General features: G+C 71.1%; 106 protein-coding genes, 4 tRNA genes and 1 riboswitch (2 of these 111 only partly in view). Of the genes, 63 read left to right on the forward strand and 47 right to left on the reverse strand.

The features are described 5' to 3' along the window. The 8 genes from gyrB to IF22_RS0113715 form a co-directional block, all read left to right on the forward strand. Positions 1-613 carry the end of a DNA topoisomerase (ATP-hydrolyzing) subunit B gene (gene gyrB, locus IF22_RS0113675; protein ID WP_030331885.1) on the forward strand. It extends 1334 nt beyond the left edge of the window, so only the last 613 of its 1947 coding nucleotides appear in the window; the start codon falls outside the window, past its left edge; it ends in the stop codon at positions 611-613. Positions 614-743: 130 nt separating this feature from the next. After that, the gene (gene gyrA / locus IF22_RS0113680; RefSeq protein ID WP_156057541.1) at positions 744-4526 is read left to right on the forward strand and encodes an intein-containing DNA gyrase subunit A; all 3783 of its coding nucleotides are present in this window, start codon (positions 744-746) and stop codon (positions 4524-4526) included. A 4-nt stretch (positions 4527-4530) separates the two neighbouring features. After that, positions 4531-5448 (forward strand): DUF3566 domain-containing protein, encoded by a 918-nt coding sequence (locus IF22_RS0113685; RefSeq protein ID WP_030331889.1) that lies wholly within the window; start codon positions 4531-4533, stop codon positions 5446-5448. A gap of 154 nt (positions 5449-5602) precedes the next feature. Continuing rightward, positions 5603-5676: transfer RNA gene (locus IF22_RS0113690), tRNA-Ile, on the forward strand. A 42-nt stretch (positions 5677-5718) separates the two neighbouring features. After that, positions 5719-5847, forward strand: a complete 129-nt coding sequence (locus tag IF22_RS35640; RefSeq protein WP_209444550.1) for a DLW-39 family protein — start codon at positions 5719-5721, stop codon at positions 5845-5847. Positions 5848-5888: 41 nt separating this feature from the next. Then, positions 5889-5964 (forward strand) — tRNA-Ala (locus tag IF22_RS0113700). A gap of 422 nt (positions 5965-6386) precedes the next feature. Continuing rightward, positions 6387-6671 (forward strand): hypothetical protein, encoded by a 285-nt coding sequence (locus IF22_RS0113710; RefSeq protein WP_156057544.1) that lies wholly within the window; start codon positions 6387-6389, stop codon positions 6669-6671. Between the two features lie 134 nt (positions 6672-6805). After that, positions 6806-7132 carry a zinc finger domain-containing protein gene (locus tag IF22_RS0113715; protein WP_156057547.1) on the forward strand — a complete coding sequence of 109 codons (327 nt, stop codon included), beginning with the start codon at positions 6806-6808 and terminating at the stop codon, positions 7130-7132. A gap of 78 nt (positions 7133-7210) precedes the next feature. Here IF22_RS0113715 and IF22_RS0113720 read toward each other — a convergent pair whose 3' ends face one another. Beyond that, positions 7211-8011 carry an MBL fold metallo-hydrolase gene (locus tag IF22_RS0113720; RefSeq protein ID WP_030331894.1) on the reverse strand — a complete coding sequence of 267 codons (801 nt, stop codon included), beginning with the start codon at positions 8009-8011 and terminating at the stop codon, positions 7211-7213. Between the two features lie 61 nt (positions 8012-8072). After that, entirely contained in the window at positions 8073-12530 is a 4458-nt protein-coding gene (locus IF22_RS0113725) for a cation-translocating P-type ATPase (RefSeq protein ID WP_030331896.1), read from the reverse strand. Between the two features lie 218 nt (positions 12531-12748). Between IF22_RS0113725 and IF22_RS0113730 the strand changes: the two genes are divergently transcribed. The 5 genes from IF22_RS0113730 (at position 12749) to IF22_RS0113750 (ending at position 16084) form a co-directional block, all read left to right on the forward strand. Further along, on the forward strand, positions 12749-13009 hold the full coding sequence (locus tag IF22_RS0113730) for a hypothetical protein (RefSeq protein ID WP_051708452.1): 261 nt from the start codon (positions 12749-12751) through the stop codon (positions 13007-13009). A 59-nt stretch (positions 13010-13068) separates the two neighbouring features. Continuing rightward, entirely contained in the window at positions 13069-14457 is a 1389-nt protein-coding gene (locus IF22_RS0113735; protein WP_030331900.1) for an MFS transporter, read from the forward strand. A gap of 51 nt (positions 14458-14508) precedes the next feature. Further along, entirely contained in the window at positions 14509-15180 is a 672-nt protein-coding gene (locus IF22_RS0113740) for a GAP family protein (RefSeq protein WP_030331902.1), read from the forward strand. 65 nt (positions 15181-15245) lie between these two features. Then, the gene (locus tag IF22_RS0113745; RefSeq protein WP_030331904.1) at positions 15246-15440 is read left to right on the forward strand and encodes a hypothetical protein; all 195 of its coding nucleotides are present in this window, start codon (positions 15246-15248) and stop codon (positions 15438-15440) included. A gap of 95 nt (positions 15441-15535) precedes the next feature. Further along, on the forward strand, positions 15536-16084 hold the full coding sequence (locus IF22_RS0113750) for a YbaK/EbsC family protein (protein ID WP_030331905.1): 549 nt from the start codon (positions 15536-15538) through the stop codon (positions 16082-16084). 73 nt (positions 16085-16157) lie between these two features. On the opposite strand, the gene IF22_RS0113755 is transcribed toward IF22_RS0113750, so the two are convergent. From IF22_RS0113755 to IF22_RS0113770, 4 genes are read right to left on the reverse strand one after another with little or no spacing between them, the layout of a single operon-like run. Continuing rightward, a complete protein-coding gene (locus IF22_RS0113755; protein ID WP_030331907.1) occupies positions 16158-16799 on the reverse strand; it encodes a DsbA family oxidoreductase in 642 nt (213 codons plus the stop codon). A 20-nt stretch (positions 16800-16819) separates the two neighbouring features. Continuing rightward, positions 16820-17248: a SufE family protein gene (locus IF22_RS0113760; RefSeq protein ID WP_030331909.1), complete on the reverse strand. Its 429-nt coding sequence runs from the start codon at positions 17246-17248 to the stop codon at positions 16820-16822. A gap of 35 nt (positions 17249-17283) precedes the next feature. Then, positions 17284-17709, reverse strand: coding sequence for a CBS domain-containing protein (locus tag IF22_RS0113765; protein WP_030331911.1), 426 nt, complete (start codon positions 17707-17709; stop codon positions 17284-17286). Positions 17710-17765: 56 nt separating this feature from the next. Continuing rightward, complete coding sequence (locus IF22_RS0113770; protein ID WP_030331912.1) at positions 17766-19535, reverse strand: proline--tRNA ligase; 1770 nt, start codon at positions 19533-19535, stop codon at positions 17766-17768. Positions 19536-19553: 18 nt separating this feature from the next. Here IF22_RS0113770 and IF22_RS35000 point away from each other — a divergent pair, with 18 nt between their 5' ends. The 5 genes from IF22_RS35000 (at position 19554) to IF22_RS0113790 (ending at position 23503) form a co-directional block, all read left to right on the forward strand. Next, positions 19554-19712, forward strand: coding sequence for a hypothetical protein (locus tag IF22_RS35000; protein WP_156057550.1), 159 nt, complete (start codon positions 19554-19556; stop codon positions 19710-19712). Between the two features lie 44 nt (positions 19713-19756). Continuing rightward, positions 19757-20524, forward strand: coding sequence for an SGNH/GDSL hydrolase family protein (locus tag IF22_RS0113775; protein ID WP_030331914.1), 768 nt, complete (start codon positions 19757-19759; stop codon positions 20522-20524). A gap of 2 nt (positions 20525-20526) precedes the next feature. After that, positions 20527-20973 (forward strand): imidazolonepropionase-like domain-containing protein, encoded by a 447-nt coding sequence (locus IF22_RS0113780; RefSeq protein ID WP_030331916.1) that lies wholly within the window; start codon positions 20527-20529, stop codon positions 20971-20973. A gap of 129 nt (positions 20974-21102) precedes the next feature. Next, the gene (locus tag IF22_RS33775) at positions 21103-22461 is read left to right on the forward strand and encodes a hypothetical protein (protein ID WP_156057553.1); all 1359 of its coding nucleotides are present in this window, start codon (positions 21103-21105) and stop codon (positions 22459-22461) included. A gap of 139 nt (positions 22462-22600) precedes the next feature. Then, on the forward strand, positions 22601-23503 hold the full coding sequence (locus IF22_RS0113790; protein ID WP_030331920.1) for a sulfurtransferase: 903 nt from the start codon (positions 22601-22603) through the stop codon (positions 23501-23503). Between the two features lie 50 nt (positions 23504-23553). Here the strand turns inward: IF22_RS0113790 and IF22_RS0113795 are convergent, their stop codons facing one another. From IF22_RS0113795 to IF22_RS0113805, 3 genes are all read right to left on the reverse strand, one after another. Next, the gene (locus IF22_RS0113795; protein WP_030331922.1) at positions 23554-24747 is read right to left on the reverse strand and encodes a hypothetical protein; all 1194 of its coding nucleotides are present in this window, start codon (positions 24745-24747) and stop codon (positions 23554-23556) included. Then, positions 24744-25292: a SigE family RNA polymerase sigma factor gene (locus tag IF22_RS0113800; protein ID WP_036411447.1), complete on the reverse strand. Its 549-nt coding sequence runs from the start codon at positions 25290-25292 to the stop codon at positions 24744-24746. Before IF22_RS0113800 ends, IF22_RS0113795 begins: the two co-directional genes overlap by 4 nt. A 70-nt stretch (positions 25293-25362) precedes the next feature. Beyond that, complete coding sequence (locus tag IF22_RS0113805) at positions 25363-25944, reverse strand: TetR/AcrR family transcriptional regulator (RefSeq protein ID WP_030331926.1); 582 nt, start codon at positions 25942-25944, stop codon at positions 25363-25365. Between the two features lie 107 nt (positions 25945-26051). On the opposite strand from IF22_RS0113805, the gene IF22_RS0113810 reads away from it, so the two are divergent. After that, on the forward strand, positions 26052-27209 hold the full coding sequence (locus IF22_RS0113810; protein ID WP_030331928.1) for an FAD-dependent oxidoreductase: 1158 nt from the start codon (positions 26052-26054) through the stop codon (positions 27207-27209). Here IF22_RS0113810 and IF22_RS0113815 read toward each other — a convergent pair. Beyond that, positions 27206-28429: an MFS transporter gene (locus tag IF22_RS0113815; RefSeq protein WP_030331929.1), complete on the reverse strand. Its 1224-nt coding sequence runs from the start codon at positions 28427-28429 to the stop codon at positions 27206-27208. The genes IF22_RS0113810 and IF22_RS0113815 overlap by 4 nt on opposite strands. A 107-nt stretch (positions 28430-28536) precedes the next feature. On the opposite strand from IF22_RS0113815, the gene IF22_RS0113820 reads away from it, so the two are divergent. The 3 genes from IF22_RS0113820 to IF22_RS0113830 all read left to right on the forward strand — a co-directional run bounded on the left by IF22_RS0113820 (position 28537) and on the right by IF22_RS0113830 (position 31641). Then, positions 28537-29136, forward strand: coding sequence for a TetR/AcrR family transcriptional regulator (locus tag IF22_RS0113820; RefSeq protein ID WP_030331931.1), 600 nt, complete (start codon positions 28537-28539; stop codon positions 29134-29136). A gap of 71 nt (positions 29137-29207) precedes the next feature. Next, the gene (locus IF22_RS0113825) at positions 29208-30575 is read left to right on the forward strand and encodes an acetyl-CoA carboxylase biotin carboxylase subunit (protein ID WP_030331933.1); all 1368 of its coding nucleotides are present in this window, start codon (positions 29208-29210) and stop codon (positions 30573-30575) included. Between the two features lie 145 nt (positions 30576-30720). Then, entirely contained in the window at positions 30721-31641 is a 921-nt protein-coding gene (locus tag IF22_RS0113830; RefSeq protein ID WP_030331935.1) for a hydroxymethylglutaryl-CoA lyase, read from the forward strand. A gap of 54 nt (positions 31642-31695) precedes the next feature. Here IF22_RS0113830 and IF22_RS0113835 read toward each other — a convergent pair whose 3' ends face one another. After that, entirely contained in the window at positions 31696-32256 is a 561-nt protein-coding gene (locus IF22_RS0113835) for a snapalysin family zinc-dependent metalloprotease (RefSeq protein WP_030331937.1), read from the reverse strand. Between the two features lie 168 nt (positions 32257-32424). Here IF22_RS0113835 and IF22_RS0113840 point away from each other — a divergent pair, with 168 nt between their 5' ends. The 3 genes from IF22_RS0113840 (at position 32425) to IF22_RS0113850 (ending at position 37969) form a co-directional block, all read left to right on the forward strand. Continuing rightward, positions 32425-33957, forward strand: a complete 1533-nt coding sequence (locus IF22_RS0113840; protein ID WP_030331940.1) for an acyl-CoA carboxylase subunit beta — start codon at positions 32425-32427, stop codon at positions 33955-33957. Between the two features lie 78 nt (positions 33958-34035). Then, positions 34036-35184 (forward strand): acyl-CoA dehydrogenase family protein, encoded by a 1149-nt coding sequence (locus IF22_RS0113845; RefSeq protein WP_030331942.1) that lies wholly within the window; start codon positions 34036-34038, stop codon positions 35182-35184. Between the two features lie 133 nt (positions 35185-35317). Continuing rightward, entirely contained in the window at positions 35318-37969 is a 2652-nt protein-coding gene (locus IF22_RS0113850) for an ATP-binding protein (protein ID WP_030331943.1), read from the forward strand. 236 nt (positions 37970-38205) lie between these two features. On the opposite strand, the gene IF22_RS0113855 is transcribed toward IF22_RS0113850, so the two are convergent. Then, entirely contained in the window at positions 38206-38724 is a 519-nt protein-coding gene (locus IF22_RS0113855; RefSeq protein WP_030331945.1) for a MarR family winged helix-turn-helix transcriptional regulator, read from the reverse strand. A 99-nt stretch (positions 38725-38823) separates the two neighbouring features. Here IF22_RS0113855 and IF22_RS0113860 point away from each other — a divergent pair, with 99 nt between their 5' ends. After that, the gene (locus IF22_RS0113860) at positions 38824-39405 is read left to right on the forward strand and encodes a YceI family protein (RefSeq protein WP_030331947.1); all 582 of its coding nucleotides are present in this window, start codon (positions 38824-38826) and stop codon (positions 39403-39405) included. Positions 39406-39717: 312 nt separating this feature from the next. Then, entirely contained in the window at positions 39718-41196 is a 1479-nt protein-coding gene (locus tag IF22_RS0113865) for a glutamate-cysteine ligase family protein (RefSeq protein ID WP_030331949.1), read from the forward strand. A gap of 93 nt (positions 41197-41289) precedes the next feature. Here IF22_RS0113865 and IF22_RS0113870 read toward each other — a convergent pair whose 3' ends face one another. Beyond that, positions 41290-42786, reverse strand: a complete 1497-nt coding sequence (locus tag IF22_RS0113870; RefSeq protein WP_030331950.1) for a hypothetical protein — start codon at positions 42784-42786, stop codon at positions 41290-41292. Between the two features lie 122 nt (positions 42787-42908). On the opposite strand from IF22_RS0113870, the gene IF22_RS0113875 reads away from it, so the two are divergent. Next, entirely contained in the window at positions 42909-43595 is a 687-nt protein-coding gene (locus IF22_RS0113875; RefSeq protein ID WP_051708457.1) for a PASTA domain-containing protein, read from the forward strand. A 161-nt stretch (positions 43596-43756) separates the two neighbouring features. After that, the gene (locus tag IF22_RS0113880) at positions 43757-44443 is read left to right on the forward strand and encodes a PASTA domain-containing protein (RefSeq protein WP_030331954.1); all 687 of its coding nucleotides are present in this window, start codon (positions 43757-43759) and stop codon (positions 44441-44443) included. Positions 44444-44450: 7 nt separating this feature from the next. Here the strand turns inward: IF22_RS0113880 and IF22_RS0113885 are convergent, their stop codons facing one another. After that, positions 44451-44912, reverse strand: a complete 462-nt coding sequence (locus tag IF22_RS0113885; protein ID WP_030331956.1) for a hypothetical protein — start codon at positions 44910-44912, stop codon at positions 44451-44453. Positions 44913-45011: 99 nt separating this feature from the next. Next, positions 45012-45296: a hypothetical protein gene (locus IF22_RS0113890; protein WP_030331959.1), complete on the reverse strand. Its 285-nt coding sequence runs from the start codon at positions 45294-45296 to the stop codon at positions 45012-45014. A gap of 627 nt (positions 45297-45923) precedes the next feature. On the opposite strand from IF22_RS0113890, the gene IF22_RS0113895 reads away from it, so the two are divergent. The 3 genes from IF22_RS0113895 (at position 45924) to IF22_RS0113905 (ending at position 47614) form a co-directional block, all read left to right on the forward strand. Continuing rightward, complete coding sequence (locus IF22_RS0113895) at positions 45924-46805, forward strand: helix-turn-helix domain-containing protein (RefSeq protein WP_030331961.1); 882 nt, start codon at positions 45924-45926, stop codon at positions 46803-46805. Next, a complete protein-coding gene (locus IF22_RS0113900) occupies positions 46775-46996 on the forward strand; it encodes a DUF397 domain-containing protein (RefSeq protein WP_030331962.1) in 222 nt (73 codons plus the stop codon). Before IF22_RS0113895 ends, IF22_RS0113900 begins: the two co-directional genes overlap by 31 nt. A 219-nt stretch (positions 46997-47215) precedes the next feature. Continuing rightward, positions 47216-47614 carry a hypothetical protein gene (locus IF22_RS0113905; protein ID WP_030331964.1) on the forward strand — a complete coding sequence of 133 codons (399 nt, stop codon included), beginning with the start codon at positions 47216-47218 and terminating at the stop codon, positions 47612-47614. Here IF22_RS0113905 and IF22_RS0113910 read toward each other — a convergent pair. After that, on the reverse strand, positions 47582-48181 hold the full coding sequence (locus IF22_RS0113910; RefSeq protein WP_030331966.1) for a hypothetical protein: 600 nt from the start codon (positions 48179-48181) through the stop codon (positions 47582-47584). The two genes, IF22_RS0113905 and IF22_RS0113910, sit on opposite strands and share 33 nt — an antisense overlap. Positions 48182-48398: 217 nt before the next feature. Between IF22_RS0113910 and IF22_RS0113915 the strand changes: the two genes are divergently transcribed. Further along, positions 48399-49955 (forward strand): S8 family peptidase, encoded by a 1557-nt coding sequence (locus tag IF22_RS0113915; RefSeq protein WP_030331969.1) that lies wholly within the window; start codon positions 48399-48401, stop codon positions 49953-49955. A gap of 84 nt (positions 49956-50039) precedes the next feature. Here IF22_RS0113915 and IF22_RS0113920 read toward each other — a convergent pair whose 3' ends face one another. The 3 genes from IF22_RS0113920 to IF22_RS0113930 form a co-directional block, all read right to left on the reverse strand. Next, complete coding sequence (locus IF22_RS0113920; RefSeq protein WP_030331970.1) at positions 50040-50846, reverse strand: WecB/TagA/CpsF family glycosyltransferase; 807 nt, start codon at positions 50844-50846, stop codon at positions 50040-50042. Next, a complete protein-coding gene (locus IF22_RS0113925; RefSeq protein ID WP_030331972.1) occupies positions 50843-51958 on the reverse strand; it encodes an NAD-dependent epimerase/dehydratase family protein in 1116 nt (371 codons plus the stop codon). The genes IF22_RS0113920 and IF22_RS0113925 overlap by 4 nt, the downstream gene beginning before the upstream one ends. A 64-nt stretch (positions 51959-52022) precedes the next feature. After that, a tRNA-Leu gene (locus IF22_RS0113930) sits at positions 52023-52108 on the reverse strand. Between the two features lie 207 nt (positions 52109-52315). Here IF22_RS0113930 and IF22_RS0113935 point away from each other — a divergent pair. The 8 genes from IF22_RS0113935 to IF22_RS0113970 are packed head-to-tail and all read left to right on the forward strand — an operon-like array spanning position 52316 to position 62034. After that, entirely contained in the window at positions 52316-53104 is a 789-nt protein-coding gene (locus IF22_RS0113935; protein WP_007454122.1) for an FHA domain-containing protein, read from the forward strand. Between the two features lie 6 nt (positions 53105-53110). Next, on the forward strand, positions 53111-53596 hold the full coding sequence (locus IF22_RS0113940) for an FHA domain-containing protein FhaB/FipA (RefSeq protein ID WP_030331975.1): 486 nt from the start codon (positions 53111-53113) through the stop codon (positions 53594-53596). Continuing rightward, positions 53593-55068 carry a PP2C family protein-serine/threonine phosphatase gene (locus IF22_RS0113945; protein WP_030331976.1) on the forward strand — a complete coding sequence of 492 codons (1476 nt, stop codon included), beginning with the start codon at positions 53593-53595 and terminating at the stop codon, positions 55066-55068. The genes IF22_RS0113940 and IF22_RS0113945 overlap by 4 nt, the downstream gene beginning before the upstream one ends. Before the next feature lie 30 nt (positions 55069-55098). Continuing rightward, complete coding sequence (locus tag IF22_RS0113950; RefSeq protein WP_030331978.1) at positions 55099-56592, forward strand: FtsW/RodA/SpoVE family cell cycle protein; 1494 nt, start codon at positions 55099-55101, stop codon at positions 56590-56592. Continuing rightward, the gene (locus IF22_RS0113955) at positions 56589-58094 is read left to right on the forward strand and encodes a peptidoglycan D,D-transpeptidase FtsI family protein (protein WP_030331980.1); all 1506 of its coding nucleotides are present in this window, start codon (positions 56589-56591) and stop codon (positions 58092-58094) included. The genes IF22_RS0113950 and IF22_RS0113955 overlap by 4 nt, the downstream gene beginning before the upstream one ends. A gap of 1 nt (position 58095) precedes the next feature. Continuing rightward, complete coding sequence (locus IF22_RS0113960; RefSeq protein WP_030331982.1) at positions 58096-59505, forward strand: serine/threonine-protein kinase; 1410 nt, start codon at positions 58096-58098, stop codon at positions 59503-59505. Next, positions 59502-61319: a Stk1 family PASTA domain-containing Ser/Thr kinase gene (pknB, locus tag IF22_RS0113965; protein ID WP_030331985.1), complete on the forward strand. Its 1818-nt coding sequence runs from the start codon at positions 59502-59504 to the stop codon at positions 61317-61319. The genes IF22_RS0113960 and pknB overlap by 4 nt, the downstream gene beginning before the upstream one ends. 19 nt (positions 61320-61338) lie before the next feature. After that, entirely contained in the window at positions 61339-62034 is a 696-nt protein-coding gene (locus IF22_RS0113970; RefSeq protein ID WP_030331987.1) for a SanA/YdcF family protein, read from the forward strand. Positions 62035-62092: 58 nt separating this feature from the next. Here IF22_RS0113970 and IF22_RS0113975 read toward each other — a convergent pair whose 3' ends face one another. The 4 genes from IF22_RS0113975 to IF22_RS0113990 are packed head-to-tail and all read right to left on the reverse strand — an operon-like array spanning position 62093 to position 65412. Next, complete coding sequence (locus IF22_RS0113975) at positions 62093-62743, reverse strand: aminodeoxychorismate/anthranilate synthase component II (RefSeq protein ID WP_030331989.1); 651 nt, start codon at positions 62741-62743, stop codon at positions 62093-62095. Between the two features lie 2 nt (positions 62744-62745). Further along, positions 62746-63027, reverse strand: a complete 282-nt coding sequence (locus tag IF22_RS0113980) for a hypothetical protein (RefSeq protein ID WP_030331991.1) — start codon at positions 63025-63027, stop codon at positions 62746-62748. 4 nt (positions 63028-63031) lie between these two features. Then, entirely contained in the window at positions 63032-64615 is a 1584-nt protein-coding gene (locus IF22_RS0113985) for a class E sortase (RefSeq protein WP_030331993.1), read from the reverse strand. Continuing rightward, positions 64612-65412 carry a DUF881 domain-containing protein gene (locus IF22_RS0113990; protein ID WP_030331995.1) on the reverse strand — a complete coding sequence of 267 codons (801 nt, stop codon included), beginning with the start codon at positions 65410-65412 and terminating at the stop codon, positions 64612-64614. Before IF22_RS0113990 ends, IF22_RS0113985 begins: the two co-directional genes overlap by 4 nt. A 221-nt stretch (positions 65413-65633) precedes the next feature. Here IF22_RS0113990 and IF22_RS0113995 point away from each other — a divergent pair, with 221 nt between their 5' ends. From IF22_RS0113995 to IF22_RS0114015, 5 genes are all read left to right on the forward strand, one after another. Then, on the forward strand, positions 65634-65897 hold the full coding sequence (locus tag IF22_RS0113995; RefSeq protein ID WP_030331997.1) for a cell division protein CrgA: 264 nt from the start codon (positions 65634-65636) through the stop codon (positions 65895-65897). 204 nt (positions 65898-66101) lie between these two features. Beyond that, complete coding sequence (locus IF22_RS0114000; protein WP_030331998.1) at positions 66102-68300, forward strand: (Fe-S)-binding protein; 2199 nt, start codon at positions 66102-66104, stop codon at positions 68298-68300. 116 nt (positions 68301-68416) lie between these two features. Further along, the gene (locus IF22_RS0114005; protein WP_036411511.1) at positions 68417-69730 is read left to right on the forward strand and encodes a hemolysin family protein; all 1314 of its coding nucleotides are present in this window, start codon (positions 68417-68419) and stop codon (positions 69728-69730) included. After that, on the forward strand, positions 69723-70724 hold the full coding sequence (locus IF22_RS0114010) for a hemolysin family protein (protein WP_030332002.1): 1002 nt from the start codon (positions 69723-69725) through the stop codon (positions 70722-70724). Before IF22_RS0114005 ends, IF22_RS0114010 begins: the two co-directional genes overlap by 8 nt. 167 nt (positions 70725-70891) lie before the next feature. Continuing rightward, a complete protein-coding gene (locus IF22_RS0114015) occupies positions 70892-71905 on the forward strand; it encodes a C40 family peptidase (RefSeq protein WP_245233623.1) in 1014 nt (337 codons plus the stop codon). 55 nt (positions 71906-71960) lie between these two features. Here the strand turns inward: IF22_RS0114015 and IF22_RS0114020 are convergent, their stop codons facing one another. Further along, on the reverse strand, positions 71961-73943 hold the full coding sequence (locus IF22_RS0114020) for an N-acetylmuramoyl-L-alanine amidase (RefSeq protein WP_030332005.1): 1983 nt from the start codon (positions 73941-73943) through the stop codon (positions 71961-71963). A gap of 235 nt (positions 73944-74178) precedes the next feature. Further along, positions 74179-74314: riboswitch (cyclic di-AMP (ydaO/yuaA leader) on the forward strand. A gap of 13 nt (positions 74315-74327) precedes the next feature. Here IF22_RS0114020 and IF22_RS0114025 point away from each other — a divergent pair. Further along, complete coding sequence (locus tag IF22_RS0114025) at positions 74328-75368, forward strand: C40 family peptidase (RefSeq protein WP_030332007.1); 1041 nt, start codon at positions 74328-74330, stop codon at positions 75366-75368. A 57-nt stretch (positions 75369-75425) separates the two neighbouring features. On the opposite strand, the gene dcd is transcribed toward IF22_RS0114025, so the two are convergent. Then, positions 75426-76004: a dCTP deaminase gene (gene dcd, locus IF22_RS0114030; RefSeq protein ID WP_030332009.1), complete on the reverse strand. Its 579-nt coding sequence runs from the start codon at positions 76002-76004 to the stop codon at positions 75426-75428. A gap of 99 nt (positions 76005-76103) precedes the next feature. Here dcd and IF22_RS0114035 point away from each other — a divergent pair, with 99 nt between their 5' ends. Further along, positions 76104-76661, forward strand: a complete 558-nt coding sequence (locus IF22_RS0114035; RefSeq protein WP_030332010.1) for a pyridoxamine 5'-phosphate oxidase family protein — start codon at positions 76104-76106, stop codon at positions 76659-76661. Positions 76662-76921: 260 nt separating this feature from the next. Continuing rightward, positions 76922-76995, forward strand: a tRNA-Gly gene (locus tag IF22_RS0114040). A gap of 199 nt (positions 76996-77194) precedes the next feature. Here IF22_RS0114040 and IF22_RS0114045 read toward each other — a convergent pair. After that, positions 77195-78481, reverse strand: a complete 1287-nt coding sequence (locus IF22_RS0114045; protein ID WP_030332012.1) for a DUF11 domain-containing protein — start codon at positions 78479-78481, stop codon at positions 77195-77197. Positions 78482-78792: 311 nt separating this feature from the next. Between IF22_RS0114045 and IF22_RS0114055 the strand changes: the two genes are divergently transcribed. Beyond that, complete coding sequence (locus IF22_RS0114055) at positions 78793-79326, forward strand: SigE family RNA polymerase sigma factor (protein ID WP_051708459.1); 534 nt, start codon at positions 78793-78795, stop codon at positions 79324-79326. Next, positions 79316-80398, forward strand: coding sequence for a hypothetical protein (locus tag IF22_RS35005; RefSeq protein WP_156057556.1), 1083 nt, complete (start codon positions 79316-79318; stop codon positions 80396-80398). Before IF22_RS0114055 ends, IF22_RS35005 begins: the two co-directional genes overlap by 11 nt. A gap of 45 nt (positions 80399-80443) precedes the next feature. Here the strand turns inward: IF22_RS35005 and IF22_RS0114065 are convergent, their stop codons facing one another. Then, positions 80444-81010 carry a 2'-5' RNA ligase family protein gene (locus IF22_RS0114065; protein ID WP_051708461.1) on the reverse strand — a complete coding sequence of 189 codons (567 nt, stop codon included), beginning with the start codon at positions 81008-81010 and terminating at the stop codon, positions 80444-80446. Between the two features lie 13 nt (positions 81011-81023). Continuing rightward, positions 81024-82073 carry an LD-carboxypeptidase gene (locus tag IF22_RS0114070; RefSeq protein ID WP_081883823.1) on the reverse strand — a complete coding sequence of 350 codons (1050 nt, stop codon included), beginning with the start codon at positions 82071-82073 and terminating at the stop codon, positions 81024-81026. 108 nt (positions 82074-82181) lie between these two features. On the opposite strand from IF22_RS0114070, the gene IF22_RS0114075 reads away from it, so the two are divergent. Continuing rightward, the gene (locus IF22_RS0114075; RefSeq protein ID WP_030332023.1) at positions 82182-85319 is read left to right on the forward strand and encodes an ATP-binding protein; all 3138 of its coding nucleotides are present in this window, start codon (positions 82182-82184) and stop codon (positions 85317-85319) included. Here the strand turns inward: IF22_RS0114075 and IF22_RS0114080 are convergent. From IF22_RS0114080 to IF22_RS0114095, 4 genes are all read right to left on the reverse strand, one after another. Beyond that, positions 85303-86052: an ABC transporter permease gene (locus IF22_RS0114080; protein WP_030332025.1), complete on the reverse strand. Its 750-nt coding sequence runs from the start codon at positions 86050-86052 to the stop codon at positions 85303-85305. The two genes, IF22_RS0114075 and IF22_RS0114080, sit on opposite strands and share 17 nt — an antisense overlap. Then, positions 86049-86993 carry a daunorubicin resistance protein DrrA family ABC transporter ATP-binding protein gene (locus IF22_RS0114085; protein WP_030332028.1) on the reverse strand — a complete coding sequence of 315 codons (945 nt, stop codon included), beginning with the start codon at positions 86991-86993 and terminating at the stop codon, positions 86049-86051. The genes IF22_RS0114080 and IF22_RS0114085 overlap by 4 nt, the downstream gene beginning before the upstream one ends. A 70-nt stretch (positions 86994-87063) precedes the next feature. Next, a complete protein-coding gene (locus IF22_RS0114090; RefSeq protein WP_030332030.1) occupies positions 87064-88446 on the reverse strand; it encodes a WD40 repeat domain-containing protein in 1383 nt (460 codons plus the stop codon). Next, positions 88443-88946: a SigE family RNA polymerase sigma factor gene (locus tag IF22_RS0114095; protein WP_030332032.1), complete on the reverse strand. Its 504-nt coding sequence runs from the start codon at positions 88944-88946 to the stop codon at positions 88443-88445. Before IF22_RS0114095 ends, IF22_RS0114090 begins: the two co-directional genes overlap by 4 nt. 176 nt (positions 88947-89122) lie before the next feature. Between IF22_RS0114095 and IF22_RS0114100 the strand changes: the two genes are divergently transcribed. Next, positions 89123-89464: a VOC family protein gene (locus IF22_RS0114100; RefSeq protein ID WP_245233624.1), complete on the forward strand. Its 342-nt coding sequence runs from the start codon at positions 89123-89125 to the stop codon at positions 89462-89464. Positions 89465-89489: 25 nt separating this feature from the next. Here the strand turns inward: IF22_RS0114100 and IF22_RS0114105 are convergent, their stop codons facing one another. From IF22_RS0114105 to IF22_RS0114120, 4 genes are all read right to left on the reverse strand, one after another. Continuing rightward, positions 89490-90134, reverse strand: a complete 645-nt coding sequence (locus IF22_RS0114105; RefSeq protein ID WP_030332036.1) for a dihydrofolate reductase family protein — start codon at positions 90132-90134, stop codon at positions 89490-89492. A 30-nt stretch (positions 90135-90164) separates the two neighbouring features. Then, positions 90165-90869, reverse strand: coding sequence for a dihydrofolate reductase family protein (locus IF22_RS0114110; RefSeq protein ID WP_030332037.1), 705 nt, complete (start codon positions 90867-90869; stop codon positions 90165-90167). Between the two features lie 75 nt (positions 90870-90944). Next, positions 90945-91364 (reverse strand): hypothetical protein, encoded by a 420-nt coding sequence (locus IF22_RS0114115; RefSeq protein WP_156057559.1) that lies wholly within the window; start codon positions 91362-91364, stop codon positions 90945-90947. A gap of 34 nt (positions 91365-91398) precedes the next feature. Continuing rightward, a complete protein-coding gene (locus tag IF22_RS0114120) occupies positions 91399-91593 on the reverse strand; it encodes a hypothetical protein (RefSeq protein WP_030332039.1) in 195 nt (64 codons plus the stop codon). A gap of 446 nt (positions 91594-92039) precedes the next feature. Between IF22_RS0114120 and IF22_RS36445 the strand changes: the two genes are divergently transcribed. Together IF22_RS36445 and IF22_RS0114125 are read left to right on the forward strand one after the other, a co-directional pair. Next, positions 92040-92246 carry a peptidoglycan-binding domain-containing protein gene (locus IF22_RS36445; protein WP_369009997.1) on the forward strand — a complete coding sequence of 69 codons (207 nt, stop codon included), beginning with the start codon at positions 92040-92042 and terminating at the stop codon, positions 92244-92246. A gap of 131 nt (positions 92247-92377) precedes the next feature. Further along, complete coding sequence (locus IF22_RS0114125) at positions 92378-93259, forward strand: LLM class flavin-dependent oxidoreductase (RefSeq protein WP_030332040.1); 882 nt, start codon at positions 92378-92380, stop codon at positions 93257-93259. A gap of 53 nt (positions 93260-93312) precedes the next feature. On the opposite strand, the gene IF22_RS0114130 is transcribed toward IF22_RS0114125, so the two are convergent. The 3 genes from IF22_RS0114130 to IF22_RS0114140 are packed head-to-tail and all read right to left on the reverse strand — an operon-like array spanning position 93313 to position 95433. Beyond that, positions 93313-93744: an ASCH domain-containing protein gene (locus IF22_RS0114130; RefSeq protein ID WP_036411454.1), complete on the reverse strand. Its 432-nt coding sequence runs from the start codon at positions 93742-93744 to the stop codon at positions 93313-93315. Between the two features lie 57 nt (positions 93745-93801). After that, on the reverse strand, positions 93802-94848 hold the full coding sequence (locus IF22_RS0114135; protein WP_030332042.1) for a questin oxidase family protein: 1047 nt from the start codon (positions 94846-94848) through the stop codon (positions 93802-93804). Between the two features lie 33 nt (positions 94849-94881). Then, on the reverse strand, positions 94882-95433 hold the full coding sequence (locus IF22_RS0114140) for a phosphoribosyltransferase family protein (RefSeq protein WP_030332043.1): 552 nt from the start codon (positions 95431-95433) through the stop codon (positions 94882-94884). A 187-nt stretch (positions 95434-95620) separates the two neighbouring features. On the opposite strand from IF22_RS0114140, the gene IF22_RS0114145 reads away from it, so the two are divergent. From IF22_RS0114145 to IF22_RS0114160, 4 genes are all read left to right on the forward strand, one after another. Beyond that, a complete protein-coding gene (locus IF22_RS0114145) occupies positions 95621-96259 on the forward strand; it encodes a septal ring lytic transglycosylase RlpA family protein (protein ID WP_030332045.1) in 639 nt (212 codons plus the stop codon). Between the two features lie 104 nt (positions 96260-96363). Further along, positions 96364-97488 (forward strand): PP2C family protein-serine/threonine phosphatase, encoded by a 1125-nt coding sequence (locus IF22_RS0114150; RefSeq protein WP_030332047.1) that lies wholly within the window; start codon positions 96364-96366, stop codon positions 97486-97488. Between the two features lie 128 nt (positions 97489-97616). Next, positions 97617-99473, forward strand: coding sequence for an acyl-CoA dehydrogenase (locus IF22_RS0114155; protein WP_030332050.1), 1857 nt, complete (start codon positions 97617-97619; stop codon positions 99471-99473). Between the two features lie 212 nt (positions 99474-99685). Next, positions 99686-99955, forward strand: coding sequence for a DUF6458 family protein (locus IF22_RS0114160; RefSeq protein WP_030332052.1), 270 nt, complete (start codon positions 99686-99688; stop codon positions 99953-99955). Positions 99956-100012: 57 nt separating this feature from the next. Here IF22_RS0114160 and IF22_RS0114165 read toward each other — a convergent pair whose 3' ends face one another. Further along, positions 100013-100552 carry a SixA phosphatase family protein gene (locus IF22_RS0114165; protein WP_030332054.1) on the reverse strand — a complete coding sequence of 180 codons (540 nt, stop codon included), beginning with the start codon at positions 100550-100552 and terminating at the stop codon, positions 100013-100015. A gap of 112 nt (positions 100553-100664) precedes the next feature. Here IF22_RS0114165 and IF22_RS0114170 point away from each other — a divergent pair, with 112 nt between their 5' ends. Further along, the gene (locus IF22_RS0114170; RefSeq protein ID WP_030332055.1) at positions 100665-100952 is read left to right on the forward strand and encodes a DUF6458 family protein; all 288 of its coding nucleotides are present in this window, start codon (positions 100665-100667) and stop codon (positions 100950-100952) included. A 151-nt stretch (positions 100953-101103) separates the two neighbouring features. On the opposite strand, the gene trhA is transcribed toward IF22_RS0114170, so the two are convergent. After that, positions 101104-101781 (reverse strand): PAQR family membrane homeostasis protein TrhA, encoded by a 678-nt coding sequence (gene trhA, locus IF22_RS0114175; RefSeq protein ID WP_030332057.1) that lies wholly within the window; start codon positions 101779-101781, stop codon positions 101104-101106. Positions 101782-101888: 107 nt separating this feature from the next. Here trhA and IF22_RS0114180 point away from each other — a divergent pair, with 107 nt between their 5' ends. From IF22_RS0114180 to IF22_RS0114190, 3 genes are read left to right on the forward strand one after another with little or no spacing between them, the layout of a single operon-like run. After that, complete coding sequence (locus IF22_RS0114180; protein WP_030332059.1) at positions 101889-102596, forward strand: 5-oxoprolinase subunit B family protein; 708 nt, start codon at positions 101889-101891, stop codon at positions 102594-102596. Beyond that, complete coding sequence (locus IF22_RS0114185; protein WP_425339847.1) at positions 102494-103456, forward strand: 5-oxoprolinase subunit C family protein; 963 nt, start codon at positions 102494-102496, stop codon at positions 103454-103456. Before IF22_RS0114180 ends, IF22_RS0114185 begins: the two co-directional genes overlap by 103 nt. Then, on the forward strand, positions 103440-104189 hold the full coding sequence (locus tag IF22_RS0114190) for a LamB/YcsF family protein (protein WP_030332063.1): 750 nt from the start codon (positions 103440-103442) through the stop codon (positions 104187-104189). The genes IF22_RS0114185 and IF22_RS0114190 overlap by 17 nt, the downstream gene beginning before the upstream one ends. A 34-nt stretch (positions 104190-104223) precedes the next feature. Here the strand turns inward: IF22_RS0114190 and IF22_RS0114195 are convergent, their stop codons facing one another. The 6 genes from IF22_RS0114195 to pdhA form a co-directional block, all read right to left on the reverse strand. Continuing rightward, complete coding sequence (locus IF22_RS0114195) at positions 104224-106056, reverse strand: NHL domain-containing thioredoxin family protein (protein ID WP_030332064.1); 1833 nt, start codon at positions 106054-106056, stop codon at positions 104224-104226. Between the two features lie 127 nt (positions 106057-106183). Then, positions 106184-108886 carry an LppU/SCO3897 family protein gene (locus tag IF22_RS0114200; protein ID WP_030332066.1) on the reverse strand — a complete coding sequence of 901 codons (2703 nt, stop codon included), beginning with the start codon at positions 108884-108886 and terminating at the stop codon, positions 106184-106186. Between the two features lie 344 nt (positions 108887-109230). Further along, on the reverse strand, positions 109231-109368 hold the full coding sequence (locus IF22_RS35405) for a hypothetical protein (RefSeq protein WP_165435866.1): 138 nt from the start codon (positions 109366-109368) through the stop codon (positions 109231-109233). A gap of 218 nt (positions 109369-109586) precedes the next feature. Further along, positions 109587-111032 (reverse strand): dihydrolipoamide acetyltransferase family protein, encoded by a 1446-nt coding sequence (locus IF22_RS0114210; RefSeq protein WP_030332068.1) that lies wholly within the window; start codon positions 111030-111032, stop codon positions 109587-109589. 5 nt (positions 111033-111037) lie between these two features. Further along, positions 111038-112027: an alpha-ketoacid dehydrogenase subunit beta gene (locus IF22_RS0114215; RefSeq protein ID WP_030332070.1), complete on the reverse strand. Its 990-nt coding sequence runs from the start codon at positions 112025-112027 to the stop codon at positions 111038-111040. Then, a protein-coding gene (gene pdhA / locus IF22_RS0114220) for a pyruvate dehydrogenase (acetyl-transferring) E1 component subunit alpha (RefSeq protein WP_030332072.1) crosses the window boundary here: on the reverse strand, positions 112027-112436 show its final stretch. 766 nt of this gene lie beyond the right edge of the window; 410 of the gene's 1176 nt are visible here — the last part of the coding sequence; its start codon lies beyond the right edge, outside the window; its stop codon occupies positions 112027-112029. Before pdhA ends, IF22_RS0114215 begins: the two co-directional genes overlap by 1 nt.

Raw genomic sequence — 112436 nt, forward strand, 5'->3', positions numbered from 1 at the left:
ACGGACCCAGGCGATCCTGCCGATCCGCGGCAAGATCCTCAACGTGGAGAAGGCCCGGATCGACCGGGTGCTGAAGAACAACGAGGTCCAGGCGCTGATCACCGCGCTGGGCACCGGCATCCACGACGACTTCGACATGGAGAAGCTGCGGTACCACAAGGTGGTGCTGATGGCCGACGCGGACGTCGACGGCCAGCACATCCAGACGCTGCTGCTCACCCTGCTGTTCCGCTTCATGCGTCCGCTGGTCGAGATGGGGCACGTCTACCTGGCCGCCCCGCCGCTCTACAAGATCAAGTGGAACAAGAAGGGCGACGACGCCCAGTACGCCTACTCCGACCGCGAGCGGGACGGCCTGATCCTGCTGCGCCAGCAGAAGAAGCCGAACGCCAAGCCGGACGACATCCAGCGCTTCAAGGGCCTCGGCGAGATGAACTATCCCGAGCTGTGGGAAACCACCATGAACCCGGCGACGCGTACCCTGCGTCAGGTCACTCTCGACGACGCGGCGACCGCCGACGAGTTGTTCAGTGTGCTGATGGGTGAGGACGTCGAGGCGCGCCGGTCGTTCATTCAGCGCAACGCCAAGGACGTGCGGTTCCTGGATATCTGACGGACTGCGCCGGATCGGCCGGGCCCTGCCCGGCCGATCCGGCGGTCCACAGAGTTATCCACAGCTTGGCCGGTATCCACAGCGGTTATCCACAGCACGAAAACGACTCTGAGTCTGATAAGGGTATACAGTGACCGATTCTCCCGAGTCCACACCGAACGAGCCCGAGGTTCCCGCCGAGGCCATCGCCGCGGTGGTCGCGCACGACCGGATCGAACCGGTCGGGCTCGAGGTGGAGATGCAGCGCTCCTACCTCGACTACGCGATGAGCGTCATCGTCGGTCGCGCGCTGCCGGACGTCCGGGACGGCCTCAAGCCGGTCCACCGCAAGATCCTCTACGCGATGTTCGACTCCGGCTACCGTCCGGACCGCGGCTACGTGAAGTGCTCCCGCGTCGTCGGTGACGTGATGGGTCAGTTCCACCCGCACGGCGACTCCGCGATCTACGACGCGCTGGTCCGGATGGCGCAGCCCTGGTCGCTGCGCTACCCGCTGGTCGACGGCAACGGCAACTTCGGCTCACCCGGTAACGATCCCGCCGCCGCGATGCGCTACTGCCTCACCGGGGATGTCCGGATTCGCACCGCTGACGGTAGCGTGCGGATCGCGGACGTGGTGGCCGATGCGGCGCCGTCCAGCGAGACCGACATCGACCTCAAGGTCCGCGACCGCAACGGCGACCTGGTTCGCGCCAGCAAGTTCTTCCATTCCGGCGAGCACCCGACGCTGCGGCTCCGCACCCGCGAGGGGTACGAGCTGACCGGCACCCACAACCACCCGGTGCTCTGCCTGGTGGACGTGGCCGGCGTGCCGACCCTGCTGTGGAAGCTGCTCGCCGAGATCTCCCCCGGCGACCGCGTTGTCCTCCAGCGCAGCGTGCCGGACGAGATCGGCTACCCGATGCTGGAGCACGTCGAGGCCGCCGTCCTCGCCGGCGCCTTCGTCAGTGAGGGCTGGGTCTCCCCGAGCCGCGCCGGGTTCAACAACGTGGACCGGGAGTTCTTCGTCCGTGTTCTCGCGGCCTACGACCTGGCCGTCGGCGGCCCCCGCTACGTGAGTGAGCGGGTCATCGCCTCCGGCAGCACCCTGCACGAACTCGATGTGCAGGACCTCACCGCGCTGCGCGAGAGCCTTCTGGGCGACATGATGGGCGCGCGCAGCGCCGCGAAGTTCGTTCCCGAGTTCGTCTGGCAGGGGCCGGCAGCGGTCAAGCGGGCGTTCCTCCAGGCGCTGTTCGAGGGCGACGGCTCGTCGTCGCTGCTGCCGCGCAACACCATGCAGATCTCGTACTCGACTCGCAGCCAGCGATTGGCGGCCGAGGTCCAGCAGTTGCTGCTGGAGTTCGGCGTGGTCAGCCGGCAGACCCGCTACGACAGTGGCGAGATCAAGGTCGTGGTGACCAACCGGCGCGACGCGCGGATCTTCGCCGCGCACGTCGGCTTCCTCGGCCGTAAGCAGGCCAAGCTGGAGGCCGAGCTGGCCCAGGTGCCGGCGAGCAGCACGGCGCTCTCCAGCGACCACGTGCCGCTGGTCGGCGACTTCATCCGTGAGCACGGCGCGACGCGCTGGACGGAGCAGGACTGGCTGCGCCGGCACAACGTGGACCGCGTCGAACGGTGGGAGCGGGACCGGGACGAGATCGCGGCCCGGATCACCAACTCCGAGGTGCTCGACGTGGTCGAGCCGTTGGTCGACGGCCGGTTCTACTACGCCGAGGTGGCGCAGATCACTGACGCCGGTGTGCAGCCGGTCTACAGCGTCCGAGTCGACACCGACGACCACTCGTTCGTCTCGGACGGGTTCGTCAGCCACAACACCGAGTGCAAGCTCGACCCGCTCGCGATGGAGATGCTGCGGGACATCGACGAGGACACCGTCGACCTGCAGGACAACTACGACGGCCGGGCCAAGGAGCCCACCATCCTGCCGTCGCGGATCCCCAACCTCCTGGTGAACGGCTCCGAGGGCATCGCGGTCGGCATGGCCACCAAGATTCCGCCGCACAACCTGCGGGAGATCGGCGCGGCGGTGCAGTGGTGCCTGGAGCACCCGGACGAGGACGAGGAGACCACCCTCGAAGCCCTGCTCGGCATCGTCAAGGGCCCGGACTTCCCGACCTACGGCCTGATCGTCGGCACCACAGCGATCCAGGACGCGTACCGCACCGGTCGCGGCTCGATCCGGATGCGCGCCGTGGTGGAGGTCGAGGAGGACAAGCGGGGTCGCCCCTGCCTGGTCGTCAGCGAGCTGCCCTACCAGGTCAACCCGGACAACCTCGCCGAGCGGATCGCCGAGCTGATCAAGGAGGGCAAGCTCGCCGGGATCGCCGACATCCGCGACGAGTCCTCCGGTCGTACCGGCATGCGGATCGTGCTGGTGCTCAAGCGCGACGCCGTCGCGAAGGTCGTGCTGAACAACCTCTACAAGCACACCCAGCTCCAGGAGACCTTCGGCGCGAACATGCTGGCCCTGGTCGACGGGGTGCCGCGCACGCTCAACCTGGCGCAGTTCATCCGCTACTACGTCGAGCACCAGATCGACGTGATCCGCCGGCGGACCGCGTTCCGGCTGCGTAAGGCCGAGGAGCGGGCGCACATCCTGCGCGGTCTGGGCAAGGCGCTGGACGCGCTGGACGAGGTGATCGCCCTGATCCGGCGTTCGCCGACCGTGGACGACGCGCGGCAGGGCCTGATCCGGCTGCTGGAGATCGACGAGATCCAGGCAACCGCGATCCTGGACATGCAGCTGCGCCGGCTCGCCGCGTTGGAGCGGCAGCGAATCGTGGACGACCTGGCCAAGCTCGAGCTGGAGATCGCCGACCTCAAGGACATCCTCGCCAAGCCGGAGCGGCAGCGAAAGATCGTCTCGGAGGAGCTGGGCGAGATCGTCGCCAAGTGGGGCGACGACCGCCGGACGCAGATCATCCCGTTCGACGGCGAGGTCTCGATGGAGGACCTCATCGCCCGCGAGGACGTGGTCGTCACGATCACCCGCACCGGGTACGCCAAGCGGACCAAGGTCGATCTGTACCGCTCGCAGCGACGCGGCGGTAAGGGCGTCAGCGGCGCCACGCTGCGGCAGGACGACATCGTCAGCCACTTCTTCGTCTGCTCGACCCACGACTGGATCTTGTTCTTCACGAACAAGGGCCGGGTCTACCGGGCCAAGGCGTACGAGTTGCCGGAGGCCAGTAGGGTAGCCAAGGGCCAACACGTGGCCAATCTGCTCGCCTTCCTGCCCGACGAGCAGATCGCGCAGATCATTGAGATCCCGAACTACCAGGTAGCCCCCTATCTGGTACTGGCCACGAAGAACGGCCTGGTGAAGAAGACGCGGCTCGAGGAGTTCGACTCCAACCGTTCCGGCGGCATCATCGCGATCAACCTTCGCGATGAGGACGAGCTGGTCGGTGCTGCGCTGGTTGCCCCGGAGAACGACCTGCTGCTGGTCTCGAAGAAGGCACAGGCGATCCGGTTCAACGCCTCCGACGAGGCGCTGCGGCCGATGGGCCGGGCCACCTCGGGCGTGATCGGCATGCGCTTCACGGACGACGACGTCCTGCTGGCCATGGAGGTCGTGCGGGAAGGTTTGGACGTTCTGGTGGCCACGAACGGGGGATATGCCAAGCGCACCCCGATCGAGGAATACCCGGTGCAGGGCCGGGGAGGTAAGGGCGTGTTGACTGCGAAGATCACCGAACGGCGCGGTGGTCTGGTTGGCGCGGTGGTGATCGATCCGGACGACGAGCTGTTCGCGATCACCAGCAATGGTGGTGTCATTCGGACTCCGGTGAAGCCTGTACGCCGTACGCGTGACCGGAACACAATGGGGGTCAAGCTGATGGACCTCCCGGACGGCGTGACTATCGTGGCGATTGCTCGCAATGCCGACGAGCCTGACGAACAGGACTAGTTGAATGACGGAGACACAGGCGAAGTCGGGGAACACGGGGACCTCGGCCAACCCGGTCGACGAGGAGGCCGCCAAGGGCGGCACACCAGCGACCGGCCGCGCGGCCGTAGGCCGGGCGACGGTCCCCGCCGATGCGCCTGCCCCGAAGTTCACCAGGGCTCCAGGTATGACGCCCCCGCCGGAGCAGCCGGGCGAGGACGACGGGGCGGGTGACAAGACCGAGGCGACGCCCAGCGCCGAGGCGCCGACGTCGGCCGCCGCCAACCCTCCGGGTCCGGCGGCGACACCCTCGACCCGTCCGACGACCACCCAGCCGATCGGTGTCCGGCCCGGCCAGGCGACGTCGGCCGGGTCCACCGGCACCCAGCCGCGGATCACCCCCGGCATGACCCAGCCGCAGCCGGAGGCGGCGCGTGGCACTGCCACTGCCGGCCGTCCGGCCAGCGGCGGTGGCCTGCCGCCGGGGATCGGCAACCCGTCCGCCGTGGGGGCCGCCCGCGTCGGTGACGCGGTGCGCGCGGCGCGTACGTCGGTCAGCTCGGCCGCCTCCCGCGGGCCGCGCCGGGCCCGGCTGAACCTGAAGCGGATCGACCCGTGGTCCGTGATGAAGTTCGCATTCGCGGTGTCGGTGGTGCTCTTCATCGTCGTGGTGGTCGCCACCTCGGTGCTCTACCTGGCGCTGGACGCGATGGGTGTGTTCCAGAGCGTCAACGAGAGCCTGAGCGACCTGGTCAACGCCGGTGGTGGGCAGAGCACCAGCGGCTTCCAGATCACCGCCAAGGGCGTGATTCTCAGCTCGGCGCTGATCGGCCTGGTCAACGTGGTGCTGTTCACCGCGCTGGCCACGCTCGGCGCGTTCGTCTACAACGTCTGCGCCGACCTGGTCGGTGGGATCGAGCTGACCCTCGCCGAGCGGGACTGAGCCAACCGGGACGCCGGAGCATCGCGGAATGCGGTCGCTCCGGCGTCCCGTACTCAGGTAGGTTTTTGCAGGCGACGACGGGCCCCGGCTCGCAGGCTCGGACCCCGATTTGGGGCCGGCAGAGCGGATGGGTTAATCTTGCTCGTCGCAACGCGGGGCTATAGCTCAGTCGGTTAGAGCGCAGAGCTGATAACTCTGAGGTCGATGGTTCGATTCCATCTAGCCCCACCGCAAGTCGTCCGACGGTAGTCGAGCGCGAGGGGTCGCCCCATGTTCAAGAAGCTGCTGATTCTGGCTGGCGTCGTCGGTGTGGCCGCCGTCGTGTTCAACAAGATCAAGGCGTCGAACGATGAGCGTGCCCTGTGGCACGAGGCGACCACCGCGCCCGACCTGCGCTGACGTCCGGCCCGGCGACGAGTGATCGTCGCGGTGGCCACCACGGGGCCCTAGCTCAACTGGCAGAGCACTGCCTTTGCAAGGCAGGGGTTAGGGGTTCGAGTCCCCTGGGCTCCACCAGCACCTTCCCCGGTTGATCTCGGTCGGAGTGCAGCCAAGCCGGTTACGCCATCCCCTCCTGGCCGAGAATTCGGTCAATGGCCGAGGCAGCCTGACGAGCCCGCGCCGGCAGAACGTGGCCGTAGGTGTCGGCCTTCATCCGGATCGTGGAGTGCCCAAACACCTCCATCACCTCCGCAGCTCCTCGGCCTGGTCGAGCAGGAACGTGGCGAACGCGTGCCGCACGTCGTGCAGGTGCGATGTGGCGACCTACGGCTTCGAAGACCTCCAGTTCTACAGTGAGGTCGCCCAGCCGATCGAGCACTGGTCACTGCGCGAAGAGGTCGCCGACCGAGCCCTCCGGGACCAGGCCAACCCACATTCTGACCCGACACGCATCCGCGACACAGATCGCTGCTGGGCCGAAGCTGTAAGGGGCATTCATGGAATCACCTGCCACCCCGACGTGGGTCATGACAGTGGAGTATGCCGGCGTGTCGCCCGCTTGGTGTGAGGACGACGGCGCCACGAATGACTCACGTGTGAACCCGATCGCCATATCGAGAATAGGCGATCATGCGACCACCCTGAGCGCGGTCGTCGCGGCCGTCACCGAACAAGAGGCCCGCGAGATCGGACTGGTCGGCCTCGGACGTTGGGCGCATCGGATCGGCCTCAGCACGCACAATCCGACCGTGGTGGCGCTGTTTGGCAGGGGCATCGGATAGTCGGAACACCCCGGCGCTACCCGGTTCGTCTGGTTGAGGTCAAGGCAAGTCGGTCGATCCAATCCGGAATGGATGGACCCGGGCGACGCGCCACGCCGTGGGTTTAGCCCCCTGTTCGCAGGGGATCCGCGCTCATGCGGATAGACATCGACGAGCCGAATGCTGTCGAACAGTTCTGGGAAGGGATGCGGGAGGTCGCCGCCGCCGCTACCCGGCACCAGGACGACGACCTGTACCAGGCGATCGTCAAGATCGGCAGATCCGCTCTGGCCCAGGGGGTCGAACTGGTGCCGTCCAGTGGCTTCTTCCTGCAGTGCCCCGTCTGCAGCGCCAGGTCAGGCCAGCGCTGCATCAACGTGCCGGCCCACCCGTTGAGCGAGGACGCACTCCATCCGGCGCGCGTCGAGCTGGCCGAGAAGGCGATCAGCGGTGAAATCCCACTGCCTGCGCCGATCCGGTGACCACTCTTCCGACGACGCGGAGCTGTCTCCGTGACGTGACTCGTTGGGTGATTCGCACGGGCGGGATCGGCGGCGCGGTCAGGCGGGCTGGGTGAGTGAGATGGTTTCGCCGCGCGCGATGGTGCGCACCTGCCCTGCCCAGCCACGACGGCGGGCCTCCTCGACGAAATGCGCCAGCGGGGAGCGGAAGACCGGATAGTCGTCGTAATGGATTGGCACGGTCAGCCGCGGACGGACCAGCTCCACCAGGTCCGCACCCTGGCGGGCGTCCATGGTGAGCAGGATCCCGGCGACCTTCGTGCCGCCGAGGTGGATCAGCATCGCGTCGATGTCCGGGTAGCGTTCGGGGATCGCGGTGAGCAGCGGCCGGTTGAGGGTGTCGCCGGTGACGTAGAGCCGGAATTCCCGCCGCCCGGAGCGCTCCACGTCGATCATCGTGCCCATCACGTCGGGCATCAGCAGGTCGAGCACGCCCGGGCCGTGTTGTCCGGGCATTGAGGTGAGGCGCACTGTCGTACCGTCGCGGTGCAGTTCCCGGGACGACCACGTCGGCAGGCCCTGTGCGGCCTGGAATCCCCAGCGGCGCAGCTTGCGTTCCGCGGCGGGGGTGGTGACGATAGGCAGCTCCCGGTCCAGTTCCCGACGGGCCACCCGGTCGAAGTGGTCGCCGTGCAGATGGGAGAGGACCACCGCGTCCAGTTCGGGAAGCTGGGCGATCCGCAGTGCCGGGTCCGTGCGTCGGCGCGACCACAACCCCTTGCCCAGGTACGCCCGCTGGCCCCGGTGCAGAAAGTTCGGGTCGGTCAGCAGGGTGAATCCGCCGATCCGTAGCACCGTCGTGGCGGTACCGATGAGCGTCACCTGCGGTTGCTCTGCCACGGTGTCCACCTCCTCCGGCTCCGGTACCCCGGTGAGCCGGCGGCATGCGGCGTGCCGACGCTCAGTGCGTCGAGTCGCTGTTGTCAGTCGAGGCGGTGTCGGGTCGGGCCTGGGGCACGTGCTCCATCAGCTTCGTGAGTGCGCCGTTGGCGAAGGTGGCACCGAGCGCCGACCCGGCTCCGATGGTCCAGCCGACCGGCCCGAGCGGGGTGCAGCCGAAGAACTGGCTCACCCCCGGCGTCTGCACCACCACGACCAGCACGCCCAGTGATGCCACGGTGGAGGCCAGCACGGCCGGGCTGGTGCCGCCGGCCAGGATGGTCTGCCCGAGTTGGGTGCCGACCAGGGAGACCAGGGCGACGGTGCCCGCCCGTTGGCGGCGTCCGGTGTAGCGGGCCAACGTCCAACCCGCTGTCGCGCCCAGCGTGGTGGCCGTCGCCCGCAGCCCGATCTCCCTGGTGAGGCTCTCGCCGAGCGCCCTGTCCGGGCCCTCCCGCAGCAGCGCGTCGGCGCGGTCCGACGCGGGTGGCCGGACCGCGATGGCCAGCGCCGGCGCCAGGTCGGTGAGCAGGTTGACCAGCAGCAGTTGTCGCCCGGTGAGCGCGGAACGGCCGGTCGCCGCGGCGCTGAGCACACTGAAGGCGATCTCGCCGAGGTTGCCGCCGACCAGGATGCTCAGCGCGTGCCGCACCGACGACCACATCGCCCGCCCTTCGATCAGGGTCGCGATGATGGTTTCCAACCGGTCGTCGGTGACCACCAGGTCGGCCGCGGCGCGGGCGGCCGGGGTGCCCCGTTGGCCGAGGGCGATGCCGACGTCGGCCAGCCGGATCGCCGGGGCGTCGTTGGCGCCGTCACCGGTCATCGCCACTGTCCGCCCGCACTTCTGCAACGCTTGGATGATCCGCACCTTGTGGGCAGGGGTGCAGCGGGCCACCACGTCGGTGTTGGTCAACCGTTCCGCGAGCGCGTCGTCGTCCAGTTGGTCGAGTTCACCGGCGGTGACCACCCGCTGTTCGTCGTGATCGCTGATGGTGGCGGCGATCGCCTCGGCGGTGGCCGGATGATCGCCGGTGATCATGATGGTGTGCACGCCAGCCTGCCGGATCCGGCGTACCGCCGGGGCGGCGCTCTCCCGCACACCGTCGGCGAGGGCCAGGAAACCCACGAAGGTGAGCCCTCGAACGTCGGAGTCGGTGACCGTCGAGTCGTTCACCGGGCACTCGGCGACGGCCAGGATCCGGTTTCCGGCACCGGCCCGGTCGGCGAGCATCCGTTCCAACTCGGCGCGGCCGGCGTCGTCCATCGGCTCCTGACGGCCGTCGGTGCGTCGGGACGAGCAGCGGGGCAGCACCGTCTCCGGAGCACCCTTGACGCTCAACAGCAGGTGACCGTCGGTCCGTCCGATGCTCGCGTGGTAGCCGCGGGACGGCTCGAACGGCAGGCCCCCGGCAGCGTGCCAGCCGGCGGCACCGGTCTGCTCCACCACGCCAGCCTCCCCGGCGCCCCGCCGGACCGCCCGGTCGGTCTGCAACGCCAACTCCTCCGGATTCTTCGCGGCGGGGGTGGCCCGCAGCGCCGCGGCCAACGTCATCCGGAGCCGGTCGTCCAACCGGTCCACCGGCGCGTACCGGTCACCGACGCCGTCGCCGACTCCGGCGAGCAGCAACTGGCCCTCGGTGAGGGTGCCGGTCTTGTCGAAGCAGAGCACGTCCACCCGGCCCAACGCCTCGATGGTGCGCGGGTTGCGGACCAACGCGCCGTGCTCGGCCAGCCGCCGGGCCGCGGCCAGCTGCGCCGCGCTGACCAGGAACGGCAACCCCTCCGGCACCGACGCCACGGCGAGGTTCGCGGCGGTCGCCGCCGTTTCGGCCAGGGGTACGCCCCGAAGCAGGCCCGCGCCGGCCACCGCTATCGCGGAACCGGCCGCCAGCGGGATGGCGGTGCTGGTCAACGAGCCGAGCCGAGCCTCCACCCCACTGGTCGGGGGTGCCTGCCGCACCAACGCGAGGCTGCGCCCGGCCTCGGTGTCGTTGCCGGTCGCCACCACCACTGCGGTGCCGTGCCCGGCGGCGACCGTGGTGCCCTCGTAGAGCATCGAGTGCCGGTCGGCGACGGCGGCGGCGACCACCGGCCGGTTGGACTTGGCGACCGGCAGCGACTCACCGGTCAGCGACGACTCGTCGGCCTCCAGGCCCACCGACTCGAGCACCCGGCAGTCGGCGGGCACCGAGTCTCCCGGTTCGAGGGCGATGACGTCCCCGAGGACCAGGTCCTCGGCGGCGAGCACCTGATCGGCGCCGTCCCGGCGGACCCGTGCGGTCACCGCCGACCGCGACAGCAGCTCCGCCAGTGACCTCTCGGTGTTGCGTTCGTGCACCGCCCCGATCAGGGCGGACCCACCGACCACGCTGCTCACCAGCGCGGCGTCGACAAGTGAACCGAACGACGCGGAGAGCACCGCCCCGGCGGCCAGCACCGGGGTGAGTGGGTTGGACAGCTCGTCCAGGAAGGCGCGCAGCAGCCCACCACTTCCGGGTTCGGCACCGCCGTCGGCGCCCGAGCTGTGGCGTCGGCGCTGCGCTTCCGCGCTGGTCAGGCCGTCCGGCGTGGAGCGCAGGTGGTCGAGCACCGTACCGACGGGCATCAGGTGCCAGGCGGTCGTCACCGGTGCCGGGGTGTCCGACTGGTCGTGCAACCGGCGGGCCTGCCAGACCCCGTTCGCGAAGGCCAACCCGGCCGCGCCGTTCACCGCGACGAGCGACCGGCCGGGCAGTTCGGTCGGCGGGGCCGTGAACGCGCCCAGCGCCCCGAGACCGGTGCCGGCCATGGCCAGCCGAATGTTCTGCTGGGCGGTACGCCGAGCCACCCCGGTCGCCTCGATCACCAGGGCCACCACCCGCAGGTCGGCACCGACCAGCAGGTGTGCGCCCCACGGGGGCAGCTCCTCCGGCGCGGCGAACCCGAGACCGCAGTCGGACGCGCCGAGCGCCTTGCGGTCGGCGGAGACGAGCATCACCATCGCGCCGTCGCGCTGTAGTCTGCGGACCGACTCGACCAACTGGTCCCCGCCGGGCAGCATCGCGTCGGCGAAGCCGTACCGCTGCTCGTCGCCACCGGCAACGATCAGCCGCAGGCCGGCCCGCCGCGCGGCGGCCGGCAGCCCGTCGACACCGGGTGCGGGTTCCGGCTCGACCCGCAGGAGCGCGGCGAGCCGGTCGCCGTGGGCGAGGCCGAGCAGTTGGCCGCCGGCCGAGCGCAGCCGGACCGCGTCCGCGATGGCGTCCAGGTGGTTCGCGGGCATCTGGTCCAACGGTCCGAGCCGCCAGCCGTCCGCCGCACGGGAAGCGGCCGGATCGTCCGGGTCGAACAACGCGAAGGCCCGCTCGGCCACCTCGTCGACGTCCGCGTCGGACGCCGGCGCCAGGTCGGCGAGTACGCCCCGGTCCGAGCCGAGCACCGCGGCGTCGAGCACGAGCGTGTCGATCCGGTCCAACTCCCGCAGCACACTGCGGTCCATCGCGATCACCCCGCGCCGCGCCAGCATCCGGCCGAGCTGGGCGGCGTACCCCTCACGTCCACTGCCGGGCGCCTTCGGCAGCGCCGACAGGCCCAGCGCGGCGGCCCGCTTGCGCCCGGCGAAGGGCACCGCCGCCGCGCCGGCCGCCGCGCCGGCGGCGAGCATCCGGTTGATGTACCGCTCGACCGGGCCGTGCGGCTTGGGTCGGGGACGGTCGGCTATCGGCCACCGGGCGACGGCACGCTCGGGGTCCCCGGTCAGTCGGGGTTCCGCGTTTTCCCAGGCGGAGAACTGGGCCCGGTCCTCACCCCACTCCACGAGCCGTTGGGCGCCGTCGAGGACGATGCCGGTCCAGCGGCCGGTGAGACCCTGCACCACGGCCTCGGCCAGCGGGAAGAGGACCTCCGCGCGCGGGTCGGAGCGCAGTGTCCTGCCGAGGAACGCGTGCAGCTTCGGTTGCAGGTCGACCGCCGCCAGCACGCCGGCCACCTCACCGGGCAGCGGCGCGAACGGCAGGATCCGGGTGGCCGCCCAGAGGGTCAGACCCAGCGCGTCCGAGGCGAGCGCGCCGAGGGTGCGCGGGTTGTGGGGGCCCTCCTCGGGCGGGTGCGGGGGTGGGATCTCCGGATCGGGCTCGTGATCGCAGGTCCGTTCGACCCGGCTGATGGTGGCGATGAGGTCGTCGAGATCCGGTTCGGGGGCCTGCACGGCCACCACCACCCGCCCGGATGGAGCGTTCACCCTGGCCCAGGCCACCCCGGGCATCCGCTCCAGCGCACCCTCGACCTGCCGGGCGAGCTGGTCGCCGCCCTCCTGGCAAACGCCGTGTACCTCGATGTGGTGCCGACCGGGGCGTGACCAGACCCGACGCCGGCTGAGCCCGACCGACCGGGCCAGCCGGGTCGCGGCCGACCCGACGGTCCGGGACGCCTCGCCGATCAGGTGCGGCACGCCGAAGGACGGCAGGATGCGGCCGGCAGCGCGACCCGCCGCCGTCATCGAGGCGTACGGCTGGACGGACGCCAGCCCGGCTCCCTGTTGCCGCTGGTCCTGACCTTGGCCATGTCGTCCTCCCACCGCGCTCACGTCCGGCGGCCTGGCTTCCCGACCTGCCATCCGTTATGCCCCCTGAGCGGCGGAATTTTCCGTCGTCGCTGGCGCATGGACGGGTTGGGCCGTGGAATCCGACGAGCATCACCGGACATGGGGAGGCCGGCATGAGCACACTGACGCGACGTCTCAACGGTTCGCGGGAGAACATGCGGATGTACAGCCGTCGGGTCCAACTGCCGATGCTGGGTGACGTGGCGGTCCCGCCACCGGACAAGGTCGTCTACTACGCCGGGCTCGGCGTGCTCGCCGCGCTGCAGGTCATCGAGTGGCCGATCGCTGTGGTGATCACCGCCGGCCACGTGTTGGCAGACCAGCATTTTTCCGGTCTGGCGCGCGGTCTCGGGGAGGTTCTGCAGGACGCGTGACGAGAGCCGGGTCACCGGACGGTTGACATGAATCAGGGTTGAGGTCGCATGCTCGGCCGATGTCGAGCACAGCCGTCACCGCCGCACCCGCCGCACCAGGGCTCTTCGCACCCCGGTTCCGCGCGATGACGGTGGGCAGCGTCGCGTTGATCTCACTGCTCGCGTTCGAGGCGTTGGCGGTCGGTACGGCGATGCCGACGGTCGCCCGCAGCCTGGACGGGCTGGCGCTCTACGGGATCGCCTTCGGTGGCCCGTTCGCCACCGGTGTGCTGGCCATGGTGGTCTCCGGAATCTGGTGTGACGCCCGGGGTCCTCGCGGGCCGATGTGGCACGGCGTCGCCTGGTTCGTGGTGGGGTTGCTGATCGCCGGGACCGCCCCGGTGATGAGCGCGCTCGTCGTCGGGCGGGTCGTGCAGGGTTTCGGCTCCGGGCTGCTCTCGGTGGCGCTCTACGTGATCGTCGGGCACGCGTACCCGCAGGAGCTGCACCGGCGGATCTTCGCGGCGTTCGCTGCGGCGTGGGTCGTACCGTCGCTGGTGGGGCCGGCTGTCGCCGGCCTGATCGTGCAGTACCTGGGCTGGCGGTGGGTCTTCCTGGCGGTGCCGGCGGTGGCGGTGCCGGCGGTGCTGCTGATCCATCCGGGCCTGCGGTCGTTGGGCCGGAGTGTGGCCGCGAGCCCACCGGCGGGCGCGCTCGGGCGGATCGGTTGGGCGTGTGGGGCCGCGGTGAGTGCCGCACTGCTGCACATCGGGGGACAGCAGCGCGGTGCCACCGCCCTGGTGCTGGTCGCGCTCGCCGTGGTTGGCCTGCTGGTCTGCGCCCCGCGACTGCTGCCGGCCGGGTTCCTCCGGGCGGCCCGAGGGTTGCCCACCGTCGTGGGGCTGCGGGGCCTGGCGTCGGCGGCCTTCGTCGGCGCCGAGGTGGTCATCCCGCTGATGCTGTCGCGGGAGCGGGGCCTCTCGCCGACAGCGGCCGGACTGGTCCTCACCGTCGGCGCGTTGGCGTGGTCGGTGGGCTCCTGGTTGCAGGGCCGCATTCCGGTGCCGGCATCGCGGGCCACCCTGCCGCGCGTCGGGCTGGGCTGCATCACGATCGGCACCGCCACTGTGGCGCTGGCCGTCCGGCCCGAGCTCCCGGTGGCTGTAGCCGTTGTCGGTTGGGCGGTGGCCGGTCTGGGCATGGGGTTGCTCTATCCGTCGTTGTCGGTGCTCACGCTGGAGTTCTCCGCGCCGGGTGAGCAGGGTCGCAACAGCTCGTCACTGCAACTGAGCGACTCCCTCTTCGCGGCCACCGTGCTCGCTCTGACCGGGGCTGTGCTGGCGGCCGGGAGTGCGCCCGGCCCGGCCAGCTACACGACGACGCTCGTGGTGGCCGCTGGGCTGGCCCTGCTCGGGGCGGTGCTCGCCGGCCGGGTGGTGGTGGGCGGGGGTGTGCGACAAGGCGGGTGATCCGCGGATTCGGCCGCGTCCCGGCTGCCGGTGCCGGAAGGATGGCGGGCGATGAACCTCCTGACCGTCCTGCCGCTCGCCGTGGTCATGGTCGCCGGGACGCAGCTGGTGGTGGCGGTCTTCCTCGCCTCGTCGGATCGGCCCCGGGCCGCGTCGCTGGGCTTCCTCACCGGCGCGGGGCTGGTGGTGGCCGCCGGGGTGACTGTGGCGTGGTTGGTGACCCGGCTGGTGGGTGGAGTGGCGGCCGACGCCAGCGCCGTCGCCGGGAAGATCGATCGCGGTCCCGCCATCGACCTGGTGGTGCTGGCCCTGCTGGTGATCCTGGCCGTGCTGATCTGGCTACGCCGCAACCGGTCCGGACCGCCGCGCTGGCTGGGCGGCATCGAGCGCGCCGACGCGCCGCAGGCGCTGCGGCTGGGTGCGCTGCTCTTCGTGGCGACCCCCACGGACGACCTCACCATGGCCACCGTCGGGGCGAGCGTGGCCCGTCACGATCTGCCGTGGTGGCACCTGGTGCCGTTCGTGCTGTTCACAGTGCTCCTGCTCGGGTTGCCGCTGCTGGCGTTGCTGCTGCTCGGGAGCAGGGCGGCGCGGGTGTTGACCCGGATGCGGGAATGGGCCGAGGGGCACGCCTGGATCGTCAGCGAGATCGTGATCGCGTTCTTCGCGCTGCTGACCGGGTTGGACCTGATCCGGTCCGGCTCAACCGCCGCCCTCCGCTGACACGTACGAGGGAACCGGGCGGAGATGAGCGCAACAACGGTTCACGTTCGTCTTACCGTGACGGCATGTTCGCTGTCGTCACCACGGTGATCCTCTACGTCTTCGGTTTCGTCTTCCTCTACGGCGTGATCCGGCTGGGTGTCCGGCACGCGTTCGAGGATCTGGAGTTGCAACGGGCCAAGGCCCAGCGCGAAGAGGAGTTGGCGGCCGCCCGCGACCGCTCCTTCATGCGCGACAACGCTTTCCTCGCCGGCAGTTGAGCGCCGGATCGGTCCGGCCCGGCCCGGTGGCGTCGTCGGGCGGACGGGGAGCCGCCGGACGGTTCAACGTCGCGGATGCGAGGATCGCACCCGTGATGGGAACGCTGAAGACGGAACCGGCCCGCGCCCGCCTCGATCTGCTCGCCCCGCCGGTCGCGGAGGCCATCGCCCAGTGGCCGGCCAGCGCCCCGGTGGACGTCAACGACGTGCTGGTCGCGCCGATCGACGCCGACCTCGCCGACACCGCGGCGTTCTGCGCGGCGTACGAGGTGGGGCTGGACGTGTCGGCCAACTGTGTCGTGGTGGCGGGCAAGCGTGAGGGTGTGGTCCGTTACGCGGCCTGCATCGTCCTGGCCACCACCCGGGCCGACGTGAACGGCGTGGCCCGCCGGGCGTTGGACGTCCGCAAGGCGAGCTTCGCCCCGATGGCCGACGCTGTCGAGTTGACCGGCATGGAGTACGGCGGCATCACCCCGATCGGGCTGCCGGCCCAGTGGCCGATCCTGGTGGACGCGCGGGTCATCGCCACACCGCACGTGATCGTCGGGTCCGGCGTACGGCACAGCAAGATCGCGCTGCCGGGGCCGGCGTTGGGCGCGCTGCCCGGAGCGCAGGTGGTGGAAGGGCTGGCCAGGCCGGCCTGACCACGCATCGGCATCGATGTCGTTGCACGTGAAACATCGTGATCATCGATGCCGGATGCTGGCCGCTGGTGACTCAGTGTGAGTGGGCTGCGGATTCGCGCTGCTCCACCTCGGCCAGCGCGGCGAGCAACGTCTGCACCTCCTGCGCGCCGGAGACCGCGTACTTCCCGGCCAGCACGAAGGTCGGCACGCTGGTGATGCCCAGGGCCTGAGCGTGGGCCAGGGCGGCGGTGACGTCGGCGACGCGTTCGTCGGAGTCGAGGAACCGGCGGGCGTCGGCCGCGTCCAGGCCGACCTCGCCGGCCAGGGTGGCCAGCGCCTCCCGCGACCCGACGTCGACGCCGTGGTTGAAGTGCGCCTGGTACAGCGCCTCGACCATCTCGGCGGCCCTGCCCTGGTCGCTCGCCCAGGAGACCAGCCGGTGCGCCTCGAAGGTGTTGGCGATCACCGCGCGGTCGTAGTCGAGCCGCAGCCCGTCGGCCGCCGCGACCTGGGTCACGTGGTCGACCATCTGCCGGGCGCGCCCCGGACCGCCGAACTTGCCGGCCAACGCCTGCACCAGCGGCAGGGGCTGCGGCACCGGCGACGGGTCGAGCTGGAACGGCCGGTAGTGGACCGTCACCTCGCCCGGGTAGCTGGCGAGGGCCTCATCCAGGCGGCGCTTGCCGATGTAGCACCACGGGCAGATGACGTCCGCGTAGATCTCGATCTCCATGACCGGTGCCAACCTCGCGGTCAGCCGCGTTGTTCCCGGATCTGACGCTTGAGACGACCCAGGATCGCCGTGCCGCCCCGGACCCGCAGCGGGCTGATCGCCTGCGCCAGCCCCATCCGCTGGTAGAGGTCGTCCGGTACGGCCAGCACCTGCTCGGCGCTCGCGCCGGCGAGCCCTTCGGCGAGGATCCCGGCGAACGCCCGGGTGGTGGGCGCCTCCGGCGGGCAGTCGAAGAGCGTCTCGACGGTGCCTTCCGGTGTCACCCGGGCGCGCAGGAAGAACGCCGTCTGGCACTCGGGCACCTGCTCCATGCCCTCGCGCTCCGCGGCACCCTCCGGCAGCGCCGGGATGACGTCCGCGTACTCCAGGAGCATCTCCAGCACCAGGTCGCGCGGCGCGGCCGCGAACTCGTCGACGATCTCGGCCAGTCGGGCCGGCATGTCAGCCATGCGTCGAGGCTACCGCCGTGGTGCCGGAGCCCCGGTCACACAGTGGGCGACTGCTCACTGATCTCGCTGAGCGCGCTGGTGGGGTCGAGCTGCATGGCCAGGTCGCCGAGCGAGACGATCCCCACCAGCTTGCGGTCACTGTCACAGACCAGCACCCGTCGGATGCCCCGATCCCGCATGAGCGCCGCCGCCTCACCCGCCGTGCAGTGCTGCTCGATCATGACGACCTCGCGGGTCACTATCGCACCGATGGTGGTGGCCGCCGGGGAGCTGTTCTCCGCCACGGCCCGCACCACGATGTCCCGGTCGGTGAGCATGCCGGCGAGGCTGGCGCCATCGGTGACCACCACATCACCGATGTCGGCCTCCTTCATCACCCTGGCCGCCTCGTCCAGAGTGGTCTCGGCCGGCAGGTACACCACCTGCTTGGTCATCACGTCGCTGACCCGGTAACCGGTCATGAGAGCCTCCGAAGACGTTTCCACCGATCCGACTGCACTACCCAGTGACGCCGTGGCTACACCAGGCTCGCACGTTCCTGGCGTACCTCGTTGACGAGTCGATCCAGCAGACCGTCCAGCGGCAGCTCGGTGCGCTCGCCGCCGGCCCGCTCGCGCAGCTCGACGTACCCCTCGGTGAGTCGGCGGCCGACCACGACGGCCCGGGGGATGCCGATCAGCTCGGCGTCGGTGAACTTGACCCCGGCCGAGACGTGCGTGCGGTCGTCGACCAGCACCCGCAGGCCGGCCGCGGCGAGCCGCCCGCCGAGCTCCAGCGCCGCGTCGAGCTGCGGGCCCTTGCCCGCAACCACCAGGTGTACGTCACACGGCGCGATCGCCGCCGGCCAGACCAGCCCCCGGTCGTCGTGGTGCTGTTCGGCGACGGCCGCCACCGCCCGGGAGACCCCGATGCCGTAGCAGCCCATGGTCGGCCGGACCGGCTTGCCGGCCGGCCCGAGCACGTCGACAGCGAAGGCGTCGGTGAACCGGCGGCCGAGCTGGAAGATGTGCCCGATCTCGATGCCCCGCCGGATGGTCAGCTCGCCCGTCCCGCAGTCGGGGCAGGGGTCGCCGGGGCGCACGTCGGCCGCCTCGATGGTGCCGTCGGGGGTGAAGTCCCGTCCGCAGACCACGTCGGTCGCGTGCCGGCCCGGCTCGTTCGCCCCGGTCAGCCACGCCGACCCGGCCACCACCCGGGGATCGACCAGGTAACGGATGCCCAGCTTGTCGAGCAGCTGCGGCCCGATGTAGCCGCGTACCAGCTCCGGATGCTCGGCCCACTCCTCGAAGACGGTCACCTGCGCCGGGTGCAGTGCGGCACCGACCCGCTTCAGGTCGACCTCCCGGTCACCGGGCAGCCCGACCACCAGGGGCACGGCCCGTTCCGCGCCCGGCTGCCGGACGGACAGCACGACGTTCTTCAGGGTGTCGGCGGCGGTCCAGCCGTCCCGACCGCCCAACCGGCGCGCGTTGGCCAACTCCACGAGGCTGGCGATCGTCGGGGTCTCCGGGGTGTCGTGCACCTCGGCGGCCGGCTGCGCGGCCGGATCGCCGGCGGCGGGCACCCGGGTGAGGACCGCCTCGGTGTTGGCCGCGTAGTCGCAGGAGGTGCAGCCCACGAAGGTGTCCTCGCCGACCGGCGTCGCGGCCAGGAACTCCTCCGACGCCGAGCCACCCATCGCGCCGGACATCGCCTGCACCACCGTGTAGTCCAGACCCAACCGGTCGAAGATCCGCCGGTACGCGGAGCGGTGCCGGGCGTACGCCTCGCGCAGCCCGGCCTCGTCCAGGTCGAAGGAGTACGCGTCCTTCATCAGGAACTCCCGGCCGCGCAGCAGCCCGGCCCGGGGCCGCGCCTCGTCGCGGAACTTCGTCTGCACCTGGAACAGCGTCACCGGGAAGTCCCGGTAGGAGGTGAACAGGTCCTTGACCAGCAGCGCCGCCATCTCCTCGTGGGTGGGCGCCAACAGGTGCTCGGCGCCGCGCCGGTCGGCGAGGGTGAAGATGTCGTCGCCGTACTCGGCCCACCGGCCACTCGTGCGGTACGGCTCGGCCGGCAGCAGTGCCGGGAAGTGCACCTCCTGGTCGCCGATCGCGAACAGCTCGGCGCGTACCACCTCGGTGATCCGGTCCAGCACCAGCTTGCCCAGCGGCAGCCAGGTGTAGCCGCCCGGTGCGGCCCGACGGATGTAACCGGCACGCAGCAGCAGCCGGTGACTCGGCACCTCCGCGTCGGCCGGGTCCTCGCGCAGGGTCCGCAGCAGCACTGTCGACATGCGTAGCAGCATCCGGGCAGCCTACGGTCGATGCGTCAGGCTGAGCCATCCCGTTTCGACATCGCGGATATCGGCGGCGCAACACCCGATATCGGCGATCCGGCGTCGAATCAGGCTGCCGGGCGGCAACTGGGCAATGACCTCCGACACGTCGCGGATTCGGGGCGGCACCGGGCGATCCCGCGGTGACAGACTGGTCGCCGCAGGCAACAAGTGGCGTGAGGGAGGCGCGGGTGCGCTGGCGCAGTTTTGTCGCGGTCGGGGACAGCTTCACCGAGGGCATGGACGACGCGTACCCGGACGGCACCTACCGGGGCTGGGCGGACCTGGTGGCGACCCGACTCGCCGCCGAGGCGGGCCCCGACTTCCGGTACGCCAACCTGGCCATCCGGGGCCGGCTCTTCCCCAGTGTGGTCGCCGAGCAGGTGCCCTCCGCGGTGGCGATGAAGCCGGATCTGATCAGCTTCGCGGCCGGTGGCAACGACGTGCTGCGGCGCACCTTCGACCCGGACACGCTGGTCGCCCGCTTCGACGAGGTGGTCCGGCAACTGCGCTCGGGCGGCGCTGACGTGCTCCTCTTCCGGTTCGCGGACGTGATGGCCCGGCTGCCCGGCCAACGCCTCGTCGCACCCCGGGTGCAGCTGCTCAACCAGGCGGTCGGCGAGACCGCCGAGCGGCACGGCGCCATCATGGTCGACCTGTATGCCGACGACACCTTCCTCAACCCGATGCTCTGGAGCACCGACCGGTTGCACCTCTCCCCGGCCGGCCACCGGCGGGTCGCCGGCCAGGTGTTGAACGCCCTGGGCGTTGGTTGCGACGAGGAGTGGCTGATGGTCCCGCCGCACCCGGCACCCTCGCCGTGGCTGGCCGCCCGCGCCGCCGATCTGCGGTGGGCCGGTCAGCACCTCGCCCCGTGGGTGAAGCGGCGGTTGACCGGTCGGTCGTCCGGCGACACGGTGACGGCGAAGCGCCCGCAACTCGGCCCGCTCGTCGACTGAGCGTGCTCACCCTGCACACTGCGGCCCTGCTGTGCCGCGACCGGGACGGCGAACCGGTGCCGGAGCACGCTGTGCTGGTCAGCGGCGACCGGGTCGCGGCCGTCGGCCCGCTGGCCGAGTTGAGTGCGGCGTACGCCGGGGCCCGGGTTCGCCGTTGGCCCGGGACGCTGGGGCCGGGTCTGCTGCACGACGGTCCGCTGCCGCCCGCACCGACCCCGCGCGAACGGGTGCACGCGCTGTTGCGTACCGGGGTGACGGCGGTCCTGGCGGAACACCTGGCCGACCCGGCGCTGCGGGCCGCCGCCGAGCGGAGCGACCTGCTGGTGCTGCCCACCGCCGTGGTGCCGACGCTGCGTCCGGACGGTCGGGCCGACCTCGCGGTGCACGGCGACGACGGCACCTGTCTGGTGACAGTGGTAGCCGGCCGGATCGTCCACCGCCGCGCCTGAACAGGCGCTGACACCTCCACTGTGGAGTGCACCGATCGAATCGGGGTCGCCCGATGTCCGCCCGCCCCGATAACATCCGCTGCCCCCGCTGATCGGAAGGCGGGGACATCGGGGAAAGGTGGCTGGGGGATGACCCTCATACCTGGCACGACGACATCCGCACGACCGCTCCGGGCGCTGCTGGCGACGGGGCTTTCCGTGGCGGTCGCCGCCGGGACGCTCACGCTGACGGCCGTGCCGGCCGCAGCGAACGACGTACCGAACGCGCCTGCCATCGACGACAACCAGCCGCCGGGTGTGCCGACCGAGCTGCAGACCTCCGGCGAACCGTGCACCACGGCGGAGCCGTACCAGTGGTGGCAGAACGACGACCTGACGCTCTCCGCCGTCCTGCACGACCCGGACATCGACGCGAACGGCGGCACCGACCGGTTGACCACCACCTTCGCGCTCTGGCCGGTCGACGAGCCGGCGGCCCGGATCGAACGGTTCGGGTACAACGGGCGGGACGGCGATCGGGAGAGCGGCCTCTTCGAACGGGAGGTGCTGACCCACGACCGGGTGTACGCGTGGCAGGTCCGGGCGGCGGACAGCCAGGCGACCGGCGAGTGGAGCGGCCTCTGCTACCTCCGGACCGACTTCCAGGGCCCGGAGGCCGCGCCGGTCGTCACCTCCAGTGACTTCCCGGTCGACGGTTGGCACCCGGCGTTGCCGGGACAGTTCACCTTCGACGCGGCGGCCACACCGGACGCTGTTGGTTTCCGGTACGAGCTGCTCGGCGGCGACGGTGTCCAGGTGGTGTCGGCGGACGGGCCGGGCGGCTCGGCCACTGTCACGCTCCGCCCGGAGGCGGGGCCCAACACCCTCGTGGTGTGGAGCCTCGACGCGGCCGGGAACCGCTCGCCCGAGGCGCGGTACGAATTCCGGGCCAGCGATGTCGCGCCGATCATCACCGGCAGACTCACCGAGATCGGTGTGCCGACCACGTTCACGGTGCAGCCGCAGATGGCCGGGGTGGTCCGATACCGGTTCCAGTTGGACGGCGACCCGGAGCAGACGGTGGAGGCGGCGGCCGACGGCACCGCCACGCTGACCGTCACCGCGACCCGGGGTGGCTACCGGACGCTCTCGGTGACCAGCGTGACCGCCGACGGCGTGACCGCGACCGCGTCGAGCAATTTCCGGCTGAGCACCGCGCCGAAGATCACCGCGACGGTCTATCAGCAGGGCGTCACCAGTGGGGGGCCGGGCGTGCCCGGGGTCTTCACCTTCACCCCGCGCCAGCCCGACGTGGTCAGCTACCGCTATCGCTTCGGCACTGTGACCAGCACCGTGGCCGCGGCGGCCGACGGCACCGCGTCGGTGACCTGGGCGCCGACGAAGGCCGGCCTGACCTCGCTCACCGTCTGGAGCATCGACGGGGACGGCACCCAGTCGGACTCGGCGTCGTTCACCTTCTTCGTCGGCAACCAGCCGCCGAGCAGCTAGCCGGAGCAACCCGGCGGGTGGCCTCGCCGGGGCGATCGTGATCCGGCGAATGCCGACCGGCCCACCATCCCGTGCGGGGGTGGTGGGCCGGCCGGCGTTACAGCGGTCGCGGGCGGCGATCCGGCGTACCTTTGGGATCATGTCTGTGCCGAACGATCCCGATCCCCGCCTCCAGTCGTACGCGGACCCGCAGCGGTTGGTCACCACCGAGTGGCTGGCCGCGCATCTGGGCGACGAGGGCCTCGTCGTCGTCGAGTCCGACGAGGACGTGCTGCTCTACGAATCCGGTCACATTCCCGGTGCCGTCAAGGTTGACTGGCACCTGGAGTTGAACGACCAGGTGACCCGGGACTACCTGGACCCGAAGAGCTTCGCCGAGATGTGCGCGGCGAAGGGCATCGGCCGGGGCGACACCGTCGTCTTCTACGGCGACAACTTCAACTGGTGGGCCGCGTACGCCCTCTGGGTCTTCTCGCTCTTCGGTCACGCCGATGTGCGACTGCTCGACGGCGGTCGGCAGAAGTGGATCGCCGAGGGACGCGAGGTGACCCGCGACAAGCCGGCCCGCCCGCGCGCCGACTACCCGGTGCCGCTGCGCGACGACGCCCCGCTGCGGGCCTTCCGTGAGCAGGTCATGGCGCACATCGCCGCCGGTCGGCCACTTGTCGACGTCCGCTCGCCGGGTGAGTACACCGGCGAGATGCTGCACATGCCGGACTACCCGCAGGAGGGTGCGTTGCGCGGTGGGCACATCCCGGGTGCGGTCAGCAAGCCGTGGAAGTCCGCCGCCAACGAGGACGGCACGTTCAAGTCCGCCGACGAGTTGAAGGCGATCTACGCCGACCAGCTCGGGCTGAGCCCCGACGACGACGTGATCGCGTACTGCCGGATCGGGGAGCGGTCCAGCCACACCTGGTTCGTGCTGCGGCACCTGTTGGGTTACCCGCAGGTGCGCAACTACGACGGCTCGTGGACCGAGTGGGGCAACCTGGTCCGGGCACCTGTGGTGAAGGGCGACCAGCCGGGCGGCCTGGCCGCCTGACCGGCGCGACCGTCCCCGCGTGACAGTGAACGTCGCGCGGGGACGGTGTTTCAGCCGGCCAGTGCGATCGGACCGCGCAGGTCGCGAACGATGCCGGTGATCTCGCCGGTCTCCGGGTACCAGCGGGCCAGGGCGGCCGGTTCCAGTCGGAGCAGCACCGCGCCCCTGCCGTCCCAGCCCAGGACCTCACAGCAGCCCTTGGCGCGATCCCGGCCGAGGTCGAGCAGGTGGACTACGGCGCCGGTCCGTGCGTCCAACACCGCCGCCCCCTCGGCACCGTTGATCTCGCTGCTGGTGATCCAGGCCGCCCGGGCCAGCCGTTCACCGTGCAACCAGCCTCGGCCGTAGAACTCGTTGACCTGGTAGGGCGAGGGCAGCTGCGAGGCGTTGACCGGCTGCTCGGAGCGGAGTTCGCCCTCCCGGGCGGTCCGGCTGCGCAGCATCAGGCTGGTCCCCTCGCCGTAGGTCTCGATCAACGGGGCCTCCCGGCCGGCGTCCGGGTCGGGTGCGATCAACTCCCAGGTCGACACGTCGATGATGCTGGCCGCCCCGGTGACCCGGTCCACCGCGTACGTCCGGTCGTCGCCGCCGACCAGCACCCGGTCGTGCGCCCACACCACCAGCTCCAGGTAGCCGTCGAGCGGTATCCGGCGGACGGCGGCCGTGCTGAGGTCGATCAGGACCAGCTCTTTGGTCTGCGCGAACGCGGCCTGCCGGCCGTCCGGCGACAGCACTCCCGGCTTCAGCGCGCCCGCCTCGTTGCCGCTCGCGTCGCGGGTCGGTGCCAACGTCACCACGTCGAGGCTGCGCACCACGCCGTCGTTGCCGAGCACCCGGACCGGGCCGTCCGCGCGATTTTCCTCGTCCACCGGCTGGAACAGCGCCACTGCCCGCTGGACCGGTCGCTCGGAGAGCGGCACCGTCGCCGGAGCGCCGAGCCGGGCCAACGGATCGGGCGGGAAGGTCAGCTCGGCGGGCGGCTTCTGCACCGGACCCGCGTGGGAGGGGTCGACGGTCGGGGTCACCGTCGGACCCACCGGTGGGACCGGCGCGGGATCGGCGGGCGGTCGCAGCGCCGCCACCGTGCCGCCACCGACCAGCACCACGGCCAGGGCGACCACCGCGACGGCCCGCCGGGTGCGCCGGGTACGCCGAGCCCGCTCCCATCCGGCGGCGGCCGGCTGGCTGGGCAGCACGTCCTCGACGCTGACGGTCAGCAGTCGGCGCAGCTCCTGCTCGTTCACGGGTTCACCTCCAGACCGCTGGCCAGATCGGCCGGGCCTCGACCCGGTCGGGCGTCGCGGGCGAGGTCCGGGGCGACCTCGCGGAGTCGGCGCAGCGCCGCGTGGCACTGGCTCTTCACGGTGCCGACTGTCACGCCGAGCGCCTCAGCGGTGGCGACCTCGGTCAGATCCTCGTAGTAGCGCAACACCAGCACGGCTCGCTGCCGTGGGGGCAGCAGGCCCAGCGCGTCGTGCATCGTCAGCCGTAACGCGCCGTCCCGGTCGTGGGCCACCTGGTCCGGCGGCGCGGCGCTGAGCCACTCCCGCCGTCGGCGCCGCCACCACGACACCGAGTCGCGGTAGAGGATGGCCCGCACGTACGCGGAGGGGTCGCCGTCGCGGACCGAGGACCAGCGCAGCGCCAGCTTGAGCAGCGCGTCCTGGAGGAGGTCTTCGGCCTGGTGCCGGTTGCCGCAGATCAGGTAGGCCGCGCGGAGCAGCCGGTGCTGGTGGTTCTCCACGAAGGCGAGGTAGCCGTCGCGTCCGTCGTCCCTCGTCGGCGCCATCCGTCCCCCTCCCGGCCGTCGCGCGGTACGCGTCAACAGGCAGACGCACGGGAGGGGGAAAAAGGTTGGGTCAGCTCGGCGGCGTTCCGGTCAGATAACGCTGCAGGGTCGGCGCGACCCAGGAGACCAGCTCGTCCGGCGTGGTGTCCACCATGGGCGGCAGCCGGACGATGTATCTGGTGAAGGCGAGGCCGAGGACCTGACTGGCCACCAGGCCGGCCCGTCGGGCGGTCAGCGTCGGGTCGGTGCCGAAGGTGGCCACTGCGGCGGTGAGCTGGTTGGCGAAGATGCCGCGCATGCGTTCGGCCGCACCGGGATTGGTGCTGGCGGCCCGCAGTAGCGCCACCAGGGTCTCGTCGCCCTCCCACCGGGCCAGGAAGTGTCGGACCAGCACCTCACCGAGTCGGGCGGGCGGCACCGAGGTCAGGTCGGGCAGGCGGAGGTCGAACTCGGCCGCCGCCGCGAAGAGCCCTTCCTTGCTGCCGTAGTAGCGCATGACCATCGACGGGTCGATCTGGGCGTCGGCGGCGATGGCCCGGATCGTGGCGCGTTCGTAGCCGTCCGCCGCGAACCGTTCCCGGGCCGCTCGCAGGATCGCCGCCCGGGTGGCGTCGGAGCGGCGGGGCTGGGTCGGCGGGGCGGACGAGGTCATGCCAACGACCGTATGCCAACACTTGTTGACACGCAATCGTGAGGCGCTCTAGCGTGGCCAACAAGTGTTTGCCAACACATGTTGGCAGTCGTCTTCTGGAGGTGGCCATGCTGCCCACGAACACTGACGTCCTGGTGGTGGGTGCCGGCCCCACCGGTCTCGCCACCGCGTTGACGCTGGCCCGGCGCGGGGTCGAGGTGACAGTGCTGGACCGCCTCGCCGCGCCGCCAACGACCTCCCGCGCCGCCGTCGTGCACGCGTACACCCTGGAGGTGCTGGACCGGATCGGCGCCGCCGCGCCGCTGATCGCCCAGGCGGTGCGGACGCCGCGTTTCACGGTGCGCGACCGGGACCGGGTGCTGCTGTCGGTGCCGTTCCACGAGCTGCCGTCCCGCTTCCCCTACGCGCTGCTGATCTCCCAGGCGGTCACCGAGACCGTGCTCACCGAAAAGTTGGCCGAGCTCGGTGTCCAGGTACGACGGCCGTGCCAGCTCACCGGGCTGAGGCGCGTCGGTGACGGCATGCTCGCGCAGGTCGACGGGCAGGCGGTGCGCGCCCGGTTCGTGGTCGGCGCGGACGGCCTGCACAGCACGGTCCGGGAGTTGGCCGGCATCGGCTTCACCGGCAGCAGCGACGAGGAGTCCTTCGTCCTCGCCGACGTACGGGTGCACAGCGTGCTGCCCCGCGACGAGGCGGCGCTCTTCCTCGCCCGCCCCGGGCCGTTGGTCTGGGCCCCACTCCCCGGCGGGGTGGTCCGGATGGTCGCCGCCGTGCGGAACGCACCGGCCGAACCGGATGCGGCCTACCTTCAGGCGCTGCTCGACGAGCGCGGCCCGGTACGACGACCCGACCGGGTGACCGACGTGGTCTGGGGCTCCCGGTTCCGGGTGCACCACCGGATCGCCGACACCTTCCGAGCCGGACCGGTGCTGCTGGCCGGTGACGCCGGGCACGTGCACAGCCCCGCCGGCGGGCAGGGCATGAACCTCGGCATCTGCGACGCGGTCGCGCTCGGCACCGCGGTGGCGGACGTGCTCGACGGTGGCCCGGAGACGCTGCTCGACGACTACGACGCCCGCCAGCGACCGATGGCCGAGGACGTGATGAGCTTCGCCGCCGGGCTGACCAGGTTGGCCGGCGTCTCCCCGGCCGGCCGGCCCGCCCGGGACGTGCTGCTCCGGCTGCTCGGTGCCGTTCCACCGGCCCGTCGACGGATCGCGCTGCGCCTGTCCGGGCTGTCCCACCGCGAGCGAACGCCGAGCTAGGCCACGCCACTGCGGCTCAGCACGCCGGGTGCGGCCGACCGCAGCGTCCGCCACGCGGTCAGGGTGACCAGCGCGAACGTCCCCGCTGCCGCGCCCGCCACCGGCACCGTGCCGTACGCCGCGGCGGCCAGCCCGGCGAGCGCCGCCCCGAGCGGTGCGGTGAGCAGACCGACCATCCGCTGCGCCGCACCTACCCGGCCCAGCAGCTCGCCCGGCACCTGCCGCTGCCCGTACGACGCCCACAGGCTGTTCCACACCACTGTGCCGGCGGCGAAGACGGCCAGCGCGATCCCACCCGGCACCGGATGCCGAGCCAGCGCGAAGCCGGTCAGCGCCATGGTCTGCCCGGCCAGCACCACCCGCAGCGCCGGCACCGTGCCGAGCCGGGCGGCGAGCCGCCCCGACCCGAGCGCACCCGCCAGGCCCCCGAAGATGGCTGCGGCGGCGAACAGCCCGTACCCGGCCGGCGGCACCCGCAGCACATCCAGCGCGTAGAGCACCAGCACCGCCATGATCCCGCTGATCGCCAGGTTGCTCGCCGCGGTGAGCAGTGTGAGCCGCCACAGCGTCCGGTGCGCCCGCAGCCAGCGCAGCCCCTCGACGATCTCGCTCCACACCGAGCCGCGCCGCCTCCGCACCCTGCTCCGTGGCGCCGGGGCGAGGGCCAGCACGAGCACCGCGGCCACCGCGAAGGTGACGGCGTCGAGGGCGAACGGAAGGGCCGGGGCGACGGCGAACAGGACACCGGCGGCGGGAGCCCCGAGGAAACCGCCGGCCACCGCTGACCCCGCCTGGAGCCGGCCGTTCGCCCGGGGCAACGCGTCCGGCGGCACCACCGCGGGAAGCAGCGCGAACGAGGCGGAGTCGAAGAGGGTGCCCAACGCGGCGAGCAGGAACGCCGCCACCAGCAACACCGGGACGCTGACCCGGTTGAGCGCGACCACCACGGCCAGCGCCGCCACCACGCCAGCGCGTACCCCGTCGACCACCGCCATCGTCCGACGGCGGTCCCAGCGGTCCGCGTACACCCCGCCGAGCAGACCGAAGAGCAGCGGCGGCACCTGCCCGGCCACGGTGACCGCCGCGATGATCCGGGGATCGCGGGTCACTGTCGCGGCCAACAGGGCCAGCGCCGGGGTACGCAGCGCGTCTCCGAATCGCGACGACACGGCAGCGGACCAGAGCAGCCGGAAGTCCCGGCCGAGAGCAGTGGCGGTCATGCCGGTGACCGTGCCGGTTCGACCGGGTCGAGGGTCAAGCCACCACAGTGCGGAACGACCGTCAGCCGCCGCTCCACCGCAGGCAGTTCCCGGTCTAGGCTTGCCCGGTGACGGTGGAGCAGCAGGCACGGGGTGCGGCGGGTGCGGGCCGGCGCAGGTCCCGCAAGGACGAGATCCTGGAGATCGCGGTAGGTCTTTTCGCAGCGCGCGGATATCACGGCGTGTCGATGGACGACATCGGTGCGGCCGCCGGGGTCACCGGTCCGGCGCTGTACCACCACTTCGCCGGCAAGGAGGCCATGCTGGCCGCCGCGCTGATCCCGGTCAGTGAGGGGTTGCTGGCAGGTGGGCGGGAACGCGCCGCCGGCCGGTCGGACGACCCGCGCGGCGTGCTGGAGTCGCTGATCGACTTCCACGTGGAGTTCGCCCTGGCCAACCCGGCGGTGATCGCGTTGCACCTGCACGAGCTGGACCGCCTGCCCGAGGAGCCGCGGCGGCGGATCCGCCGCCTGCAACGGCTCTACGTCGAGGAGTGGGTGACGGTGCTCACCGCGCTGCACCCGGGCATGCCCGACGGTGAGGCGCGGGTGCTCGCGCACGCCGCGTTCGGCCTGATGAACTCGACGCCGTTCCTCGGCGGTGAGGTGGACCGGCGACGTCGTGCCGAGCTGCTGCGCGGCGCGACCCTGGCCGCGCTGCTCGCCTGAGCCGACTCGTCAGAACCGTGCCGGTCATGATTCCCTGACATCGTCCCACCATCCGGACGCCGGGAGGAAACATGATCGAGTCACTGCTGGTCGCCAATCGGGGCGAGATCGCCCGCCGGATCATCCGGACCGCCAAGCGGCTCGGCATCCGCGCGATCGCTGTGTACTCGGAGGCCGACGCCGACCTGCCGTTCGTCGCCGAGGCGGACGAGGCGGTCCTCATCGGCCCACCGAACCCGGCGCTGAGCTACCGCAACACCGAGGCGATCCTCGCCGCCGCGAAGTCGACGGGCGCGCAGGCCATCCACCCCGGCTACGGCTTCCTGTCGGAGAACGCCGAGTTCGCCCGTACCGTCGAGGCGAGCGGCCTGATCTGGGTCGGACCTGACGCGGACGCGATCACCGCGATGGGCGACAAGATCAATGCTCGGAACCTGATGGCGGCGGCGGGTGTTCCGGTCGCGCCCGGCACCACCGACCCGGCCGCCGACCTGGATGCGGCGGTGTCGGCCGCCGCCGAGATCGGCTACCCGGTGATGGTCAAGGCCGCCGCCGGCGGTGGCGGCATGGGCATGGGCGTGGCCGTCGACGAGGCCGCGCTGCGCACCGAGTACGACAAGGTGCGCGCGTTCGCCGAGCGGATGTTCGGCGACGGTTCGGTGTTGATCGAGCGGTACTTTCCCCGGGTACGGCACGTCGAGGTGCAGATCCTCGGTCTGGCCGACGGTCGGGTGGTGGCGCTCGGCGAGCGGGAGTGCTCGGTGCAGCGGCGCAACCAGAAGTTGGTCGAGGAGTCCCCGTCGCCGGCGGTCTCGCCGGAGCTGCGCTCCCGTCTGCTGGCGGCGGCGGTGCGGGCCGGCGAGGCGGTCGACTACCGCAACGCGGGGACTGTGGAGTGCCTGTTGGTCCCGCGTCAGCGGGACGGTGCTGGCGCTGCTTCCGGTTCCGAGGAGTTCTTCTTCCTGGAGATGAACACGCGGTTGCAGGTGGAGCATCCGGTGACCGAGTACGTCTACGGCATCGACCTGGTCGAGGAGCAGTTGCGGGTGGCCTCCGGGCTGGCGCCGACGTTCGACCCGGACGCGTTGACCCCCGGTGGTCACGCCATGGAGATGCGGATCAACGCCGAGGACCCGAAGCGCTTCCTGCCCGGCCCCGGTGTGATCAGGACGTGGGTGGAGCCGACGGGCGAGGGGGTCCGGGTGGACTCCGGCTACACCGAGGGCAACACGGTCACCCCGTTCTACGACAGCCTGCTGGCCAAGCTGATCATCACCGGCGCGACCCGAGCCGAGGTGCTCGACCGCGCGGAGGCGGCCGTCGCGGCGTTCCAGATCGAGGGCCCAAAGAACAACGTCCCCTTCTTCGCCGAACTGCTCACCAACGACGAGTTCCGCTCCGGCACCTACGACACCGCCATCGTCTCCCGCATGCGCTGACCCCCACCCCCCCGCCCCGCGCGGTGATCAAGAGGTTTGCGTCAGGATTCGTGCCGAGGATGACGCAAACCTCTTGATCAACAGTGGAGTGGCATGCTGGGGGAACCCCTAAGCACTGCTTTCGTCACAGTGAGGTGACCCCCTTATGGCGGACCTGCCGAGTTTCGTCTCGATCCGTGAGGTCGGGCCACGGGACGGGTTGCAGAACGAGGACCCGATCCCGACCGACGCCAAGGTGCGGCTGCTCGACGCCCTCTCCGGCACCGGTGTACGCCGGATCGAGGCGGTGTCGTTCGTGCACCCCAAGGCGATCCCGCAGATGGCGGACGCCGACGAGGTGTGGCGGCGGGCGGTGAAGGCCGACGGGGTGCGCTACTCGGCGCTGGTGCCGAACACCCGGGGCGCGCAGCGGGCCCTCGCCGCCGGGTTCACCGAGATCGAGGTGGTGGTCTCGGCCAGTGACACGCACAACCGGCGCAACGTCAACAGGTCCACCGACGAGTCGCTGGACGACATCGCCGAGCTGATCGACCTGCTGCACGGTGCCTCGGCGCGGGTCGAGGTGATCGTGGCGACCAGCTTCGGCTGCCCGTACGAGGGGGACATCGACCCGCAGCGGGTGGCCGGGATCGTGGACCGGGTGGTCCGCGACGGCGCCGACCGGGTCGCGTTCGGCGACACCACCGGCATGGGCACCCCACGCCGGGTCCGCGAGCTGCTGACCGCGGTACGCGACCGCAACGCGCACGTGCCGGTCCTGCTGCACTTCCACAACACCCGGGGGACGGCGCTGGCCAACCTGTTGACCGCGTTGGAGCTGGGGGTGACCGAGTTCGACGCCAGCGTCGGTGGCCTCGGTGGCTGCCCGTACGCGCCGGGGGCGAGCGGCAACCTGGCCACCGAGGAGGCCGTGCACATGCTGCACGACATGGGCGTCGACACCGGCATCGACCTGCCGGCGCTGATCGAGGTGGCGGAGTTGGCCGAGGAGCTGCTCGGCAAGAAGCTGCCGTCCGGTGTGCTGCGGGCCGGCCCGCGTACCCGGCTGACGCCGCTGCCGAGCTGAGGACGCGACGAAGGGGCCGGCGCGGTCGCCGGCCCCTTCCAGGTGCCTGGTCGCTCAGCTCACCGGGGTGAGCGTGCTCGGCCAGCTGTCGCGGAAGATGTCCGCGCTGCGGTCGGTGGCGCTGAACGTGCCGGCGAAGAGGTTGCTGACCCGGCTCGCCTCGGCGCTGCTCGGGTACGGGTTGGTGCAGCTGGTGCCGGCGCTGCCGCCGGACATCAGCAGCGAGCAGTTCCCGTTGTAGTTGTCCGGCAGGCCGAGGATGTGCCCGATCTCGTGGGTCATGATCCGCAGCACGCTGTACTGGGCGGCCTGCTGGGTGTCGATGTAGACCCGGCCGTTGCCGAGGCTGGTCCGCACGGCGTACGAGCCGCCGCCGGTGATCCGGTAGATCCGCAGGTTCGAGCCGCAGTTCGCCGTGAGCGTCAGGTTGACGGTGGCGTTGTTCCAGATCGTGGCGGCCTGGTTGGCGACGCTGGCGTAGCTGCCCGCCTGGCTGGTGTTGTAGCAGATGGTCATGGCGGCGGACGCGGGCGCGGGGTTGGCGACCGTGAGGCCGAGGGTGGTGAGTGCCGTCGCGAGCAACGCGACAGCGAGCCGATTGAGTCGTGAGGTCATCGCTGACTCCAATCCGGGAGGAGGGGTGTCAGGAGCCTAGCGATACTCATTCATGTTATTCAATGTCTTGCTCTCGGCTCGACTGTCTGATTCGCTCGTAGGTCGCCGACAGTCGTGCTCATGCGCTAGCCTAACGATCGTTCAGGTCGTTCTGGCGGAGGAGTCGGCGTGACGCTCGACGGTGAGGCACTGGAGCAGCTGCGCAAGCGCGCCCGGTCCGGCGGCGCGGACAAGTACCACGCCGCCAACGCGGCCAAGGGCAAGCTCTTCGCCCGTGAACGGGTCGCGCTCCTGGTCGACGAGGGGTCGTTCGTCGAGGACGGCCTCTACGCCAACGCGCTCGCCGACGGGCTGCCCGCCGACGGCGTGGTGACCGGCACCGCCACGATCGACGGCCGACAGGTCTGCCTGATGGCCAACGACTCCACAGTCAAGGCCGGCAGCTGGGGCGCCCGCACCGTCGAGAAGATCATCCGCATCATTGAGCGCGCGTACGGCGCCGGTGTGCCGATGGTCTACCTGGTCGACTCGGCCGGCGCCCGGATCACCGACCAGGTCGACCTCTTTCCCGGCCGGCGGGGCGCCGGCAAGATCTTCTGGAACCAGGTCCGCGCCTCGGGCTCGATCCCGCAGGTCTGCGCGCTGTTCGGTCCGAGCGCAGCCGGTGGGGCGTACATCCCGGCGTTCTGCGACGTGGTGGCGCTCGTCGACGGCAACGCCAGCATGTATCTCGGCTCCGACCGGATGGTCGAGATGGTCACCGGCGAGAAGACCACCCTGGAGGCGATGGGCGGGGCGAAGGTGCACACCGCCGAATCCGGAGTGGGGCACTTCCTCTGCAAGACCGAGGCCGACGCGCTCGACGTCGTGAAGACCTACCTGTCGTACCTGCCGGCGAACTGGACCCAGCAACCGCCGGCCGCGCCGGCGGTCGCCGCGCCCGCGAAGGCCGACCTGGCCGCGCTGGTGCCGGCCAGTGAGCGGCAGGCGTTCGACATGCGGCGGTACGTCAAGGGTCTGCTCGACGAGGGCTCGTTCTTCGAGATCCAGGCGCTCTGGGCCAAGGAGTTGACAATCGGCTTCGGTCGACTCGACGGCCAGGTCGTCGGCGTGGTCGGCAACAACTCGATGTTCAAGGGCGGCGTGCTCTTCGTCGACTCGGCCGACAAGGCCACCCGGTTCGTGCAGCTCTGCGACGCGTTCAACGTGCCGCTGCTCTTCCTCAGCGACGTACCGGGCTTCATGGTCGGCAGCGCTGTGGAGAAGCAGGGCATCATCCGGCACGGCGCCAAGATGATCACGGCGATCTCCGAGGCGACGGTGCCGAAGATCTGCGTGGTGGTCCGCAAGGCGTACGGCGCCGGCCTCTACGCGATGGCCGGCCCCGGCTTCGAGCCGGACGCGACGATCGCCCTGCCCACCGCGAAGATCGCGGTGATGGGCGCCGAAGCCGCCGTGAACGCGGTCTACGCCAACAAGATCGCCGCCATTGCGGACGAGGACGAGCGGGCCGCGTTCGTCGCCGCCAAGCGCGCCGAGTACGAGCAGGACATCGACGTCGTCCGGCTCGCCAGCGAACTGGTGGTGGACGCCATCGTCGAGCCGCACGATCTGCGCACCGAGCTGGTCCGCCGGTTCGCGGCGGCACGCACCAAGGACCGGCACTTCTCCCGCCGTCGGCACGGCGTCACCCCGGTCTGATCATCGACTCGGGCCCGCACAGCGACCCGCCCTCGGCGTCACGAGCGCCGAGGCGGACCGTCCTTACAGGAGGATGAGATGGACTTCCGGCTCACCGACGAACAAGAGGCGCTGCGCGAGAGCGTGCGGGAATTCGCCCGCGAGGTGGTCGCCCCGGTCATCGCCGAGCACTACGAGCAGCACACCTTTCCGTACGAGGTGATCCGGCAGATGGGCAAGATGGGCCTGTTCGGCCTGCCCTTCGACGAGCAGCACGGCGGCATGGGCGGCGACTACTTCGCGCTCTGCCTGGCGCTGGAGGAGTTGGCCCGGGTCGACTCGAGTGTGGCCATCACGCTGGAGGCGGCGGTCTCGTTGGGCGCGATGCCGATCTACCGCTTCGGCACCGAGGAGCAGAAGGCGACCTGGTTGCCCCGGCTGCTCAGCGGTGAGGCGCTGGCCGGCTTCGGTCTCACCGAGCCGGGCACCGGCTCGGACGCCGCCGGCACGCAGACGCGGGCGGTGTTGGACGGCGACGAGTGGGTGATCAACGGGTCGAAGGCGTTCATCACGAACTCCGGGACCGACATCACAGCCATGGTCACTGTCACCGCGGTGACCGGCACGAACCCGGACGGTTCCAAGGAACTGTCGACGATCATCGTGCCGACCGGGACGCCCGGGTTCACCGTGGCCCCCGGCTACTCCAAGGTGGGGTGGACCGCCTCGGACACCCACGAGCTGACCTTCGACGACTGTCGGGTGCCGGCCGCCAACCTGCTCGGCGCTCGGGGTCGGGGGTTCGCGCAGTTCCTGCGGATCCTCGACGAGGGCCGGATCGCCATCGCCGCGCTGGCCGTCGGTCTCGCGCAGGGCTGCGTCGACGAGTCCATCAGGTACGCGAAGGAACGGCACGCCTTCGGTCAGCCGATCGGCGCCAACCAGGCCATCCAGTTCAAGATCGCCGACATGGAGTTGAAGGCGCACACCGCCCGGTTGGCCTACTACGACGCCGCCGCGCGGATGCTGGCCGGCGAGCCGTTCAAGCGGCAGGCCGCCATCGCGAAACTGCACGCCAGCACGATCGCCGTGGACAACGCCCGGGAGGCCACCCAGATCCACGGCGGGTACGGCTTCATGAACGAGTACCCGGTTGCCCGGTTCTGGCGGGACTCCAAGATCCTGGAGATCGGCGAAGGCACCAGCGAGGTGCAGCGCATGATCATCGCTCGGGATCTGGGTCTCTGAGTGGTCCAGCCGAACTGATCAGCCGGTCGTTCCGGACGGGCTGTCCGTACGGCTGTCGGGTTTCGGCGAGCGGGCGTCGGTAGCCCGACGTTCGACTGCCGATGGTCGGAGTCGATCCGTACTCTTCGAGCCCATGACTCCGGATCATGACTGGTCGCGGAGCCCGGCTGGGCGGACCACACTGCCGGAGCTGCTCCGCGGGCATCGACGCGCCGCCGGCCTGACCCAGGCCGAGCTGGCGTCGCGGGCCGGGGTGGGCGTGCGGACGGTGCGTGACCTGGAGCGTGGCCGGTCGATCCGGCCGCAGCGCACCACCGTCGAACTGCTCGCCGGGGCGTTGGCGCTGACCGGCGCCAGCCGGGCGGCGTTCCTGGCCGCGGCCCGCGGCGTCGGTGCCGAGCCGGCCCCACCGGACGTCGCGTCGACGACGTTCGCCGTCAGCGGCAACGCCGCGTCGGCCGTACCCGCCGGCCCGGCGGTCGCGCTCCCGCCGCCGGTCGCGTTGATCGGCCGGGATCGCGACCTCACCGAGCTGGCCGCAATGCTGACCGCCGAGCGAGGGCCCCGGCTGGTGAGCCTCGTCGGGCTGGCCGGCGTCGGCAAGACCGCCCTGGCGACGTCGGTGGCGCACCTGGTGGCCTCCGACCACCCGGGCGGTGTCGCCGGGGTGCTGGTCGGCGAGGGATCGGACGGTCCGGACGTGCTCGCCGCCTCGATGTCAGTACTCGGTGTGGCGCGCCTGTCCGAACTCGTGGCCCGGCTCGCCGGACGGCCGGCGCTGCTGGTGATGGACGCGGTGGAGCACGCCCCGGGACCGGTGGCCGCGACCCTGCACCGGTTGATCGGCGCACTGCCCTCACTGCGGGTCCTGGTGACCGGGCGACACCCGGTCGGGTTGCCCGGTGAGCGGGTCTGGCCGGTCGCGCCGCTCGACGTGCCACCGCCGGAGGCCGAGCACTCCGGACTCGAATCGTGGCCGGCGGTCGCGTTGTTCACCGCCCGGCTCGCTCAGGTGCGCCGGGAGCCGCCCACCCCCGCTGAGCTGCCGGCGCTCGCCGCGTTGGTGCGCCGGTTGGGCGGGCTGCCGTTGGCCATCGAGCTGATGGCCGCCCGAGGTCGGCTCCTCGACCTCACCGAACTGCTCGACCGGTACGGCGACCGGGTGCTCGACCTGGCCACTCCGGCCGACGCCTCCACCCACCCGCGCTGGGACGCACCGGAGGGGCGCACCGGTCGCACGAGCGTGCCCGACAACGGTGCGGGGGGCGCGGTAGCGGTCACCCTGCGGGACGCGGTGGCGTTCAGCTACCGCCTGTTGGCGTCGGACGAGCGGGCCGCGCTGCGGCAGCTGGCCGTCTTCGGCAACCGCTGGTCCGTGGAGTTGGCCGAGGAGATGCTCGCCGACGAGGCCGACCGGGACGGCGCTGTGGCGATCGACCCGGTGCCACTGTTGGACCGCTTCGTCGAGCTGGGGCTGCTGAGCGTACGCGGAACCGGGTCGTTCCGGTTCCGGCTGCTGGACGCGGTCCGTGACTACGCCGTCGAGCAGGCGACCGGTGAGGGCGAGCTGACCTGCATCCGGCGTCGACACGCGGAGGTCATCGCGCGCCTGGTGGCACGGACCGCCAGTGACCTGGTCGGCCCACGGCTGCCCGACGCGGTGCACCGGCTGGACGAGATGAGCAGTGACATCAGCTCGTCGTTGGCCCACGCGGCCACCGACGACCCGTTGACCGCACTGCGGCTGGCGGCCTGCCTGACCCGCTGGTGGCGGTTCCGCGGACGCGATGTCGTCGGGCGGCAGTGGCTGCGGCGGCTGTTGGCGGACCCGCGGACCGGCGACGCCGACCCTCTCCTGCGGGGCTGGGCCGCTCTCGGGGCCGCCCGGCTGGCTGCCGAGCACGGGGCGGGGGCGGAGGAGCTGTCGACGGCCCGCGCGGCGCTGGACACCTTCCGGCGGGCCGGCGACGTCACCGGGGAGTTGGAGGCGCGCAACGTGCTCGGCACCCTGCTGATCTCCGTGGGGAGGCAGGAGGAGGCTCGCGAGCAGGCCGAGGCGCTGCTGCGGTTGGCTGCCCGCAACGGCCGGACCCGGGACCTGGCGGTGGCCCAGAACAGCCTCGCCTGGCACGAGATCCGCGCCGGCGACCTGGCTGCGGCCCGCCGCCGGCTCGCTGCTGTGGACCGGCTCGCCGTCGAGAGCGGGGAGCGGCGACTGCGGGTGCTGGGCTGGGCCAACCGTGCCGAGGTCGCCCGGCTGGAGGGCTGGTACGCGGACGCTGTCGACCGGGGCCAGCGGGCCATCGAGGCCCTGTCCGAGCTGGGTGACCCCGGGCGTCGCCGTCGGGTGCTGGGGACCGTCGGGCTGGCGCTCGCCCAGGACGGGCGGGTCGCGGAGGCGACCGAGGTGCTGGCCGAGTTGCGGGCCGGGGGCGTGGAGTCGTTGCCGGCGCGGCCGACAGTGCCGCGACAACGGTCGGGCGACGCGACGCTGAGGTGGGGTGGGCCGGAGGCCGGGCTGTGCGCGCTGATCGAGGGGAACCTGGCGCTGCACCGGGGTGACCGGGAGTTGGCCGCCGAGTGGTTCGCCGCCGCCAGCGACAACGCGGGGCAGGATCGCCGCGACGTGGTGGAGGCGCTGGTGGGACTGGCCGCGAGCACTGCGGACCCGACGGTGCTCGATCGACTGGACCGGGTCTGCGTGGAGACCGGCATCCGGCTGTTGCCGCAGGAGTCGGGCCTGCTCTACGCGCTGGTCGCCGACCGGGACGGGTCGACTCGCTAGGAGCGACGAACCGGGTGTCCTCGGGAGGATCGCGACGGGAGAGTGGCGCGGGCGAAGAGCCCCCTTTGGTGCTACCCCTCGCTGATCGCCCGCGCCGTCACCCCCCGGTGATCCCCGGTGCAGGAAGCCTGCCACCGATGCGATGGCAGAAAGTCGGCTTGGACCGAATCCTCCAGCTTGGCTGGGTCAGTTCTGCCGGTCTTTCTGCCGCCGTGCAATGGCGGTGACAGTGCTTCTCACTGTCGTCGGGCGGCGCTGTCGGCGTCGGCGCGCTGCTCCGGGTCGACGTCGTCACTGCCGGCGGTGGCGCACGGATGCGCGGCGTCGCGGACCCGTCGCAACCCGTCGAGGAGGGCCGCCAGCGCCTCGGGGTCGAGTTGCCCGGTGAACCACTGTTCGATTATCTGCAGGTGGCCGGGCAGCGTCTCGTTCAGGCGTTGCATCCCGGCGGCGGTGACCACCGCGTACGAGCTGCGCCGGTCGTTCGGGCAGGCCCGGCGGGTGAGCAGCCCGTCGCGCTCCATGCGGTCGACCACCCGGGTCACTCCGCTGGTCGACAGGGAGGTCTGGGCGGCGAGGTCGGTCATCCGTAGTTGGTTGCCGGGCGAGCGGGCGAGTCGGGTGATGACCTCGAACTCGACCGCGGAGAGGCCGTGCTCCTCCAGCTGGGCGGTGAACCGGGCGGACAGCCCGGCGTGTGCCTCGAAGAGCAGGCCGACGGCGGTGATCCGGGGATCGTCGAAGACGTTGGTCACCCGTTCATCATACCAGTGCTTGACACGGGGAATATTGTTGCGATTATAGTTGCTCACGCAGTCGTTGGGCTATTAAACAATCTCCTGGAGGACAGCAGCATGACCAGCAGCATCGATGCGGTTACCCGCGACTGGGACGGCCTCACCATCCCGGCGGCCGGCACCTACGCGCTCGACGTGGCGCACAAGCGGGTCGGCTTCGTTGCCCGGCACATGATGGTGAGCAAGGTTCGCGGTGAGTTCAACGAGGCGACCGCCACCATCACCGTTGCCGAGGACCCGCTGCAGTCGTCGGTCGTCGCCACCATTCAGGCCGCCAGCGTCGACACCACCCAGGCCGACCGGGACGCGCACCTGCGCAGCGCCGAGTTCCTGGACGCCGAGAAGTTCCCGACGCTCGAGTTCCGCAGCACCGGGGTCAAGTCCCGTCGCGGCAGCGAGTTCGTGCTCACCGGTGAGCTGACCATCAAGGACGTCACCCGTCCGGTCGAGCTGGAGGTGGAGTTCGAGGGTGTCGGCCGCAGCCCGTTCGGCCAGGACATCTTCGGCTTCTCCGCGAGCACCGAGATCGACCGCGAGGAGTTCGGCCTGACCTGGAACGTCGCCCTGGAGACCGGGGGCGTGCTGGTCAGCCGCAAGATCAAGATTGAGATCGAGGGCGAGGCCGTCCGTCAGGCCTGACCCCTCGGGGATCGCCGGAGGGTCAGGGGCATCCTCCCGGGTGATCCGGCACGCAGGGCCCGCGCCGTACGTCGGCGCGGGCCCTGCGTCGTCTCCGCTCGTGGTAATTGTCACGAGTTGATCGCACCGCCACCGGGTCCAGCAGGGCGACGACGGGGTACAGATGGCGCCACGAGCGCGTCCGCGCCGGTCGACGCCGGATCACCGGCGTCGGCCTCTGGCCCCGGTCAGGTGGGCGCTCTTACCGTGGATGCTTCACAAAGCGCTTCCGGGACGGCAGGATCCCGACCGCGCCGGCCGTCGGGAGGACACATGGGCAGGGACGTCTCAGAGGGCGCCTTCACCCGGGATGATCGCGTCCGGTATCGGCAGAAGGTGCGGCGGTGCCTGGACGTCTTCGCCCTGATGCTCGACGACTTCGGCTTCGACGCGGACCGGCCGATGACCGGCCTGGAGATCGAACTCAACCTGGTCGACTCGGCCGCCGAGCCGGCGATGCGCAACGAGGAGATTCTCGCCGACATCGCCGACCCCCTCTTCCAGACCGAGCTGGGGCAGTTCAACCTCGAACTCAACGCCGAACCCCGACTGATCGACGGCACCGGCTTCGCCGACTACGAGCACGACCTGCGCGGCAGCCTCTCCCGGGCCGACGAGCGCGCCGCCAGATCCGACGCGAAGATCGTCCTGGTCGGCATTCTGCCCACCCTCACCGAGGGGCACCTGGTCGAGGACAACCTCTCCACCAACGAGCGTTACCGCGTGCTCAACGACCAGATCGTCGGCGCCCGTGGCGAGGACATCGAACTGGACATTCGCGGCGTCGAGCAGTTGCGGACGCACACCGACTCGATCGCCCCCGAGGCCGCCTGCACGAGCCTCCAGTTCCACCTCCAGGTCGCCCCGGACAGCTTCGCCGACTACTGGAACGCGTCCCAGGCCATAGCCGGTGTGCAGGTGGCGGTCGGCGCGAACAGCCCCTTCCTGTACGGCCGCCAACTGTGGGCCGAAACCCGGATCGCCCTGTTCCAGCAGGCCACCGACACGCGCCCGGACGAACTGAAGGCCCAGGGCGTACGACCCCGGGTGTGGTTCGGCGAACGGTGGATCACCTCGATCTTCGACCTCTTCGAGGAGAACGTCAGGTACTTCCCGCCGCTGCTGCCGATCTGCGAGGACGAGGACCCGGTGGAGGTGCTGCACGCCGGCGGTGTGCCACAGCTCGGCGAGTTGCGGCTGCACAACGGCACTGTCTACCGGTGGAACCGGCCGGTCTACGACATCATGAACGGCCGCCCGCACCTGCGGGTGGAGAACCGGGTGCTGCCGGCTGGTCCGACGGTGGTGGACATGCTGGCCAACGCGGCCTTCTACTTCGGGCTGGTACGCGGTCTGGCGGAGGCCGACCGGCCGATCTGGAGTCAACTCACCTTCAGCTCGGCCGAGGAGAACTTCCACGCCGCCGCCCGACGTGGCCTCGACGCCGTGCTGCACTGGCCCGGGCTCGGCGACGTGCCGGTCACCAAGCTGGTCCTGGACCAGCTGCTGCCCACCGCCGCCGCCGGCCTGGACGGGTTCGGTGTCGCCGCGGCGCAGCGGGACCGTCTGCTCGGCATCATCGAGCAGCGCTGCCGTACCGGCCGCAACGGCGCCGTCTGGCAGACCGAGGCGGTCTGGGCGGCGGAACGGCACCATGGCATGGACCGGACAGCTGCCCTGCACCACATGGTCCAGCGCTACGCCGAACTCCAGCGCACCAACCAACCCGTCCACACCTGGCCAACCCCCTAACCCCCGTGCGGGTTGATCATCAAGTTATTGCCACCTCGCCCGGCGTGTCATGGCAAAAACTTCATGATCAATGGAAGGGGTCGATGGGTGGGCTTAGGTGGGGGGTTGGCGGCGGGGTGGTCGGGAGCGGCGGGGGCTGGGGGTCGGGACTGCTGCTTCGGTGCTGGGGCGGGCCGGGTCGATGTCGTCCGGGTTGGTTCGCGGGGCGGGGACCTGCGGTACGGCGGTCGCCTCGCCGGGCAGCGAGCCTGAGCCGGGCAGCGAATCCGTGCGGGGCGTCTGCGTTGAGGTGTCGGGCTTCCGGCGCCGGGCAGCGGTTCCGGCCGTCGAACCGGAGGCCGTCGACCCGGAGGCCGTCGACCCGGAGGCCGCCGACCCGGAGGCCGCCGGGCCGGGACCGGTGTCGGTGACCACTGCCGGGTCGGCCAGCGTGCCCTGAGCGACCGGGGCCGGGTCGGTGACCGTGCCCTGAGCTGCCGGAATCCGGTCGGCCCGACTCTGTTCGGCCGGGTGGCGCCGCTCGGTCGGGTGATGTCGCTCGGCCCGCTCGCCGAGGCGGGCTGCCAGCACCGAGCCGCCGATACCGGCGATCACCGCGTACGGGGCGATCAGCTGGGTGGAGAGCTGCGCGGGGCCGAGCGTGGACCAGTGCGGCAGTGTGGTCAGGTAGGCGAGTGCGACGAGCATCGGACCGGCCGCGCCGGAGGCCGCCGCACCCACCCGGTGCCCACCCGAGCGGGCGGACCGACGGGCGGCCAGCACCCCGATCAGCAGCGCGGGCACCAGGGCCAGCAGGGCGCCCGGCCAGTAGATCTGCCCCCCGATCCAGTACCGGGCGTGGTCCGGGTCGAACTGCCAGGTGCCGAGTTGCGCGCCGGTCAGCCCTCGTCCGACGCGTACCCCGTCGATCACCGAGATCACCGCGAGCAGCCAGAGCCAGGCTGCCGTCGCTGTCACGTTGACGGCGGCGGCTCGGGAGCGCAGCGCCCAGATCGCGACGAGGACGCCGATCAGGATGCCCAGTGTTGCCTGAACGGCGGCCGTCCGTTGCGGTGCGCCGGTGTCCGCGCCGGTCGCGACCCGCGCGGGTACGGCGATCAACAGCACCGTGACCAGCCCGCCCAACCCGGCACCGAGCGCCAGGGCCACCCGCCGCAGCAGGCCCCCGCGGTCGTGCTCCGGCGACTCGGCCACCGGCGGTGGTGTGCTCGTCACCCCGGCCGGGGCGGCCCCGGCTGTCGGTGGACGCGGGTCGACCGGGGGCTCGTGTTCCGGCTCTCGGTCACCGGGCGGCGTGCCGTCGTGGCGGTCCGCATCGTCGGTAGCGGTCTGCGCAGAGATCGCGGTCTTCGCCGGAGCGGTGCGTTGGTGGAGCCGCTGCGCGCAGACCGCGCCGAGGACCGTCGAGCTGGCGGCGAGCCAGGTCGCCCAGGCGAGCCCGTCCGCCCAGGCGGTGTCGGTAGCAGCGGCATCGGTGGGCGTCCAGGTGATGACGCCGAGCCCGTAGCCGAAGCCCAGTTGTGCGGCACCCGCGCCGGCAGCGACCCCGATCGCCGTCGCGATCGACACTCCCCAGCCCTGTCTGGCCATGCCGGGCAGCGTAACGTCCCGTCGTCGGCGCGGCGAGTCGCAACGACCCGCCGGTGTGGGACGCCGGCGCGGCGGATTGGGCGGCGGGCGGTACGGTCGCCGGTGATGAGGCGGTGGGCGTTATGACGGACACGAACCCGGGTCGGCAGAATGCCGCCGGTGGCGGTGCGGGCCGGGCCAGCGTCGTGCTCGGTGGCGGGTTGGCGGCGGTGCTGCTCGCCGCGGTCGGTGCGACAGGTGGCTGGTTGCTGGCCGGCGAGGACGAGACACCCTCCGGTGATCCGCTGGCCGTTGCGACCACGTCGGGTGCGCCGACCGGCCGGACCACCGCACCGCGACCGAGCAGCGGACGGCCGACACCGTCGGCGGTCCAGACCTCCGCCACTGCGACCAAGGGTGCCGGTCTGACCGTGCCCCCGGTGATCGGCGCCGACTTCGAGCAGGCCCGGGAGACGCTGCGCAAGCAGCGGTTGGGTTGGCGGTTGGTCTTCGGTGGCGGCGTCGGTCGTACGGTCGAGAGCACCACACCGGAGGTGGGCACCGAGGTCGCCCGGGGGACGACAGTGCAACTACAGGTCGCCGGGCCGGCGCCGGCCGCCGAGGTGCCGGACGTGGTCGGCGAGAGCTGCGCGGACGCCGCCGACGAGTTGGTCGACGAGGGCCTGTACCCGCGCTACGTCACCGGACGCAGCGGGAAGGTCAGTCGGCAGGAGCCCACCGAGGATGGCTCGGCCCGGTGGAACGACCAGGTCAGCATCTGGTGTGGCGCGGACTCCGTCGAGCAACCGACCACGAAACCCACGCCCTGACGCCTGGCCGGCGGGTCCCGCTTCCCGGCGGGGTGCCCGCCGCTCGGCCTCGTCGACAGCCGGCGCGGCTCGGCACGCTGATCCCCGCCGATGGCGGTGTGGACGACTAGGTTGGCGGTCGAGGGCCGTGACGCCCGTCCGGGTTCGGGAAGGGACGTGCGATGAGCGACGACCGCCAGGAGCCTCCCGTCGGTGACGACGACGACTTGACCCGTCCCCTGCCCGCCGACGCTGACCGGCCGGGCCCGCCGGCCGACCAGACGGCGCCGATACCCCCGCCGTGGTCCGGGCGGGCGGAGGTGCGCTCGCCCCGACCCGATGACTCCGCCGGAGAGTGGTACGTCGAGGAGCAGGGTGGTCGGCGGTGGTGGTTGCCGATCCTCTGGGGCGTCCTGGCGCTGCTGCTCGCCGGCCTGATCGGAGGCGCGCTCTGGTTGGTGCGTTCCCCGCAGGATGACGACCGGGACGATCCGGGGTCCACCCCGTCACTGCCGCCGACCAGCGCCACCAGCGCCCCTGCGACCAGCGCGGCCCCCACCTCGGCGGCACCCACCAGCGAGTCCCCGAGCAGCCCGGCCACCACGGACGCGCCGGACGAGGTGCCGGTGCCACCGCTCACCGGCCTGCCGCAGGCCACCGCCGAAGGGCTGTTGGATCGGCTCGGCCTGGCCCACCGGGTGGTGTTCCGCCCGTCGGAGCTGCCGGCGGGGACGGTGGTGGGCACCGAGCCGGGGGCGGGCGAGTCGGTGTCGACCGACGATGAGGTGTTGTTGATCGTCTCGCAGGCCGAGCCTCCGAGCGGGACGACCCCGACCACACCCAGCCCCACTGTGACGCGTACGCCGTGACCGCTTGTCACCACATCCGGCGGCGGGTGCCGACGAGGCCGATGCCGGCCAGCGAGATGGCCAGGCCGAAGATGCCGGACCAGAACAGCGAGCGGCGGATCTCTTCGGCGTCGTGTCCGGCCGGAGCTGCTTCGGTGAGCTCCTGACGGTTGTCGGACTGGCCGCCGGCACCCAGGCCGGATACCGCCCCGGTCGGGTCGGCACCGCCGTAGTGGTCGGCCGGCGCGTGGGTGTCGATCCAGCCCGGTTCCTCGTCGACCGACTGACCGTCGTCAGTCGGCGGGTCGGAGTCGAGCACGGTGATCTCCGGTGCGGGCACCGGTGTGGTCAGCCGGGTGGACGACATCGCCGGGTCGCGGACGAGGACCAGCAGTGTCGCCATCGCCCCGAAGAGGGCGAGGAGTCCGATGGCATAGGCGATACGGGAGCGGTGGTGCCGCCGCAGGGCGGGCTGATTGACCATGACCATCCCAGGGTCAGGGTCCTGGACGAGCGGGTGGAACGGTGCCGGGGTGGGCGTACCTGATTCTATGGCGACGGCACGCCCACCGGCGGCGGATCTGCTCGGTCAGCCCACCCGGACCGGGGTGCGCGCGACCGGGCGGCGGGTCCGCACGGTGTGCGGACGGGGTTCGGGGGCGGCGTGCAGCTGCTGCAGCCCTTCCCGCTGGACGAAGATCGACCGTCGGGTGACCGCGTCACCCGCCGCGTTCAACTCGTAGCCGTCGAGCCAGAGCCAGCCGTCATAGGTCGGCCAGTCGAGCACCCGGATCACCCGGAACTTGATCGGCCTGAGGAACTGGACACTCGCCGCGCGAGTCACGTGCAGTACGTCACCGGTGCGGGGAAGCACATGGGCTCCTGGGGAGGATCGGCCGGCGGCTGCGCCGGCGGTGCCTGAACGGGGGACGTCTCGGCCGGTGACGGGGTCGTGCCTCGTGAACCGGTGGTGCGGATGGCGGTGGTCGGGCCGTACCCCGCTGGTGACGTGCCGCCACCCGACCACCACCCGGTTGCTTCCGGGAACCGCGCCCGCCGCCGCAGCTTGCCGGCTTGCAGCGGCGGGGTCATTACCCCGGAGCAGGTCTCGTTGTCGTCGGCCGGACCCGCGTCGGGCTCGGCGCCCCCGGATCGGTGGGGTCACCACTGGGAGGGACCGAACGGGGACGCTGAGTGATCCGTGCCATACGGACAGAGTGCATCAGGGACGTGCTTCATGCAAGTTGCACGTCGACTTTTGCCGATACGTGAGCGTGTCGCGCGAAAGGCCTATTGAAGCCATCCGCGTCCGGGCGGCACACTGAGGGCCGGTTTCGCCCGTCGCGGCCGGCCGAGGACCGGCACCACTCCCCTCCGTCGCGAACGCTCGCCGGTCGACGATCGCGCCCCCGGCGGGTGTCACCCAGTGGCGCGTTACCGGAGGTAGCCCGAGTGGGGTCGAGCAGCCAGCGGCGGGGACCAGTGAGTCACGGGTCGCGCGATGAGTGAGCGGCGCAGTCCCACCATCAGACGGCGGCGGCTCGGGGCCGAGCTGCGCCGCCAGCGGGAGTCCGCCGGAATCACCATCGAGGTGGTCGCCGAACAGTTGGAGTGCTCGGCGTCGAAGGTCTCCCGGATCGAGACCGGGCACACCACGGCCACCCCTCGCGACGTGCGGGACATGCTGCGGATCTACGGCGTGGTCGGCGCCGAGAGCGACGAGCTGGTGCAGATCGCCCGGGAGGCCCGCCAGAAGGGTTGGTGGCACCCGTACAGCACGGTGCTCGTCGGCGCGTACGTCGGGCTGGAGGCGGCCGCGAGTTCGATCCGGGCGTACGAACAGCAGGTCGTTCCGGGCCTTCTGGAGACCGAGGAGTACGCCGGTGCCATGATCCGCGCCGCTCGTCCGGACTTCACCGCCGATCAGGTGCACCAGAGAGTGCGTGTCCGTCTGGGCCGTCAGTCGTTATTGACCCAGGACGATCCGGTCGATCTGTGGGTGGTGCTCGATGAGGCGGTGGTAAGTCGGCCGGTGGGCGGGGACGAGGTGATGCGCGGCCAACTCAGACGGTTGGTCGAGGTGGCCGAGTTGCCGAACGTGACGCTGCAGATCCTGCCCTTCGAGGTGGGTGCGCACGCCGGCATGGACGGCACGTTCACGATCCTCAGCTTCCCTGAGCCCGGTGATCCGGATGTTGTGTACGCGGAGAACGCCACGGGTGGGCTCTTCCTCGAGAAGAGCGACGAACTACAGAAGTACAGCTTCATCTTCGATCACATCCGCGCTGCGGCCATACGTCCGGAGGAGTCCGTCGCACACATCGCAAAACTGGCAGAGGAGCCGTTGTGGAAATGGCGACCAAAAGGTTCCCGGTGGACCTGACGCAGGCAGCGTGGTTCAAGAGCTCGAAGAGCGGGCCGAACTGTGACAACTGCGTGGAGGTGGCGTACGTGACGGGGGCGGTCGGAGTGCGGGACTCGAAGGACAAGGCGGGCCCCGCCCTGGTCTTCGCGCCGGGCGACTGGCACGCCTTCGTCGCCGGCACCCGCGGTGGTGTGTTCGGCGTGGTCTGACCGAGTGGTCAGTGAAGTCCCCGTCCGGTTCGCCGGACGGGGACTTCACCGTGTCCGTCCCCGGTAGGTACGGCGGACAGTCGCGGGTCCCGACGGTGGCCGGCGAGGTTCCGTCGGGATTCCCGTCGCCACAGCGCCCCCGTCTCGTTGAACCGGTCGGTACGGCGCTGGTCGACGACCCGCCGCACCGACCCGCAACCGAGCGAGTAGGCGAGACGGATGACGACGATCGGTTCAGAAAATCTCACCAACGGCCCGGCGAAGCCGGAGCGGTTCGGTGGCAAGTACCGCGGCGCTCGTCGGGACACGGTTCTGACCGAGGTGGTCTCGACCGACCAGGAGTTGACCGGGCGGGAGGGCGCCGCCGAGACGACGGATCCCCCGCTCTCGCTGCCCTCACTGGACCCGAACCCGCTGATCGAGCCGTCGTTCCCACCGAGCGGTTGGCCGGTGGAACCGCCCCAGTCCCTGGCTGACCACCCGTTGCTGCGTGGCCTGCTGATGGAGTTGCCGCCGAAGGGCACCGTGCCCTCGCAGGACTGGCTGGATCGCTGGTTCGAGGCGACCAGGTCGATCCTGGAGTTGCTATACGTGCAGAGCGCCAGCCGCCCGCGCTGACCGTGCGACGGCCGGCCGGGCCCGCTCGGCGAGGCGGTTGTGCCGCAGCGCGTGCCGGACCCCGATGGCGATCACCGCGAGCGCGCCGACGGTGATCGCCGGTCCGGTGACCCCGGGGTCGGCGCCGAGGTCGGTGCCGGCCGCCGCGACCAACGCCGGCACGGTGGCCAGGGCGGTGACCTGTAGTGGCAGCCCGACCAGCGGGTGGGCCGCCGCGGCGCGCAGCCCGTGCGGCGCGGGGGTGGCGGGGGCGCTGGCGAACGCGCCGGCACCGGCACGCAGCCGGCGGATCCGCCGTACGGAGCAGACCGTCGCCACGAGCGCCGGGCCGGCGGCGAGGGTGAGCCCGGCGGCGGCCCGGTCGACCGGCGCGGTGCCCGCGCTGAACAGGCCGCCGCCGAGCACGGCCGCGGTGAGCGTCGCGCCGGTGAGGGCGAGCACCAGCAACCATCCGGTACGCCGGCGCAGCACGCGGGTGTTGCGCAGCCGGGGCAGGCCGTCGGCAACGATGCCGGCGGCCAGCCAGACGGCGGCGACCGGGAGCAGGATGGTGAGCTGACTCTCCATGCTCGAGAGTCTTTCCCGAATCTCGGCGAGGCGAATCCGGGCCGGTCCCCCGTTCGTCCCGGACGCCGGGCCCGTAGGGGGTCATCACTCGAAGGTTATGGACGTTCCGACATGTTTAATTGCCCCGCTGCTGATCTACCCTCAGCTCAATCGGCGACTGTCGATTGATGTTGGGACCGGTGGTCACGTTCCGCCGCCGGTCAGAGGGAGGTAGGAGATGGGTCTTCCACGAAGGTCCGTGCTGATCGGGGTGGCCGCGGCGACAGTGCTGGCCGTCGGCACCCCGGCCCTGGCCGCCGAACCCGTCGGTGTGGTTCGGGCCGCCGGCGGAGCCACCGCCGTGCCGGACAGCTACATCGTCGTACTCAAGGACAGCGCCGTGGCCCGGGACCGGGTCGGCGACACCGCGAAGCGGCTCTCCGGCCGCCACGGCGGCACTGTGGCCCGCACCTACGGCGCGGCGCTGCGCGGCTTCGAGGTCACTGTGAGCGCGAACGCGGCGGCGCGGATCGCGGCCGACCCGGCGGTGGCGTACGTCGAGCAGAACCACACCGTCTCGATCTCCGGCACGCAGGCCAACCCGCCCTCCTGGGGTCTGGACCGGATCGACCAGCGCAACCTGCCGTTGGACAGCTCCTACACCTACCCCAACACGGCGAGCAACGTGCACGCCTACATCATCGACACCGGCATCCGGTTCTCCCACAACGACTTCGGCGGCCGGGCCACCTCCGGCTACGACGCCGTCGACGGCGGGTCGGCCGACGACTGCAACGGGCACGGCACGCACGTCGCCGGCACCGTCGGCGGGTCCGCGTACGGGGTGGCCAAGGCCGTCCAGCTCGTCGGCGTACGGGTGCTGAACTGCTCCGGTAGTGGCACCAACGCCGGTGTGATCGCCGGCGTCGACTGGGTCACCGCGAACGCGATCAAGCCGGCCGTGGCGAACATGAGCCTCGGCGGTGGCGCGAACAGCTCCCTGGACAACGCCGTGCGCAACTCGATCGCCTCAGGCGTCACGTACGGCCTGGCGGCCGGCAACGACAGCGGCGCGAACGCCTGCAACACCTCGCCGGCGCGCACCACGGAAGCCATCACGGTGGGCTCGACGACCAGCTCGGACGCCCGGTCGTCGTTCTCCAACGTCGGCACCTGCCTGGACATCTTCGCGCCCGGCTCGTCGATCACCTCGGCCTGGTACACCAGCAACACCGCCACCAACACGATCAGCGGCACCTCGATGGCCACCCCGCACGTGGTCGGAGCGGCGGCCCTGGTGGCCAGCGCCAACCCGAGCTGGACCCCGGCTCAGGTCCGCAACCAACTGGTGGCCAACGCGACCCCGAACGTGGTGGGCAACCCCGGCTCCGGCTCGCCGAACCTGTTGCTCTACGTGGGTACCGGCAGCACCCCGCCGCCGCCCACCGGCTGCACCGGCACCAACGGCACCGACGTGTCGATCCCGGACGCCGGCTCGGCGGTGACCAGCTCGATCACCATCTCCGGCTGCGGTCGCAACGCTTCCTCGGCCTCCACGGTGGCGGTGAACATCGTGCACACCTACCGCGGTGACCTGGTCATCGACCTGCTCGCCCCGGACGGCAGCTCGTACCGGCTGAAGAACAGCAGCACCTCGGACAGCGCGGACAACGTCAACGCCACGTACACGGTCAACGTGTCCGGTGAGGCCGCCGACGGCATCTGGCGGCTCCAGGTGCGCGACACCTACTCGGCCGACACCGGCTACATCAACACCTGGACCCTGACCGTCTGACCGGTCTCCCCACGACCGAGGCCCCACCCGGCACGCCGGGTGGGGCCTCGCGTCGTAGGGCTCAGACCGAGAAGGTCGTAGGGCTCAGACCGAGAAGCTGGCCGGCCGCTCGGTGGCCGGCGCCGGCGGGCGGGCCTTCCACAGGCCGAGCTTCTGCGCGACCAGGCGGCTCAGGTAGGCCGGGTTGAGGATGATGTAGCGGCGCCAGAGCCGCTTCGGCTCCAGACCGAGGCGCCAGAACCACTCCAGGCCGGCACGCTGCATCCACGGCGGGGGCTGGCGCAACAGCCCGGCGTGGTAGTCGAAGGCCGCGCCGACCGCCATCAGCGGCATGTCGAGCAGTGGCCGCATGGCGTACGTGAAGACCTCCTGGCGCGGGCAGCCGAGGCCGACCAGGACCAGCCGGGCACCGCTGGACCGGATTCGGTCGGCGATCTCGGCGTCCTCGCCGGGCTGGACGGCACGGAACTTGGACGGCTCCACCCCGGCGATCTTCAGCGCCGGGAACATCCGCTCCAGGGCCGGGATCAACCGGGCGAGGGTCTCCTCGGTCGAGCCGTACAGGTAGACCGGCAGCCCTTCGTCCGCGAACCGCGACAGCACGTGCAGGGTCAGGGTCGGCCCGTACACCCGGTCGCTGAGCCCGGCGTGGTGCAGCAGGTTGAGCGCCCACCGCACCGGCTGCCCGTCCGGCGTGACCACGTCGAAGGAGTTGAGCCGCGCGTTGTGCGCCGGGTCGAGCACCCCGGTCATCACACCGTGCACGGCAAGCGCGGTCAGCGCGAGGGGACGCCGTTCGTGCGCCGCGGTCACCACCGCGTCGGTCGCCGTGGCGTAGTCGGTGGCGTCGACCAGGACGCCGAGCACGTTGCGCTTGGTTCGGCTACTCACGGCTGGGCCACCCACTTGTCCACGTTGGCCTCGTAGATTTCCCGCAGGATCATCGGCACGTCGTAAGTGATCTTCCAGTCCGGATACTGCGCCTCGAACCGCGCCATGCTGCTGACGTACCACTGGTGGTCGCCGGTGCGGTTCTGCTCGACATAGTTGATCCGCGCCTCCCGGCCGGTGATCTCCTCCGCGATGCGGAACGCCTCGATGTGGGAGGTGTTGGAGTGGCGACCGCCGCCGAGGTTGTAGACCTCCGCGGAGCGGGGGGCCCGGAAGAACGCCTCGAACGCGGTCAGCACGTCGTGGGAGTGGATCGCGTCCCGGACCATCTTGCCCTTGTAACCGAACAGGTTGTACGTCCGGCCCTCCATGACGCAGCGCATCAGATAGGCCAGGAACCCGTGCAGTTCGGCGGCGGAGTGCGCCGGGCCGGTCAGGGTGCCGCCCCGGAAGCAGGCGGTCTTCATGTCGAAGTAGCGCCCGTACTCCTGGACCATCACGTCCGCGGCGACCTTGGAGGCGCCGAAGACGGAGTGCAGTGAGTGGTCGATCGACATCTCTTCGGTGATGCCCTGGTACCAGCGGTGGTCCTCGGGCAGCTCGTACCGGGTCTCCAGCTCGACCAGCGGCAGGCTGTTGGGCCGGTCGCCGTAGACCTTGTTGGTCGAGCAGTGGATGAACGGCACGTCGATCGCGTGTCGGCGGGTGTTCTCCAGCATGTTGAGCGTGCCGCCGGCGTTCACGTCGAAGTCCGTGTACGGCTCCTTGGCGGCCCAGTCGTGGCTCGGCTGCGCGGCGCTGTGGATCACCACGGCGATGTCCGAGCTGTACTTCTTGAACACCTGCTCCAGGCCGTCCCGGTCCCGGATGTCCACCGCGAAATGGGTGTAGGCGTTACCCAGGTCACGACTGAGCCGTTCAAGGCTCCAGGAGGTGGAACCGTCCTCGCCGAAGAAGTACCGGCGCATGTCGTTGTCGATGCCCACGACATCCAGACCGAGGCCGGCGAAATGCCGGACGGCCTCGGAGCCGATCAGACCACCCGACCCTGTCACCAACGCGACACTCACACGCCACTCCTGGTCCATCGGAGGCAGAATCCATCGGAGCATAGCGTGACGTCCGGCACGCCCCGATATGACGGAAGGGCTCCGCATATGCGGAGCCCTTCGTCGGTGGTGGGGATGGGGGGAGTTGAACCCCCACGCCCTTTCGGGCACACGGACCTGAACCGTGCGCGTCTGCCATTCCGCCACATCCCCGTGGCACAACCCGGAACACCTTAGCCGCCCTGGCCCCGCTGTCGCCAACGGGCCCCGGGAATACTACGCTGTTCCCGGCGCTCGCCACGAGCGGTTACCGTTCGTGGCGGACGAAAGATTAGCACGACAGTCCCGGCCCTTCCGAACGGGTCGAGAGCAGCCGGCCGAGCGGCGTGTGAGCTGCGCGCGCGCCGGCCGGATACCATCATGTCCTCGGGACCCGAGGAGGAGCCGGTGAGCGTGCTGCAACGCTTCGAGAAGCGTCTGGAAGGCCTGGTCGAAGGGGCCTTCGCCAAGGTCTTCAAAGGGGTGGTCCACCCCGTGGAGATCCTCAACGCCATGCAGCGGGAGGCCGAGGCGCACAAGGCGATCCTGGCCGGTGGGCGCACGTTGGTGCCCAACCGCTACGTGATCGATCTCTCGCCGTTCGACCATAGTCGGCTGGCGCCGTACGCCGCCGCGCTGGCCCAGGAGTTGGCCCAGTCGCAGGCGGAGTTCATCGGCGAGCAGGCGTGGACGGTCTACGGCGACGTGATCGTCGAGATCGAGCGAGGTGAGGGCCTCGACACGGGCATGTTCCGGGTCACGGCCGAGGTCTACACCGGCGGCGAGGTCGCCCCGGTGTCGGCACCCGGCTACGACGCCGGCCCGCCCGCCTACCCCGCGTACGACCAGGGCGGTGGCTACGGTCCGCCGCCCGGGCACGGCGGCGGTCGCAACGTGCGGCTGGTCTCCGGCGACGGTCGCACCTATCCCCTCCAGATGGGGTCGACGGTGATCGGTCGTGGCGACCAGGCCAACCTGCGGCTGCCCGACGTGGGCATCTCCCGGCGACACGCCCGGCTGGATTTCGACGGGGGCCAGGTCGTGCTGACCGACCTGGGTTCGACCAACGGCACCATGGTGAACGGGCAGCGGGTCTCCGCCGTCGCGCTCAACCCCGGTGACATGGTCCAGCTCGGTACGACGACGCTGACCTTCCGCGTGGACGGCTGAGCCGCCTTGCCGGAACTGGTCATCACCGTTGCCCGGTTCGGGTTCCTGATCCTGCTGTGGATCTTCGTGTTCACGGTGGTCGGCGTGATCCGCCGGGACCTCTTCGCGGGCGCCCGGTCCGGTCGCCTGGTGGCCGCGCCACGCGCGGTGGGCGCCTCGACGGGGCAGGCGGCCAAGCCAGCGAAGGTGAAGCGGGGTAGGGCGGCGCACCAGTTGGTGGTGACAGCCGGCCAGCTGGCCGGCACCAGGATCACTCTCGGTGAAGCTCAGATCACCATCGGTCGAGCCGAGGACTCCACCCTGGTCATCACCGACGACTACGCCTCCGCGCGACACGCCCGGCTCGTGCCGCGTGACGGGCAGTGGTACGTCGAGGACCTCGGCTCGACTAACGGCACGTACCTCGATCGCGCTAAGGTCTCCGGACCAACCCCCGTCCCCCTCGGCGTGCCGATCCGGATCGGCCGCACTTCCCTCGAATTACGGCCATGACTCTGACCCTGCGCTATGCGGCCCACAGCGACCGCGGTCTGATCCGAGACGGCAATCAAGACTCCGTCTACGCCGGGCCGCGGTTACTCGCCGTTGCCGACGGCATGGGCGGTATGGCCGCCGGTGACGTCGCCAGCAACATCGTCATCGGTGCCATGGCGCCGCTCGACGAGGACGTCCCGGGGGACGCCCTCGTCGATGCGTTGCGTTCGGCCGTGGGCACCGCCAACCAACAACTCCGCGACACGGTGGACGCCAACCCGCAGTTGGAGGGGATGGGCACCACGCTGACGGCGACCCTCTTCACCGGCAGCAAGCTGGGAATGGTCCACATCGGTGACTCGCGGGCCTATCTGCTGCGCAACGGCGAGTTCGCGCAGATCACCAAGGACGACACGTACGTCCAGATGCTCGTCGACGAAGGCCGGATCAGCGCCGAGGAGGCGAGCAGCCACCCGCAGCGGTCGCTGCTCACCCGCGCCCTCGACGGTCGGGACATCGACCCGGAATACTCGGTCCGCCAGGTCATGCCCGGCGACCGGTACCTGATCTGCAGCGACGGCCTCTCGGGTGTGGTCAGCGCCGAAACCATCGGCGAGACCATGCGGGAGTACGCCGACCCGCAGCAGTGTGTCGAGCGGCTGGTGCAGCTCGCGCTGCGCGGCGGCGGGCCGGACAACATCACGGTGATCATCGCCGACGCCACCGACCAGGACATCGTCGAGGCGACCCCGATCGTCGGCGGTGCCGCCGCCCGGGACCGGGGCATGGCGACCTCCGCCGACGACTCGACCCCGGCCGCCCGAGCCTCGGCGCTCTCCGCGCCGCGCCCGGCCGCGCCCGAGGAGCCGGCGGCCGCCGACGACGAACCGGACCGGCCGAAACGACGCCCGGTGCGGACCGCCGCCATGGCGCTGGCCGTGCTGGTGATCGTCGGCGGGGCGGCGTTCGGCGGCTGGACGTACACCCAGCGGCAGTACTACGTGGGAGCCACCGAAGAGGGGCAGGTCGCCGTCTTCCGTGGGGTCCAGGGTCAGATCGCCGGGATGGACCTGTCCAGCGTGCACCGCCGCAGCGGCACCCGGCTGGACGACCTCACTGTCGCCGCGCAGGACACCGTCAAGGTCGGCATCCGGGCCAAGAGCGAGCCGGACGCCGAGCGTCAGCTCGCCGAGCTGACCAGCGACACCCCCAGCAACCCCAACCTGAAGCCGCTCTGCCCACTCGACCCGACCGCCGCCGGGGCCAACACGCCCACGCCCACGCCGACGCCGATCGGTTTGACGCCGACCCCGAACGGCAGCCCGAGCGTCAACGCCTCGTCGACCCCCAACGGGGTTGTCAGCGCAACCCCGACCGCCGGTGCCACCACCGCTCTCGGGGAGGCCGGCGCGACCACCACACCCGACGTCACGCCCTCAGACTCGGCCACGCCGGCGCTCGACCCGGCCAGTTGCCGGTCTCCTGAGTGAGCGTCGGCTGAGATACCGAGGACTCCACCCGTGACCGTAGCGGCCACACCGGCACCCTCGCCCGCCACCGCGGGCGAGCAATCCGGCGTACGCCTGGCGCGGTCGCGCCGCAACGCCGAGCTGTCCCTGCTGCTGCTCGCGATGGTGCTGGTGGCCGCGTACGGGGCGACCGTCGAAGCGAACCTGCTGGACACGGTCACCTCGGACTTCTGGATGCCGGCCGCCGCGCTCGGCGCGGTCTTCCTCGGCCTGCACCTGGTCATCCGGTTCCTCGCCCCGTTCGCCGACCCGGCCCTGCTGCCGGCGGTGGCCCTGCTCAACGGGCTCGGGGTGGGCTTCCTGCGCCGGATCGACCTGGGCGACGCTCCGGTGGCCGAGCGCGAGAACCTGGCCGTCTTCGCCGGGCAGGGCGGGCGCCAGCTGGCCTGGACGCTCGGTGCGGTGATCCTCGCCGCCGGACTGCTCGCCATCATGCGTGACCACCGGTCGATCTCGCGGTACGCGTACACCCTGGGGTTGGCCGGTATCGTGCTGGTGATGATCCCGGCGGTACTGCCGTCGAGCATCTCCGAGATCAACGGCGCGAAGCTGTGGATCCGGGTGGGCAGCTTCTCCATCCAGCCGGGTGAGTTCGCCAAGCTGGCGCTGCTGGTCTTCTTCGCCTACTACCTGGTGCGCAAGCGTGAGGTGCTGTCGCTGGCCAGCCGGCGCTTCCTCGGCATCGACTTCCCCCGTGGCCGTGACCTCGGCCCGGTGGTCGGCGTCTGGCTGATCAGCGTCCTGGTGCTGGTCTTCGAGAAGGACCTGGGCACCTCGCTGCTCTACTTCGGCATGTTCGTGGTGACGCTCTACATCGCCACCGAACGGGTCAGCTGGCTGCTGATCGGCCTGGTTCTCTTCTTCGGCGGCGCGTACCTCGCCTACGTCCTCGGCTCGACGGTGGGCGGGCCGTTCGCCAACTTCTACCTGCGGGCGGAGATCTGGCTGGACCCGTTCGCCGACCCGACCGACAAGGGCTACCAGCTTGTGCAGGGACTGCTCGCCCTCGGCACGGGCGGGCTCTTCGGTGCCGGTCCGGGCGGCGGTCAGCCGGAGATCCTGCCCGAGGTGCAGAACGACTTCATCTTCGCCGGCATCGGTGAGGAGATCGGCCTCTTCGGTCTCTCCGCGCTGCTGGTGGTCTACCTGCTGATCGTGGAGCGTGGGCTGCGTGCCGCGCTCGCCGTCCGGGACTCGTTCGGCAAGCTGCTCGCCGGTGGTCTGGCGTTCACCCTCGGCCTCCAGGTCTTCGTGATCGTCGGCGGGATCAGCAAGCTCATCCCGCTGACCGGTCAGACCACCCCGTTCCTGTCCGCAGGCGGGTCGTCGCTGATGGCCAACTGGCTGCTCATCGCGGTGCTGCTGCGGGTCTCCGACGGCGCCCGCCGTCCGGTGACCGGAGGAGGCGGCGGCAAGGCCGTCCGTCCCAGCGGCAGCCCGCCGGAGCAGCTGCACGGTGCTCCCACGGAGGTGATCAAGCCGTGAACGCACCCCTGCGCCGCGTCGGCGTCGTCGTCATGGTCCTGTTCGGTCTGCTCTTCGCCAACCTCAACTGGATTCAGGCCTACAAGGCGGATGAATACCGCACCAGCGACTACAACCGTCGGGTCCAGGTCGCCGAGTACGACCGCAAGCGCGGCAACATCGAGGCCGGCGGCACAGCCCTTGCCACCAGCAAGGAGACCACCGGCAACCTGAAGTTTCTGCGCACCTACCCGGGCGGCGCCAAGTACGCCCACGTGCTCGGCTACAAGCCGGTCAACCTCGCCGACCAGGGCATCGAGCGGTCGGAGAACGACTTCCTGGCCGGCACCAGCGACCAGCTGATCGGTGACCGGTTGAAGGACATGTTCACCGGGGACGACACCGGCGGCGGCAACGTGCTGCTCTCGCTCTCCAAGAAGGCCCAGGACGTGGCGTACGACCAGCTGGGTGACAACAGGGTGGGCGCGAAGCGCGGCGCGGCGATCGCCATCGACCCGCGTACCGGGGCGGTGCAGGCGCTGGTCTCCATGCCGAGCTTCGACCCGAACCCGCTGGCCAGCCACGACAGCAACGAGGCGGCCGCGGCGTTCAACAAGCTGGAGAAGGACCCGACGGAGCCGTTGAAGAACCGCGCGCTCGCCGAGACGCTGCCGCCGGGCTCCACCTTCAAGATCGTGGTCGCCGCGGCGGCTCTGGAGAACGGCGTCACGCCGACGACCCAGATCCCGGCCGGTTCCAGTTACACCGCGCCCACGTCGGGCACGCCCATCCGCAACGCCGATCCGTCGATCTGCCCGGGACGGCAGGTAAGCCTGCTGGACGCGGTCACCTACTCGTGCAACACCGGGTTCGCCCAGCTCGGCGTGCGGCTCGGCGCTGACACTGTCAAAGAGAAGGCCCGGCAGTTCGGCTTCGAGCAGGAGGACCTGACCGTCGGCCACCTGGGTGAGGGCGGCCTGCCCACGGCGGCCAGCCGGACCGGGGACATCCAGAACCCGGACGGCAGCACCGACCAGGCCGCACTGGCCCAGTCCTCGATCGGCCAGAACAACGTCCGGATGACCCCGCTCGAAGGCGCCATGATCGCTGCGTCGATCGCGAACAACGGCAGCCAGATGCGGCCGTACCTGGTCCGGCAGTGGCTCGCACCGGACCGGACCACCAGCTACTACACCGCCAAGCCGCGGGAGCTGCGCCAGCCGGTCAGTTCCCAGGTCGCCACCGACCTGCGCGAGATGATGGTCAGCGTGGTCCGGAACGGCACCGGCAAGAGTGCCGCGATCGGCGGCTACACGGTCGGCGGCAAGACCGGCACCGCCCAGTCCGCCCCGGATCGACCGGACCACGGCTGGTTCATCGGCTTCGCGATGGACAAGAACGGCAACCCGGTGTCCGCGGTCTGCGTGATGTTGGAGCAGGCCGGTCCGGGTGGTAGCGGCGAGGCCGCCCGGATCGCCGGTCAGATCATGCGGGCCGCCATCACCGACCCGGGGGGTCGCTGACATGCTCAGCCCCGGCGTGCAGCTCGGCAACCGCTACCGTCTCGACGAGCGGATCGCCAGCGGCGGCATGGGCGACGTCTGGCGCGGCACCGACCAGGTGCTCGGCCGGACGGTCGCGGTGAAGAGCCTGCTGCCCGCGCTACTCGACGACCCGGACTTCGGCGAGCGGTTCCGCGGCGAGGCCCGCACCATGGCCACCATCAACCATCCCGGCGTGGTGGACGTCTACGACTTCGGCAACGACCAGCAGATCGCCTTCCTGGTCATGGAGTACGTCGACGGTGACGCCCTGTCGTCGACGTTGAGCCGGGTCGGCCGGCTCACTCCCGCCCGGACGATGGCCCTCGTCGCGCAGGCCGCCGACGCGCTGCACGCCGCGCACGAAAAGGGCATCGTGCACCGCGACGTGAAGCCGGGCAACCTGCTGGTCCGGCCGAACGGCACGCTGGTGCTGACCGACTTCGGCATCGCCCGCTCCGACATGGTCGGCCAGCTCACCGCCGCCGGTTCGGTGCTCGGCACCGCCTCGTACATCTCGCCGGAGCAGGCCACCGGCGGCGTGGCCACCCCCGCTTCCGACGTGTACGCCCTCGGCGTGGTCGCCTACCAGTGCCTGGCCGGTCGGCGGCCGTTCGAGGGCGACAATCCCCTCGACATCGCGATGCGGCACGTCCGGGAGACGCCCCGGCCGCTGCCGTCCGACATCCCTCCGCAGGTGCGCGCCCTGGTGGAACGGGCGTTGGCCAAGGACCCGGCCGCCCGCTGGCCGAGCGCCGCCGCCCTCGCCGGGGTCGCCCGTCAGCTCAAGGCCGCGCTGTCCCAGCAGGCCCGGGCGGCCGGTAACTCCGGGCCGGTCTCGGGCGCGCCCGCCTCGCCCGCCGCGCCCGGCCGGGCCCAGGTGCCGCAGGCGCATCAGATGCGTCCGCCGGCTGCCCGCCCGCCGGTGGGCGGGCCCAGGCCGACAGCGATCGCGCCCGCCCAACAGCCACGCCCCACCGCCGTCGCGCCGGCCGTTCAGCCAGCCCGGCCGCAGGGCGCACCGAACGGCTACCCGCGCGGTGCCGCTGCCGTGCCCGCCGGGCCACCCCGACAGGAACACCCGCCGGCGTACGTCCGACAGGCCGGCCCGGCAGTGCCGTCACCCCAGCCGCAGCGGTCCCGCCCCGGGATGGTGCTCCTCGCCATCCTGCTCGCCGTGCTGGTCCTGCTCTGCTCGGGCGTGATTTCCTACAACCTACGGAAGCAGTCGCAGGCCGGTGCATCGGCCGGGCTGGCGCCGCACACCGTGGCGTCCGGCGCGCTACGACTCGACGAAGGCGACGATCCGACCCGGACGTCGTACCGTCGGGAGGTACGACTCCAGCCGGGCGACGGCGGGACGACGACGAGCGAAGGACGACAGACGCGATGACAGCGCAGGCCCGCCTGCTCGGTGGCAGGTACCAGGTCGGCGAGCTGCTCGGCTATGGCGGTATGGCCGAGGTGCACCGCGGTCGCGACCTTCGGCTCGGTCGGGACGTCGCGATCAAGATGCTCCGCACCGACCTCGCCCGGGACGCGACGTTCCAGATGCGGTTCCGTCGGGAGGCGCAGAACGCCGCCTCACTCAACCACCCGGCGATCGTGGCGGTCTACGACACCGGCGAGGAGACCGCGCCGACCGGCGAGACGCTGCCGTTCATCGTCATGGAGTTCGTCAACGGGCGGACCTTGAAGGAGGTCCTCGGCGCCGAGGGCCGGCTGCAGCCGCGCCGGGCGCTGGAGATCTGCGCCGACATGTGCGCGGCGCTGGAGTTCAGCCACCGGCACGGCATCATCCACCGGGACATCAAGCCCGGCAACGTGATGCTCACCCAGACCGGCCAGGTCAAGGTGATGGACTTCGGCATCGCCCGTGCACTGGCCAGCGGCGCGACCACCATGACGCAGACCAGCGCGGTGATCGGCACGGCCCAGTACCTGTCCCCGGAGCAGGCCCGCGGCGAGGCCGTCGACGCGCGCTCCGACGTGTACGCGGCCGGCTGCGTGCTGTTCGAGCTGGTCTGCGGCCATCCCCCGTTCGTCGGGGACAGCCCGGTCAGCGTCGCCTACCAGCACGTACGGGAGACGCCGCCGACGCCCAGCGACATCAACCCGGACGTCACGCCGGCCGTCGACGCGATCGTGCTCAAGGCGTTGTCGAAGAACCCGCTCAACCGCTACCAGAGTGCCGGCGAGATGCGGGCGGACCTGCTTCGCGCCGCCGCCGGCCGGCCCGTGCTGGCCACCCCGGTGCTGCGCGAGGCGGAGACGGTGGCGATGGCCCCGGCCGGCGGTGGGGGCGGCTACCCGGCTTCCGGCCGCGGGCCGCAGACCGGGCAGATCCCCGCCCGGGTGGGAGACCCGCGTCAGCGCAAGGCGTCCTCCTGGCTGATCGCGATGTTCAGCGCGGTCGGCGTGCTGGCGGTGATCGCCCTGGTCGCCGCCCTGCTCTGGAACATGCAGCAGGGCAAGGACCTGAAGGCGGTGCCCACCCTCACCGGCAAGAGCCAGGCTGTCGCGATCGACGAGATTCGTAACGCCGGGTTCTCCCCGAAGGTGGGTGATCCGGTGCTGGCCAGCGACTGCACCAAGGGCAACGTCGTCAACCAGGATCCGGCACCGACGAGCCGGCTGGAGCAGAACGGCACTGTCACCATTCAGGTCTGTGGCGGCGTTCCCGAGGTCCGCGTTCCGGCCGGGCTCAAGGGCAGCAAGCGGGAGAGCGCCATCGACCGGCTCACCGAGGCGAAGCTCAAGTACGAGGTCAAGACGGTGGACGCCGAGGCGAGCGAGGACGAGGTTCTCGACGTCGACCCGCCCTCGGGCGAGAGCGTCCCCGAGGGCACGAAGATCAAGCTCACGGTCTCGAAGGGCAACGTCCGCGGGGTGCCGGACGTCGTCGGGTTGAGCCAGGAGGAGGCCACCCGCGTCCTCCGCAACGACGGCTTCACTGTGGTCGTGCAGAACGGGCCGGAGGTGCCCGCCGCCGAAGCGGGGAAGGTCACCGACCAGAGCCCGAACGGCAAGGAGAAGAAGCCCACCGGCACGAAGGTGACCATCAAGGTGAGTCAGCCGGAGCCGGAGACCGACCCGACACCGACGAACACGCCGACGGCCACTCCGACGACCACGCCGACCACTCCCGGCAACGGGGGCGGCATCGGTCTGCCGTTCCCACCCCCGCCGAGCCGGCCGCAGGACTGAGCCACCAGTGGGCACCGACATGACCGAGGCGGGATCGTCCCCGGTCAAGCCGGTGCGGCGGTGGCCCCGACGCCTCCGTTGGCTGGCACTCGCGGGCCTTGTCGTGCTGGTGCTCGCCAGTTCCCCGTGGCTGTGGACGACGCTCGCCGCCCGCGGCCACGTGTACGCTGCCGCCGACGCGCCGACCGCCGACGTGGTGATCGTGCTCGGTACCGAGGTGGCCGCCGACCGACAGCGGCCCGGGGACCGTCTCGCCGGTCGCCTGGACACCGCCGCCGAGCTGGTGACCAGCGGGCGGGCCACTGTCGTTCTCGTGTCGGGCGACGGCGGTGGCGCGTCAGGTGACGAGCCGGCGGTGATGACGACGTATCTCTCCGAGCGCGGTGTGGACAGGCGTCGGGTGGTGGCCGACCCGTTCGGCCTGGACACCTACGACACCTGCGCGAGAGCGCGCGAGGTGTACGGCGTCGAGAAGGCCCTGATCGTCACCCAGTCGTACCACCTGTCCCGGGCGGTGACGCTGTGCCGCCATCTCGGCCTCGACGTCGACGGGGTGACCGCCCGCTGCGACGGTTGCGGCACCGCACTGCTCGCCGAGAAGTCGGTCCGGGACTACTTCGCCAGTGGCAAGGCGGCGTGGGACGCCGTTCGGAGCCGTCCGCCCGCGGTCCGCTCGCCGGCGGATCCGGCGGTCCAGAACGCGCTGCGGAACTGACCCGGCCGGCGTGGGTGCTCCCGCCACCTGACCGGATGACGACCGGAACGGTTCGGCCTCAGGTCGTGGCGAACGCGGCGCGGCGGCGGGTGTCGACCTCGGCGGCGAGCGCGGGCGCGCGCTCCAGCGCCTCCGCGTGACCACAACTGGCCAGCCAGTTGGCCAGCATGAGGTGGCCGCCCTCGGTGAGCACCGACTCCGGGTGGAACTGGACGCCCTCGATGGGCAGCGTTCGGTGCCGCATCGCCATCACCACACCGGAGCCGGTCCAGCCGGTGACCTCAAGCTCGTCCGGGAGCGTTTCGGGCAGAACGGCGAGGGAGTGGTACCGGGTGGCGGTGAACGGGTCGGGCAGACCGGCGAGGACGCCGACCGAATGGTGTCGCACCTCGGAGGTCTTGCCGTGCAGCAGCTCGGGGGCCCGGGTGACGGTCGCCCCGAACGCCTCGCCGATCGCCTGGTGACCGAGGCAGACACCGAAGATCGGCAGCTCGCCGGCGTACGTCCGGATGACGTCCAGGCAGATGCCGGCCCGGTCGGGGCTGCCCGGCCCGGGTGAGAGCAGGACGCCGGCGGCGCCCACCCTGCCCACCTCGGCGACGTCGATCTCGTCGTTGCGGCGGACCTCGCAGTCGACGCCGAGCTGGCCCAGATACTGCACCAGGTTGAAGACGAACGAGTCGTAGTTGTCGATCACGAGGACGCGCATGGTCACCTGCTTGGGGAGGACGGCGCTGGGTTGTTCTGGTCGGTGTCGTACGGCAGCTCGTGATCTTCCCCGGCCGGGGTCTCCCCGGTCACCGGGTCGCCGCCGCCACCGGTCTCGGCGGGAACGCCGGACTCGACCTGCACGTCGTCGAAGGGCAGCAGGGGCTCGGCCCACGGGAAGGCGACATACCAGAGCAGCGCGACGGTGGCGGCCACCAGCAGCACCGAGCCGGTCAGCTTTCCGACCAGGCCGAAGGGGAGCTTGCGCCAGATGAACGCGTACATCGGGTCAGCCTCCCAGCTCCGCCGGGCGGCCCGCCGACTTGGGTTGGGTACGGTCCAGCTCGGCGTGGATGATCAGACGCTGGTAGTTGTCGAACTTCGGGTTGCACGTGGTGAGGGTCAGCATCCGCTTGGTCGCCTTCTTGTTTGGCTCGCCGGGCACCGGTGCCACCACTTCCACCTGCGTCGGCTTGACGATCCGCGACTGCGACACCCGGTAGACGTACCAGTCGGTCTTGCTCTCGACCACTATCGCGTCGCCTTCGCTGAGCTCGTCCAGCCGCCAGAAGGTGGCCCGGTTGCGGTGGCCGGCGACGGAGAAGTTGCCCACCTGGCCGGGGAGCGCGCTGGCCGGGTAGTGGCCCGGGGCGTAGCGGATGTCGGCCTGGGTGACGCCCTCGACCACCACCCAGTTCTTGTCGAGCTTGGGGATGTAGAGGCCCGCGAGCGGCTTGCCGCGTACCGGAGGTGACGGTTTCACGCTCGGGCCGGCCGCCGACGGGGCGACAGTCGGGTCGTCGGTCGGGCCCCACGCCTGGGCCAACTCGTTGTTGAGGTCGTTCTGGTGGGCGTCGACGATGGCCGACTTGCCCCAGACCTCGTACCCGGCGAAGAGCAGCACCACCAGGCCGAAGGTGATCAGGACTTCGCCGGTGACGCGGATACCGGTGCGCAGCCGGGAGCCGAACGACGGTCGGGTGAGCTCGGAGTAGACGCTCTTGTAGCCCTCGCCGGTCTGGTGCGGCCGGAGTTGGACCACCCGCTCGCCCCGCCGCGGCTGGGGAGGGTCGGCGGGGTTGCCGCCGGTCGGCTCGGCGGGGACCGAGGTGCGCGGAACGGCACCCATCAGCGCGGTCGAGTCCATGGTCGGCGGCCTGGTGGCGGGTGTTGCGGGCACGGCCGGAATCAGCGCGGTGGCGGCCGGATCCGCGCCCCGGTCACCGCCAGCGCTCGGCGGGACCCGGCCGGGCCCGGTCGACGGCGCGACGCCTTCCGGCCGGGCCGCTGCCGCGCGACCAGGGGCGGCCGGTGACACAGGCATGGCCGGGCCAGCCGGGGTGGTCGGAGGGCCGGTGGGTCGTGCGGGCCGGGCGGTGACCTGCGGAATCGGCGCGGTCGGTGAGTCGGCCAGCGGCGGGGTCGAGGGGCCGGAGGAGGCCGGCCGGCTGGGCGGGCCGGAGGTCGTCGGGCGGGTCGGCATCGCGCTGGGCGCGGCCGGTCGGGTCGGTGCGTTGCCGGGGGCAGCGGGCCGAACCGGGCCCTGGTTGCCGGTGGCCGGCCGGCCGGGGGTGGTCGCGGGGGGAGCCCCGGCGTTGCCGTGCGGGCCCAGCCCGGGAGCCGCGGTGCCCGGCCAGGGCGGTGGGGCTTCGACACCCGGTCGGCCCGGGGTCTCGTTCGGCTCAGGTCGGTCGGCGTTCGGTCGCGTCGGTTGCCCGGCTCGCGGAGGGTGCAGCACCGGCTCGGGCCAGTTGCCGGCCGGGGCCGGCCGGTCGGCTGCCGACCTGGGCCGATCCAACGGGGGCAGGAAGGCGGTCGGCTCGTCGGTCTGGTCCCGGTGTCGCCCGTCGCGACGCTCGTCCGGCCCGCTCATCTGGGCACCGTAGCCGAGCGCAGGGCGGTGGAGTCCTCGAATGCGGGGACTCGCACCGTGGAGGCTGTCTCCGTGTAGCCGAGCTGGTAGTCGTCGACCGCGTCCTTGAACAACCGGACTCCCTGAGAGCTGGCGAGGGCCTGCTGGAGGGCAGCGGGATCGCCGATTGCTACGATCTTGAACGGTGGGGAGTACACCCGGCCATGAAGTAGCAGGGTGTTACCGACGCAGCGTACCGCGCTGGTGGTGAGCACGCGGACGTTCATGATTGACATGGCCTCGGCTCCGCCGGCCCACAGCGCGTTGACCACCGCCTGTACGTCTCCCTGATGCACCACCAGGTCGTCGTTGCTGGCGTCCGACTGGGTCTGGTCGATCTGCGGCGCGTCGTTCAGCTCGACGGTGACCCCGGGGCCCGTCAGGGCGGTGAACCCGGCGTTCTGGAGGCTGCCCTGGGCGCGGTTCTGCTGCTCCTTGATCGGGGCGTCGGAGCCGGCCAGCGTGTTGGTCCGCTGCTCGACCTCGCCGCGCAGCTCGGCGGCGCGGCGCTCGCTGGCTGCCACCTGTTCGCGGCGGTCCTCGATGAGCTGATTGAGCTGGGGCCGCCGGTCCTCCCGGAGAGCGGTGCCGCCGGCGGTGGTGGCGGTGGTGGTGAACAGCAACCCGGCCGCCGCCGCGATCAGGGGCACCCCGATCGACCAGCCCGGACGGCGCTGACGCGGTCGCCGGGGCAGCAGCCCGGCAACGGCCCGTCGGAGGACCTTCTGCCAGGAGGTTGCGCCGGATGTGTACTCCACCGAGCGTTCCTTCCGCGTGTCGGGGATCGGTCCGTGCCGGCCGGGCCGGCGATGCGAACAGTCCCGCCTCTTTCGGTCACTCCGTGCACCGGCCTGACCCCATTCGTGGTCCAGGCGGCCAATCGGGACTACGCTAGCTCTCGAACATTATTGGCCATGGACCGTCGCCCCCGCGCCCGGTTGTCAGGCCGGACGAGGTCGTCACCCCTCTGGAGAGCGCCGTGCCCAAGTCTCAGGTCCGTAAGAAGAAGGTGTACACCCCGCCGACGGACGTCCGTCCGACGACGACGGCGTCGTCGCGCAAGCCTAGCCCGGTGTGGTTGCCGGTCACCGCGGTCGCCTTGATCGTCGTCGGGATCGGCTGGCTGGTGCTCTACTACCTGTCCGAGCAGGAGTACCCGGTCATGGCGTGGGGTTACTGGAACCTCGCCGTCGGCTTCGGCGCGATGGTCGCTTCGCTGGCCTTGCTCTCCCGCTGGCGTTGATCTGACCGGCCGTCGCATCGGCGGTCTCACGTCACCCGTCGAGCCCCTGCCCGGCAGGATCGGGCGGGGCCCCCTATGGTGTGCGCAGGCAGCGTGGCCTACTGCGAGATGACTCACGTTACCGCTGGGTAACCTTCGCGTAGGCTGCAGTGCATGACCGAGCAGAGCGAGGTCATCAGGCAGCAGACCGGGGAGGCCAACTCGATGGGCAGCGTCCAGATCGTCACCACGATCCTCGCGGCCGCCATCACCGCCGTGGCGGTGTGGCTTGCGGTACGCGCGGTCATGAAGATGACGGCCGTCATCCGGCTGGGGCAACCCGCTCCGGAGCGGTTCTCCGACAAGGGCGCCCGTACCAGGACCATGCTGGTGGAGACCGCCGGCCACACCCGAATGCTCAAGTGGGGCGTGGTCGGTGCGGCGCACTGGTTCGTGATGGTCGGCTTCATCGTGCTGTCGCTGCTGGTGCTCGAGGCGTACTTCGAGGTGGTCACCCCGACCGGCGGGCTGCCGATCATCGGGCACTGGACGATCTTCGGCCTGGCCACCGAGATCATCACCGTGCTGGGCCTGATCGGCATCCTGGTGCTGATGGTGATCCGGTTGCGCAACCGGCCGACCCGGCCGGGCGGGCGGTCCCGGTTCACCGGATCGACGATGTGGCAGGGCTACTTCGTCGAGTGGATCGTGCTGCTGGTCCTGATCTTCGGCCTGCTGATCCGCGGCTTCAAGGTCGCCACCGACCACTTCGAGTACCCGCTCTGGGCCACCCCGGTCAGCCACGCGGTCGGCGCGGTGCTGCCCGACTGGTCGGACGGGGCGAGCGTCGCCGCGCTCATCAAGATCGCCATCTCGATGACCTGGCTGATCGTCATCTCGCTGAACGTCACCATGGGTGTGGCCTGGCACCGCTTCCTGGCGTTCCCCAACATCTTCTTCAAGCGGGAGCCGGCCAAGCCGGCCGGCTCCGGTCTCGGCGCGCTGCGCCCGATGACGAGCCAGGGCAAGCCGCTCGACTTCGAGGAGGCGGACCCGGAGAAGGACCAGTTCGGCGTCGCCCACGTCGAGCAGTTCAGCTGGAAGGGCCTGCTCGACTTCAGCACCTGCACCGAGTGCGGCCGCTGCCAGTCGCAGTGCCCGGCCTGGAACACCGGCAAGCCCCTGTCGCCGAAGCTGCTGGTGCTGAGCCTCCGCGACCACGCGTACGCCAAGGCGCCCTACCTGCTGGCCGGCGGCGGCAAGGACCTGACCGGCGAGGAGAAGGCCACCCAGGCCCAGCTCGCGCACCTGGACGTGCTGGCCCTCGCCGAGGCCGACAAGCCGCTGATCGGCACCGCCGAGGAGGGCGGGGTCATCGACCCGGACGTGCTCTGGTCCTGCACCACCTGCGGTGCCTGCGTCGAGCAGTGCCCGGTGGACATCGAGCACGTCGACCACATCGTCGACATGCGCCGCTACCAGGTGCTGATCGAGTCGAGCTTCCCCTCCGAGGCCGGCGTGATGCTGCGCAACCTGGAGAACAAGGGCAACCCGTGGGGTGCGCCGCAGAACACCCGCGAGGACTGGACCAAGGGCCTGGACTTCGAGGTGCCCCGGGTCGGCGAGGTGGACGACTTCGAGTACCTGTTCTGGGTCGGCTGCGCCGGCGCGTTCGAGGACCGGGCCAAGAAGACCACGCGCGCGGTGGCCACGCTGCTCAACGAGGCGGGCGTGAAGTTCGCGATCCTGGGCGAGGGCGAGACCTGCTCCGGTGACCCGGCACGACGGATCGGCAACGAGTTCGTCTTCCAGATGCTGGCCCAGCAGAACGTGGAGACGCTGAACGAGGCGTTCGAGGGCCGGGACAAGACCAAGCGCAAGATCGTCGCGACCTGCCCGCACTGCTTCAACACCCTGGGCAACGAGTACGGGCAGCTCGGTGGCGAGTTCGAGGTGGTCCACCACACCCAGCTGCTGGCCCACCTGGTCGCCACCGGCAAGCTCACGCCGGTGCAGCCGGTCGACGGCGGAGTCACTTACCACGACCCCTGCTACCTGGGTCGGCACAACCGGATCTTCGCGGCCCCCCGCGAGGTCCTCGGCGACGCTATCGCCGGTGACCTGACCGAGATGCCGCGCAACAGCGAGCGGTCCTTCTGCTGCGGTGCCGGCGGCGCCCGGATGTGGATGGAAGAGAAGATCGGCAAGCGGATCAACGTGGACCGGGTCGAGGAGGCCATGGCCACCGGGGCGAAGACGGTCGCCGTCGGCTGCCCGTTCTGCTCGACCATGCTGAACGACGGGGTCAACGGCAAGGGCGCCGGCGAGCAGGTCGAGGTGATCGACGTGGCGAGCGTGCTGCTCCGTTCGGTCAAGCCCGAGCAGCCGCAGGGCGGCAAGGAGACCGCGCCGATCGGCGGCTGAGACGCGTACCTCCGGGTTCTGAAACATCGACGGCGGTGGCCCCTGCGGGCCGCCGCCGTCGTGCAAGAATCTCGCCGAGGTGACGCGACATCGACGGCCTACTCTTGACGACGTTGTTGCCCCTGGTCGGTTTCGTAGCGCTGACCGCGGGCAACGCGTTCTTCGTCGCGGCCGAGTTCGCCCTGGTCACCGTCGACCGGGCGGAGATCGACAGGCGGGCCGTCGCGGGCGACGAGGCCGCCCGGACGGTACGCGCCGCGCTGCGCGAACTCTCCTTCCAGCTTTCCGGGGCGCAGCTGGGCATCACCATCACCGCGCTGCTCACCGGCTACCTGGCCGAGCCGGCTCTGGCTCGCCTCTTCGCCCCGTTGCTGCGCCCGATCGCCGGCGACAACACCGAGCGGCTCACCCCGTTCCTCGCGTTGGCCCTGGCCACGCTGATCTCCATGCTCTTCGGCGAGTTGGTGCCGAAGAACGCGGCGCTGGCCCGGCCCATGCCGGCGGCGTTGGCCACGGCCGGCCCGATGCACGCGTTCTCCCGGACGTTCGGCTGGTTGATCCGAGGGTTGAACGGCTCGGCGAACCGCCTTGTCCGGGCACTCGGTGTGGAGCCGCAGGAGGAGTTGGCCAGCGCCCGCTCGCCGGAGGAGCTGGGCCTGCTGGCGGGCATCTCGGCGCGGGCCGGGGCGCTGCCCACCGACACCGCGATGCTGCTGCGTCGCACCATCCGCTTCGGTGACAAACGGGCCGCCGAGGCGATGACTCCCCGAGTGGACGTGGTAGCGCTGCGCGTCACAGCCACCGTGGCCGAGCTGCTGGAGGAGTCGCGGCGGACCGGGCGGACGCGGTTCCCCGTGTACGAGGAGACCCTGGACCTGGTGACCGGCGTGGCCGCCGTGCCCGACGCCCTGGGTGTGCCGCTGGCCGACCGGGCGTCGACGACTGTCGGCTCGGTGGCCCGCGAGCCGGTGTACGTGCCGGAGAGCCTCAACCTGGACGGTGTGCTGGCCGCGCTCAAGGCGGCCGGGGCCGACCTGGCCATCGTGGTCGACGAGTACGGCGGCACGGACGGTGTGGTGACCGTCGAGGATCTCGTCGAGGAGTTGGTCGGGGAGATCGCCGACGAGTTCGACCCGGCGAGCGTGGACGACGACGGGTCGGCCGAGCTGACAGTGCCGGGCGGGGAGCGCACCGTGCTGGTCGACGGGGTGCTCCGCTCCGACGAGTTGGCCGAGCAGACCGGCTTCCGGCTGCCCGAGGGGCCGTACGAGACGTTGGCCGGGTACCTGATGGCCCAGCTCGGGCACATCCCGCTCGCCGGTGAGACGGTCGAGGCGGACGGGTGGGAGTTCACAGTGGTGGAGGTGGAGCGGCACCGGATCGAGCAGGTCCGGGTGGTGCGCCCGGCGGATCCGGACGACGATGACTGAGCTGCTGGTGACAGTGCTGCTGCTGCTCGGCAACGGGTTCTTCGTGGGCAGCGAGTTCGCGCTCATCGCGTCCCGTCGGACGGTGATCGAACCGTTGGCCGCCGGGTCGAAACGGGCCCGCTGGGCGTTGTCGGCGATGAACCAGATTCCGTTGATGATCGCTGGCGCGCAGCTCGGCATCACGGTCTGCTCTTTGGGGCTGGGGGCGATCGCCGAACCGGCGCTGGCGCACCTGCTGGAGCCGCCGTTCCACGCGATCGGCCTGCCGGAACGGGCGGTGCACCCGGTGGCGTTCGTGCTGGCCCTGGGTGTGGTGGTCTTTCTGCACACGGTCGTCGGTGAGATGGTGCCGAAGAACATCACGCTGGCCGGTCCGGAGGTCTCCGCCCTCTGGCTGGGGCCGGCGATGCTGGCGTTCTGCGTGGCCACCAAACCGTTGCTGCTCGCGATGAAATGGGCGGCCCGGCGGGTGCTCGCATTCTGGCGGATCGAGGCGTCCGAGGCGGTGAAGACGGTGTTCACCGCCGAGGAACTGGCCGGGTTGGTCTCCCAGGCGCGGACCGAGGGGCTGCTCGACGCGGAGCAGCACGCGCGGATCACCGGCGCGCTGGCCCTGCACGACCGCACGGCGGCGGACGCGCTGCAACCGTGGTCGACGGTGGTGACGGTGGCCGAGGACGTCTCGCCGGCGTCGCTGGAGGTGCTGGCGACCCGGACCGGCCGGTCCCGGTTTCCGGTGGTGCAGCGGTCGACCCGCCGGGTGCTCGGCTTTGTGCACGTCAAGGACGTGCTCGGGTACGCGGGGCAGGGTCGCCGGTCGCCGGTACCGGCCGACGTCTACCGGCCGCTGGCCGTGGTGCCGCCGGAACGTACGCTGGCCGACCTGCTGTTGGCCATGCGTCGGGAGCGGCGGCACATGGTGCTGGTCAGCGACGGGCGACGACCTCTCGGTGTGGTCACTCTTGACGACGTATTGACCGCAATCGTTGGGTGATGGGCCAATACCCTTGGTGTGCAAGCGGTTGCACGACAGTGATGGTTACTGCGCCCGCCTTGATTACCGCTGCGCGCTTCCCTAATGTGGGGCACCGACCGCTGTGGGTCGTCTGCCTCGGCCCTTCCCTCACGCGAGGCGCCCGGCGGTCGGTTGCAAAGGAGTCGGTGCCGGTGGCAACCATGCCCCCTCATCGTCACGACCTGAATGCGTCTGCTCGCTCTGGTGGCCTGCGCCGCGCCGCCCATCGGGTGCTGGTCCTGGTCGCTGCTGCCGCGGTCGGCGCCGGTCTGCTGACCGCGCCGGCGCATGCCGCGCCCACGGTCGACGAGATCGAGGCGCAGATCGACAAGAAGTGGGAGCAGTTGGAGCCCACCATCGAGCAGTACAACAAGGTCCGGGCGCAGTTGAAGGTCAACCGGAAGAAGTCGGCGGACCTGCAGAAGAAGATCGAGCCGCTGGCGCTGCAGAGCGAATTGGCGCTCAACCGGGTCGGCGACCTCGCCTCCCGCTACTACATCTCGGGCCCGTCGCACGACATCGGCGCGCTGCTGGTCAGCGCCAAGCCGGACACGCTCACCGAGCAGCTCACCATCCTCGACCGGCTCGCCGCGCAGGAGCGCAAGGAGGTCGAGGGTGTGCTGGCCGTGCGGGCCAAGTACGACGGCGAGAAGCAGAAGCTGGACGCGCTGATCGTCACCCAGACCAAGCAGCAGAACGATCTGTCGGCCAAGAAGAAGCAGATCGACGCCGAGATCAAGCAGCTCGAGGCGTCGATGCCGAAGACCACCGTCAAGACCGCGGCCTGCCCGACCATCAACGGGGTGGTCAGCGAGGCGGCCCGTACCGCTATCAAGACCGCCTGCGGGAAGGTCGGCAAGCCGTACGTCTGGGGTGCCACCGGCCCGAACTCGTTCGACTGTTCGGGGCTGACCCAGTACGCCTACAAGGCGGCGGGGATCTACCTCACCCACCACACCGGTGACCAGTGGAACGAGGGCAAGGCCATCGCGCGGGCCGACGCCCGCCCCGGTGACCTGGTGTTCTTCTTCTCCGGCCTGAGTCATGTCGGGCTGTATCTGGGCAACAACCAGATGGTGCACGCGCCCCGCGCCGGCAAACCGGTGCAGGTGTCCAGCATCACCACCATGCCCATCGCCGGTTTCCGCAGACCCGGCTGATCCACCTGACGCGACACGACGGCCCCCGGTCACCGACCGGGGGCCGTCGTGGTTGTCAGCGGGGCGCGCCCAACGGGGACGGCAACAGCTGCACGTCGGCGAGGTCGACGTACATGATCCGGTGGCCGAACTGGATCTGCGCGTAGCGGTTCTTGCCGCGGATCACCGTCCAGTCACCGGGCGAGGAGCCGTCGAACGTGCTGGCCCGGTAGTACTCGCCGGCCAGCACCGCGCCGACGGCGTACCGCTGCCCGGCGGCCAGGGTGTACTGCAACGGCGAGATCGTCTGGTACGGCACCCCCTCCGGGTACGCCGCCTGCTCCGGGTACGCCCGTCCGTACACCGGGATGGTGGCCCGTCCGGGTTTCGGGGTGGCCACGACGCCGACGGTCCAGCTGGCGGTCGGCGCGGACGGCGGGTTGTGGAACCAGGCCCGCTGCCCGAGGTACCAGATCGCCGTCCAGTCGCCCTGCCGGCCGGCCAGCGCGTACGTCTGCCCGGCGGAGGCCCGGGCCCCGTGGTCGGACACGGCCATCGTGTTCGGGGTGCCGTCCGGGCGGAGCGCGACGTCGTTGACCAGCGGCGCGTCCGCGGACGGTGCGCTCCGGAGCACCACCGCCGAGGAGCCGCGCGGTGCGCACGGCACGCCGGCGGTGACGCAACCGGTGAACGCCGGCTGGTTGGTGGCGTAGTCGGGGTCGATGCGGACCAGCGCGGTGGCCGGGGTGCCGGTGTCCAGTCGGGGTGCGTGCAGCAGGTCGAAGTAGTGCGTCCAGTCCCAGTACGGTCCCGGATCCCAGTGCATTCCCCGCACCGTGGAGGCGACGGTGCCGGGCACGTTGTCGTGGCCGATGATGTGCTGGCGGTCCAGTGGGATGCCCAGCCGCAGCGCCAGGTGCCGGACCAGCTTCGCCGAGGTCCGGTACATCGCCTCGGTGTACCAGGTCCCCTGCGCCGCGAAGCCTTCGTGTTCCAGCCCGATCGACTTCGCGTTGACGTACCAGTTGCCGGCGTGCCAACCGACGTCCTTGGTCTTCACGTGCTGGGCGATGTGCCCGTCCACCGAGCGCAGCGAGTAGTGCCAGCTGACGTAGGTCGGATCCTGGACGAGTCGCAGGGTCGTCGCCCAACTCGCCTCGGTGTCGTGGATGACGATGTATTCGATCTTCTGCCGGGCGGGCCGGTCGGAGAGGTCGTGGTTGCCGTAGTCCCCGTCGCCGAACGCCTCGTAGGGTGCCGGGATCCACTCGCACGAGATGGTGCGGGGGCACTCCACCCCGTCCGGGCGGGCCAGCCGGCGCAGGCCCAGCCGGTCCAACCAGGAACGCTCGGGCCGTACCGCGCGGGCCGGCAGGGTGATCCGCTGGCCGTCGTCGGTCACCCGGGACTGGCCCGCGCCGATGGTGGTGAAGACCTCGTCGGCGAAGGCCGCGGCGGCGTCGGCGCTGTCCGCGCCGGAGTAGCGGGCCACCGCGCCGTACCAGGCGGCCGGGTTGGTGTCGGCGCCGACCGGGGCGTCCAGCTCCCGTTGGTACGCGCTGAGCAGCGCCGCCCCACCCCGGATGTTGAGGCCCGCGTCGGTGCGCAGTGCCTCGGGGGCGACGCCGGTCAGCGTGGCGGCGGCGTCCACGGTCTGCAACGCGGCGGTGGACGGCGCGGGGGCCTCGACCGGTCGGGGCGCGGGCACCCGGGCGGGACGCGAGTCGTCGCCGCGCGGGTCCTCGGCACCGGCGTCGTGGTGACCGCGCCCGGGTAGGGCGGCCACGTGGCGGGCGTCGGTCAGGTGCATCGGGCCGTAGCCGCCACTGGTGCTCGGTGTGCCGGCGTTGGTGTCCCAGCGGGACTCCAGGTAGGAGACGGCGAGCAGCACGACTGTCGGCACCCCGTACTCGGTGGCCGCGGCGGCGTACTGCTGCTGACGGTCGGTGGTGGACGCGGCGGCGGCCGGGCCGACGGAGAGTGGCACCGTGGTGGCGGCGGCGACCACGGCGGCGGCGAGCAGTGCGCGCCAGCCCGTCGACAGGGTTGGATGGTGCATCGAACCCCCTAGATTCTCGCGGAGTGAGGTCAGGTCACCATCGCGCCGTCCGGGAGGTCAGGTCAATACCTTTCCATCTATCGAAGCGTGGGGAAAGAATTCTTCACACACGGTCGGTGACCTCGTCCAATCGGTACGGAGTGTCACGGCCGTGCGGGTTGCGGATCGGTAACAAGCGTCTCTACTCTGGTCATTCGTCGGGCCGACAGCAGCTCCGCCCAGCCCGGGCGGTAACGGACCGACACCGCCGAGTCGTTTCCGAGCGAACCGGGGACCCAGGTCCCTCGGGGTGAATCCGCAGCCACTGCGGTAGGGCGCCGACTTCCCGCCCGAACCCGTCAGCTAACCCGGTAGGCGGTCAGGAAGAAGGAGTACGGAACCCCGGTGGCACTCCATGCCCCGCGGCCGTCGTCCGAGCGGTCGGCATCAGCCGGCCCGACGTCGATCGTGCCGCGCCCACGCTGGTCCCGCTTCACCACCGCACTCGCCGCCCTGGCCGGCGTCGCCGTCGTCCTGACCGGCAGTGCCACGGCGGCCCACGCCGACCCGTCGGTCGCCGAGATCGAGCGCCAGATCGACGCCGACTGGAACAAGCTCGAACCGATCATCGAACGGCACAACGCCACCCGCGCCGACCTCGCCGCGAAGCGCAAGCAGGCCGACGCGCTGGCCGCCCGGATCACCCCGCTGGAGCGCCAGGTCGACGCCGCGATGGACAAGGTCAGCGCCCTGGCCGTACGCGCCTACAAGGGTGAGAACGTGTTGACCGTCAACGCGGTGCTGGGCAGCCGGTCGCCCAGCGAGGTGGTCGGCCAGCTCGAGATGCTCGACCGCTTCGCGCACAACCAGCAGAAGGACGTACGCGAGGTCGCCGACCTGCGCGACCAGCTGGCCGCGCAGAAGGCGCCGCTGGACGAGATGGTGGCCCAGCTGACCCGCACCGAAGCTCAGCTGGCGGCGAAGAAGAAGCAGATCAACGAAGAGATCGACCGCCTGCAGAAGCTGCGCCTCAAGGTGTACGGCAACGGTGGCGGTGGCCCACTGCGCCCGGCGCCCTGCCCGGGCAGCTACCCCGGCGGCGGCGCGGGCACCGCTGTCAAGTTCGCCTGCGCCCAGATCGGCAAGCCCTACGTCTGGGGTGCCGAGGGTCCGAACTCGTACGACTGCTCCGGGCTGATGCTGGCCGCCTGGGCGAAGGCCGGCGTGTCGCTGCCACACAACGCCGCCGCGCAGAGCCGCGTCACGAAGAACGTCAGCAGGGGCGACCTGCGCCCCGGCGACCTGGTCTTCTACTACAGCGACATCCACCACGTCGGCATGTACGTCGGCGGCGGCTGGGTGGTGCACGCCTCGCAGGCCGGTCAACCGGTCAAGATGAAGAAGGTCGACGACGGCCCGATCCACAGCTACGGCCGACCGGGCTGACCCGGGTGACGAGAGGGCCCGCCGCGATCCGTCGCGGCGGGCCCTCGTCGTCGTGGTTCAGCGGGTGGGCCAGGTGCGCCAGTGCTGCCAGGCGCGGCTCGGCGTCGGCCCCCGCTGGCCCTGGTAGCGCGAGCCGTAGACCACCGAGCCGTACGGGTGCTCGGCCGGCGAGGAGAGCCGGAAGATGCAGAGCTGCCCGATCTTCATGCCGGGCCACAGGGTGATCGGCAGGTTCGCCACGTTCGAGAGTTCCAGCGTCACGTGACCGGAGAAGCCCGGGTCGATGAAGCCGGCGGTGGAGTGGGTGAGCAGCCCGAGCCGGCCCAGGGAGCTCTTGCCCTCCAGTCGGCCGGCGAGCTGGTCACCCAGCGAGATGACCTCCAGCGTCGAGGCGAGCACGAACTCCCCGGGGTGCAGCACGAAGGGCTCACCGTCGGGGACCTCGACCGCCGAGGTCAGGTCGTCCTGCTGCATGGCGGGATCGATGTGGGTGTAGAGGTGGTTGTTGAAGACCCGGAACAGCCGGTCGAGTCGGACGTCGATGCTGGACGGTTGGACCAGGGTGGGCTCGAACGGCTCCAGGCCCAGCGTGCCGGCCTTGATCTCGGAGACCAGGTCGCGGTCGGAGAGCAGCATCGGACCACCATAGCCGCGTTGCCGAAAGTGCCCGGATTCGGTGCCGGTGACCAGCGCGTCGAGGTCGCTGCTCGTACATTTGTTCGATAGAATGCTCACATGGCTTCCTGGTCCGAATTCGCCGCCGACGAGCCCCGACTCGCCGACGGGATCCGCGTTCTCCTCCAGCAGTACGGGCCGGGCTTCGGCTATCTGGCCACGGTCCGCGCCGACGGCGGGCCCCGCGTCCATCCGGTCTCCCCGGTCATCACCGCCGAGGGGCTGTTCTGCTTCATCATCGACTCGCCCAAGCGCCGTGACCTCGAACGGGACGGCCGCTACGCGCTGCACTCGTTCCCGGCCGAGGAGAGCGACGACGAGGCATACGTGGCAGGGCGGGCCCGTCCGGTGACCGATCCGGTCCGGGTGGCGCAGCTGGCGCAGAGCGCCCGCGCCGAGCCGCAGGTCGACTGGCGGCTCTTCGAGTTCACCATCGACGTGGCGATGCTTACCCGCCGTGAGCAGCACATCGCGGGCGTTCCCGGCCTCGCGCCGGGTCGGCCGGCCGTGCGGGTCTGGCTCGACCCAAACGCCCCGTCGGCGGTGGCCACCCCGTTGGCCGTCCCGCCGACGCGCCCGACCCGCCTCAGCCGTGACGTCCAGTGCACGGCCGCCTGACCACGACTGGAAGATCATCGGTGTCGGCTCCGTGAGGACGGAGCCGACACCGGGCTGTACGTACGCCCGCCGCCGGCACCCCGCATGATCAACTCGGTTTCCGTGAAACCGCGGTGTCCCGGCGCTTCGGACGCCCCGATTTTCAGCAAGCCGAGTGGATCAACCCGGGTCGGCCAGGGTTGTGCGGTATGCGGACACCCGCGGCCGGCGGGGGTACCTGGGTGCACGGGCTCGACGACTCGGGTACAGTGGTGCCGCTTGCGGGTGTAGTTCAATGGCAGAACATCAGCTTCCCAAGCTGACAGTGCGGGTTCGATTCCCGTCACCCGCTCCACGCGAAGGGCCCTGGTCAGGACGAGAGTCCCAGCCAGGGCCTTCGACGTTTCCCAGGCCACGAGCACCCGGCGGGCCATCCACAGGCCGGTAGCCAGAAGGTCGAGCGGACACCGTGCCGATAGGCCCACGACGAGATCCGGGCGGCCCGGCCGCAAAGGCCGGACCGCCCGGGCGCGCCGAAACGGCGCCGAGGAATATCAGCAGGTCTGGATCCAGCGTGATCTGACGCCCGCGTCCAGCGTCACCTCGTCACCCGTAGCTACGGTGACCCAGTCGGTGTGGCCGTAGTTGGCGCCACCGGTCTCGTTCCAGTAGTAGATCAGGTCCGAGTCGATCGAGTCGATGAACTCGTGCGGGTCGTACACGTGAAACTGCACCCGGTAGGTGCCCGGGCGGACGTACGCCGTGAAGGTGCCGTCGGGATTGATGGTGGTCAGCCCGCCGGAGCCGGACGAGCCGGGTTGCGTCGCCACCTCGATGCGGTAGATCCCTTCGTAGCCGACCGGGGCGCCCACCTCGCACGTGTCCCACACGCGGTTGTTGTTGCCGTCCACCCAGACGGTGCCGCGGACGATCGCCCCCTGCTCGACCGTGACGGTGTGCCGCGCCGTGTTGTTCTCCAGGGTCGTCTCCGGCAACGTCGTCGCCGCGGTCGCCTCCATCGTCACGACGTCGCCGACGGTGGTGGAGGTGAGGATCCCGCCGTAGTACAGCTGCTCGCTCGTCTCGCCCGGCCACAGCGGGCTGTGGATGCAGCGCCAGCCAGTCCGGCCGTCGGCGACGCCGTCGCCGAACGCGCAGTCCCACCCCTCGCTCGACATCTCCGAGCCCTGCATCCCGGCCGGCACCGGGATGGTGACGGTCACCTCGCCCGAGGGGGAGTTCCCGGAGTTCCGGAGAGACGTGGAAACATTGACATACTCGTTCGGGAGGAGCTGCTGGCTGGTTGCGGCGGGCACGAACTCGAGGTCCATCGTGCTGGGGATGTAGCGCACGCTCGCCTGGCCGATGTTGTTGGCGGTCGACGACTCCATACCGGTCTTCGCCGTGGCGGTGACGGTCACCGCGTCTCCGGCTGTGCCGGGCGGGAGCCCGAACGGCAGGTTCAGCGTGTCGGCGATCTCCCCGGCGGCCAGGGGGGCGTGTACGCAGGTCGCGGTGCCCTGCAGGTCACAGCTCCAGCTCGGCGGGATCACGAACCCGTCGGAGGAGAACCAGGCGCCCGCCGGCAGCGTGAACGCCACTGTCACATCCTGGCTGGCCTTCGTGCCGGAGTTGCGTACGTCGAGGGTAAGGGTCGACCAGCCACCGCTGGCCGGCACCTCGACGGTGTCGACGGAGGCGGCGACCACGAGGTCCGCCCGGGAGGGGGCGGCGCCCGCCGGGCCGGTGGGCAGCAGGCCGGTGGCGAGCCCGGCCAGCGCGCCGACCAGGAGACTGCTACGGAGCAGGTGCTGGCGGGTGGAGCGGAATTGAACGGACATCAGGTCCTAACGTCGGAGGGGATCGACCGGGCCAGCGGCCCGGTCCTCGGGATCGTCGGCGTCCATCCGATAGAGCGCCAAGATCATGACCATCGTTACGTCGCGCCGGCGGGCTCCCGAATAGCGATGGGCCATCCACGGGCCACAAGGTCGTACAACCAGGGGTCAAACCAGGCCACCCGCCTGCAATGTTGTTGCGGTCAGCAACGCCAGCAACCCCGGCGGCGCTACAAGACCGCGAAGACCTCGCCCTTCCCGCGTTAACCTCGCTGGTCTCCCAGAGCGTTCAGGTGGTGGGAGGGACACACACCATGCAACGACCCCGGGAACTGGCACCGCCGGAGGGCTTCGCCGAGTTCGTCGCGGCGCGCTCCGATGCGCTGCTGCGTTCGGCCTGGCTACTCACCGGTGATGCCGGGCGGGCCGAGGACCTGTTGCAGACGGTCCTGGCGGATGTCTGGCGGCGCTGGGCCACGATCAACAGCGCCGGGCATCCCGAGGCGTACCTGCGCAGAGCGTTGTTCACCACCTACGTCTCCTGGTGGCGACGGCGCTGGCGCAGTGAGGTGCCGAGCCAGCCGCCGGACCAGCCCTCACGTGGCGACATGGCCGGGGAGTCCGCCGACCGGGACGCCGTACGCCGCGCACTGGCCCGGCTGAGCCGGCAGCAGCGGGCGATCGTGGTGCTCCGCTACGTCGAGGACCTGACGGTGCAGCGGACAGCGGAAGTGCTCGGCTGCTCGCACAACACCGTAAAGGTGCAGGCCTTCCGCGCTTTACGGATTCTGCGTACCGATCCGGATCTTGAATTGTTCGCCGCCTGGAGGTCGCGAAGTGACGCATGAAGATGAGGACATCAGGCTCCTGCTGACCAGCGCCGTTCCGCCACTGACACCGCCACCGGACCGGGTCGTCGAAGTGGCCAGGCGGGTCCGCCGGCGCCGGCAGCGCCTGATCGGAAGCGCAGCGCTCGCCGTGGCAGTGGTCGTTGGCCTGGGCGTCGGAGGGGCGCAGATACTCAACGGCGTACCTTCACCGCACACGGCTGCCGATTCCGCCGGTCAGGGGCGGTGGACATCGTGCGTGGAGGCCGCACCGGAAATGGTCACGCGTGGCTTCCGTGTCCCGACCAGTGAAGCAGCCGCCCTGCCCCGTCTCGGCGATGACTTCATCCCCACCACGGTCGTCGTCTGCAGGGTGGAGCGTCCTCCTGTCCGGCCCGACTGGCTTTTGACGGAGCGGCGTAGCGATGACGCCACCGCCCTCGCCGCCCTCGTCGCCGCCCTCCGCCGGCCCGACGCGCCGGATAATCCCGGCTTTGCCTGCAGAGCGGTCCTGCAGGAGGCACCCTGGCTCGCGCTCGTTGACGCGGACGGCCGGTGGATGCGGCCCGGCATACCACTCGATTCCTGCCACGACAATCTGCCGGACGATTTCCGGGCAGCGTTCGATGCTCTACCGCTGACCACCGTGGCGACCCGTCCGGTCGCCGAGAGCGATTCGGCCAGAGCGGGTTGCAGCCAGCGCGAGGTCAACATGACATCCTTGGTGGCCGACCGTGAAGCCCGTGCCCTGCCAGAGCCGTTCCCCGCTGGGCAGCAGGTCCGCCTCTGCGTCTACTACGTGCCGAAGAGTAGGCAGGGGAACGGCGAGCCACTCGGCGAGTTCGCGCACGGAACGGTGCTGCCGGAGGACCAACGAGCGGCGATCGAGGGTGCGCTGCGGGCGTCTCGACCGGCGAACCCGTGCAGCACCCGTGCGAGCCGGTTCGCTGTGCTGATCCCACTGACCACCAGCGAGCCCCGCACCTACGTGGAACTCGACGGCTGCCGCCGAATCACCGTGCGAGTCGCTCCCGACCAACGGACCATCGGACAGGGCGACGCCGCGCTGATCGAGCTGATCGACAAGCCGTGACCTGTCGGGCGAGGCATCCGGGGATGTCCGGGCCGCGCCTCGACGTCAGGCCGAGACCGCCTGGAGACCCGTACCAGTTGCCGCTGGGGGTGGGCCCAACGGGAACTCACCGACGGTGCGCCACGGGCTGACGTCCGGTGTGCCGGCGATCAGCCGGACCCTGTCGACGGCCGCGTTGATCGGCAGGTGCGCGGCGACGGTTTCCGCCGCGTGGGTCAGCACGGGCTTGTCGGCGTCGTGACCGATGGTCAGGTGCGGCACCACGTCGCTGTGCGCCCCGCCGTACGGGGGTGCCTCAGGAAACCGTCGCCACACTGCCCCGGTGAGGTCGCGGAAGGGCCGATGTGGCTGCGGAGCAAGCCAGAGGACCGTGTCACCGAACCAGTCGACGTGCGTCAGTGCGACGTCGAACCGAGGTATCCCGGCGATGGTGTCACGCAGCGCGGCCAAGGCCCGCTCGTCGATCTGCTGCGGTGGCAGGAACGGGTAGAGGACTGTCACGTGCGCTGGGACGCCCCATGAGGCGGCCCGGTCGAGTGATGCCCGGAACCTGCCGACCGCCTCCTCGGCCTCGGGTATCGGCACGATGAGCGCCGTCTGCGTCGGCTCCATACCCTGCGGTTTCCTATCGGTAGTCGGCGAAGATTCGCCGTTGCACGCCATCAACGGTGACCGGGCCCCCGTGGGGAAGGATCCACTGTGGTCTGGTGTGGCCGAACGGGACGCCGCCACAGACGACCGCCTCGGGGTTGTAGCGGGTCACCACGTCGACGACCGTGTCCCGCTGCTGCTCACGAAGCCGTGCCCGATCCTCGGCCGCGGGTCGACGGTTGTGGTCGGAGACCGGCGGACGGGCGACCACTACCGCGTCGACGGCGCTGAGAAGACCGCGCTCACCGAGTGATCGGACGATCCAACCGACCTCGCGGGCGGGAAGGAGCTCTTCCGACGTCTCAATGAGCAGCACCCCGCCCTGTAGGGCCTCGGGAGGAAACGGGAAGCGTCCCGCCGTCAGGATCCACTGGATGACCTCCAGGCAGCCACCCCAGGTGCGGCCGGTGACCGAGCGCGACGGCCCGTACCAACTCCACGGCTGCGTCGGTTCGCGCTCGCCGAAGGACTTCAACGCCTGCGGATCTGCCCAGTCGATGCCGATGTCCTCGGACTCACCCGGATCCGTGACCTCCAGCCGTTCCCCGGTGAGCAGGGCCGCTCGCAGCGACCGGACGTGGACGTCGTCAACGGCAGGCCCGGGGCCGAGGTGCACCTGGGACGACCCGCCGTAGAAGCTGGCGATGCCGAGGCCCCAGAGCCAGTGGTGCAGGTTGGTGTTGTCGCTGGTGCCGAGGAACGGCTTCGGGTCGGCTCGGGCCAGGTCGGCGTCCAGGTGGGGGATGACGGTGATCTGGTCGTCCCCTCCGACGACGGCGAGAATGCCGCGTACCTGGGGGTCTGCGAAGGCGGCGTTGATGTCCGCCGCCCGCGCTGCCGCGCTCGCGCCCACCTGGCGGGTGGTGGGGTATTCGACCGGTACGAGACCGGTCAGGTCGGCGAGCCGTCGCATTGCCTGTTCGTGGATCGCCGGATAGGCGCCGGCCGCGGCGAAGGACGGCGAGAGGACCGCGAGGTGGTCCCCGGGGCGGGCTTTTCGAGGACGAACGAGCTCATGCACCATGTCGTGATCCAACAGTTCTGCCCGCCGCTCCGCACCTCATTTCGGACCGTCGGCGGAGCGGGCATCGGCGACACGGATACTTCTCATGATCGTGGCAGGATCTGCCAGGTGCAGGTCAGGATGCTTGGTCCATTCGAGGTGCGCACGGACGACGGCGCCGTCATCGACGTGCCGGGTGCGCGGCTGCGCGGGCTGTTGACCGTCCTCGCGCTCAACCCGGGTCACGTGGTCCCGAAGGGGACCCTTGTCGACTGGATCTGGGGCGAACACCCGCCCTCCGACGCGGCCAACTCCCTGCACCGCTTGGTTTCCCGGTTGCGGAAGGCGCTGCCGGAGGGGTCGATCGAGGGGCAGGCGGACGGCTACCGGTTGGTGGTCGAACCCGACGTGGTCGACGCCGTACGGTTCGAACGCCTCGTCGGCCAGGCTCGCGACGACGAGGGCCCGCAGCGGGTACGGCGGCTGCGCGAGGCCCTCGGCCTGTGGCGTGGTGCGGCGATGCAGGACGTCGGTCTGGTCGACAGCACGGCGCTCGACGCGGCGGTCACCCGATTCGACAGGCTGCGTCTGACCGCCATGGAGGATCGCTTCGACGTGGAGGTCAGCCTCGGTCATGGTCCGGAGCTGGTCGCGGAGCTGACCGACCTGGTGGCCGCGCACCCGGTGCGGGAACGGCTGGTCCTCGCGTTGATGCGGGCCCTCGCCGCGAGCGGCCGAGACAACGAGGCCCTGCTCGTGTACCAGCGCACGAGTGCGGCCCTGGCCGACGCGCTGGGCGTCGACCCCTCGCCGGAACTCTCGGCGTTGCACGTCGCGCTCCTGCGCGGCGAGGTGCTTCGGCGCGAGGAGAACCGGAAGACCAACCTTCGTGCCGAGTTGAGCAGCTTCATCGGCAAGGACGAGGCCGTCGCGGAGGTTGGTGCGCTCGTCGCCGAACACCGGCTCACCACCCTGATCGGGCCGGGTGGCTCCGGGAAGACCCGGCTGGCCACGGAGACCGCGCGCAGAATGCTCGACGACGTACCGGACGGCGCCTGGCTTGTCGAGTTCGCCGCCATCGGCCCGGACGGTGACGTGGTGCAGGCGACCCTCGCGGGGCTCGGACTCCGCGACGCTCTGCTCGGCGAGGCACCGAGCATGGAGTTGATCGACCGGCTCGTCGCCGCGATCCGCGAGCGGGAGGCGTTGCTGATCCTGGACAACTGCGAGCACGTGATCGAGTCGGCGGCTGTCCTCGCCGACCGGCTGCTCGGCGAGTGTCGGCGGCTGCGGATCCTCGCCACGAGCAGGGAACCGCTCGGCATCACTGGTGAGGCGCTCTGGCCGGTCGCGCCGTTGGCCCTGCCGGGTGTCGACGCCGACCCCGGCGAGATCGAAACCTCTCCCGCTGTCCGGTTGCTGCGGGACCGGGCGGGCGCGGTGCGGCGGGATCTGGCCGTCGACGCCTCCACGTTGTCGACGATGGCGCGGATCTGTCGGGCGCTGGACGGGATGCCGCTGGCGATCGAACTGGCCGCCGCCAGGTTGCGCACCATGTCCATCGACCAGCTCGCCAGGCGGCTCGACGATCGGTTCCGCCTGCTGACCGGCGGCAGCCGTACCGCGTTGCCCCGGCACCGGACGTTGCGCGCGGTGGTCGACTGGAGTTGGGAGCTGCTGACCGACGCGGAACGGACGGTCCTGCGCCGGCTCTCGGTGTTCTCGGGCGGGGTGAGCCTGGAAGCGGCGGAACGGGTGTGCGCCGGTGACGAGGTCGCGCAGGAGGAGGTGCTTGAGTTGGTCACCGCGCTGGCCGAGAAGTCGCTGTTGGTCGTCGAGGGCGACGAGGTGCCGCGCTACCGGATGCTCGGCACGATCAAGGAGTACGCCGCGCACCGCCTCGCCGAGGCGGGGGAATCGGATCTGGCGCGGCATGCGCACCTGGCGTACTTCACCGAACTCACCGAGACCGCGGAGCCGCAGCTTCGCCGTGCGGACCAGGTGACATGGCTGGCCACTCTCGAAGTCGAGCACGACAACATCGGTTCCGCGATGCGCGGTGCCCTCGCTGCCGGCGAGGCGCACGCGGCCATGCGGCTGGCTGCGGGTGCCGGCTGGTACTGGTGGCTCGGTGGCCACCGGACCGAAGGCATGGAGTTGATCACGGCGGCCACCGAGACGCCTGGTGAGGTCAGCGACGAGATCCGGGCCACGGTGTACGCACTCGTCGTGCTCTTCGTCAACTCGGGGCCGGGTGACGAGCACCAGGCGGCGGAGTGGATCCACAGGGCGTACGAGTTCAGCCAGCGCAGTGACGGCAGCCACCCGGGGACGGCGCTCGTCGTTCCGCTGGAACGCATGTTGCGAGCCCCGGACGCGATCCTGGCCGCATGGGAGCCGCTGCTGAACGACGAGGATCCCTGGGTACGCGCACTGGCCCGGCTGCAACTGGGCAAGATGCGGATCATGCTGGGCCAGGACGGTCGGGTTGTGGACGCATATCTCGTGGCGGCGCTCGCCGAGTTCCGGGCACTCGGCGAACGGTTCGGTATTTCGTTCGCGCTGACCGAGCTGGCGGAGCTGATTGCCGTACGCGGTGAGTTCGCCGGTGCCTGCGAGCTCTACGAGGAGGCGGCCGCTGTCGTCACCGAGGTTGGCACCGTCGAGGACATCATCCGGATACGGTCCCGGCAGGCTCAGCTGTACTGGTTGCTCGGCGATGAGGAGTCCACCGCGACTGCCATGGCCGAGGCGCGGCGGTTCGCGGCGCGGGTTACGTGGCCGGGTGCGTTGGCCGTGCTGGCCCTGTCACAGGCGGAACTCGCTCGCTGGGGTGGTGATGCCGAGGAGGTGGCCCGCCAGGTCGGTGTCGCGACGACCCTGTTGCGCGACGAGGCGAAGGAGGCGCACATCCGCGTGGTCACCCACGACCTGCTCGGTTATGTCGCGGACGATCTCGGTGAGGCGAGCAGACACCATGCCTTGGCCTGCGAGGCGGCAGCCGCGACGGGGCACGCACCCTCGATCGCGCGGGTACTCGTCGGAGTCGCGGACCTGGCGCTGCGCCGTGACCAGTGTGAGCTGGCGGCGGGGTTGCTTGCCGCGAGCACCGGTGTGCGCGGACGGCAGGACCATTCCCAGCCGGACGTGGCCCGGATCGAGCAGGAAGTACGGCGCCGCCTCGGCGAAGTGAGATTCGCAGAGGCGGCGCGAGAAGGTGGTCGGACGGACTGGAGTCAGTTGGTCGCTGTCACGCTCGCTTCGTGAACGTGGAACGCGCCCACAGGTAACCGACGAAAGCGACGCCGACGCACCAGGCGAGGGCGGGGATCACGTCACCGCTGGACGGCGTCCCGTTGAGGAACCCGCGCAGAGTTTCGATGATCGGCGTGAAGGGCTGGTACTCCGCGAACTCCCGCAGCCCGGGTCCCATCTTGTCCGCCGGCACGATCGCGCTGCTGAAGAACGGCAGCATGACCAGCGGTACGGAGGCCAGCCCCGCCGTTTCCGGAGACTTCGCCGAGAGCCCGAGGGCGACCGTGAGCCAGCCGGCGGCGAAGCCGAGCAGCACGATGACGCCGATCGTGCCGAGCCAGCCGAGGAGGCTCGCTGACGGGCTGAATCCGAGTAGGAAGGCCACCCCGACGAGGGCCGCGATGGCGACCAGGTTGGTCAGCACGCTGGCGACGACGTGACCGGTCAGCACCGCACCGCGGGAGACGTGCATGACTTTGAACCGGTTGATGATGCCCTTGGTCATGTCGGAGTTCACAGCGGTCGCGGTGGCCCCCAGCCCGTAGCAGACCGCCAACAGCATCAGTCCGGGAGTCGCGTAGTCGATGTAGTCGACACCGACGCTGAAGGCGTCGCCGAACATGTAGACAAACATCAACATAATCACGATCGGCATCAGAACCGCGTTGAACACCGAGGTCGGATTCCGGGCGATGTGCTTGAAGTTGCGGCGCAACATGACGATCGAGTGGGACTTGGCGCTCATTTCGCGGAAACCTCCTGGGTGCGGCTGCCCGTCAGGGCGAGGAAAACGTCGTCGAGGTCGGGCGTCTGAACGGAGAATCCGTCGGCGCTGATGGCGTACTCGTCGAGCCGGTCTAGCAACGCCCGCAGCGAGGCCGTGCCGCCATCGCTGGGAACGCGCAGGGCCAGTGCCTCGTCGTCCCGCGTGGAGCCGTTGAGCACCCGGGCGGCCGCGTCGAGTTCGGCGACGGTGGTGAACCGCAGCCGGACATGGGTGCCGGGGATCTGGCGTTTGAGTTCGTCGGGCGTGCCCTGGGCGACCAGACGCCCCTGGTCGAGGACGGCGATCCGGTCGGCGAGCTGATCCGCTTCCTCCAGATACTGCGTGGTGAGGAAGATCGTCACGCCGTCGGCCACCAGGTCACGAATGATCGACCACATCGTGCGGCGGCTACGTGGATCCAGGCCCGTCGTCGGCTCGTCGAGGAAGATGATCCGTGGGTCACCGACGAGGGTCATCGCCAGATCCAGCTTGCGGCGCATCCCTCCGGAGTACGTCGACACCGGCTTCTGCGCCGACTCCACCAGGTCGAACCGCTCCAGCAACTCGTTGACGACCCGCTTGCCGGCCTTGGCGGGCACCGGGCTGAGGTCCACCATCAGCTGCAGGTTCTCCCGGCCGGTCAGCAACTCGTCCACCGCCGCGAACTGACCGGTGACACCGATCGCCGCGCGCACCGCCTTGGGCTGGGTGGCGGCGTCGTGCCCTGCGATGCGTACGGTCCCACCGTCGGCCTTCGCCAACGTGGTCAGCACGTTCACCGTCGTCGTCTTGCCCGCCCCGTTCGGACCGAGCAGGGAGAAGATCGTGCCCGCCCGGACATCGAGGTCGATGCCATCGAGCACGACCTTGTCCTTGTAGGCCTTCCGCAGCCCGGAGACCGCAATCGCTGAACTCGTCATGCACCTACCATCGGCGGCCGGACTGTCACCCCCCTGACATGGCCCTGACACGGCCAATGACACGGCAGGGTCAGCGACTCCGCCGGCGGCGCCGGTCGTCGAGCCAGAGCGCCCGCCCTTCACGACTGCGGTAGGCCACGACGCCAGCGATCAGGACGGTGATCAGAATCCCCCAGAACCAGAATCGACCGCCCACCATGCCGGGCGGGTTCGTGGCGCGGGTGCGGCCGGCATTGATCACGTTGTCGGCGACGTCGACGGCGAGGATCTGCTCCGGGGCGGTCATCAGGGTTCGTGGCGCGCTGGCGTCGGGCGTCAACGCCAACACCCGTACGCCGCGCACGTTGGGGTAGGCGGTGCGTTGGTCCAGCTCCAGCGGCTGGTCGAACCGGTCCGGGCTGAGGGGCTCGGGCTGGTAGGCGACCACCAGCGCGGACCCGTCCGGGCCCCAGCCGAGCAGCCGGATGGCGGTCACGCCGGTGACGCCGGGCACTGGCAGCGGTGCGGTGTTCCGGCCGGTGGCGCTGTCGACCCGGCGCAGGCTCCAGTCGGTGCTGCCGGCCTTCCGGCTGATCAGCGTCAACGCCCCGTCCGTCGTCCACGCCCCCTTGCCGGCCAGCCAGCTCTCGGCGGGCAGTTCGAAGGTGGACACCGTCCGGCCGTCCGGGTCGGCGACCGTGACGGTCCGACCGATCTGGTACGCGAGCCGTCCACCTCCGGGGGCGAAGGCCACCGACGAGCCGAAGATCGGCTGTTGAGCGGCGTCAGCCAGCTGGGTCCAGCGTTCACCGTCGAGCGTGACGATGCTCAGCACCCGCCGGTAGCCGCTGCGCGTCGGGTCGGTCGGCACGGTGTCGTCGACCACCAGTTGCCTGCCGTCCGGGGACCAGGCCCTGGGGCTCGTCCCCACACTGTTGGTGACCTTGCTGTGCAGTCGCCGGGTACGACCGGTGACGAGGTCGATGAGATCGACCCGGCCGTCCTCGGAGAGGCCGGCGGGCCGGGCCACGTACCGGCCGTCCGGCGAGAGGATGACCTGCTCGCCGACGGGTGCCTCGTAACCCATCGAGAAGATCCGGTAGCGGTCGGAGTCGGCGCTGACCACGCCGATGATGCCGTCCTCGTCCCAGCCCTGGAGACGTCGCGCCTGCCCGCTGAAGATGACCGACGCGGGCCCGAGCCGGGGTCGGTCGGTGGCGTGCAGCGCACCGAGCGGGGGCAGCGCGATCCGGTCGGGTAGTGCGGCGTCCGCGCCGGCCGCCGGATCCACGACAGGGGTACGCGTCAGCGGGAGCACCGCCCCGGTCAGCGTGGCGAGCACGAGCACCACGACAGCGGCGACGACGGCGCGGCGGCGGGAGCGGCGGGCGGTGGCGAGCGCTCGTTCGTAGACCGGGTAGGCGGGGACGTCGGCCGCGGCGGCGTGCAGCGTCTCGCGGAGTCGGGCGGTCACTGATAGCTCCTCTCCACCGTCGGGTCGATCAGGTCGAGGGCGGTCGCCCGCAGCCGGCGGATGGCGTCGTGGCCGTGCCGCTTGACGGTGCCGACCGAGCAGCCGAGCACCTCGGCCGCCTGGGCTTCGGTCAGGTCCTCGTAGAAGCGCAGCACGATCACGGCGCGCTGGCGAGGGGTGAGCCCGCGCAGCGCGTGCAGCAGACTCAGCCGCAGGGCTGTCGTCTCGGAGTGGTCGTCGCCGGGCCGGTCGGTGGGTTGTGCCTCCAGGCGTTCGGTCAGCCGGCGCCGCCGCCACCAGGAGACCTGCTGGTGGTACATCACCCGCCGCACGTACGCCTCGGGGTCGGTGTCGCGGATCCGCCGCCAGTGCCGGTACGTCCGGGCCAGGGCGCTCTGCAACAGGTCCTCGGCGAGTTGATGGTCGCCGGTGAGCAGGTAGGCCGTCCGGGACAGCGCCGGCGTGCGGTGCACCACGAACTCGTGGAACGTCTCGGTCATCCCCACCCCCTCGCCAGGTAGAACGCCACCTGTCCCGGAAATGGTTGAGGCCGGGGTGAGTCTGGCCGGCAGATGATGACACCTGCCGGGATCGACGGCGGTGGTTCCGGCTGGACCACGGCAGCGGCTAGGGTCCGGCGTGGAGGTGGTCCGTGTTCACCGAAGCCTTTCCGATCGTGACGACACCTGACCTGCCACGACTGATCGCGTTCTACCGGGACGTGGTCGGTTTCGAGCTGACCTACCGGTTCCCGGACGAGGGCGTGCCGGAGTTCGTCGCGCTGCGACTGGGCAGCAGCGAGCTCGGCCTGGCCGCCAACCCGGAGGCTGGCGAGCCGGCCGAGTCGCACCGCTGGGAGTTGTGCGTCTACGCCGACGACTGTGACGCGGCAGTGGGTGCGCTGCGCACCGGTGGAGCGACGGTCACCGAGGAGCCGGTCGACCAGCCCTGGGGTGAGCGATCCGCCCGGGTCACCGACCCCGACGGCAACCGGTTGCTGGTGCTGGCCCGGCTGTAGCCGACAGTGCCGGTCAGGAGCGCTGTCATCGTTTCCAGAACAGGAGGTGGGTGACTCCGCTGGGGCTGGGCACCGACTCGAGGTGGAAGCGGTCGAGCAGTTCGTCGGGGCTGTCCCACAACCGTTCGCCCCGGTGCAGGTCGACGGGTGCGACGGCGATGTGCATCGTGTCGACCAGGTCGGCCTCGAGGAACTCGCGGATCGTGGCCACCCCGCCACCGAGGCGGACGTCCCGACCGGCGGCTGCCTGCTTCGCCCGGGCCAGCGCTTCGGTCGGGCTGGCGTTGAGGAAATGGAACGTGGTGTCGGCCAGTGTGAACGACGGGCGTTCGTGGTGGGTGAGCACGAAGACCGGTGTGTGGAACGGCGGGTTGTCCCCCCACCATCCCGTCCACTCGTGGTCCTTCCAGGGGCCACGCTGCGGGCCGAACTTGTTGCGACCCATGATCTCCGCGCCGATGTTGCACTCGGCGTCGCGGGTCAGGTAGTCGTCCAGGCCGCGACTGCCGCCCGGCTCGGTGCGGTACACGAAGCTGGCGGTGGCGGCACGCCAGGAGAACAGTGGGGTGGGGTCCGCGTGACCGAAGGGGCGTTCCAGGCTCTGCCCCTCTCCGGTGCCGAACCCGTCGCGTGAAACGTTGAAGCACTGCACCCGCAACAGCTGTGACATGGTGTTTCCTCCTTTCCGGTCGGCAGTGGTTCAGTTCGCGGTTGCCGTCGGGCCGCCGCCACGGCCCCGGTCGTCGAGCACAAGCGGGGCGCGACCGCGCACCGCGTACCGGATGTGGGTCACCTGCGGGGTGGTCAGGACGCGGGTGGGCGTCAGTTCGATGCCCTCCCGGTCGCCCAGGTCGAGGTCCGCGTCGAAGACCCGCAGGCCGGTACCGAGCACCACCGGCACGACGTGCAGCTCCAACTCGTCGAGCAGGCCGGCCTTGAGTACCTGACGCACCAGGCTGCCGCCACCGGCCACCGCGACGTCCTTGCCACCGGCCACGGCGCGCGCCTGTTCGACGGCGCTGGCCACACCATCGGTGACGTAGGTGAAGCTGGTGCCTCCCCCCTTCACCAGCCGTTGGCGGGGGCGGTGGGTGACGACGAAGACCGGTGCGCGGAACGGCGGCTCCTCACCCCAGGGGATCTCACCCCCGTCGGCCATCCGGCGGCCCATCACGTACGCGCCGGCCGCGCCGAACGACTCGGCGATCACCTCGGAGTTGGTGTCCTGCTCCCCGCCGCTGAAGCCCTGCCGTTCGCGCCAGGCCGCCGCGTCGGTCGCCCACCGGGTGACCCGGAAGAACTTCGCGCTCTCCGTCGAGCCCATCCAGTCGCCGTTGCCGTCGAACTGCGGGCCGGCGTAGAAGCCGTCCACCGACACCGACAGTTGTGCGGTCACCTTCGTCATCGCGCCTGGTCCTCTCTCGGTCGACACCCCGTCCGGGTGCCGCTCGCCGAGAGGTCGGAGCCGAACGCGATGTCCCTACGAGGAGCCAGTGTGACCCGTGTCACTCATCGGATTGCTCAACAGCCACGTTCCGGCGTGTTCCGGGTCGCGTGACCAGCGCATCCGGGGCCTCTCCTCCGGTCGGGGCCGCCAGTCCCGGTAGGGCGCGAGGGCCACTCGCCAGGCGATCACCGCGAAGACGTAGAGGCCGGGGCCGATCAGCCAGAGCAGGGCGTCGCGGCGGCGGTAGGAGGCGTACGGCGCGAGCCAGGCGGTCGCCGCCATCGGCACCGCGACAGCGCTGACGTCGGCCAGCGGTCCACTGCCGAACCGGAACTCGACCAGCTCGCGGAGGACGAGGGACGGAACGACCACCCCGACCAGCATCGCCACGGTGCGGATCACGCGGATCCGGCGATCCGGGGATACGCGGGCAGCAGCCGCCTCGGTGGCCATCCCCCGAGGGTACGGACTGGTGGCGGCGGTGGACCTAGGACTTCCGGTCGCCGATCGCCGCCTCGATCCGCAGACCGAGACCGGTCAGGATGAGGAAAGCGGCCAGGATCTGCGGCTTCAGCGGCTCATGGCTGGACGGCATGCTGAGCAGTGAGACCACGAAACCCGCCAGCAGTGACAGGGTGCCGAACGCCCGTACCGTGTCGGTCCGGCGTGCCTGTATGTCCATGGCCGAACGGTAGCCAAGGTCGGGCGGCGATGTCGTCCCCGTCGCGGCGATCGACCCTCCACTCCGCAGGGGCAGCGATTTATGGGTGGACGGGTTGCATCTTTTCAAAACAGAGACATTGATCTGCCTGGCTGTGTCCAGTATCGTCGGTCCAAGCCGAGGGCATTGAGGCGGGGCACGGGGCTAGCGCCAAATGCCGCGGCATGGGAGGAAATATGCTGCTGCGTCGCGTCCTGACAATCTTTGCGCTGGCGGCCATCGCCGCTACCGCCACCGCTACACCTGTAATGGCTGCTCCGGCAGGTGGAGTGGAGACCATGGCCACCTCGACGTGCAACAGGTGGATCTCTTACAACGGGGCCGACGTGCCTGCGTACGGGAGTAACGTCAATTGCTCGCTGCGTCGGGGCAATGCGAACTCTGCCGTCTTTCAGCTGCAGGTCACAATGAACGTCTGCTACGAATGGGTTCTCCGTAGCCAGGGCGTCTATCCGCTCACCGCCGATAGCAGTTTCGGTCCAGCTACCGAAAAGGCACTACGAGCCGTTCAGTCTGCGGTAGCCACACCCTCCGACGGAGTGTATGGCCCGAATACCCGTAAGGCCATTTATCACCAGGGTTCAAATGGCACGTCCTGCAGGCAGGTGCCGTAAACCGTAGTCGCTCGGGTCGGAGGGTGGCCGGCGGGCACGCCGCAGGTCGCCCTCCGGCAGACCGCCGTGAGGTCCACAGCGAAACGAGAGCGAGCCCGACCCTGGTGGTGTCCCCGGCTAGGGTGGCGATCATGCGGATTGGCATCGTGATCCTGCCGGACCAGCGGTGGGCGGAGTCGCAGCGTCGTTGGCGCCAGGTCGACGAGTGGGGTTTCGACCACGCCTGGACGTACGACCACCTGGGTTGGCGTGACCTGGTCGACGGCCCGTGGTTCGACTCGATGTCCACGTTGACGGCCGCCGCCACGGTGACCTCGCGGATTCGGCTGGGCACCCTCGTGGCGTCGCCGAACTTCCGGCACCCGGCCGCGTTCGCCCGGCAGATCACCACCGTGGACGACGTCTCGGGCGGTCGGCTGCTGCTCGGCCTGGGCGCGGGCGGCATCGGCTTCGACTCGGCGGTGCTGGGTGGTGAGACGTTGCCACCGCGGCAGCGGGTCGACCGGTTTGCCGAGTTCACCGAGCTGTTGGATCTGATCCTGCGGGAGGACGGCACCACCTGGCGTGGCGACTGGTTCGCCGCGGTGGACGCCCGTAACAATCCCGGCTGCGTGCAGCAGCCCCGGGTGCCGTTCGTGGTGGCCGCCAACGGGCCACGGTCGATGCGGTTGGTGGCCCGGTTCGGGCAGGGCTGGGTGACCACCGGCACCGGTGACGACAACGACCTGGCGGGTTGGTGGGCCAGCGTGTCGGCGCTGTCCGCGCGGATGGACCGGACCCTGGCCGAGGCCGGCCGCGATCCGGCCAGCCTGGACCGCTACCTCTCGCTGGACGCGGCGCCGGTCTTCTCGCTCAGCAGCGCCCAGTTCTTCGCCGATCAGGTCGGCCGGGCCGCCGAGCTGGGCTTCACCGACGTGGTGACGCACTGGCCGCGGGCCAGAAGCTGGTACGCCGGTGACGAGGCCGTCCTGGTGGACGTGGCGACCCGGCTGCTGCCACAACTACGCGGCTGAGTCCGCCGCGCCCGAACCCGCCGGGCTGAGTCCCCGCACCCGAACCCGCCGGGTCAGGTGCCGAGGTCGCCGCCGGCCACCCCACCCTCGCCGCCGGAGACCAGCCGGAAGCGGAGGCAGACGATCGGGGTGTCGTCGTCGACCGGCGTGCCGAGCCGCGCCCAGTAGGCCGAGTGCCCGCCCCGCCACTCCTCGATCGAGCGGTCACCCTCGCCCTCGGCGTGGGCGAAGTCCCAGGGCACGTCGGCGAAACGGACCACCTCGACTCCGGTGATCTCCACGACGCCGGCCAGGGCGTCGTCGTCGTCGACCAGCGCCAGGCGTTCGCCGACGTGCTCCAACTCCTCGCCCTCGTCCGCGTACTCGGCGAGCCGCCCGGCCGTGGCGGTCTTCACCCCGGCCAGCACCAGGGTGTTGAGGGTTGCCCGTAGCTCGCCGGGGGTGCCGAGAGCGAGGGCGCGCAGTTCACCGATCCGAGGCCACATCCTGCCGAGGCTAGGCCAGCACGGGCCGGGACGCTGCCGCAATACCCGTCGCCCCGCTCAGATCAACTGGCCGGCGTAGCCGGGTGCGGTGAGGAGCCGGTCGTCGCCGCTGGCCGCGTACGCGTCGAGGATCGCGTCGGCCAGCTTGACCACGTGCTCGTCGCCGTGCCGGGCCGCGCGGGCGAAGACCTCCGCTGGCGTCGCCGGGGCCACCGTCGGTGGCGCGATGCCGTCGGCCGGGGCGTACACCGAGGTCATGGCCGCCGTCGCGGCCCAGGCCGCGGTGAGGCTTGGCGCCCACAGGGCCCGGTCCAGAGCCGGCAGGGTACGCAGCACAGCGGTCGGCGCGGTCACCGCGTGCACCAGCATGACCGGGTTGGTGTGCCCGAAGCGCAGGTAGTCCAGGCCGGCCCGGTGCACCAGCGTGGTGAGCCCGCGCTGCGCCTCGGCTGGGCTCCGCGCCGGTCGCAGCGCCGCGAGCGCCGGCTCCCACCGGGGTACGTCCGGCAGCCGGCCCAGCCGATCCCGGATGCCCCCGGTCTGGTCGTCGATCCGCGGCACCCCGGCCAGCGCGGCCGCCACGTCGACGTCGCTGGTGCCCGACTGCTCCGGATTGCCGGCGAGCAGTTGGTCGGTGCCGGGGATCGGCTGCCAGCGGGCCGCCCAGTAGCCGAGGGCCTGGCCCAACTCGGCGAGCCGCAGTGGGTTCTCGTCGGCCGAGTCGAGCGCGCGTACGGCGTGCCCGACCCGGATCACCCCGTGGGTGGCACCGGCGGCGATGCCCGGCAGCAGCCGGGGCCACCAGGTGCCGAGCACCGCGCGCCACGGGTGTTCGCGCAGTTGGCCGTCGAAGTAGGTCAACCAGTCGCCGGCGCGCTTCGGGTCGCCCAGCGCTGACCGCCAGTCGTCGATCGGGTGCAGCCCCCGGGGCAGTTCGTCGAGGCGGCCGAGGTAGTCGTCGAGCCAGCGGTGCACCCGTTGCTGGTGCCCGTGCCGGACCAACGCCTCGACTGCCATCGGCCCGTGGTTGGACAACCAGCCCTCGAACTCGGGGCCGGTGCGGTGCAGTCGCTCGTACGCCTCGTCGAGAACTCCGTCACTCATCAGTCGATCGTCAATGCTGAACCTCGCTTGAGGTCAAGCGGGCAGATCGGCGGCGGCGATCAGGCCGGTGATCCGGAGGTCGGCCGCGACGTCGGGCGGGCAGTCCACCGCCACCACGGCGGTGCCCAGCACCTCGGCGCCCCGTGCGGCGCAGATGTCGTAGAGGGCGCGTAGCTGCGCGCCGGTGCGCACCCAGTCGTCCACCACCAGCACCCGGTCGTCGGGGCCGAGGTGTCGGTCCCGTACGGCGAGGTCGACGCGTCGGCCCCGGTAGTCCGGTGGGCTCTGGGCCCAGGTGAGCGGTCCGGCCGGCAGCCGTCCGTCACCGGGTTTGTGTGCGGCCACGAAGCCGACCCCGAGGGCGGTGGCGGCCAACGGCCCCAGCAGCAGCCCGGTGACGGCCGGCGCGAGCACCACGGTGGGCCGGGCGGCCCGGTAGGGCGCGACCAGGGCCGGTCCCAGTTCGGCCAGCACCGTCGGGTCCCGCCACCAACCGGAGATGTCGCTGACCAGGTGACTGGTGCCCGGGCCGGGGTCGATCCACCGGAACAGGGCGGCCAGGCGTTCGGTCAGCTCGGAGGGCATCCGCTCATCCTGCGGTACGGACGGTGGGTCCCGCCGCACCCGGGCCGCCCGGCCCACCCCGGATCGGATGATCGGCTACACGTACCTGTGCAAATGCGGGCATAGCACCATGATCACGTTGACTTCGGAAGTGCTTCTCTCGTTACGGTCCGACCCGGTTTGTTCAGACGACGAAAGGACCGGGCCGGTGGCAGGCAGGCACTCCCGTACCCGCATCTTCTCCTCCCCGGCGGGCATCGTGGCCACCGCGGCGGTCGGCGTCGCCCTCGCGGTCGGCGGCACCGTCGGTGCCGTGCAGCTGGCCTCCGGCTCCGACCAGTCGGGGCAGGTTGCTCTCGACCTCACCCCGACCACCGCCGCGAGCAGCCTCACCCCCAGCTCCCCAAGCGTCTCCCCGAGCGCCAGCGCCTCGCCCAGCGCGACCGCAAGCCCGTCGGCGACCCGGTCGCAGCAGGCCGCCTCCCGGAGCAAGGAGCGCACCACGTCGCCGAAGCCGAAGCCGAAGCCGACCGCGAAGAAGACCACGGCCGCGGCGAAGGTGCTGGAGAGCGGTTCGTGCGGTGCCTCGTTCTATTCCGACGGGCAGCTCACCGCCAACGGCGAGTCGTTCAACCCTGACGCGCTGACCGCCGCGCACAAGACACTGCCGTTCAACACCAAGGTCCGGGTGACCAACCCGGCCAACGGCAAGTCGGTGACGGTGCGGATCAACGACCGCGGCCCGTTCATCGACGGCCGCTGCCTGGATCTCTCCCGGGCCGCCTTCGCCACCATCGCCTCGGTCGACGTGGGCGCGCTCACCGTCCGCTACGAGGTTCTCGGCTGAGCGGCGCGGACGACGCCGATTCGGTCAGCCGACTGGGCCGGCCGGACAGAACCTGCTCGGACGACGGGTCAGGTTCATTCACCGGTTCACGTGGATCAGGCAAACTGTCAGTCGTACCCACGCGACTCCTCCAGTCGGGCCGCCGCCCGCTGAGCCCCGGATCCCGCGCCGGCCTCGGCGCGGCCCTCGTTCTGCTCGCGATCGTGTCGGCGGTGGAGGTGGCGGACGGCCGGGAGGTGCACTACGTCGCGCTCCTGGCCGCCGCACCGGTGCTCGCCGCGGCCCTGGCGTCCTGGCTGGTGGTCCTGGGGGTGGGCGTCGCGGCGACTCTGGTCAGCGTCGGCTTCGCGCTGGTCGCGCCGAAGGTTTCGTTGGACACCTCGGTCAACGTTGTCGCGGTCGCGCTCGTCACCGCGTTGGCAGTGGCGGTGGCCTGGGTTCGCCAGCGGCAGGCCGAGCGGATCGTCGAGCTGACCAAACTCGCCTCGGTGGCCCAGCAGGCGGTGTTGCGCCCGCTCGGACCGCAGGTCGGCACGCTCTCGGTAGCGGGGCGTTACATCTCCTCCACCGCGACGGCCGAGATCGGCGGCGACCTGTACGAGGCGATCGACACCCCCTACGGCGTACGCATGATCATCGGTGACGTGCGAGGCAAGGGCCTGGACGCGGTCCGGCTGGCCAGCATCGTCCTCGGTTCCTACCGGCACGTGGCGTACGAGCGGGCCGACCTGCGGGCCGTCGTCGCCGACCTGGACCGGGCGGTGGCCCGCAACGTCGGGGACGAGGACTTCGTCACGGCGGCACTGGTCGAGGAGCGGGGCGGCACCCTGACGATCGTCAACTGCGGGCATCCGCCGCCGCTGCTGCTGCGTCGGGGCGCGGTGATCCCGCTGGAACCGCCGGCCCCGGCGCCTCCGCTCGGGTTCATGCCGGTGGTCCGCCCCCGGGTCGAACGCCTGGAGCCCGGGGACAGGCTGCTGTTGTTCACCGACGGTCTCGGCGAGGCGCGGCGGGACGGCGAGTTCTTCCCCACCGCCGACCGGGCCTGGCGGCTGCTCGGCCATGGCACTGTCGCCGACGGGCTGGCGTCGCTGGAGACCGCCCTGGTCGAGTGGGTCCACGGCCGGCTCGACGACGACATCGCGCTGGTCCTGATGGAGTACGTGGGTGCTCGTACCAGCGCGGCCGTGGCCGTCCCGAGCTGGGAGGTCGGCGCCGCCGAGAGCTGACTCGGCCGGCGGCACCGCAGGTGTGTAATCGCCGTCACTTGGGTGATCCGCTTGTCGCTGCCTACCCGCGAGTAATACAGTCTGGGTTACTGATCGGTAACACCTGTCCGGAAGCGGGGCCAGCGAGCATGACCCACTACAAGAGCAACCTGCGGGATCTCGAGTTCAACCTGTTCGAGGTCTTCGGGGCGGACCGGGCGTTCGGCCAGGCGCCGTACTCGGAACTCGACGCCGACACGGCCCGCACCTTCCTCGCCGAGCTGGACCGCCTCGCCCGCGAGGATCTGGCCGCCAGCTACACGGACAGTGACCGCAACCCGCCGGTCTTCGATCCGGCCACGCACACCGCGCCGCTGCCGGAGTCGTTCAAGAAGTCGTACCAGGCGTTCATGGACTCCGAGTTCTGGCGCCTGGACCTGCCGCCGCACCTGGGTGGCACCACTGCGCCGCGCGCCCTCTGGTGGGCCCTCGCCGAGCTGGTGCTCGGCTCGAACGCCCCCATCTGGATGTACGCCTCGGGTCCGTCCTTCGCGCACGTGCTGGAGGTCGAGGGCACCGAGCAGCAGAAGCGGTGGGCCAAGCTCTTCATCGACAAGCAGTGGGGCTCCACAATGGTGCTCACCGAGCCGGACGCCGGCTCGGACGTCGGCGCCGGCCGCGCCCGCGCCATCCAGCAGCCGGACGGCTCGTGGCACATCGAGGGTGTGAAGCGCTTCATCACCTCCGGTGAGCACGACCTCACCGACAACATCGTGCACTACGTGCTGGCCCGCCCGGTGGGCGTGGAGGGGGTCGGTGGCCCCGGCACCAAGGGCCTGTCGCTCTTCGTGGTGCCGAAGTTCCACTTCGACGAGACCACCGGCGAGCTGGGCGAGCGCAACGGCGTCTACGCCACCAACGTCGAGCACAAGATGGGCCTGAAGGTCTCCAACACCTGCGAGCTGACCTTCGGCGAGCACGGCGTACCGGCCAAGGGCTGGCTGCTGGGCGACAAGCACGACGGCATCCGGCAGATGTTCATGATCATCGAGTACGCCCGGATGCTGGTCGGCACCAAGGCCATCGCCACCCTCTCCACCGGCTACCTCAACGCCCTGGAGTACGCGAAGAACCGGGTGCAGGGCGCCGACCTGATCCAGCAGGCGGACAAGACCGCGCCCCGCGTCACCATCACCCACCACCCGGACGTGCGCCGCTCGCTGTTGATGCAGAAGTCGTACGCCGAGGGTCTGCGCGCCCTGGTCCTCTACACCGCCACCTGGCAGGACAAGGTCGCGATCGCCGAGGCGGCCGGCGACGAGAAGGCCACCAAGCTGGCGAAGCGGGTCAACGACCTGCTGCTGCCGCTGGTCAAGGGCGTTGGTTCGGAGCGGGCGTACGAACTGCTCGGGCACGAGGCCCTGCAGACCTTCGGCGGCTCCGGCTTCCTGCAGGACTACCCGCTGGAGCAGTACGTCCGGGACGCCAAGATCGACACCTTGTACGAGGGCACCACCGCCATCCAGAGCCTGGACCTGATCTTCCGCAAGATCGTGCGGGACAACGGCAAGGCGCTGATGGCGGTGGCCGGCGAGATCCAGGAGTTCATCTCCTCCGAGGCGGGCAACGGTCAGCTCAAGGACGAGCGGCAGGCGCTCGGCAAGGCGCTCGCCGAGGTGCAGAACATCCTCGGTGTGATGACGGGCTGGCTGGGCGAGGCGCAGGGCGGCGACACCCGCGCCCTCTACAAGGTCGGGCTGAGCAGCCGGCGGTTCCTGCTGGCGATCGGCGACCTGGTGGTCGGTTGGCTGCTGCAGCGGCAGGCCGACGTGGCGCTGAAGGCGCTGGCCGGCGAGGTTTCCGCCAGTGACAAGGCGTTCTACACCGGCAAGGTGGCCGCTTCCCGCTTCTTCGCCCGTGAGGTGCTGCCCCGCATCGGTGCCGACCGGCGGATCATCGAGGGCACGGACCTCGACATCATGGACCTCCCGGAGGAGGCCTTCTGAGCGTGCCACGGCACGTCTGACGGTTTCGGGTCGCACCACCCGACGCCGCAACGGCCGGCGGGGCTGTCTGCCTCGCCGGCCGTCGCCGTCCCACCCCGCGTCGGGCACGTATTCGGCGAGCCCGGTCGGGTATGCCGGTGGCGTGGCGGGTAACCGTCGCGTGACCTCGAAAGGGAACGCCCAGAGCCACCGCACGGGGGAGTGCAGCGCACATGGGTGTAGGTAGCGGCATTTTTCTCATCGCGATCGGCGCGATCCTGACCTTCGCGCTGAGAGCCAACGTCTGGTGGATCGACGTACGCGCGGTCGGCTGGGTGTTCATCCTGGCTGGGCTGGCCGTCCTGCTGACCACGCTCTGGTTCTGGCAGGACCGGCGCAAGCGGGCCCGAACCCTCATCGTGGAGGAGAACCGGCTGTCTCATCCGACGGCGATGATGCCGCCACCGCCGGACCCGCCGCCACCGACCGCGCCGCCGTCCTGATCCCCACCCAGGCTGGACGCGTACCGCTGAGCCACCCGTCGACTGCCGGCGGGTGGCTCAGTCGCGTGCGGTGTGGCGGGCCGTGAGCGGCGCTCCCGCCCTGCTCCACTGCGACCAGCCGACCGGGCAGCGGTGTACCGCCAACTCGGCGGTGCGCAACCCCCCGTCGTCGACACCCTCGGGGTCGAAGAGCGCCGAGAGCAGCGAGATGCCTGGATTGTGAGCAATGAGCAGTGCCGTGCGGGCCGCCGGGTCCACCGTGCGGACCAGCGACAACAACTCCTCGGGGTGCGCGTCGTACGCGCCCGGCTCATAACGGACGGTCGGGCGGGGACCGGTCGGGCCACCCTCCGGCGGGGAACCGGTCATCCCCATCGCCACGCCGTGCCAGGTCTGCCGGGTGCGGCGGGCCGTCGAGCAGATCACCACGTCGGGCAGCAGCCCGTGGTGCGCCAACCAGGCCCCCGCCGCGGCCGCGTCGGCGGTCCCGCGGGCGCTCAATGGCCGTTCGGCGTCGTCCGCCGCGTCGTTGCCCTGCTCGGCCTTCGCGTGCCGCAGCAACACCAGTGTCCGTGTGTCGGGGTCGGCGTCCGTCATGGTCCCAGCTTGCCCGATTGGCGATCTCCGTGCCGGGGTAAGTCGATGGATGCCGCACCCCTACCGACGGCCGCGGCGCGAGGTACGCCAGGTTCGAGCCGAGGAGCGAGACATGGGCATTGGTGGCAGCATCTTCTTGATCGCGATAGGCGCGATCTTCGCGTTCGCAGTGGAGGCCGACCTGGGTTGGCTTGACCTGTCAGTGGTCGGCTGGGTGCTGATGCTGGCCGGCGTCGCCGGTCTGCTCGTCACCCTCTACTTCTGGAGCAGCCGCCGCCGCGCGGTGGTCGCCGCGCCGGTGCGCGAGGAGCGCGTGGTGGCCGACCGGGTCGTTCCGGTCCAGAACGACCAGGTCGTGCAGGAGTACCGCGAGGTGCGTAGGCCGGGCCGACCGGTCTGATCCTCGCTCACGCACTCCGGGGTCCCGCAGCGTCGCGGGGCCCCGGCTCGCGTTCGGCCCCAGCTTCGGAGCCGCGCCCCCGCGCCCCCGCGGATCGTGAGGTGGGATGCGGTGCCCGATCCCGGGGGAGCCGCCGATCCCGGAGTTCGGGTCAGGCGAAAAGCGCGAAGTAGATGGCGATGTGGTGACAGAGCGCCGCCAGCAGCGTGCAGGCGTGGAAGAACTCGTGGTGGCCGAAGACGGTCGGCCACGGATTGGGCCGCCGCAACGCGTAGAAGACCGCGCCCACGCTGTAGATCGCGCCGCCGACGACCAGCAGCACCAGCGCCGCGACGCCGCCGCCGTGCAGGATCTCCGGCAGCATGGCCACCGCCACCCAGCCCAGCGCCAGGTAGAGCGGCGCGGACACCCAGCGCGGGGCGTGCGGCCAGACCACCTTGACCGCCACGCCGGCCAGCGCGCCACCCCAGACCAGGGCCAGCATCACCGTGGCAGGCCGGGGCGCGAGCAGCATCACGCAGAGCGGTGTGTACGTGCCGGCGATGAACACGAAGATCATCGAGTGGTCCATCCGGCGCATCAGCTGGTAGCCGCGCTCCGACCACACCCGACGGTGGTACAACGCGCTCGTGCCGAAGAGCCCGCAGACCGTCAGGCTGTAGATGAGGCAGCTCACCAGTGGCGCCCATCCCGGCCTGGTGGCGGCGATCGAGCAGAGCACGATGCCGCAGACCACGGCGACGAAGAAGGCGTACGTGTGGAGCCAGCCGCGCATCCGAGGCTTACCGATGTCGACCGGCTTCAGGCGAAGCGGGGCGGAGGTGGTCACCTAGCCAGGTTACGACACCGTAGGTTACTTGTAAGTAGTGGCGTTGGTGACACCGGGCACCATCACCGTGAACACCGGATCGGCGGCACATCGGCGAGGATGAGCGGATGCGGATCCGACCGGTCGGGGCGCACGCCCTGCTCCTCGACTGCACCACGCCCACCGACGTCCCCGAGGCCGCGCTCGTCGAAGCGTGGCGCAGCGAACTGTGGCGGCGTCGGGAACGGGGCGACCTGATCGCCGTCGAGATCGTGCCGGCGGCCCGGACCGTGCTGCTCGACGGCCTGCCCGACCCGACCGCCACCGCCCGGCAGCTGACCCGATGGGCGTCCGCCGTCGCCGCCGCGGCCACCGGCCCCGAGCACACCAGAGCCGCAGGCCACAACGCCGACGCCGACGCCGACGCCAGCGCCGCCGCCAACCCCGACGCCGACGCGGCGGACGTGGTCGTGCCCGTCTCCTTCGACGGGCCGGACCTGCCGGCGGTGGCCGACCACTGGGGCGTGGACGTGTCAGCGGTGCGGCAGCGGATCACCAGCACCAGGTTCCGGGTCGCGTTCTGCGGCTTCGCCCCCGGCTTTCCCTACCTGACCGGGCTGCCCGCCGAGTTGGCGCTGCCCCGGCTGGCCACGCCCCGACCCCGGGTCCCGGCCGGCTCGGTCGCGCTGGCCGGCCCGTACGCCGGCATCTATCCGGGCGCGTCGCCCGGCGGCTGGCAGCTGGTCGGCCGGACCGACCTGGTGCTGTTCGACGTCGCCGCCGATCCGCCGGCCCGCCTCAACCCGGGCACCACCGTCCGGATGGTGGCGGCGTGACCCACCCGGGCGCCATCGAGGTGCTCCGCGCCGGCGCGCTCACCACAGTGCAGGACCTCGGCCGGCCCGGCTGGGCGCACCTGGGCGTACCCCGCTCCGGCGCCCTCGACCCGGCCGCCCTGCGGCTGGCCAACCGGCTGGTCGGCAACCCGGAGCACGCGGCCGGCCTGGAGATCACCCTGACCGGTTGCACAGTGCGGCTGACCCGGGCCACCACTGTCGCGGTCACCGGTGCCGAGGTCCCGGTCCAGGCGGGTGCTCGGCCCGGTGACACCGGACGCCCGCTCAGCGTGCCGGCCGGCACGGTGCTGCGGATCGGCCCCGCCCGCCGGGGCGTACGGAGCTGGCTGGCGGTCGCGGGCGGCATCGACGTGCCACCGGTGCTCGGCAGCCGGGCCACCGACACCCTCTCCGGGCTCGGCCCACCTGCGCTGCGGGACGGCGACCGGCTGCCACTGGGCAGACCGGTCGCCGCACCCGCGCCGGTCGACTCGACCAGCTGCGCCCACCCCGAGCCGGAGCTGCACCTGACGCTCGGCCCCGGCCCCCGCGAGGACTGGTTCACGCCGACTGCGTTCGACCGGCTCTTCGGCAGCGCGTACACCATCAGCCCGGTGAGCAACCGGGTCGGCGCGCGCCTCGCCGGCGCGCCGCTGCCCCGCGCGGTCGCCGGCGAACTCCCCAGCGAGGGCATCGTGCTCGGCGCGGTACAGGTGCCGGCGGACGGACAACCCCTGATCTTCCTCGCGGACCATCCGACCACCGGCGGATACCCCGTCATCGGGGTGGTCACCGACGTGACAGCGCTCGCGCAGGCACGGCCAGGTACTACCGTCAGATTCCATGGACCTCAACGCTGACCTGGGCGAGGGATTCGGCATCTGGCGACTCGGCGACGACAACGCGCTGCTGGACCTGGTGACCTCCGCCAACGTCGCCTGCGGCTTCCACGGCGGCGACCCGTCCACCATGCGGCGGGTCTGCGAGGGCGCCGCGCACCGTGGGGTGGCGGTGGGCGCGCAGGTCGGCTACCGCGACCTGGCCGGCTTCGGCCGGCGGCACATCGCGTACGACTTCGCCGAGCTCCGCGACGAGGTGACCTACCAGCTCGGGGCGCTGGACGCGTTCTGCCGGCTGTTCCGCACCCGGGTCCGCTACCTCAAGCCGCACGGCGCGCTCTACCACGCGGCCAGCATCGACGAATCCCAGGCGGCGGCGGTGGTCGCGGCGGTCACCGGCTACGACCCCGAGCTGCCGGTGCTCTGCCTGCCCGGGTCGACCCTCGCCCAACTCGCCGTCGGTGCCGGTCTGCCGGTGGTGGCCGAGGCCTTCGCCGACCGCGCCTACCTGCCCAACGGGGCGCTGGTGCCGCGCGGCACCCCGGGCGCGGTGATCACCGACCCCGAGCAGGTCGCCGAACGGGCGGTGCGGATGGCCACGCACCGCAGCGTGGTGGCTGTCGACGGCACCGTCATCCCCTGCTCGGTCGACTCGATCTGCGTGCACGGCGACACCCCGGGCGCGGTCTCCGCAGCCGAACTCGTCCGCGCCACCCTGATCGACGCCGACATCACGCTCGCCCCGTTCGCCTGACCGGAGGGGCCCCGCGCGGGCCCCTCCGACCAGGTCAGGCGTCCAGACCGCGGAGCACCAGTGGCAGCCGCGTCACGGCACCGTCGACCACCCGGACCGGTACGCCCCAGTCCTGCCGGGTCAGGTGGCACGCCGCGTGCTCCACGTCCGCGTCACAGGTCGCCGCCTGAGCCGTCACCTGGAGCACGCCAGCGGTGACCTCGCCGTTGAGCACCAGCCGACGGGACAGCTCGGTGCCCGTCCCGGCACCCTCCACCAGCAGCTCCGGCGGGGACGCCGACACCACCAACCGCGTCGACGGCCCGTACGTCTCGTCCAACTTCTGCCCCGGCGCCGGGGTGAAGACGATGTCCAGGGTGACCTCGCCGGCCGCGAGATCAGTCGGCTTGCGCTCGGTGCGGTGCCGGGGGCCGTCCACCGTGCTGGCCCCCGCCGCCGACAGGGCACCCGGCGCGAGCCGGGTCAACCGGTGCGCGGCCGACTCCACCACCAGCACCTCACCGGACGGGGTGAGCACCAGGTCGCTCGGCTCCGCCAACCCGTCCGCCACGGTGGAGACCTGGTTGCTGTCCGGGTCGAAGCGGCGCACCGCGCCGTTGTACGTGTCAGCGATCAGCACCGAGCCGTCCGGCAGCGCGCACACGCCCAGCGGGTGTTGCAGCAGCGCCGACTCCGCCGGACCGTCCACGTGCCCGAAATCGAACAGGCCCTGCCCGACGGCGGTGCCCAGCACGCCGTTCTCCACGTACCGGATCGCGCTGCTCTCGCTGTCAGCCACCCAGAGCCGGGTGCCGTCGACCGAGACGGAGAGCCCCGACGGCTGGGCCATCCACGCCTCGGCCAGCGGGCCGTCGCGCAGCGCCTCCACTGTGGTGCCGGCGTACATGCCGGCGGTCCGCTTGATCGGGTCGAACCACCACAGCTGGTGGATACCGGCCATCGCGATGATCAGCTTGTCGTCGTACCAGGCCAGATCCCACGGTGAGGAGAGGTCGACGGCGAGCGCGTCGTGGGCGTGGTCGTCGACCTCGGCGCGCCACTGCCGGCCGCTGCCGGCCACCGTGACCACCTCGCCGGACTCCAGCCGCACGCCGCGCAGCAGGTGGTTGACGGTGTCGGCCACCACCAGGTCGTAACCGGCCACCTCGGCCACGTGCGTGGGCAGCAGGCACACGCCCTGCGGCTCGGAGAACGTCGCGGTGGCCGCCGGCCCGTCCGCCCGACCCCGCTCACCCGAGCCGATCCGCCGCACCGGCGTCTCACCGTCCGGCTCGACCTCGACCACCGAGTGCCGGGCCGAGTCCGAGACCAGCAGGTTGCCGTTCGGCAGCAGCGTCGCCTTTCCCGGGAAGCGCAGCGCGGTCTCCGGTGCCGGCGGCGGGACGTACGGGCCGTCCCCCCGGTGCAGGGTGCCCTTGGCCTCGTGGGTGGCGACCAACTCGTCGATCAGCCGGGCGAGCCCTTCGGCGTGCCCCTCGCCGGCCATGGTGGCCACCACGTAACCCTCGGGGTCGATCACCGACAGGGTCGGCCAGGCCCGGGCCGCGTACTGCTGCCACATGTCCAGCTCAGGATCGTCGAGGACGGGGTGGTGCACCCCGTACCGCTCCACGGCGGCGGCGAGCGCGTCGGCGTCCTTCTCGTGCTCGAACTTCGGCGAGTGCACGCCGATCACGACGAGCACGTCGCCGTACTTCTCCTCCAGCGGGCGCAGCTCGTCGAGCACGTGCAGGCAGTTGATACAGCAGAACGTCCAAAAATCCGCGATGACGATCTTGCCGCGAAGGTCGGCGAGCTTGAGGTCGCGTCCACCGGTGTTCAGCCAGCCCCGACCGCGCAGTTCGGGAGCCCGTACTCGTGCGCTCATGCACCCATCGTGCCTGACCATCGGCCCGCACCCGGCCGGAGGGGGCGAGATTTGGTGGTCACCGACACCACCTGCGGGTACGACGACGGCGGGGCCACGGTTGCCCGTGACCCCGCCGTCGGTGCAGCTACTTCGCGGCCGGCTTCAGGCAGAGCACCCGGTTGCTGCCGTCACCCGGCAGCACCACGTGGGGCTGCGTCGTGTCGGTGCACTTCTCCTTGGCGTCCACCTTCGAGACGATCGTGAACGCACCCGCCTCGCCACAGTCCGCCGCCGAGGCGCCGCCCTCGCCGGACTGCTTCACGCAGGTGCCGACCGCCGGGTCGAAGGCCGGCGCGTCGTCCCCGCCGACCTTGCCGAGCAGCAGCAGCAGACCGAGCGGCACCGCCAGGATGAGCACCGCGGCGATCAGCACCGCGGCCAGCACCCGGCCGTTGCGCACCTTCGGCGCCGGTGCTTCCACCTTCGGCTCGTCGGCGTCCGGCTTGAACGCGTCGAACCGGCCCTGGTCCGTCGGGCTGACCTCCTGGCCCCAGGACGGCGCGGACTGCGCCGGCGGCGGGAACGACGGCGGGAAGCCGCTGCCCGACACCGGTTCGGCCGCCGGCGCGCCGAAGCCGGGCCCGCCGGAACCGGGGCCACCGAAGGTCGGCGCACCGAAGGTCGACGTCCCGTTCACGGTGCCGGCGGCCGGCGAGCCGGGGCCGCCGAACTGGTCCGCCGGCTGGTCGGCACCGGCGTGCGGCCGAACGCCGTTCACGGGCCTGTTGTTACCCGGGGCGTCGACGAAGGACGGCACACCGGGCGGGAACGCCGGCGGCGCCGACGGGGCATCGTTGAACGGGTTCGGTGCGGGCTGCCGGTCGTCGAAGCGCGGCTCGGCCGGGGAGTCGCCACCCCAGCCGGACCCCGCCTGCCGTTGCGCGTCGTGCTGCCAGTCGGGCGCGATCTGCCGCTGGCCCTCGTTCTGCCAGTCGGGCGTGGCCTGCTGCGGCGCGTCGTTCTGCCACTCCGGGGCACCCTGACGGTCGCCGCCCGGGTTGCCCTGGAACGCCTCCGGCTCGGGCTCGGCCTCCGGCTCCGGTCGAGCCGGGCGACCGTACACCCGAGGTTGCGGTGCGGCGGTGCCGGTCGGTCGGATCGCCTGGTCGGTCGGGGGCATCACCCGGCTGGCCAGCGGCACCGAAGCGCTCGCCGTGGCCCGGGCCGCCGCGCCGGCTGCCGACTCGGCGTCCGACACCGGTACCGCCGCACGACCCGCTCCGGACTCCGGTGAGGTACGCGGGGCGGGCACCACCGCGGCGCTCGCGGCGGAGTCCTCGGGGCGGCCACCGTACTGCGCGGCGGCGTCCGGGGTCTCCCGCTCGGCGTAGGCGGGCTGCTCGGGGATCGGCGCGAACTGGGCCTGGGGCGCGTAGTCGGCCGGTGGGGCGGCAGCCAGGCTGGCGCCCGGCACGCGCTGCTCCTGCGGAGGCAGCGGCACCGCGTTCGCCGGTGAGATGCCCGGTGCGGGACCGGGCTGGTAGGCCGGTGCCTCGTCGGCCCGGTCCGCCTCCCAGCCGCCACGGGCCTGGGCGGAAGCCTCGGCCTCCGCGCGGCCCCACACCTCACCGGGCGCCCACGGTTCGACCTCCGCCACAGCGCCGGAGTTGCCCTGCGCGGCGTTGTCCGGGCTGGCGGCCCAGTTGGGTGCGCCGCCGCTGGTGGGCACGCTGGCGCTGGCCCGGGCGGGCAGGTTGCTCGGCTCCGGCGGGGTCCACGCTGCCTGCTCCGGCCGCTCGGTCGGCTGCTCGGGCTGGGACAGCACCCAGTCGGGCTGTTGCGGGCGGCTCTCGGCACCGCCCCAGGCGGCCGGCTGCCCGGGGGTCGGCTGCGCGGGCTGGTCCTGCCGCGCGTCGTTGCCGTCGTTCCACGCTGCGGGCTGCGCCTGCTGCTGCGCGGCCCACCCGCCGGAGTTGGCCGGGTCGTCCTGGGCGGGCCAGGTCGTCGTCGGGGCCGGGACCTGGGCGGCGCCACGGGCCGTGTTCGGCTGGGCGGCCTGACCCCAGCCGGGGGCGGGCTGCTCGGTTGCTTCGGCGGGCTGGCCCCAGGCCGGTGGCGACTGCTCGGCCGGCGTCCACACCGGCTGGTCGTCCCGGGCGCCGCCAGCGGGCCAGCCGCCGTTGCCGGTGGCCTGTTCCTGCTGAGCGCCGCCGGGCCAGGCGGCGGCCTGCGGTGCGTCGGACTGGGTGGACTCGGCCCCGCGCCAGTCGGCGGCGGGCGGGTTGGTCTGCTGCGCCGCGCCACCCCAGCCGGCGGCCGGGTCCTCCTGGGCGGGCCAGGCGGCGGTGGCCGGCGGAACCTGTGCGGCGCCCCGCGCGGCCGGCTGGACCTGCACCCAGTCCGGTTGCTCGGCGGGGGCGCTCGGGGTCCAGGTCGGCGCGGGCGAGCTCTGCTCGGCGGGCGTCCAACCCTGCTGCTGCGCCGCCCAGGGGTCGGGCTGCGCCGGAGCCGGGGCACCGTCGTTGCCGGGCCACGCACCGGGCTGCTGCTGCGGCGGTTCGCTCCCGCCACCGCCAGCGGCCCAGGCGGGCTGTGCCGGGTCGTTGGACTGTGGAGCAGCGGCGGCACCCCAGGCGGGGGCCGGTGGCTGCTCGGGCTGGGTCGCCCATGCCGGCGCCGACGGGTTGGGCCGTGTCGGGGGCGGGGGTGCCCAGCCCAGGTCGGGGCCGGCGGCGTTCTGGCCGTTGTCCGGCTGCGCCGGGCGGTCGCCGTACGGCGCCGGTCCGCCGGCGCCCGGTGACACCTCGTCCGGCTCTTGGCCGGAACGGTGCGGGCCCTCGGACGTCATGGGTGCGCCTCCTCCATCACATGTCGGCTCGCCGGTGCCGATCGGTCTCCTCGGCGTGGCTGCCGGCGTCACCGGCGTACCGCTGTGCCGGCTCCCCGCACGGTATCGGGTGGTGGCACGACACGTCCAAGGAGCACTGGCCGTCACTCACCGTGGCCGGTTGGTGTCGAGCAGCTTCTGTCGGCTCGGCCTCTGCCGGGTCGGCGGGCGGCGACCGAAGCCCACCGTACCGGGCGCTGCGGCAGGGCGGAATCCCGGTGGTGGGTGGCGGCTGAACGCCGATGGCCCACCCGGTGGGCCGGGTGGGCCATCGATCTGGAGGAGGTGAGGAATGTCGTGGAGCGTCAGCTCATGTGACGCTGGGCGATGACGAGGATCTCCTCGCGGACCGCCGGCGAGTTCGCCGAGCGCAGCGCGTGCTCGATGGCACGGGCGCGGCGGGTGGCGTCGCGGTGGTTGCGGATTCGCTCGATCATGCTCATTGGTGGGTCCCCCTAGCTATTCGGTTGTCAGCCCCTGATGCATCTATTCAACAGCAGAAGCCGGCGAAATTCCATCGATTATTAGGTGAGCTGAGACACCTGCCTAACAATCAAAGGTCAACGGGGCTCCTGACCGATGGTTCCGTCGCCCAACGGACACGGCCGGTGTGCCGGGCGTTAACCCGTGGCACACCGGCCGTGGCTGGTGACGCGAACGATCAGGTCCAGGCGAGCAGCGCCGCCTCCGGATCAGTGAGGAAGTCGCCGACGTCCCGCAGGAACTTCGAACCCAGCTCACCGTCGATGATCCGGTGATCGAAGCTCAACCCCAACGTGGTGACCTGGCGAACCTTGACCTTGCCCTTGTGCACCCAGGGCATCTCCCGCACCGCGCCGAACGCCAGGATCGCGGACTCACCCGGCGGCAGGATCGGTGTGCCGGTGTCCACCCCGAACACGCCGACGTTGGTGATGGTCAGGGTGCCGCCGGACATGGCCGCCGGCGAGGTACGGCCGGACTTCGCCGTCTGCACCAGATCGGTCAGCGCGTCCGCCAACTCCCGCAGCGAGAGTCGGCCGGCGTCCTTGACGTTCGGCACGATCAGACCGCGCTCGGTGGCTGCCGCGATGCCGAGGTTGACGTACTCCTTGACCACGATCTCGTCGCCCGCCCAGGTCGAGTTGACCATCGGGTGCCGTTGCACAGCGAGCAGCACCGCCTTCGCCACCAGCAGCAGCGGCGAGACCCGTACGTCGCGCCACTCCCGCCGGCCGCGCAGCCGGTCCAGCGCCTTCATCGCCCGGGTCACGTCGACGGTCAGGAACTCCGTCACGTGCGGGGCGGTGAACGCCGAGCGGGACATGTTCTCGGCGGTCAGTTTGCGAACCCCCTTGACCGGGATGCGCTGCTCCCGGTCGGCGCCGAAGCTGGGCGCGGTGGTCGCCGCGATCGGCTCGGCAACGACGGTGGTCGCACCGTTCGCCGCCCGCTGCACGTCCTCCCGGGTGATCGAGCCGAGCGGCCCGGACCCGGTCAACGTGCCGAGGTCGACCCCGAGGTCCTTGGCGAGCTTGCGCACCGGCGGCTTGGCGAGCACGCCACCACCGGTCAGCGCGGCCTGCCCGTTGCGGGCCGGAGCCACCACCGGTGGTGCAGTCGGCGCAGCCGGTGCGGGAGCGGCCACGGCCTGCGCGGGAACCGCGCCCTTGCGGGGGCGGCGCTTCGCGGCGGTGGTACGCGGGCCGTAGCCGACCAGCACCGCCGTGCGACCACCAGGGGCCGCACCGCCGATCAGACCGGGCTCGACCATGCCCTCGGCCGGTGCCACCTCCACCGCCGCCAGCGAAGCCGCCGACGGGGTGGGCAGGTCACCGCTGGGCGTGGCAGTGGTCGACGGCGTCTCCAGCGGGCCGGCCCCCGGGTCGGTGTCGATCGCGATGATCGGCGTACCGACCTCGACAGTGCTGCCCTCCGGGTGGTGGATCGCCTGCACCTGCCCGGCCCACTTCGCCGGGATCTCCACCGCCGCCTTCGCGGTCTCCACCTCGACGATCGGCTGGTTCAGCTCGATGGTGTCGCCGACCTTGACCAACCAGGCCAGGATCTCGCCCTCGGTCAACCCCTCGCCCAGGTCGGGCAGGTTGAACGTCTTGATCCGGGACATGCCGCTCACCAGCCGAAGGTGCGGTCGACGGCGTCGAGCACCCGGTCGAGGTCGGGCAGGTACTCCTCCTCCACCCGGGCGGCCGGGTAGGGGGTGTCGAAGCCGGTCACCCGCAGCACCGGCGACTCCAGGGAGTAGAAGCACTCCTCGGTGATCCGCGCGGCCAACTCGGCGCCGAGGCCGATGTTGGACGGCGCCTCGTGCACCACTACCGCACGACCGGTGCGCTTCACCGACTCGTACGCCGCCCGCAGGTCCAGCGGCGAGAGCGAGCGCAGGTCGATGACCTCCAGCTCACGGCCGTCCTCGGCGGCGGCGGTCGCCGCGTCCAGGCAGGTCCGCACCATCGGGCCGTAGGCCAGCACGGTGGCGTCGGTGCCGGGCCGCACCACCCGGGCGGAGTGCAGGGGGTACGCGTCGGACAGCGGCGCGTCCAGGTCGACCTGGCCCTTCTCCCAGTAGCGCCGCTTGGGCTCCAGGAAGACGATCGGGTCGTCCGAGGCGATGGCCTGCTGGATCATCACGTACGCGTCCTGCGGGTTGGCGCAGGTCACCACCTTCAGGCCGGCGGTGTGCGCGAAGTACGCCTCCGGCGACTCGGAGTGGTGCTCGACCGCGCCGATGCCGCCACCGAACGGGATCCGGATGACCATCGGGATGTTGAGCTTGCCGCCCGAGCGGTAGTGCATCTTCGCCACCTGCGACACGATCTGGTCGTACGCGGGGTAGACGAAGCCGTCGAACTGGATCTCGCAGACCGGCCGGTAGCCGCGGATGGCCAGACCGACGGCGGTGCCGATGATGCCGGACTCGGCCAACGGGGTGTCGATGACCCGCTGGTCACCGAAGTCCTTCTGGAGCCCGTCGGTGATCCGGAAGACGCCGCCGAGCTTGCCGACGTCCTCGCCCATGATGATGACCTTGCTGTCGTTCTCCAGGGCGCGGCGCAGACCCGTGTTGAGGGCCTTACCGATGGTGAGCGTCTCCGTGGCCATCAGTGGGCGCTCCCCTCGAACGACTCCATGTAGCGGCTGAACTGCGCGCGCTGCTCGTCGAGCAGCGGAGACCCGTTGGGGTAGACGTGATCGAACATCGTCACCGGCTCCGGGTTCGGCATCTCGAGCACCCGCTCGCGCAGGTGCACCGACTCGCGGCGGGCCTGCTCGTCGACCTCGGCGAAGAAGCCGGCGTCGGCGATCTGCTGCTTCTCCAGGAAGGCCTTGACCCGGGCGATCGGGTCCTTGGCCTGCCACGCCTCGACCTCGCTGGCGATCCGGTAGCGGGTCGGGTCGTCGGAGGTGGTGTGCGCGCCCATCCGGTAGGTGTACGCCTCGATCAGGCTCGGCCCCTGCCCGAGCCGCGCGTTGTCCAGCGCGGTGCGGGTGACCGCGTACGAGGCCAGCA

The sequence above is a fragment of the Micromonospora parva genome (assembly GCF_000718515.1).
Classification (GTDB): domain Bacteria; phylum Actinomycetota; class Actinomycetes; order Mycobacteriales; family Micromonosporaceae; genus Micromonospora; species Micromonospora parva.

What these genes read in the sequence shown, in the direction of transcription:
- IF22_RS0113685 (WP_030331889.1), top strand. Translation starts at nt 4,531, where the DNA reads ATGACGGAGACACAGGCGAAGTCGGGGAACACGGGGACCTCGGCCAAC.
- IF22_RS35640 (WP_209444550.1), top strand. Translation starts at nt 5,719, where the DNA reads ATGTTCAAGAAGCTGCTGATTCTGGCTGGCGTCGTCGGTGTGGCCGCC.
- IF22_RS0113710 (WP_156057544.1), top strand. Translation starts at nt 6,387, where the DNA reads ATGGAATCACCTGCCACCCCGACGTGGGTCATGACAGTGGAGTATGCC.
- IF22_RS0113715 (WP_156057547.1), top strand. Translation starts at nt 6,806, where the DNA reads ATGCGGATAGACATCGACGAGCCGAATGCTGTCGAACAGTTCTGGGAA.
- IF22_RS0113725 (WP_030331896.1), bottom strand. Translation starts at nt 12,530, where the DNA reads ATGACGGCGGCGGGTCGCGCTGCCGGCCGCATCCTGCCGTCCTTCGGC.
- IF22_RS0113730 (WP_051708452.1), top strand. Translation starts at nt 12,749, where the DNA reads ATGAGCACACTGACGCGACGTCTCAACGGTTCGCGGGAGAACATGCGG.
- IF22_RS0113735 (WP_030331900.1), top strand. Translation starts at nt 13,069, where the DNA reads ATGTCGAGCACAGCCGTCACCGCCGCACCCGCCGCACCAGGGCTCTTC.
- IF22_RS0113740 (WP_030331902.1), top strand. Translation starts at nt 14,509, where the DNA reads ATGAACCTCCTGACCGTCCTGCCGCTCGCCGTGGTCATGGTCGCCGGG.
- IF22_RS0113745 (WP_030331904.1), top strand. Translation starts at nt 15,246, where the DNA reads ATGTTCGCTGTCGTCACCACGGTGATCCTCTACGTCTTCGGTTTCGTC.
- IF22_RS0113750 (WP_030331905.1), top strand. Translation starts at nt 15,536, where the DNA reads ATGGGAACGCTGAAGACGGAACCGGCCCGCGCCCGCCTCGATCTGCTC.
- IF22_RS0113755 (WP_030331907.1), bottom strand. Translation starts at nt 16,799, where the DNA reads ATGGAGATCGAGATCTACGCGGACGTCATCTGCCCGTGGTGCTACATC.
- IF22_RS0113760 (WP_030331909.1), bottom strand. Translation starts at nt 17,248, where the DNA reads ATGGCTGACATGCCGGCCCGACTGGCCGAGATCGTCGACGAGTTCGCG.
- IF22_RS0113765 (WP_030331911.1), bottom strand. Translation starts at nt 17,709, where the DNA reads ATGACCGGTTACCGGGTCAGCGACGTGATGACCAAGCAGGTGGTGTAC.
- IF22_RS0113770 (WP_030331912.1), bottom strand. Translation starts at nt 19,535, where the DNA reads ATGCTGCTACGCATGTCGACAGTGCTGCTGCGGACCCTGCGCGAGGAC.
- IF22_RS35000 (WP_156057550.1), top strand. Translation starts at nt 19,554, where the DNA reads ATGCGTCAGGCTGAGCCATCCCGTTTCGACATCGCGGATATCGGCGGC.
- IF22_RS33775 (WP_156057553.1), top strand. Translation starts at nt 21,103, where the DNA reads ATGACCCTCATACCTGGCACGACGACATCCGCACGACCGCTCCGGGCG.
- IF22_RS0113790 (WP_030331920.1), top strand. Translation starts at nt 22,601, where the DNA reads ATGTCTGTGCCGAACGATCCCGATCCCCGCCTCCAGTCGTACGCGGAC.
- IF22_RS0113800 (WP_036411447.1), bottom strand. Translation starts at nt 25,292, where the DNA reads ATGGCGCCGACGAGGGACGACGGACGCGACGGCTACCTCGCCTTCGTG.
- IF22_RS0113805 (WP_030331926.1), bottom strand. Translation starts at nt 25,944, where the DNA reads ATGACCTCGTCCGCCCCGCCGACCCAGCCCCGCCGCTCCGACGCCACC.
- IF22_RS0113810 (WP_030331928.1), top strand. Translation starts at nt 26,052, where the DNA reads ATGCTGCCCACGAACACTGACGTCCTGGTGGTGGGTGCCGGCCCCACC.
- IF22_RS0113815 (WP_030331929.1), bottom strand. Translation starts at nt 28,429, where the DNA reads ATGACCGCCACTGCTCTCGGCCGGGACTTCCGGCTGCTCTGGTCCGCT.
- IF22_RS0113825 (WP_030331933.1), top strand. Translation starts at nt 29,208, where the DNA reads ATGATCGAGTCACTGCTGGTCGCCAATCGGGGCGAGATCGCCCGCCGG.
- IF22_RS0113830 (WP_030331935.1), top strand. Translation starts at nt 30,721, where the DNA reads ATGGCGGACCTGCCGAGTTTCGTCTCGATCCGTGAGGTCGGGCCACGG.
- IF22_RS0113835 (WP_030331937.1), bottom strand. Translation starts at nt 32,256, where the DNA reads ATGACCTCACGACTCAATCGGCTCGCTGTCGCGTTGCTCGCGACGGCA.
- IF22_RS0113845 (WP_030331942.1), top strand. Translation starts at nt 34,036, where the DNA reads ATGGACTTCCGGCTCACCGACGAACAAGAGGCGCTGCGCGAGAGCGTG.
- IF22_RS0113850 (WP_030331943.1), top strand. Translation starts at nt 35,318, where the DNA reads ATGACTCCGGATCATGACTGGTCGCGGAGCCCGGCTGGGCGGACCACA.
- IF22_RS0113860 (WP_030331947.1), top strand. Translation starts at nt 38,824, where the DNA reads ATGACCAGCAGCATCGATGCGGTTACCCGCGACTGGGACGGCCTCACC.
- IF22_RS0113865 (WP_030331949.1), top strand. Translation starts at nt 39,718, where the DNA reads ATGGGCAGGGACGTCTCAGAGGGCGCCTTCACCCGGGATGATCGCGTC.
- IF22_RS0113870 (WP_030331950.1), bottom strand. Translation starts at nt 42,786, where the DNA reads ATGGCCAGACAGGGCTGGGGAGTGTCGATCGCGACGGCGATCGGGGTC.
- IF22_RS0113875 (WP_051708457.1), top strand. Translation starts at nt 42,909, where the DNA reads ATGACGGACACGAACCCGGGTCGGCAGAATGCCGCCGGTGGCGGTGCG.
- IF22_RS0113880 (WP_030331954.1), top strand. Translation starts at nt 43,757, where the DNA reads ATGAGCGACGACCGCCAGGAGCCTCCCGTCGGTGACGACGACGACTTG.
- IF22_RS0113885 (WP_030331956.1), bottom strand. Translation starts at nt 44,912, where the DNA reads ATGGTCATGGTCAATCAGCCCGCCCTGCGGCGGCACCACCGCTCCCGT.
- IF22_RS0113895 (WP_030331961.1), top strand. Translation starts at nt 45,924, where the DNA reads ATGAGTGAGCGGCGCAGTCCCACCATCAGACGGCGGCGGCTCGGGGCC.
- IF22_RS0113900 (WP_030331962.1), top strand. Translation starts at nt 46,775, where the DNA reads ATGGCGACCAAAAGGTTCCCGGTGGACCTGACGCAGGCAGCGTGGTTC.
- IF22_RS0113905 (WP_030331964.1), top strand. Translation starts at nt 47,216, where the DNA reads ATGACGACGATCGGTTCAGAAAATCTCACCAACGGCCCGGCGAAGCCG.
- IF22_RS0113910 (WP_030331966.1), bottom strand. Translation starts at nt 48,181, where the DNA reads ATGGAGAGTCAGCTCACCATCCTGCTCCCGGTCGCCGCCGTCTGGCTG.
- IF22_RS0113915 (WP_030331969.1), top strand. Translation starts at nt 48,399, where the DNA reads ATGGGTCTTCCACGAAGGTCCGTGCTGATCGGGGTGGCCGCGGCGACA.
- IF22_RS0113925 (WP_030331972.1), bottom strand. Translation starts at nt 51,958, where the DNA reads ATGCTCCGATGGATTCTGCCTCCGATGGACCAGGAGTGGCGTGTGAGT.
- IF22_RS0113935 (WP_007454122.1), top strand. Translation starts at nt 52,316, where the DNA reads ATGTCCTCGGGACCCGAGGAGGAGCCGGTGAGCGTGCTGCAACGCTTC.
- IF22_RS0113945 (WP_030331976.1), top strand. Translation starts at nt 53,593, where the DNA reads ATGACTCTGACCCTGCGCTATGCGGCCCACAGCGACCGCGGTCTGATC.
- IF22_RS0113960 (WP_030331982.1), top strand. Translation starts at nt 58,096, where the DNA reads ATGCTCAGCCCCGGCGTGCAGCTCGGCAACCGCTACCGTCTCGACGAG.
- pknB (WP_030331985.1), top strand. Translation starts at nt 59,502, where the DNA reads ATGACAGCGCAGGCCCGCCTGCTCGGTGGCAGGTACCAGGTCGGCGAG.
- IF22_RS0113970 (WP_030331987.1), top strand. Translation starts at nt 61,339, where the DNA reads ATGACCGAGGCGGGATCGTCCCCGGTCAAGCCGGTGCGGCGGTGGCCC.
- IF22_RS0113975 (WP_030331989.1), bottom strand. Translation starts at nt 62,743, where the DNA reads ATGCGCGTCCTCGTGATCGACAACTACGACTCGTTCGTCTTCAACCTG.
- IF22_RS0113980 (WP_030331991.1), bottom strand. Translation starts at nt 63,027, where the DNA reads ATGTACGCGTTCATCTGGCGCAAGCTCCCCTTCGGCCTGGTCGGAAAG.
- IF22_RS0113985 (WP_030331993.1), bottom strand. Translation starts at nt 64,615, where the DNA reads ATGAGCGGGCCGGACGAGCGTCGCGACGGGCGACACCGGGACCAGACC.
- IF22_RS0114000 (WP_030331998.1), top strand. Translation starts at nt 66,102, where the DNA reads ATGGGCAGCGTCCAGATCGTCACCACGATCCTCGCGGCCGCCATCACC.
- IF22_RS0114010 (WP_030332002.1), top strand. Translation starts at nt 69,723, where the DNA reads ATGACTGAGCTGCTGGTGACAGTGCTGCTGCTGCTCGGCAACGGGTTC.
- IF22_RS0114020 (WP_030332005.1), bottom strand. Translation starts at nt 73,943, where the DNA reads ATGCACCATCCAACCCTGTCGACGGGCTGGCGCGCACTGCTCGCCGCC.
- dcd (WP_030332009.1), bottom strand. Translation starts at nt 76,004, where the DNA reads ATGCTGCTCTCCGACCGCGACCTGGTCTCCGAGATCAAGGCCGGCACG.
- IF22_RS0114035 (WP_030332010.1), top strand. Translation starts at nt 76,104, where the DNA reads ATGGCTTCCTGGTCCGAATTCGCCGCCGACGAGCCCCGACTCGCCGAC.
- IF22_RS0114045 (WP_030332012.1), bottom strand. Translation starts at nt 78,481, where the DNA reads ATGTCCGTTCAATTCCGCTCCACCCGCCAGCACCTGCTCCGTAGCAGT.
- IF22_RS0114055 (WP_051708459.1), top strand. Translation starts at nt 78,793, where the DNA reads ATGCAACGACCCCGGGAACTGGCACCGCCGGAGGGCTTCGCCGAGTTC.
- IF22_RS0114065 (WP_051708461.1), bottom strand. Translation starts at nt 81,010, where the DNA reads ATGGAGCCGACGCAGACGGCGCTCATCGTGCCGATACCCGAGGCCGAG.
- IF22_RS0114070 (WP_081883823.1), bottom strand. Translation starts at nt 82,073, where the DNA reads ATGGTGCATGAGCTCGTTCGTCCTCGAAAAGCCCGCCCCGGGGACCAC.
- IF22_RS0114080 (WP_030332025.1), bottom strand. Translation starts at nt 86,052, where the DNA reads ATGAGCGCCAAGTCCCACTCGATCGTCATGTTGCGCCGCAACTTCAAG.
- IF22_RS0114085 (WP_030332028.1), bottom strand. Translation starts at nt 86,993, where the DNA reads ATGACGAGTTCAGCGATTGCGGTCTCCGGGCTGCGGAAGGCCTACAAG.
- IF22_RS0114095 (WP_030332032.1), bottom strand. Translation starts at nt 88,946, where the DNA reads ATGACCGAGACGTTCCACGAGTTCGTGGTGCACCGCACGCCGGCGCTG.
- IF22_RS0114105 (WP_030332036.1), bottom strand. Translation starts at nt 90,134, where the DNA reads ATGTCACAGCTGTTGCGGGTGCAGTGCTTCAACGTTTCACGCGACGGG.
- IF22_RS0114110 (WP_030332037.1), bottom strand. Translation starts at nt 90,869, where the DNA reads ATGACGAAGGTGACCGCACAACTGTCGGTGTCGGTGGACGGCTTCTAC.
- IF22_RS0114115 (WP_156057559.1), bottom strand. Translation starts at nt 91,364, where the DNA reads ATGGCCACCGAGGCGGCTGCTGCCCGCGTATCCCCGGATCGCCGGATC.
- IF22_RS0114120 (WP_030332039.1), bottom strand. Translation starts at nt 91,593, where the DNA reads ATGGACATACAGGCACGCCGGACCGACACGGTACGGGCGTTCGGCACC.
- IF22_RS36445 (WP_369009997.1), top strand. Translation starts at nt 92,040, where the DNA reads ATGAACGTCTGCTACGAATGGGTTCTCCGTAGCCAGGGCGTCTATCCG.
- IF22_RS0114125 (WP_030332040.1), top strand. Translation starts at nt 92,378, where the DNA reads ATGCGGATTGGCATCGTGATCCTGCCGGACCAGCGGTGGGCGGAGTCG.
- IF22_RS0114130 (WP_036411454.1), bottom strand. Translation starts at nt 93,744, where the DNA reads ATGTGGCCTCGGATCGGTGAACTGCGCGCCCTCGCTCTCGGCACCCCC.
- IF22_RS0114135 (WP_030332042.1), bottom strand. Translation starts at nt 94,848, where the DNA reads ATGAGTGACGGAGTTCTCGACGAGGCGTACGAGCGACTGCACCGCACC.
- IF22_RS0114140 (WP_030332043.1), bottom strand. Translation starts at nt 95,433, where the DNA reads ATGCCCTCCGAGCTGACCGAACGCCTGGCCGCCCTGTTCCGGTGGATC.
- IF22_RS0114155 (WP_030332050.1), top strand. Translation starts at nt 97,617, where the DNA reads ATGACCCACTACAAGAGCAACCTGCGGGATCTCGAGTTCAACCTGTTC.
- IF22_RS0114160 (WP_030332052.1), top strand. Translation starts at nt 99,686, where the DNA reads ATGGGTGTAGGTAGCGGCATTTTTCTCATCGCGATCGGCGCGATCCTG.
- IF22_RS0114165 (WP_030332054.1), bottom strand. Translation starts at nt 100,552, where the DNA reads ATGACGGACGCCGACCCCGACACACGGACACTGGTGTTGCTGCGGCAC.
- IF22_RS0114170 (WP_030332055.1), top strand. Translation starts at nt 100,665, where the DNA reads ATGGGCATTGGTGGCAGCATCTTCTTGATCGCGATAGGCGCGATCTTC.
- IF22_RS0114180 (WP_030332059.1), top strand. Translation starts at nt 101,889, where the DNA reads ATGCGGATCCGACCGGTCGGGGCGCACGCCCTGCTCCTCGACTGCACC.
- IF22_RS0114190 (WP_030332063.1), top strand. Translation starts at nt 103,440, where the DNA reads ATGGACCTCAACGCTGACCTGGGCGAGGGATTCGGCATCTGGCGACTC.
- IF22_RS0114195 (WP_030332064.1), bottom strand. Translation starts at nt 106,056, where the DNA reads ATGAGCGCACGAGTACGGGCTCCCGAACTGCGCGGTCGGGGCTGGCTG.
- IF22_RS0114200 (WP_030332066.1), bottom strand. Translation starts at nt 108,886, where the DNA reads ATGACGTCCGAGGGCCCGCACCGTTCCGGCCAAGAGCCGGACGAGGTG.
- IF22_RS35405 (WP_165435866.1), bottom strand. Translation starts at nt 109,368, where the DNA reads ATGAGCATGATCGAGCGAATCCGCAACCACCGCGACGCCACCCGCCGC.
- IF22_RS0114210 (WP_030332068.1), bottom strand. Translation starts at nt 111,032, where the DNA reads ATGTCCCGGATCAAGACGTTCAACCTGCCCGACCTGGGCGAGGGGTTG.
- IF22_RS0114215 (WP_030332070.1), bottom strand. Translation starts at nt 112,027, where the DNA reads ATGGCCACGGAGACGCTCACCATCGGTAAGGCCCTCAACACGGGTCTG.